At 69.2% G+C, this 113,149-nt stretch carries 113 protein-coding genes and 1 pseudogene (2 of these 114 running past the window's edge); 45 read left to right on the top strand and 69 right to left on the bottom strand.

Annotation, left to right across the window (positions count from 1 at the left end; genetic code table 11):
* On the top strand, positions 1-569 hold the 3' portion of the coding sequence (gene lexA, locus SK571_RS13220) for a transcriptional repressor LexA (protein WP_406601979.1). The gene continues 109 nt to the left of window position 1, outside the view; 569 of the gene's 678 nt are visible here — the last part of the coding sequence; its start codon lies off the left edge, out of view; it ends in the stop codon at positions 567-569.
* Here the strand turns inward: lexA and SK571_RS13215 are convergent.
* A complete protein-coding gene (locus SK571_RS13215) occupies positions 553-1,293 on the bottom strand; it encodes a GbsR/MarR family transcriptional regulator (protein ID WP_319984325.1) in 741 nt (246 codons plus the stop codon). The genes lexA and SK571_RS13215 overlap by 17 nt on opposite strands.
* A 110-nt stretch (positions 1,294-1,403) precedes the next feature.
* Between SK571_RS13215 and SK571_RS13210 the strand changes: the two genes are divergently transcribed.
* On the top strand, positions 1,404-2,522 hold the full coding sequence (locus SK571_RS13210) for a cytochrome P450 (RefSeq protein ID WP_319984324.1): 1,119 nt from the start codon (positions 1,404-1,406) through the stop codon (positions 2,520-2,522).
* Positions 2,523-2,526: 4 nt separating this feature from the next.
* Here SK571_RS13210 and SK571_RS13205 read toward each other — a convergent pair whose 3' ends face one another.
* Genes SK571_RS13205 through SK571_RS13195 form a run of 3 tightly spaced genes read right to left on the bottom strand, consistent with a single transcriptional unit; the run spans position 2,527 to position 5,460 of the window.
* Entirely contained in the window at positions 2,527-3,477 is a 951-nt protein-coding gene (locus tag SK571_RS13205) for an SdiA-regulated/phytase-like domain-containing protein (protein WP_319984323.1), read from the bottom strand.
* Entirely contained in the window at positions 3,474-4,934 is a 1,461-nt protein-coding gene (hflX, locus tag SK571_RS13200) for a GTPase HflX (RefSeq protein WP_319984322.1), read from the bottom strand. Before hflX ends, SK571_RS13205 begins: the two co-directional genes overlap by 4 nt.
* 25 nt (positions 4,935-4,959) lie before the next feature.
* A complete protein-coding gene (locus tag SK571_RS13195; protein WP_319984321.1) occupies positions 4,960-5,460 on the bottom strand; it encodes an ArsR/SmtB family transcription factor in 501 nt (166 codons plus the stop codon).
* 54 nt (positions 5,461-5,514) lie between these two features.
* Here SK571_RS13195 and SK571_RS13190 point away from each other — a divergent pair, with 54 nt between their 5' ends.
* On the top strand, positions 5,515-6,756 hold the full coding sequence (locus tag SK571_RS13190) for an MFS transporter (RefSeq protein WP_319984320.1): 1,242 nt from the start codon (positions 5,515-5,517) through the stop codon (positions 6,754-6,756).
* Positions 6,749-7,630, top strand: coding sequence for an SMP-30/gluconolactonase/LRE family protein (locus SK571_RS13185; RefSeq protein WP_319984319.1), 882 nt, complete (start codon positions 6,749-6,751; stop codon positions 7,628-7,630). The genes SK571_RS13190 and SK571_RS13185 overlap by 8 nt, the downstream gene beginning before the upstream one ends.
* A gap of 16 nt (positions 7,631-7,646) precedes the next feature.
* On the opposite strand, the gene dapF is transcribed toward SK571_RS13185, so the two are convergent.
* From dapF to SK571_RS13170, 3 genes are read right to left on the bottom strand one after another with little or no spacing between them, the layout of a single operon-like run.
* A complete protein-coding gene (gene dapF / locus SK571_RS13180) occupies positions 7,647-8,468 on the bottom strand; it encodes a diaminopimelate epimerase (protein WP_319984318.1) in 822 nt (273 codons plus the stop codon).
* A complete protein-coding gene (gene miaA, locus SK571_RS13175; protein ID WP_319984317.1) occupies positions 8,456-9,364 on the bottom strand; it encodes a tRNA (adenosine(37)-N6)-dimethylallyltransferase MiaA in 909 nt (302 codons plus the stop codon). The genes dapF and miaA overlap by 13 nt, the downstream gene beginning before the upstream one ends.
* Positions 9,361-10,041, bottom strand: a complete 681-nt coding sequence (locus tag SK571_RS13170; protein ID WP_319984316.1) for a class III extradiol ring-cleavage dioxygenase family protein — start codon at positions 10,039-10,041, stop codon at positions 9,361-9,363. Before SK571_RS13170 ends, miaA begins: the two co-directional genes overlap by 4 nt.
* 170 nt (positions 10,042-10,211) lie before the next feature.
* Between SK571_RS13170 and SK571_RS13165 the strand changes: the two genes are divergently transcribed.
* On the top strand, positions 10,212-11,558 hold the full coding sequence (locus SK571_RS13165) for a DUF349 domain-containing protein (protein ID WP_319984315.1): 1,347 nt from the start codon (positions 10,212-10,214) through the stop codon (positions 11,556-11,558).
* Positions 11,559-11,640: 82 nt separating this feature from the next.
* Here SK571_RS13165 and SK571_RS13160 read toward each other — a convergent pair whose 3' ends face one another.
* On the bottom strand, positions 11,641-12,123 hold the full coding sequence (locus SK571_RS13160) for an Rv2732c family membrane protein (protein WP_319984314.1): 483 nt from the start codon (positions 12,121-12,123) through the stop codon (positions 11,641-11,643).
* Positions 12,120-13,601, bottom strand: coding sequence for a tRNA (N6-isopentenyl adenosine(37)-C2)-methylthiotransferase MiaB (gene miaB, locus SK571_RS13155; RefSeq protein ID WP_319984313.1), 1,482 nt, complete (start codon positions 13,599-13,601; stop codon positions 12,120-12,122). Before miaB ends, SK571_RS13160 begins: the two co-directional genes overlap by 4 nt.
* 130 nt (positions 13,602-13,731) lie before the next feature.
* Here miaB and SK571_RS13150 point away from each other — a divergent pair, with 130 nt between their 5' ends.
* Entirely contained in the window at positions 13,732-14,646 is a 915-nt protein-coding gene (locus SK571_RS13150; protein ID WP_319984312.1) for a TAXI family TRAP transporter solute-binding subunit, read from the top strand.
* Here SK571_RS13150 and SK571_RS13145 read toward each other — a convergent pair.
* A complete protein-coding gene (locus tag SK571_RS13145; protein ID WP_319984311.1) occupies positions 14,643-16,028 on the bottom strand; it encodes a sensor histidine kinase in 1,386 nt (461 codons plus the stop codon). The genes SK571_RS13150 and SK571_RS13145 overlap by 4 nt on opposite strands.
* Before the next feature lie 54 nt (positions 16,029-16,082).
* A complete protein-coding gene (locus SK571_RS13140) occupies positions 16,083-16,757 on the bottom strand; it encodes a response regulator transcription factor (protein WP_266042156.1) in 675 nt (224 codons plus the stop codon).
* 159 nt (positions 16,758-16,916) lie between these two features.
* Between SK571_RS13140 and SK571_RS13135 the strand changes: the two genes are divergently transcribed.
* From SK571_RS13135 to SK571_RS13120, 4 genes are all read left to right on the top strand, one after another.
* Positions 16,917-17,645 carry an amino acid ABC transporter ATP-binding protein gene (locus tag SK571_RS13135; protein WP_176960056.1) on the top strand — a complete coding sequence of 243 codons (729 nt, stop codon included), beginning with the start codon at positions 16,917-16,919 and terminating at the stop codon, positions 17,643-17,645.
* Positions 17,646-17,684: 39 nt separating this feature from the next.
* Entirely contained in the window at positions 17,685-18,575 is an 891-nt protein-coding gene (locus tag SK571_RS13130; RefSeq protein ID WP_319984310.1) for a glutamate ABC transporter substrate-binding protein, read from the top strand.
* A gap of 79 nt (positions 18,576-18,654) precedes the next feature.
* Positions 18,655-19,302, top strand: coding sequence for an amino acid ABC transporter permease (locus SK571_RS13125; protein ID WP_319984309.1), 648 nt, complete (start codon positions 18,655-18,657; stop codon positions 19,300-19,302).
* Positions 19,299-20,195, top strand: a complete 897-nt coding sequence (locus SK571_RS13120; protein ID WP_319984308.1) for an amino acid ABC transporter permease — start codon at positions 19,299-19,301, stop codon at positions 20,193-20,195. Before SK571_RS13125 ends, SK571_RS13120 begins: the two co-directional genes overlap by 4 nt.
* Before the next feature lie 51 nt (positions 20,196-20,246).
* Here the strand turns inward: SK571_RS13120 and SK571_RS13115 are convergent, their stop codons facing one another.
* The 3 genes from SK571_RS13115 to SK571_RS13105 are packed head-to-tail and all read right to left on the bottom strand — an operon-like array spanning position 20,247 to position 21,358.
* The gene (locus tag SK571_RS13115) at positions 20,247-20,714 is read right to left on the bottom strand and encodes a hypothetical protein (protein WP_319984307.1); all 468 of its coding nucleotides are present in this window, start codon (positions 20,712-20,714) and stop codon (positions 20,247-20,249) included.
* On the bottom strand, positions 20,699-21,064 hold the full coding sequence (locus SK571_RS13110) for a hypothetical protein (RefSeq protein WP_319984306.1): 366 nt from the start codon (positions 21,062-21,064) through the stop codon (positions 20,699-20,701). The genes SK571_RS13115 and SK571_RS13110 overlap by 16 nt, the downstream gene beginning before the upstream one ends.
* Positions 21,065-21,082: 18 nt before the next feature.
* Entirely contained in the window at positions 21,083-21,358 is a 276-nt protein-coding gene (locus tag SK571_RS13105; protein WP_090073257.1) for a hypothetical protein, read from the bottom strand.
* A gap of 134 nt (positions 21,359-21,492) precedes the next feature.
* Here SK571_RS13105 and SK571_RS13100 point away from each other — a divergent pair, with 134 nt between their 5' ends.
* Entirely contained in the window at positions 21,493-22,140 is a 648-nt protein-coding gene (locus tag SK571_RS13100; RefSeq protein ID WP_319984305.1) for a response regulator transcription factor, read from the top strand.
* On the opposite strand, the gene SK571_RS13095 is transcribed toward SK571_RS13100, so the two are convergent.
* The 4 genes from SK571_RS13095 to SK571_RS13080 form a co-directional block, all read right to left on the bottom strand.
* Complete coding sequence (locus tag SK571_RS13095; RefSeq protein ID WP_266042161.1) at positions 22,127-22,876, bottom strand: succinate dehydrogenase/fumarate reductase iron-sulfur subunit; 750 nt, start codon at positions 22,874-22,876, stop codon at positions 22,127-22,129. The genes SK571_RS13100 and SK571_RS13095 overlap by 14 nt on opposite strands.
* Positions 22,873-24,741, bottom strand: a complete 1,869-nt coding sequence (locus SK571_RS13090; RefSeq protein ID WP_319984304.1) for a fumarate reductase/succinate dehydrogenase flavoprotein subunit — start codon at positions 24,739-24,741, stop codon at positions 22,873-22,875. The genes SK571_RS13095 and SK571_RS13090 overlap by 4 nt, the downstream gene beginning before the upstream one ends.
* A gap of 9 nt (positions 24,742-24,750) precedes the next feature.
* Entirely contained in the window at positions 24,751-25,515 is a 765-nt protein-coding gene (locus tag SK571_RS13085; protein ID WP_319984303.1) for a hypothetical protein, read from the bottom strand.
* Between the two features lie 86 nt (positions 25,516-25,601).
* Positions 25,602-25,892, bottom strand: coding sequence for a hypothetical protein (locus SK571_RS13080; RefSeq protein WP_030474675.1), 291 nt, complete (start codon positions 25,890-25,892; stop codon positions 25,602-25,604).
* Between the two features lie 227 nt (positions 25,893-26,119).
* Here SK571_RS13080 and edd point away from each other — a divergent pair, with 227 nt between their 5' ends.
* The 4 genes from edd (at position 26,120) to SK571_RS13060 (ending at position 32,425) form a co-directional block, all read left to right on the top strand.
* The gene (gene edd, locus SK571_RS13075) at positions 26,120-27,976 is read left to right on the top strand and encodes a phosphogluconate dehydratase (RefSeq protein ID WP_319984302.1); all 1,857 of its coding nucleotides are present in this window, start codon (positions 26,120-26,122) and stop codon (positions 27,974-27,976) included.
* 412 nt (positions 27,977-28,388) lie between these two features.
* Positions 28,389-29,012, top strand: coding sequence for a bifunctional 4-hydroxy-2-oxoglutarate aldolase/2-dehydro-3-deoxy-phosphogluconate aldolase (eda, locus tag SK571_RS13070; protein WP_319984471.1), 624 nt, complete (start codon positions 28,389-28,391; stop codon positions 29,010-29,012).
* 213 nt (positions 29,013-29,225) lie between these two features.
* Positions 29,226-31,190 (top strand): PEP/pyruvate-binding domain-containing protein, encoded by a 1,965-nt coding sequence (locus SK571_RS13065; protein WP_319984301.1) that lies wholly within the window; start codon positions 29,226-29,228, stop codon positions 31,188-31,190.
* Positions 31,190-32,425: an MFS transporter gene (locus SK571_RS13060; RefSeq protein WP_319984300.1), complete on the top strand. Its 1,236-nt coding sequence runs from the start codon at positions 31,190-31,192 to the stop codon at positions 32,423-32,425. The genes SK571_RS13065 and SK571_RS13060 overlap by 1 nt, the downstream gene beginning before the upstream one ends.
* Here the strand turns inward: SK571_RS13060 and SK571_RS13055 are convergent.
* The 3 genes from SK571_RS13055 to SK571_RS13045 form a co-directional block, all read right to left on the bottom strand.
* The gene (locus tag SK571_RS13055; protein ID WP_319984299.1) at positions 32,385-34,925 is read right to left on the bottom strand and encodes a helix-turn-helix transcriptional regulator; all 2,541 of its coding nucleotides are present in this window, start codon (positions 34,923-34,925) and stop codon (positions 32,385-32,387) included. The two genes, SK571_RS13060 and SK571_RS13055, sit on opposite strands and share 41 nt — an antisense overlap.
* A 235-nt stretch (positions 34,926-35,160) precedes the next feature.
* Positions 35,161-35,601, bottom strand: coding sequence for a zf-HC2 domain-containing protein (locus tag SK571_RS13050; RefSeq protein ID WP_319984298.1), 441 nt, complete (start codon positions 35,599-35,601; stop codon positions 35,161-35,163).
* 2 nt (positions 35,602-35,603) lie between these two features.
* Positions 35,604-36,131, bottom strand: coding sequence for a sigma-70 family RNA polymerase sigma factor (locus SK571_RS13045; RefSeq protein ID WP_319984297.1), 528 nt, complete (start codon positions 36,129-36,131; stop codon positions 35,604-35,606).
* A gap of 272 nt (positions 36,132-36,403) precedes the next feature.
* Between SK571_RS13045 and SK571_RS13040 the strand changes: the two genes are divergently transcribed.
* Entirely contained in the window at positions 36,404-37,621 is a 1,218-nt protein-coding gene (locus tag SK571_RS13040) for a DUF4142 domain-containing protein (RefSeq protein ID WP_319984296.1), read from the top strand.
* Positions 37,622-37,882: 261 nt separating this feature from the next.
* Here the strand turns inward: SK571_RS13040 and SK571_RS13035 are convergent, their stop codons facing one another.
* Genes SK571_RS13035 through SK571_RS13025 form a run of 3 tightly spaced genes read right to left on the bottom strand, consistent with a single transcriptional unit; the run spans position 37,883 to position 40,580 of the window.
* Positions 37,883-39,016 carry an AAA family ATPase gene (locus SK571_RS13035; RefSeq protein ID WP_319984295.1) on the bottom strand — a complete coding sequence of 378 codons (1,134 nt, stop codon included), beginning with the start codon at positions 39,014-39,016 and terminating at the stop codon, positions 37,883-37,885.
* Positions 39,009-39,776 carry an RNA ligase family protein gene (locus SK571_RS13030; RefSeq protein WP_319984294.1) on the bottom strand — a complete coding sequence of 256 codons (768 nt, stop codon included), beginning with the start codon at positions 39,774-39,776 and terminating at the stop codon, positions 39,009-39,011. Before SK571_RS13030 ends, SK571_RS13035 begins: the two co-directional genes overlap by 8 nt.
* A 42-nt stretch (positions 39,777-39,818) precedes the next feature.
* The gene (locus SK571_RS13025; protein WP_319984293.1) at positions 39,819-40,580 is read right to left on the bottom strand and encodes a DUF4190 domain-containing protein; all 762 of its coding nucleotides are present in this window, start codon (positions 40,578-40,580) and stop codon (positions 39,819-39,821) included.
* A 145-nt stretch (positions 40,581-40,725) separates the two neighbouring features.
* On the opposite strand from SK571_RS13025, the gene SK571_RS13020 reads away from it, so the two are divergent.
* On the top strand, positions 40,726-41,526 hold the full coding sequence (locus SK571_RS13020; RefSeq protein ID WP_319984292.1) for a S1 family peptidase: 801 nt from the start codon (positions 40,726-40,728) through the stop codon (positions 41,524-41,526).
* 63 nt (positions 41,527-41,589) lie between these two features.
* Here the strand turns inward: SK571_RS13020 and SK571_RS13015 are convergent, their stop codons facing one another.
* The 7 genes from SK571_RS13015 to SK571_RS12985 form a co-directional block, all read right to left on the bottom strand.
* A complete protein-coding gene (locus tag SK571_RS13015) occupies positions 41,590-42,390 on the bottom strand; it encodes an alpha/beta fold hydrolase (RefSeq protein ID WP_319984291.1) in 801 nt (266 codons plus the stop codon).
* A 110-nt stretch (positions 42,391-42,500) separates the two neighbouring features.
* Positions 42,501-42,956 (bottom strand): MarR family winged helix-turn-helix transcriptional regulator, encoded by a 456-nt coding sequence (locus SK571_RS13010; RefSeq protein ID WP_319984290.1) that lies wholly within the window; start codon positions 42,954-42,956, stop codon positions 42,501-42,503.
* Between the two features lie 77 nt (positions 42,957-43,033).
* Positions 43,034-43,543, bottom strand: a complete 510-nt coding sequence (locus SK571_RS13005) for a regulatory protein RecX (protein WP_319984289.1) — start codon at positions 43,541-43,543, stop codon at positions 43,034-43,036.
* 11 nt (positions 43,544-43,554) lie between these two features.
* Positions 43,555-44,601 (bottom strand): recombinase RecA, encoded by a 1,047-nt coding sequence (gene recA / locus SK571_RS13000; protein WP_090073224.1) that lies wholly within the window; start codon positions 44,599-44,601, stop codon positions 43,555-43,557.
* A 147-nt stretch (positions 44,602-44,748) separates the two neighbouring features.
* On the bottom strand, positions 44,749-44,943 hold the full coding sequence (locus tag SK571_RS12995; RefSeq protein ID WP_319984288.1) for a DUF3046 domain-containing protein: 195 nt from the start codon (positions 44,941-44,943) through the stop codon (positions 44,749-44,751).
* A gap of 9 nt (positions 44,944-44,952) precedes the next feature.
* Positions 44,953-46,215, bottom strand: coding sequence for an MFS transporter (locus tag SK571_RS12990; protein WP_319984287.1), 1,263 nt, complete (start codon positions 46,213-46,215; stop codon positions 44,953-44,955).
* A 52-nt stretch (positions 46,216-46,267) separates the two neighbouring features.
* Positions 46,268-48,127 carry an Hsp70 family protein gene (locus tag SK571_RS12985; protein ID WP_319984286.1) on the bottom strand — a complete coding sequence of 620 codons (1,860 nt, stop codon included), beginning with the start codon at positions 48,125-48,127 and terminating at the stop codon, positions 46,268-46,270.
* 109 nt (positions 48,128-48,236) lie between these two features.
* On the opposite strand from SK571_RS12985, the gene SK571_RS12980 reads away from it, so the two are divergent.
* On the top strand, positions 48,237-52,778 hold the full coding sequence (locus SK571_RS12980; RefSeq protein ID WP_319984285.1) for an ATP-dependent helicase: 4,542 nt from the start codon (positions 48,237-48,239) through the stop codon (positions 52,776-52,778).
* Here SK571_RS12980 and SK571_RS12975 read toward each other — a convergent pair whose 3' ends face one another.
* The 4 genes from SK571_RS12975 to SK571_RS12960 all read right to left on the bottom strand — a co-directional run bounded on the left by SK571_RS12975 (position 52,779) and on the right by SK571_RS12960 (position 55,752).
* On the bottom strand, positions 52,779-53,765 hold the full coding sequence (locus SK571_RS12975; RefSeq protein ID WP_319984284.1) for a 1-aminocyclopropane-1-carboxylate deaminase: 987 nt from the start codon (positions 53,763-53,765) through the stop codon (positions 52,779-52,781).
* Positions 53,762-54,367: a GntR family transcriptional regulator gene (locus SK571_RS12970; protein ID WP_319984283.1), complete on the bottom strand. Its 606-nt coding sequence runs from the start codon at positions 54,365-54,367 to the stop codon at positions 53,762-53,764. Before SK571_RS12970 ends, SK571_RS12975 begins: the two co-directional genes overlap by 4 nt.
* A gap of 339 nt (positions 54,368-54,706) precedes the next feature.
* Positions 54,707-55,267, bottom strand: a complete 561-nt coding sequence (locus SK571_RS12965) for a GNAT family N-acetyltransferase (protein WP_319984282.1) — start codon at positions 55,265-55,267, stop codon at positions 54,707-54,709.
* Positions 55,264-55,752, bottom strand: coding sequence for a YbaK/EbsC family protein (locus SK571_RS12960; protein ID WP_319984281.1), 489 nt, complete (start codon positions 55,750-55,752; stop codon positions 55,264-55,266). The genes SK571_RS12965 and SK571_RS12960 overlap by 4 nt, the downstream gene beginning before the upstream one ends.
* Before the next feature lie 203 nt (positions 55,753-55,955).
* Between SK571_RS12960 and SK571_RS12955 the strand changes: the two genes are divergently transcribed.
* Together SK571_RS12955 and SK571_RS12950 are read left to right on the top strand one after the other, a co-directional pair.
* Positions 55,956-56,375, top strand: a complete 420-nt coding sequence (locus SK571_RS12955; protein ID WP_319984280.1) for an SAV_6107 family HEPN domain-containing protein — start codon at positions 55,956-55,958, stop codon at positions 56,373-56,375.
* A complete protein-coding gene (locus tag SK571_RS12950) occupies positions 56,372-57,118 on the top strand; it encodes a maleylpyruvate isomerase N-terminal domain-containing protein (protein ID WP_319984279.1) in 747 nt (248 codons plus the stop codon). The genes SK571_RS12955 and SK571_RS12950 overlap by 4 nt, the downstream gene beginning before the upstream one ends.
* Here SK571_RS12950 and SK571_RS12945 read toward each other — a convergent pair.
* The gene (locus SK571_RS12945) at positions 57,095-58,660 is read right to left on the bottom strand and encodes an alkaline phosphatase D family protein (RefSeq protein ID WP_319984278.1); all 1,566 of its coding nucleotides are present in this window, start codon (positions 58,658-58,660) and stop codon (positions 57,095-57,097) included. The two genes, SK571_RS12950 and SK571_RS12945, sit on opposite strands and share 24 nt — an antisense overlap.
* Before the next feature lie 24 nt (positions 58,661-58,684).
* On the opposite strand from SK571_RS12945, the gene SK571_RS12940 reads away from it, so the two are divergent.
* A complete protein-coding gene (locus SK571_RS12940) occupies positions 58,685-59,179 on the top strand; it encodes a VOC family protein (RefSeq protein WP_319984277.1) in 495 nt (164 codons plus the stop codon).
* Positions 59,180-59,310: 131 nt separating this feature from the next.
* Here the strand turns inward: SK571_RS12940 and SK571_RS12935 are convergent, their stop codons facing one another.
* Complete coding sequence (locus SK571_RS12935; RefSeq protein ID WP_319984276.1) at positions 59,311-60,963, bottom strand: DUF885 domain-containing protein; 1,653 nt, start codon at positions 60,961-60,963, stop codon at positions 59,311-59,313.
* A gap of 107 nt (positions 60,964-61,070) precedes the next feature.
* Between SK571_RS12935 and SK571_RS12930 the strand changes: the two genes are divergently transcribed.
* Positions 61,071-61,724, top strand: a complete 654-nt coding sequence (locus tag SK571_RS12930) for a DUF3153 domain-containing protein (RefSeq protein WP_258950685.1) — start codon at positions 61,071-61,073, stop codon at positions 61,722-61,724.
* Here the strand turns inward: SK571_RS12930 and metF are convergent.
* Positions 61,721-62,602: a methylenetetrahydrofolate reductase [NAD(P)H] gene (gene metF, locus SK571_RS12925; RefSeq protein WP_319984275.1), complete on the bottom strand. Its 882-nt coding sequence runs from the start codon at positions 62,600-62,602 to the stop codon at positions 61,721-61,723. The genes SK571_RS12930 and metF overlap by 4 nt on opposite strands.
* 104 nt (positions 62,603-62,706) lie before the next feature.
* Between metF and SK571_RS12920 the strand changes: the two genes are divergently transcribed.
* The 3 genes from SK571_RS12920 to SK571_RS12910 all read left to right on the top strand — a co-directional run bounded on the left by SK571_RS12920 (position 62,707) and on the right by SK571_RS12910 (position 66,272).
* A complete protein-coding gene (locus SK571_RS12920) occupies positions 62,707-63,774 on the top strand; it encodes a polyprenyl synthetase family protein (RefSeq protein WP_406601972.1) in 1,068 nt (355 codons plus the stop codon).
* Between the two features lie 168 nt (positions 63,775-63,942).
* A complete protein-coding gene (gene mptB / locus SK571_RS12915) occupies positions 63,943-65,391 on the top strand; it encodes a polyprenol phosphomannose-dependent alpha 1,6 mannosyltransferase MptB (protein ID WP_319984274.1) in 1,449 nt (482 codons plus the stop codon).
* Positions 65,388-66,272, top strand: a complete 885-nt coding sequence (locus tag SK571_RS12910; protein WP_319984273.1) for a phytoene/squalene synthase family protein — start codon at positions 65,388-65,390, stop codon at positions 66,270-66,272. The genes mptB and SK571_RS12910 overlap by 4 nt, the downstream gene beginning before the upstream one ends.
* 8 nt (positions 66,273-66,280) lie before the next feature.
* Here SK571_RS12910 and SK571_RS12905 read toward each other — a convergent pair whose 3' ends face one another.
* Both SK571_RS12905 and SK571_RS12900 read right to left on the bottom strand, forming a co-directional pair.
* Positions 66,281-66,679 (bottom strand): hypothetical protein, encoded by a 399-nt coding sequence (locus tag SK571_RS12905; RefSeq protein WP_319984272.1) that lies wholly within the window; start codon positions 66,677-66,679, stop codon positions 66,281-66,283.
* Between the two features lie 69 nt (positions 66,680-66,748).
* Positions 66,749-67,114 carry an Rv2175c family DNA-binding protein gene (locus SK571_RS12900; protein ID WP_319984469.1) on the bottom strand — a complete coding sequence of 122 codons (366 nt, stop codon included), beginning with the start codon at positions 67,112-67,114 and terminating at the stop codon, positions 66,749-66,751.
* A gap of 77 nt (positions 67,115-67,191) precedes the next feature.
* Here SK571_RS12900 and pknB point away from each other — a divergent pair, with 77 nt between their 5' ends.
* Complete coding sequence (gene pknB, locus SK571_RS12895; RefSeq protein ID WP_319984271.1) at positions 67,192-69,228, top strand: Stk1 family PASTA domain-containing Ser/Thr kinase; 2,037 nt, start codon at positions 67,192-67,194, stop codon at positions 69,226-69,228.
* A gap of 73 nt (positions 69,229-69,301) precedes the next feature.
* Here the strand turns inward: pknB and SK571_RS12890 are convergent, their stop codons facing one another.
* Complete coding sequence (locus SK571_RS12890; RefSeq protein WP_319984270.1) at positions 69,302-70,690, bottom strand: class II 3-deoxy-7-phosphoheptulonate synthase; 1,389 nt, start codon at positions 70,688-70,690, stop codon at positions 69,302-69,304.
* 177 nt (positions 70,691-70,867) lie between these two features.
* Here SK571_RS12890 and SK571_RS12885 point away from each other — a divergent pair, with 177 nt between their 5' ends.
* A complete protein-coding gene (locus SK571_RS12885; protein ID WP_319984269.1) occupies positions 70,868-71,875 on the top strand; it encodes a DUF2891 domain-containing protein in 1,008 nt (335 codons plus the stop codon).
* Here the strand turns inward: SK571_RS12885 and SK571_RS12880 are convergent.
* The 6 genes and pseudogenes from SK571_RS12880 to SK571_RS12860 all read right to left on the bottom strand — a co-directional run bounded on the left by SK571_RS12880 (position 71,851) and on the right by SK571_RS12860 (position 76,561).
* Positions 71,851-73,341 (bottom strand): FAD-dependent monooxygenase, encoded by a 1,491-nt coding sequence (locus tag SK571_RS12880; RefSeq protein ID WP_319984268.1) that lies wholly within the window; start codon positions 73,339-73,341, stop codon positions 71,851-71,853. The genes SK571_RS12885 and SK571_RS12880 overlap by 25 nt on opposite strands.
* Positions 73,319-73,423, bottom strand: a pseudogene (locus tag SK571_RS46360) (FAD-dependent monooxygenase); the annotation flags it as partial. The pseudogene SK571_RS46360 and the gene SK571_RS12880, both read right to left, overlap by 23 nt.
* A 213-nt stretch (positions 73,424-73,636) precedes the next feature.
* Positions 73,637-73,993 carry a putative quinol monooxygenase gene (locus tag SK571_RS12875; protein WP_319984267.1) on the bottom strand — a complete coding sequence of 119 codons (357 nt, stop codon included), beginning with the start codon at positions 73,991-73,993 and terminating at the stop codon, positions 73,637-73,639.
* Positions 73,994-74,188: 195 nt separating this feature from the next.
* Positions 74,189-75,217: a 6-phosphofructokinase gene (locus tag SK571_RS12870; protein WP_319984468.1), complete on the bottom strand. Its 1,029-nt coding sequence runs from the start codon at positions 75,215-75,217 to the stop codon at positions 74,189-74,191.
* A 75-nt stretch (positions 75,218-75,292) separates the two neighbouring features.
* Positions 75,293-75,805: a polyadenylate-specific 3'-exoribonuclease AS gene (locus tag SK571_RS12865; RefSeq protein WP_319984266.1), complete on the bottom strand. Its 513-nt coding sequence runs from the start codon at positions 75,803-75,805 to the stop codon at positions 75,293-75,295.
* A gap of 21 nt (positions 75,806-75,826) precedes the next feature.
* The gene (locus SK571_RS12860) at positions 75,827-76,561 is read right to left on the bottom strand and encodes a lysophospholipid acyltransferase family protein (protein ID WP_319984265.1); all 735 of its coding nucleotides are present in this window, start codon (positions 76,559-76,561) and stop codon (positions 75,827-75,829) included.
* Positions 76,562-76,766: 205 nt separating this feature from the next.
* Here SK571_RS12860 and SK571_RS12855 point away from each other — a divergent pair, with 205 nt between their 5' ends.
* Both SK571_RS12855 and SK571_RS12850 read left to right on the top strand, forming a co-directional pair.
* On the top strand, positions 76,767-77,261 hold the full coding sequence (locus SK571_RS12855) for a hypothetical protein (protein ID WP_319984264.1): 495 nt from the start codon (positions 76,767-76,769) through the stop codon (positions 77,259-77,261).
* A 66-nt stretch (positions 77,262-77,327) separates the two neighbouring features.
* On the top strand, positions 77,328-77,453 hold the full coding sequence (locus SK571_RS12850; RefSeq protein WP_319984263.1) for a hypothetical protein: 126 nt from the start codon (positions 77,328-77,330) through the stop codon (positions 77,451-77,453).
* Between the two features lie 59 nt (positions 77,454-77,512).
* On the opposite strand, the gene SK571_RS12845 is transcribed toward SK571_RS12850, so the two are convergent.
* Positions 77,513-77,728, bottom strand: a complete 216-nt coding sequence (locus SK571_RS12845; RefSeq protein WP_319984262.1) for a hypervirulence associated TUDOR domain-containing protein — start codon at positions 77,726-77,728, stop codon at positions 77,513-77,515.
* 52 nt (positions 77,729-77,780) lie between these two features.
* Here SK571_RS12845 and SK571_RS12840 point away from each other — a divergent pair, with 52 nt between their 5' ends.
* Positions 77,781-78,110, top strand: a complete 330-nt coding sequence (locus SK571_RS12840; protein WP_319984261.1) for a DUF3140 domain-containing protein — start codon at positions 77,781-77,783, stop codon at positions 78,108-78,110.
* A gap of 81 nt (positions 78,111-78,191) precedes the next feature.
* Here SK571_RS12840 and SK571_RS12835 read toward each other — a convergent pair whose 3' ends face one another.
* The 6 genes from SK571_RS12835 to SK571_RS12810 are packed head-to-tail and all read right to left on the bottom strand — an operon-like array spanning position 78,192 to position 82,438.
* Positions 78,192-79,163: an ROK family glucokinase gene (locus tag SK571_RS12835; RefSeq protein ID WP_406601978.1), complete on the bottom strand. Its 972-nt coding sequence runs from the start codon at positions 79,161-79,163 to the stop codon at positions 78,192-78,194.
* 14 nt (positions 79,164-79,177) lie between these two features.
* Positions 79,178-79,528, bottom strand: coding sequence for a hypothetical protein (locus SK571_RS12830; protein ID WP_319984259.1), 351 nt, complete (start codon positions 79,526-79,528; stop codon positions 79,178-79,180).
* Positions 79,529-79,542: 14 nt separating this feature from the next.
* Positions 79,543-80,751 (bottom strand): ArsA family ATPase, encoded by a 1,209-nt coding sequence (locus SK571_RS12825; RefSeq protein ID WP_319984258.1) that lies wholly within the window; start codon positions 80,749-80,751, stop codon positions 79,543-79,545.
* A complete protein-coding gene (locus tag SK571_RS12820; protein WP_319984257.1) occupies positions 80,748-81,188 on the bottom strand; it encodes an SRPBCC family protein in 441 nt (146 codons plus the stop codon). The genes SK571_RS12825 and SK571_RS12820 overlap by 4 nt, the downstream gene beginning before the upstream one ends.
* 23 nt (positions 81,189-81,211) lie before the next feature.
* A complete protein-coding gene (locus tag SK571_RS12815) occupies positions 81,212-82,000 on the bottom strand; it encodes a metallophosphoesterase family protein (RefSeq protein WP_319984256.1) in 789 nt (262 codons plus the stop codon).
* Between the two features lie 57 nt (positions 82,001-82,057).
* Positions 82,058-82,438: a polyketide cyclase / dehydrase and lipid transport gene (locus tag SK571_RS12810; protein WP_319984255.1), complete on the bottom strand. Its 381-nt coding sequence runs from the start codon at positions 82,436-82,438 to the stop codon at positions 82,058-82,060.
* A gap of 98 nt (positions 82,439-82,536) precedes the next feature.
* On the opposite strand from SK571_RS12810, the gene SK571_RS12805 reads away from it, so the two are divergent.
* Both SK571_RS12805 and SK571_RS12800 read left to right on the top strand, forming a co-directional pair.
* Entirely contained in the window at positions 82,537-84,333 is a 1,797-nt protein-coding gene (locus SK571_RS12805) for an AMP-dependent synthetase/ligase (protein WP_319984254.1), read from the top strand.
* Positions 84,334-84,584: 251 nt separating this feature from the next.
* Complete coding sequence (locus SK571_RS12800; protein ID WP_319984253.1) at positions 84,585-87,452, top strand: AfsR/SARP family transcriptional regulator; 2,868 nt, start codon at positions 84,585-84,587, stop codon at positions 87,450-87,452.
* A 255-nt stretch (positions 87,453-87,707) separates the two neighbouring features.
* Here SK571_RS12800 and SK571_RS12795 read toward each other — a convergent pair whose 3' ends face one another.
* The 4 genes from SK571_RS12795 to SK571_RS12780 form a co-directional block, all read right to left on the bottom strand.
* Positions 87,708-88,811: a glycosyltransferase family 4 protein gene (locus SK571_RS12795; protein WP_319984252.1), complete on the bottom strand. Its 1,104-nt coding sequence runs from the start codon at positions 88,809-88,811 to the stop codon at positions 87,708-87,710.
* Between the two features lie 10 nt (positions 88,812-88,821).
* Positions 88,822-89,382, bottom strand: a complete 561-nt coding sequence (locus tag SK571_RS12790; RefSeq protein ID WP_319984251.1) for a basic secretory protein-like protein — start codon at positions 89,380-89,382, stop codon at positions 88,822-88,824.
* A gap of 217 nt (positions 89,383-89,599) precedes the next feature.
* Positions 89,600-90,604, bottom strand: coding sequence for a C40 family peptidase (locus SK571_RS12785; RefSeq protein WP_319984250.1), 1,005 nt, complete (start codon positions 90,602-90,604; stop codon positions 89,600-89,602).
* Positions 90,605-90,669: 65 nt separating this feature from the next.
* A complete protein-coding gene (locus SK571_RS12780; RefSeq protein WP_319984467.1) occupies positions 90,670-92,028 on the bottom strand; it encodes an NYN domain-containing protein in 1,359 nt (452 codons plus the stop codon).
* Between the two features lie 183 nt (positions 92,029-92,211).
* Between SK571_RS12780 and SK571_RS12775 the strand changes: the two genes are divergently transcribed.
* Both SK571_RS12775 and SK571_RS12770 read left to right on the top strand, forming a co-directional pair.
* Positions 92,212-93,912, top strand: coding sequence for a DEDD exonuclease domain-containing protein (locus SK571_RS12775; protein ID WP_319984249.1), 1,701 nt, complete (start codon positions 92,212-92,214; stop codon positions 93,910-93,912).
* 258 nt (positions 93,913-94,170) lie between these two features.
* Positions 94,171-94,455, top strand: a complete 285-nt coding sequence (locus tag SK571_RS12770) for an Lrp/AsnC family transcriptional regulator (RefSeq protein WP_030474620.1) — start codon at positions 94,171-94,173, stop codon at positions 94,453-94,455.
* Between the two features lie 91 nt (positions 94,456-94,546).
* Here the strand turns inward: SK571_RS12770 and qcrB are convergent, their stop codons facing one another.
* From qcrB to ctaE, 4 genes are read right to left on the bottom strand one after another with little or no spacing between them, the layout of a single operon-like run.
* A complete protein-coding gene (gene qcrB, locus SK571_RS12765; RefSeq protein ID WP_319984248.1) occupies positions 94,547-96,211 on the bottom strand; it encodes a cytochrome bc1 complex cytochrome b subunit in 1,665 nt (554 codons plus the stop codon).
* Positions 96,208-97,335, bottom strand: coding sequence for a cytochrome bc1 complex Rieske iron-sulfur subunit (gene qcrA, locus SK571_RS12760; protein WP_319984247.1), 1,128 nt, complete (start codon positions 97,333-97,335; stop codon positions 96,208-96,210). The genes qcrB and qcrA overlap by 4 nt, the downstream gene beginning before the upstream one ends.
* Positions 97,332-98,144 carry a cytochrome bc1 complex diheme cytochrome c subunit gene (gene qcrC / locus SK571_RS12755; RefSeq protein ID WP_319984246.1) on the bottom strand — a complete coding sequence of 271 codons (813 nt, stop codon included), beginning with the start codon at positions 98,142-98,144 and terminating at the stop codon, positions 97,332-97,334. The genes qcrA and qcrC overlap by 4 nt, the downstream gene beginning before the upstream one ends.
* 52 nt (positions 98,145-98,196) lie before the next feature.
* A complete protein-coding gene (ctaE, locus tag SK571_RS12750) occupies positions 98,197-98,805 on the bottom strand; it encodes an aa3-type cytochrome oxidase subunit III (protein WP_253320751.1) in 609 nt (202 codons plus the stop codon).
* A gap of 93 nt (positions 98,806-98,898) precedes the next feature.
* On the opposite strand from ctaE, the gene SK571_RS12745 reads away from it, so the two are divergent.
* The 4 genes from SK571_RS12745 to SK571_RS12730 all read left to right on the top strand — a co-directional run bounded on the left by SK571_RS12745 (position 98,899) and on the right by SK571_RS12730 (position 101,711).
* Positions 98,899-99,300, top strand: coding sequence for a hypothetical protein (locus SK571_RS12745; RefSeq protein WP_319984245.1), 402 nt, complete (start codon positions 98,899-98,901; stop codon positions 99,298-99,300).
* A 64-nt stretch (positions 99,301-99,364) separates the two neighbouring features.
* Positions 99,365-99,775 carry a hypothetical protein gene (locus SK571_RS12740; RefSeq protein WP_319984244.1) on the top strand — a complete coding sequence of 137 codons (411 nt, stop codon included), beginning with the start codon at positions 99,365-99,367 and terminating at the stop codon, positions 99,773-99,775.
* 5 nt (positions 99,776-99,780) lie between these two features.
* Entirely contained in the window at positions 99,781-100,821 is a 1,041-nt protein-coding gene (gene trpD / locus SK571_RS12735) for an anthranilate phosphoribosyltransferase (protein WP_319984243.1), read from the top strand.
* Positions 100,822-101,030: 209 nt separating this feature from the next.
* Entirely contained in the window at positions 101,031-101,711 is a 681-nt protein-coding gene (locus SK571_RS12730; RefSeq protein ID WP_319984242.1) for a lysophospholipid acyltransferase family protein, read from the top strand.
* 151 nt (positions 101,712-101,862) lie between these two features.
* Here SK571_RS12730 and SK571_RS12725 read toward each other — a convergent pair whose 3' ends face one another.
* Together SK571_RS12725 and ctaC are read right to left on the bottom strand one after the other, a co-directional pair.
* A complete protein-coding gene (locus SK571_RS12725) occupies positions 101,863-102,279 on the bottom strand; it encodes a cytochrome c oxidase subunit 4 (RefSeq protein WP_319984241.1) in 417 nt (138 codons plus the stop codon).
* Between the two features lie 14 nt (positions 102,280-102,293).
* Complete coding sequence (gene ctaC, locus SK571_RS12720) at positions 102,294-103,226, bottom strand: aa3-type cytochrome oxidase subunit II (RefSeq protein WP_406601971.1); 933 nt, start codon at positions 103,224-103,226, stop codon at positions 102,294-102,296.
* 181 nt (positions 103,227-103,407) lie between these two features.
* Here ctaC and asnB point away from each other — a divergent pair, with 181 nt between their 5' ends.
* On the top strand, positions 103,408-105,336 hold the full coding sequence (asnB, locus tag SK571_RS12715) for an asparagine synthase (glutamine-hydrolyzing) (protein ID WP_319984239.1): 1,929 nt from the start codon (positions 103,408-103,410) through the stop codon (positions 105,334-105,336).
* Positions 105,337-105,379: 43 nt separating this feature from the next.
* On the opposite strand, the gene SK571_RS12710 is transcribed toward asnB, so the two are convergent.
* Both SK571_RS12710 and SK571_RS12705 read right to left on the bottom strand, forming a co-directional pair.
* Positions 105,380-106,144, bottom strand: coding sequence for a class I SAM-dependent methyltransferase (locus tag SK571_RS12710; protein ID WP_319984238.1), 765 nt, complete (start codon positions 106,142-106,144; stop codon positions 105,380-105,382).
* A 7-nt stretch (positions 106,145-106,151) separates the two neighbouring features.
* The gene (locus SK571_RS12705) at positions 106,152-107,084 is read right to left on the bottom strand and encodes a carbohydrate kinase family protein (protein ID WP_319984466.1); all 933 of its coding nucleotides are present in this window, start codon (positions 107,082-107,084) and stop codon (positions 106,152-106,154) included.
* 157 nt (positions 107,085-107,241) lie between these two features.
* On the opposite strand from SK571_RS12705, the gene SK571_RS12700 reads away from it, so the two are divergent.
* The gene (locus tag SK571_RS12700; protein ID WP_319984237.1) at positions 107,242-107,415 is read left to right on the top strand and encodes a hypothetical protein; all 174 of its coding nucleotides are present in this window, start codon (positions 107,242-107,244) and stop codon (positions 107,413-107,415) included.
* A gap of 115 nt (positions 107,416-107,530) precedes the next feature.
* Here the strand turns inward: SK571_RS12700 and SK571_RS12695 are convergent, their stop codons facing one another.
* Positions 107,531-107,902 (bottom strand): HesB/IscA family protein, encoded by a 372-nt coding sequence (locus SK571_RS12695; protein WP_089922497.1) that lies wholly within the window; start codon positions 107,900-107,902, stop codon positions 107,531-107,533.
* A gap of 182 nt (positions 107,903-108,084) precedes the next feature.
* Positions 108,085-109,119: a glycerate kinase family protein gene (locus SK571_RS12690; protein ID WP_319984236.1), complete on the bottom strand. Its 1,035-nt coding sequence runs from the start codon at positions 109,117-109,119 to the stop codon at positions 108,085-108,087.
* Between the two features lie 42 nt (positions 109,120-109,161).
* Between SK571_RS12690 and SK571_RS12685 the strand changes: the two genes are divergently transcribed.
* From SK571_RS12685 to SK571_RS12675, 3 genes are read left to right on the top strand one after another with little or no spacing between them, the layout of a single operon-like run.
* Positions 109,162-109,788: a DUF3043 domain-containing protein gene (locus SK571_RS12685; RefSeq protein WP_319984235.1), complete on the top strand. Its 627-nt coding sequence runs from the start codon at positions 109,162-109,164 to the stop codon at positions 109,786-109,788.
* Between the two features lie 3 nt (positions 109,789-109,791).
* The gene (locus SK571_RS12680) at positions 109,792-110,424 is read left to right on the top strand and encodes a class I SAM-dependent methyltransferase (protein ID WP_319984234.1); all 633 of its coding nucleotides are present in this window, start codon (positions 109,792-109,794) and stop codon (positions 110,422-110,424) included.
* 33 nt (positions 110,425-110,457) lie between these two features.
* Complete coding sequence (locus tag SK571_RS12675) at positions 110,458-111,444, top strand: aldo/keto reductase family protein (protein WP_319984233.1); 987 nt, start codon at positions 110,458-110,460, stop codon at positions 111,442-111,444.
* A gap of 3 nt (positions 111,445-111,447) precedes the next feature.
* Here the strand turns inward: SK571_RS12675 and SK571_RS12670 are convergent, their stop codons facing one another.
* On the bottom strand, positions 111,448-111,645 hold the full coding sequence (locus SK571_RS12670) for a hypothetical protein (RefSeq protein ID WP_319984232.1): 198 nt from the start codon (positions 111,643-111,645) through the stop codon (positions 111,448-111,450).
* Between the two features lie 18 nt (positions 111,646-111,663).
* Here SK571_RS12670 and cobU point away from each other — a divergent pair, with 18 nt between their 5' ends.
* Both cobU and cobT read left to right on the top strand, forming a co-directional pair.
* Complete coding sequence (gene cobU / locus SK571_RS12665) at positions 111,664-112,203, top strand: bifunctional adenosylcobinamide kinase/adenosylcobinamide-phosphate guanylyltransferase (RefSeq protein ID WP_319984231.1); 540 nt, start codon at positions 111,664-111,666, stop codon at positions 112,201-112,203.
* A 10-nt stretch (positions 112,204-112,213) separates the two neighbouring features.
* Positions 112,214-113,149 carry the 5' portion of a nicotinate-nucleotide--dimethylbenzimidazole phosphoribosyltransferase gene (cobT, locus tag SK571_RS12660; RefSeq protein ID WP_319984230.1) on the top strand. It continues 150 nt past the right edge of the window, so only the first 936 of its 1,086 coding nucleotides appear in the window; it begins with the start codon at positions 112,214-112,216; its stop codon lies off the right edge, out of view.

Raw genomic sequence — 113,149 nt, 5'->3', positions numbered from 1 at the left:
ACCGATTCGGTTACCCGCCGAGCGTGCGTGAAATCGGTGAGGCCGTGGGCCTGACGTCGACCTCGTCGGTCGCGTACCAGCTGCGCGCGCTGGAGCGGAAGGGCTTCCTGCGCCGCGACCCGAACCGCCCGCGCGCGGTCGGGATGCTGCCCAACGAGATCGACGCGGGCCTCGACCCGATGTCCAAGCCGACGCCCGCGTACGTGCCGATGCTCGGCCGGATCGCGGCCGGTGGCCCGATCCTGGCCGAGGAGTCGATCGAGGACGTGTTCCCGCTGCCGCGCGAGATCGTCGGCGAGGGCGAGCTGTTCCTGCTGCGCGTCGTCGGTGACTCGATGATCGACGCCGCGATCACCGACGGCGACTGGGTCGTGATCCGCAAGCAGCCGACCGCCGACCAGGGCGAGATCGTCGCCGCCATGATCGACGGCGAGGCGACCGTGAAGACGTTCAAGCGCAAGGACGGCCACGTGTGGCTGATGCCGCACAACCCGGCCTACCAGCCGATCAACGGCGACGAGGCCACCATCCTCGGCAAGGTCGTGACGGTGCTCAGGCGTCTTCCGTAACTTCCCCGCGGGCCCGCTTCTTCTTCTCGAAGAAGTCGAGCCACTTGTCCCTGGTGGCCTCCATGTCCACCACGACGAACGCGAAGAACTGGCCCATGTCCTTGAGGCGGGCTCCGACCGGGGTGCCGAGACCGAAGATCTCGGCACCGTCCAGTCCTGTCTGCGCCCAGACCGAGTTGCGCTGGGCGCTCGACAGCCATGCCCGGTACCAGAGGTCGTCGCCCAGGAAGTAGCGCATGCGCTTGCCGTCGCGCTCCGCGTGCAACAGGTCCAGCTCCTGCAGGTAGGCGGTCGACCGCGAGACCGTTCCCGGGCTCACCGACAGCCGCAGCACGAGTTCCGTCGCGGACAGGCTGCCCCGGTCGGTCATGAAGATCTCCGCGAGGATCCGCGCCGCCGTGCGCGTCAGCCCGGTCTGCCGGAAGACCGCGACCAGCCTCAGGTGGAACTCCTGCACCTGCGCCGGACTCCGGTCGAACGAGTACGCCTCCTCGTCGACGTCGAGGTCGTCGACAGCGGGCATCCGGCGCATGGCCCGTTCGCTCGCCGCACGGTGCGCGGCGCCCGGCCGGTAGTTGTTGTGGCCGCCGTTGCGGACCACTTCACGCTGGATCGTCGAGGCCGGCCTTTGCAACCGCCTTCCGATTTCGGAGTACCCCAGCCCGTCCCAGAGGAACTGGGCGATGAGCTGCCGTTCTTCTTCGTTCAGCCGTTTACCAGGCACGACACCATGGTGCCTTGCGCTTCAGGCCATTGCAATGAGTCTTTTGACTTCGTCCGCAAACGTTTTTAGCTTGCAGGGAGGGGAAAGAGACTCGTTGCAAGGGGGAGGCAATGCCACTGAGTCCGATGACGTACCCGGACGGGCACGTCGGCTGGCGGGCGCACGATCACGCGACTGTGCGCGCGGTGCTCGCGGACGGCCGGTTCAGCATCCGGCCGGATCTGATGCACAACCCGTTCGGGCCGGGGAGCCCTGGGGACGCGCCGCCGTCGCCGCCCGGTGCGTTCACCGATCACGACCCGCCCGACCACACCCGCTACCGGAGCAGGCTGACCGGTCAGTTCACGGTGCGGCGGATGCGGCTGCTCGGCGAGCGGCTCGAGGTGATCACGGCTGAGCACCTCGACGTGCTGGCCGCTCAGGGGTCGCCCGCTGACCTGGTCGAGCACTTCGCGGTGCCCGTGCCGGGACTGATGATCTGCGAGCTGCTCGGGGTTCCGTACGAGCGGCGGACGGAGTTCCAGCAGGACGCGATGCTGCTGACCGGGGCCGGCGGCGCGGAGGCCGGCGAGGCCGAGGCGATGTTCGCGGCGTTCGGGAGGCTGCAGGAGTTCATGCTGGAGATGGTCGCGGCCAAGCGGGCCGAGCCGACGGACGACGTGCTGAGCGACCTCGTCAACTCGGAGGCGGGCGAGTCACCGCTCACCGACGACGAGATGGCGGCGATGGGCATGGCGTTGCTCGGGGGCGGGCTCGACACGACGACGAACATGTTGTCGCTCGGCACGCTGGAACTGCTGCGCGAGCCGGCGCGGGTGGACGCGATGCTCGCCGATCCCGGTGCGGCCGTCGAGGAGTTGCTCCGATACATCAGTTGGACGCCCGCTACTGCGCGTACCGCGTTGGAGGACGTCGAGATCGACGGCGTCATCGTGCGCGCGGGCGACACCGTGTTCGTCGAGCTGGGGTCGGCCAACCGGGATCCGGCGCGCTATGCCGATCCGGACGTTCTCGACCTGGCTCGCGGAGCGATCGGGCATCTCGCGTTCGGGCACGGCATCCACCAGTGCATCGGGCAGCACCTCGCGCGGATCGAGCTGAAGATCGCCTTTCCGCGGCTCTTCACCCGGTTCCCGAAGCTGCGGCTGGCCGTTCCCGAGGACGAGTTGCCGCATCGGCCGAGTGTGGTGATCGGCGGCCTGGAACGGATGCCCGTCGCCTGGGACTGACCCGTCAGGCGCGGCGGCGCAGACGCAGGCCGATGACCAGGGCGGCGATCAGCACGAGGCCGCCCAGGGTCAGCGCCAGCGGCCAGTTCTGCCAGGACGACGACGCCGGCGGGGACGTCTCGGCCTGGTCGGCGGCGGGCGGCGGTGTCGTGGTCGTCGGCGGGGGTGGCTGGGCCAGGGCCGCGGCGCCCGCGACGGCGCGGATCGGGGTGCCGGCGCCCTCGGAGGCGGAGAGCAGGGTGCCGTCCGCGTCGAAGGCGATGGCCTCGCCCTGGGGTTCGTTCGGCAACGGGACGCGGACCGGGTCACCCGACAGTGCCTTCACGACGTCGCCGTCGGGGACCGGGAACAGGTAGGCGTCGGTGTAGGTGCGCAGGGCGATGACGGAGCCGTCGGCCGTCGAGGCGGCTCCGGTCACCAGGCGCGAGTCGAGGGTGCCCTCCAGCGGGCCTCCGGGAGTGTCCGTCGACGTCAGTGACACGCGTGTGACCTGCTCCAATGGCACCGATGTATCAGTTCGGAGCGGTGCCGTCGGGCGATATACCAGTGCGGAACCGAGGGGTTCCTTCGTGATGATGTACGGCGTACCGGACTTGTCGATGAACAACGCCTCGGCGTCGTGCTTGCCGTCCGGATAGGTGACGCGGAACCGCTCCACGGCGCCCGAAGGCGAGACCTTGTGCAGGGCGACCGTGGAGCGGGACTTGTTGTTGTCGCCGGTGTCGGACGCCCAGAGGGTGCCGTCCGGCGTCATCGCCAGGTCTTCGACGTCGTACGGGTCGACGGGCGCCGTGATCGTGCGCGTCACCACGCAGTCACGGCCCATGACCTGGATGCGCAGCGTGCCGTTGTCGCTGTCGCTGACGGCGAAGAACTGTTTTCCGTCGGACGTGAGCCCGGAGAGCTCCTGCATTGCTACCGGGCACACGTCCACCGGTGGAGGCGGGAGGATCAAGCAGGCGTCCCGTTCGTCGCGAACTCCTCGAGCACGTCGGCCAGGTCCGGGCGCACGCGGGCGTTGAGCAGCGTGCCCGACTCCGTGTGCTTCTCGGACAGCACCTCGCCGTCGCGGTGCACGCGGGCGACGACCTCGCCACGCGCGTACGGCACGAGAGCCTCGACCACGACCTCGGGGTGTGGCATCAGCTCGGCGATGCGGACCCGCAGCTCCTCGATGCCTAGGCCCGAGTGCGCCGACACGAACGACGCGTCCGGGAACAGGTGCCGCAACCGGGCCATGCCCAGGTCGCCCACGGCGTCGATCTTGTTCACGACGAGCAGCTCACGCGGCATCGGCGTGTCGGTCTTGTCGTTGATCTCGGAGAGAACCTCGCGCACGGCCTTGACCTGCTTCTCCGGCATGCCGTCGGAGCCGTCGACGACGTGCACGAGCAGATCGGACTGGCCGACCTCCTCCAACGTCGAGCGGAACGCCTCGACTAGCTGGTGCGGCAGGTGCCGGACGAAGCCGACCGTGTCCGTCAGCGTGTACGGCAGGCCTTCGGGCGTCAGCGCGCGGCGCGTCGTCGGGTCGAGGGTGGCGAACAGCGCGTCCTCCACCAGGACACCGGCGCCCGTCAGCGCGTTGAGCAGCGACGACTTGCCCGCGTTCGTGTAGCCCGCGATCGCGACGCTCGGGATCTCGTTCGCCGTGCGGCGACCCCGCTTGGTCTCGCGGATGACGCCGATCGCGGCGATCTCGCGGCGCAGCTTCGAGATGCGCGCGCGGATCCGGCGACGGTCGGTCTCGATCTTGGTCTCACCGGGACCACGCAGACCCACACCGCCGTTGCCGCCACCGGCACGACCACCGGCCTGCCTCGACAACGTCTCACCCCAGCCGCGCAGGCGCGGCATCAGGTACTGCAGCTGGGCCAGCTCGACCTGCGCCTTGCCCTCCTTGGACCGCGCGTGCTGCGCGAAGATGTCCAGGATGAGCGCGGTGCGGTCGATGACCTTGACCTTGAGCTTCTCCTCCAGCTGACGCAGCTGGCCGGGAGAGAGCTCACCGTCGCAGATCACCGTGTCCGCGCCGGTCGCCTGCACCACGTCACGCAGCTCGGACACCTTGCCGGAGCCGATGTACGTCGCCGCGTCGGGCTTGTCGCGCCGCTGCACGACGCCTTCGAGAACCTCGGAACCCGCGGTTTCAGCGAGGCGGGCGAGTTCGGCCATCGACGCGTCGGAGTCCGCGGCGGTGCCCTCGGTCCACACCCCGACGAGCACGACCCGCTCCAGCCGGAGCTGCCGGTACTCGACCTCGGTGATGTCCTCGAGCTCGGTGGACAGGCCCGCGACACGGCGCAGCGCGGCGCGCTCGACGCGTTCGTAGTCACCCGTCGAGAAGTCTTCCTCTTCCCAGGTGGCGTCGAACTCCGGGTCGAACTCTGTGCTCTGGATGTTTTCCGTCATTTGCCCTTCATCGTCCCACGGACAGTTAGTCCCCCGGATACACCGCGAGGTAGATCGCCACACGGGGAACATCCGGCTTGACCGGTTGCGCGGCCAGCTCATCCATCAACGACGCGAGCCGCTGCTTTAGTTCCTCGGGGTCGACGGTGACGACCAGACGGCTCTGATCCACGTCACTGAGCCCGATGTCGGCAACCTCGCCGAGGAAAGCGTGCAGCATCGCCTCGCCGACGGCGACCACATTTTCGCTGTTGTCGAGCTGCCACGACAGCCCTGTCGACCGATAGGGGATCTCCTTCGCTCCCCGATTGCCCGCGCGGGCCGGCATCGCCTCCAGGAATCCCGCGGCGACGAGCTTGCGCACGTGGTGCAGCGTCGTGGCGGGGTCCTTGCCCAGCCGCTGCGCCAGCTCCTTGTTGGTGAGCGGGCGGTCGAACGTCATGCGGATCATCCGCAGCCGCAGGTCAGAGCTCAGCGCGGCGGCTTCCTCGCTCGTCGCGGGACGTCGTTTCCGGGAGAGTGGCACGAGCCCAGTCTAAGTGATTGACAGTTTCCAATCACTCAGCGCAGACTCCTCGGCATGGCGCTTTGGGGGCATCACGACTTCCGCCGGTTGTGGATCGGCGACACCATCAGCCAGTTCGGCGCGAGCGTCGGCATCACGGTCATACCGCTGCTCGCGGCCGGTGTGCTGAACGCGACACCGTTCGAGATGGGCCTGCTCGCCGCGGCGAGCACGGTGGCGTTCCTGCTGATCGGGCTGCCCGCGGGCGTCTGGGTCGACCGGATGCGCCGCAAGCCGCTGATGATCGCGATGGACGTCGTCCGCGCCGCGCTGATGCTGAGCGTGCCCCTCGCGTGGTGGCTGGGAGTCCTCGACCTGCCGCAGCTGATCGTCGTGAGCCTCGCGATCGGCGTGTGCACGGTCTTCTTCGACGTCGCCTACCAGTCGTACCTGCCGTCACTGGTGGGACGCGACCAACTCGTCGAAGGCAACTCGAAACTGCAGGCCAGCATGTCCGTGGCCGAGGTGTCGGGACCGGCGATCGGCGGCTACGTGGCGCAGTTCCTCGGTGCGGCCAACGGCGTGCTCGCGACCGGCCTCGGCTACCTGAGCTCGGCGTTCTTCCTGTTCCGGATCAGGATCGTGGAGTCCGTGCCGGAACGCCACCCCGACCCGCACCTGCGCCGCGAGGTCATGGAGGGGCTGCGGTTCGTCTTCGGCAACGCCACCCTGCGCAAGATCGTGGCCTGCACCGGCACGTCGAACTTCTTCCACGGCATCCAGAACGCCGTCAGCGTGCTGTTCCTGCTGCGGGTCGCCGGGCTGAACGAGGGCACGGCGGGCCTGGTCTTCAGCGCGAGCGGGGTCGGCGGCGTGCTCGGCGCGATGGTCGCGCACCGGCTCGGCCTGCTGATCGGCCAGGCCAGGCTGATCTGGCTCGTACCGATGCTGACCTGGCCGTTCGTGTTGCTGATGCCGTTCACCGAGCCGGGCTGGGGCATCGTGTTCGCCATGGCGGGGCTCGCGATCAGCGCGTTCGGCGTCGTCGTCTACAACGTCGGCCAGGTGAGCTACCGGCAGGCGATCTGCCCCGACCACCTGCTGGGCCGGATGAACGCCTCGATCCGCTGGGTGGTCTGGGGCGCGACGCCGCTCGGCGCGCTGCTGGGCGGCGGGCTCGGTTCGTGGATCGGGATCGTGCCGACGCTGTGGGTCTCGCTCATCGGCTCGGTGGCCGGCATGGGGTGGGTGCTGTTCTCGCCGTTGCGGTCTATGCGGGACCTGCCGACCCCGTCTAGCGTCGAGGCCCATGGCTGACACCACGGTGCTGCGGGACGGTCTCCACTTCGGCGAGGGACCGCGACGCGGCCCCGACGGACGCCTCTTCTACTCCGACTTCTACGCGGGAGAAGTGCACGCCCTCGACCTGACGACCGGCGAGGACGAGGTCGTCGTCGCCTTCGACGGCCAGCCTTCAGGCCTCGGCTGGCTGCCCGACGGACGCCTGCTCGTCGTGTCGATGCTCGACCGGACGGTCCGTCGCCTCGAAGGCGACGACCTCGTCCTGCACGCCGACCTGTCGGACATCGCCACCTTCCACGCGAACGACATGCTCGTCGACGCGGAGGGCCGCGCGTACGTCGGCAACTTCGGCTTCGACCTGCACGGCCTGATCGACGACGTCGGCATCCCGCGACTGCTCGAACCGGACTTCGACCCGCAGGGCGCCGCGCTCGCGCTCGTCCAGCCCGACGGCTCCGTCAGCGTCGTCGCCGAGGACCTCAAGTTCCCGAACGGCATGGCGCTGCTGCCCGACCCGACGGGCCAGTCCGAGAGCGGCAACATCCTCGTCGTCGCCGAGACCGTTGCATTCAAACTCACTTCGTTTTCGGTCGACCGCAACGGATCGTTGCAAAACCGCAGGTTGTGGGCCGATGTGAAGGAGTTCGGGATCGCGCCGGACGGGATCGCGGGCGACGGGGACGGCGTGTGGGTGGCGCCGGCGTTGCAGCCGGCGGCGTTCCGGGTGACCGAGGGCGGCAAGATCACGCATCGGGTCGAGACGACGCAGACGGTGTTCGCCGTCGCGGTCGTCGACGACCACCTCGTGTGCCTGACGGCACCGGACTCGAACCCGAGCGTGGTCAGGCCGGAGAGGCTCGGGAAGATCGAGATCTACAAGTTGAACTGATATATCGGATATCAGTTCACGCGAGGGCGTCCCACCAGGACTTGTCGAGTTCGCCGCGGGCGACGAGCACGGCAGGTCCGGTGAGCGTCGACGTCGTCGGCTCGATGGTCACGAAGACCTGGCCGCCGAGGACGTCGACGGTCGCCGAGCCGGTGGTCCTGCCCTGGCCCGCGAGCCAGGAGGCGACGCACGCGACGGTGCCGGTGCCGCACGAGCGGGTCTCGCCGACGCCGCGCTCGTAGACGCGCATCCGCAGCGCGCCACCGCGAGCCGACTCGGGATCGAGCACGTTGATGAGCTCGACGTTCACGCCGTGCGGGAACATCACCGGGTCGAAGCCGGGCGGCACGGTCAGGTCGAAGCTGTCGACCGGGACGTCGGTGACGCACGCCAGGTGCGGGTTGCCGACGTCGACCGCGAAGCCGCCGATGCCGGCACCGCCGACCGCGGCGATGGACGTGCCGGTGACCCGTGCGGGGCCCATGTCGTTCGTGACGGAGCCGTCCGGGTGCGTGGTGACCGTCTTGTTCCCCGCGCGGGTGGCGACGACGAACGAGCCCTGCGGCTGGTGGCCCGCGTCGACCAGGTAGCGGGCGAAGACGCGCAGGCCGTTGCCGCACATCTCGGCGATGGAGCCGTCGGCGTTGCGGTAGTCCATGAACCACTCGGCCCCGGACTCGGCGCCTGCGCGCACGACGCGCAGCACGCCGTCCGCGCCCAGGCCGCGCTGCCTGTCGCACAGCGCCTGCACGCGGGCGACGGTCAGCTCCAGCTGGTCATCGAGGTCGGGCAGGACGACGAAGTCGTTCTCCGTGCCGTGCCCCTTCACGAACTCCACGGGACAAGGTTACCGGCGGCGTCCACGAGATCCGGGCGAGCACCGTCGAGCCAGGTGATGCGCTGGTCACGCCGGAACCAGGACCGCTGCCGCCGCACGAACCGCCGGGTGGCGCGTTTGGTCTCCTCCGCGGCGAAGTCGATCGTGCAGGCTCCGTCCATTGCGGACAGCACCTGCTGGTAGCCCAGGGCGCGCGAGGCGGTCTTGCCGTCGCGCAGGCCGATCCGGACGAGGGAGCGCACCTCGGCTTCCAGGCCATCGGCGAACATCTGGTCCACCCGCAGGTCGACCCGCGCGTCCAGTTCGGACACCTCGCGGTCGACGCCGATCTGGACGGTGCCGTAGCGCGCGGGGCCGGGCTTGGGGAGGTTCGCCGAGAACGGTTGCCCCGTCAGCTCGATGACCTCCAGCGCGCGCACGATGCGGCGGCCGTTGGACGGCAGGATCGCGATCGCGGCGGCCGGGTCGAGCTCCTGCAGGCGCCGGTGCAACGCCTCGGACCCATGGGAGGCCAGTTCGGCCTCGAAACGCAGGCGCACGGCGTCGTCGGTGCCGGGGAACTTCAGGTCGTCGAGCACCGCCTGCACGTAAAGCCCCGAACCACCGACGAGGATCGGTGGGCGCCCCGACGCGAGCAGGTCCTCGATGACGGCCCGCGTCTCCCGCTGGTAGGCGGCCACGGACGCCGTCTCGGTGACGGACAGGACGTCGAACAGGTGGTGCGGCACGCCCCGGCGCTCGGAGACGGGCATCTTCGCCGTGCCGATGTCCATGCCGCGGTAGAGCTGCATGGCGTCCGCGTTGACGACCTCTCCCCCGAACCGCTCCGCGAGCGCGACGGCCAGGTCGGACTTGCCGGTCGCGGTGGGGCCGACGACGGCGATGGGCGTGATCAAGGGCGCTCCCAGACAGCGACGTGGTAGCCCACGCCGAACGGTGCGAAGAACTCGGCTCCGGAGCAGCGCCACGGTCCGGGCACGCCGGCGAGGACCTGCCACGCCGCGCGGCCCTGCGCGCCCAGCTCGCGGGCTAGTTCGAGGTCGAGGCCGAGCAGGCCGTCCACGTCGGCGGTGGCCAGCAAAGTGTGGACCAAAGAGTCGAAAGGTCCCGAACGCTCGTCGTCGGATCCGGGCGAGCGGGGACCGTGGCGGGTGGAGCCGTCACCGAGGACCAGCAAGCCGCAGTCCTCCTCCGCGAGTTGTTGTCCAAACGAGACACAGTCGGAAGCGGGCAGGTCACGGGGAACGAGTTCAACGCGTGACACCTCGACTGCGCAGCGTTCGCGCAGCCACGCGGTGACCAGCACGGGCAACGGAACGTCGGCATCCGGCGGCAGGTCACCGCCGAGTGACACGGGCAGATCGACCCCATAACCGAGGAATGTTCCCGACAACGGGGGCACGTACGTAGCACGATCACCATCACCCACCGCCACCGCGACCCACGGACCGGGCAGTTTTCCTGCTGCGGCAAGGGTTGCGGCGCGCACGGGCTCGGTTTCGAGGGCGGCTCCCACGACCAGTTCTGGCACCAGGAGGGGTGGGTGCGGCACCACCACAGCGCGGGTGATCACAACGAACGAGGCTACCTATCGTGGACTCCCAGTACCGAGTCGAGCTCTGACCTGTTTGAATGCGCGCGGGGAACTGGGGACGGGAGACCCTCCAGCGCCCGTATTGCATCGGCCCCGCCAACGGCGGGGCGCCCGTGGCAGGCACGGGCGTCAGATGGGAGGAACCGGCGATGTCGGAGCAGGACAGCACACCGGAGGCCGTGGCCCAGGCCACCCCCGTGGAGGTCGTAGCCGAGGGTGTGGTCGAGGAAACGCCGAAGGAGACCGCGCAGGCGACGCCTCCGGCCGTCCCCGTGGCGTCGGACCACCCTGACCGCTGGGGGCGCGTGGACGCCGACGGCACCGTGTACGTGAAGACCGAGGACGGCGAACGTGCTGTCGGGTCGTGGCAGGCCGGTGAGCCGGTCGAGGGCCTCGCGCACTTCGCGCGGCGCTTCGACGACCTGCGCACCGAGGTCGAGCTGCTCGTGTCGCGGCTCAAGTCCGGCGCCGGTGACCCCAAGCACGCCCTGACCAGCGCGAAGCACGTCAAGGAGCAGCTCGCCGAGGCCGCCGTCGTCGGTGACCTCAAGGCGCTGGCCGCCCGCGTCGAGTACGTGCTCCTCCAGGCCGAGGCCGGCATGGAGAAGGCGAAGGAGGCCAAGGAGGCCGCCCGAGCCCAGTCCGTGGCGCGCAAGCAGGCGCTGGTCGACGAGGCCGAGTCGATCGCGAACGAGTCGACCCAGTGGAAGGTCGCGGGCGACCGGCTGCGCCAGATCCTCGACGAGTGGAAGACCATCCGCGGCGTCGACCGCAAGACCGACGAGCAGCTGTGGCGCCGGTTCTCGAAGGCGCGCGACGCGTTCAACCGCCGTCGCGGCTCGCACTTCGCGGACCTCGACCGCCAGCGTTCGGTGGCGAAGACCTCCAAGCAGTCGCTGGTCGAAGAGGCGGAGAAGCTCGTCGACTCCGACGACTGGGGCACCACGGCCGCTCGCTACAAGGAGCTGATGGTCGAGTGGAAGGCCGCCGGGCGTGCGCCCAAGGAGGCCGACGACGCGCTGTGGCAGCGTTTCCGGGCCGCGCAGGACGCGTTCTTCCAGAAGCGCTCCGAGGCGTTCAGCGAGCGGGACGCCGAGTTCTCGGCCAACGCGAAGCTGAAGGAGGAGCTGCTCGCCGAGGCCGAGGGCATCGACCCGACGGGTGACCTCGAGGCGGCGCGCAACCAGCTCTACAAGATCCAGGAGCGCTGGGACGCGATCGGCAAGGTGCCGCGCGAGCGCATCCGTGAGCTCGAGGGCAAGCTTCGCGCCATCGAGGAACGGGTCCGCGGCGCGGTCGACGCCCAGTGGCGCCGGTCCGACCCCGAGGCCGAGGCCAGGGTCGCGCAGTTCCGCGAGCGCGTGGAGCAGTTCGAGGCGCAGGCCGCGAAGGCCCGTGCCGCGGGCGACAAGCGCCGCACCGAGCAGGCCGAGGCGCAGGCCGCCCAGTGGCGCGAGTGGCTCGCCGCCGCTGAGCAGGCCCTGGCGACCCGCTAGTTTCAGATGCACTGAGGGCCCCTCTCCCGTGCGGAGAGGGGCCCTCAGGTGTTTCTGGCGGGCAATGCGCGGCTTCTGGCCGTCAGTGCTCCGCGTCGGGAAGCTGGGGCGGGCGGGAAGCCGCGATCTTCACCCACTTGACCAGCAGGACGATCACGGCGATCACCGCGATGATCAGCCCGATGCCGGGGCCGGGACCGATCGTCTTGTTGCTCGTCGTGGTCTGCTGCGTCCAGATCGACAGCACGCCGATGATCGAGCCCGCGAACAGGCCCAGCGAGCACACCCACGCGAGTCCCCAGCGCCGCACCGCGAGCGTGATGCCGGACCCGAGCACACCGACGCCCAGCGCGAGGTACGAGAACAACCGCGGCAGGAACAGGTCCGACTCACCGAGCACGACCGCCAGCCCCGTGTGCTCCCCGACCCACGGCAGGATCAGCGACACCAGCAGGGCCAGCACGGCGATCGAGATGGTCAGCGCGCCCGTACCGGGGTCGATGCGCTTGGCCGCCTGGTGCTCGACGGCGTCGATCTCCTTGCGCAAGAAGTCCTCATCACTCACTGGGCCGCGCACCCCGAGACGGCGGGAAGGGGCTCGGGTGCCCCGAACGACGGCAGACCGAGGCCGATGCCCGCGGTCTTGGGCTTGATGCCGGCCTCGGAACGGTCACCGGCCTTGGTGCGGCGCCACGACAGCGGTTCGCCGTCCGCGACGAGGTAGTGCGGGGCCCCGTACGTCACGACCGTCTCGACGACGTCGCCGGGACGCGGAACCGTCGTTCCCGGCGCGAAGTGCACGAGACGGCCGTCGCGCGCACGTCCGCTCATGCGGTGCGTCTCGGCGTCGCGCTTGCCCTCGCCGGTGGCGACGAGAACCTCGACCGTGCGGCCGACCTGCTCGACGTTCAGCGAGTGCGTCATCTCGTTCTGCAGCGACACGAGCCGCTCGAAGCGCTCCTGCACGACGGCCTTCGGCAGCTGGTCCGGCAGATCGGCGGCCGGGGTGCCGGGGCGCTTCGAGTACTGGAACGTGAACGCCGACGAGAAACGGGCCTGGCGCACCACGTCGAGCGTGCCCTGGAAGTCCTCTTCGGTCTCGCCGGGAAAACCGACGATGATGTCCGTGGTGATCGCGGCGTCCGGCATGGCGGCACGGACCTTCTCGATGATCCCCAGGTACTTCTCCGTGCGGTACGAGCGGCGCATCGCCTTGAGCAGGCGGTCGGAACCGGACTGCAGCGGCATGTGCAGGCTGTGGCACACCGCCGGCGTCTCGGCCATGGCGGCGATGACGTCGTCGGTGAAGTCCTTGGGGTGCGGCGAGGTGAAGCGCACGCGCTCCAACCCGTCGATCTCACCGCAGGCGCGCAGCAGCTTGCCGAACGCGAGCCGGTCGCCGAACTCGACGCCGTAGGAGTTGACGTTCTGCCCCAGCAACGTCACCTCCAGCACGCCCTCGTCCACGAGCGTCTGCACCTCGGCCAGCACGTCTCCGGGACGGCGGTCCTTCTCCTTGCCGCGCAACGACGGCACGATGCAGAACGTGCAGGTGTTGTTGCAGCCCACCGAGATCGACACCCAGCCCGAGTAGGCGGAGTCACGCGCGGCGGGAAGCGACGACGGGAACGTCTCCAGCGCGTCGAGGATCTCGACCTGCGCCTCGGAGTTGTGGCGGGCGCGTTCGAGCAGCACCGGCAGCGACCCGATGTTGTGCGTGCCGAACACGACGTCCACCCACGGGGCGCGGCGGACGATCTCGCTGCGGTCCTTCTGCGCGAGGCAGCCGCCGACCGCGATCTGCATGCCGGGCTTCGCCGCCTTCTGCGGGGCGAGGTGGCCGAGCGTGCCGTACAGCTTGTTGTCGGCGTTCTCGCGGACCGCGCAGGTGTTGAAGACGACGACGTCGGCCTGCTCGGCCTCGGTGGCCCGCTCGTAGCCCGCGTCTTCGAGCAGACCGGCGAGCCGCTCGGAGTCGTGCACGTTCATCTGACACCCGAACGTGCGGATCTGGAAGCTCTTGCGAACCTGCGCGGTACTCACACGAACACGATAACTCCTGGTCAGTGGCCCGAGTTCCGCGGACCGCACAAAGGCGGGCCCATCCGCACCGTGACCAGGCAGGACCTTTGTCGGGTGCAATCGCGCACCACCCCCGTGGCACGATGCGTTGGTGCTGGGACGAGTGCATGCCGCCGTGAGCCTGCTGACCGCTGCAACGGTCCTGACGGGCTGTAGCAGCACGGTGTCGGACATCAAGATAACGATGGCCACCGGCAGCGAGAGCGGCGTTTACTACTCGCTGGGCAACGGCCTGGCGGACATCTGGAGCGGGCGGCTCGGCATCGTGCGGCCCCAGGTCGTCCGCACGGACGGGTCCAAGGACAACGTCACCCGGCTCGTCAACCGCCAGGCCCAGGTCGGCTTCTCGCAGGCGGACGCGGTCGAGGGCGTCGAGGGTGCCTCCCGGTTGCGCGCGCTGGCCCGCATGCACGACGACTACCTGCAGGTCATCGTCCGCGGTGACCTCCCGGTGACGAAGCTGCGCGAGCTGTCGGGACTGCGCGTGTCGATCGGCGCGACCGGGTCGGGCGTCGAGATCATCGCGAGCCGGCTGCTGCAGGCCGAGAACGTGACACCTCAGGCGGTGAACCTGAGCCTCAACGACTCGGCCGAGGCGATGCAGGAGGGCAGGATCGACGCGTTCTTCTGGTCGGGCGGCCTGCCCACGAGCAGGATCACCGACCTCACCAAGGGGCTCGGCGTGCGGATGCTCGACCTGAAGGACGAACTGCCGAAGTTCCGCCAGCAGTACCCGGTGTACGGGTCGGCGACGTTGCCCGCCTCCATCTACAACCTGCAGTCCGGCCCGGTCATCACCCTCGTCGTGCGCAACTTCCTGCTCGTCGACGAGTCGATGCCCGACGACGTGGCCGAGGCGCTCGTGCGGCAGCTGTTCGAGGGCCAGCCCGAGCTCGTGAAGGCCCATTCGGCGGCGCGCACGATAGAACAGCGGTCGGCGATCGAGACGTCACCGGTACCGCTGCACAACGGCGCGATGCGCTACTACCGCGACTCCAAGGTCTAGACGGCCGGCAGCGTCACCACGACCTTCAGACCGCCGTCCTCCGGGGATTCCAGGGCCACGGTGCCGTCGACGCGCTCGACCACCAGCCGCACGATCGAGAGCCCCAGGCCGGAGCCCGGCACGTTCTGGTGAGCCGGGCTGCGCCAGAACCGGTCGGTGGCCCGCTCGAGCTCGTCGGGCTGCAGGCCGGGTCCGTGGTCGGCGACGGAGAGCCGGATGACGCCGCCGGACTTGCGGGCGTCGACCACGATCAGCGTGCCCTCCGCGGTGAACTTCAGGGCGTTGTCGAGCAGTGCGTCCAGGATCGTCTCCACTCCGCGCGGCGGGACGAGGGCCATGCCGACCCGTTCGCCGTCGAGCACGAGGTGCACCTCCTTCGCCGCCGCGGCCGACGACCACGCGGACAACCGCGCCGCCACGGACTTGTCGACGTCGACCGGCACCGGGTCCACGGAACTGGACTCGGCGCGCGCCATGGAGAGCAGTTCGTCGAGGATGCGGTTGAGCCGGTCGGTCTCGCTGAGCGCCTCGACCTGGTGCACCTCCGCCTCGGCGTCGACGTGACCCTCCAGGTTGGACAGCCGGAGTTTCAGCGCCGTCAACGGGTTGCGAAGTTGATGTGACGCGTCGGCGACGAAGGCCCGTTGCGCGGCAAGCACATCGCTCACGTTCGCGGCCATCTGGTCGAACGACCGCGACAACTGCCGCAGTTCCGGCGGCCCGGACTCCGCGCCCACCGGTGGCACCGGCCGGCCCGACACCACCGCGGCGAGGAGCTTGCCCGTCGCCTCGTCCAGCGCCTGCACCGGCCGCAACGTCCAGCGCACCACCGGCAGCGCCAGCAGCACCGCGAGCGCCAGCACCAGCAGGCTTCCCGCGAGCAGCAAGGCCCACCACGCGAGCACCTCGAAGCGGGTCTTGGCCGTCGGCGAGAACGTGATCACCGCGCCGCGCACCTCGCCGTCGACCAGCACCGGTTCGGCGAGCACGACCTTGGCGTCGCTCCACGGCGCGAACAGCTCCGGTGCGACCGGCAGGCGCCCGGCCAGCGCCTTGCTGATCAGGTCCTGCACGGCCGGGTCACCGAGCGCGAGGTCGTTGCGCGAGGCCACCAGCGGCACGGTCGGTGCGTCGCGGGCCACCACGGCCACGCCGATGTCGTACAGCTCGTCGTAGCGCTCCAGCTCGGCGCGCAGCAGGTGCGGGCTGTCGTCGATCAGCGGCCGTTGCGCCAGCGACGCGAACCGGCTGGTGTCGGTGAGCCGGTCGAGGAACATCTCCTGCTGTTCCGCGGCCGCCACGTTGCGGCCCAGCGGCACGCCGAGGCCCACGAGCACCAGCACGATCAGGGCGAGCACCACGCCCAGCAGTCGGGACCTCACAGGCCGTCACCCCACCCGATCGCGACACGCCCACGGAAAATCACCCAATCGAGATCACACCTGCCCCAGCCGGTATCCGACGCCGCGCACCGTCTCCAGCAACGAGGGCCTGCCCAGCTTCGTCCTCAGCGTGGCGACGTGCACGTCCAGCGTCCGGTTCGCACCGGACCACGTGCGGCCCCACACCTCGGCGAGGATCCGCTCGCGCGTGCACACCGCGCCACCCGCGGCCATCACCAGGGCGAGCACCTGGAACTCCTTGCGGGACAGGGCGACCGACTCCCCCGCGACCGTGACCTCGTGACGTCCCAGGTCGACGCGCACGTCACCGGTCTCGAACACCTCTGTGGACACCGCGCCCACACCGACCGGATCCGCACCGCGGCGACGCCGGACGGCGTGCACGCGCGCGACGAGTTCTCCCACGTCGTAAGGCTTGACGAGGTAGTCGTCGGCCCCGGCGTGCAGGCCGAGGATCCGGTCGTCGATCTCTCCTCTCGCGGACACCACGATGATCGCGACGTCCGAAGCGGCCCTGATGGCACGGCACAGGGTGACGCCGTCCATGTCGGGCAGGCCGAGGTCGAGCAGCACCACGTCGACGCCGGCGAGGCGGTCGAGCGTGCCGCGGCCCGTCGCCTGCCGGTCCACGTGGAAACCCCGTCTGGTCAGGGCTGGGACCAAGGCCTCGGCGACCCTGTCGTCGTCCTCGACGAGCAGCACGCGCACTTTCGCTACCTCCCGGGCAACCGATGTCTGCCTGTGACAGAGTTGAGACCCTAAGTCTTGCTCAATGTCCTGGACTGGTGTGGTGGCGGACACCTAGGTTTCCGCCAACGCCGACGACCCCAAATGGAGGACTGGATGACTGCCGCCTCTGCACCGCCGATGATTCGTGTGGCGGGTGTGGACAAGTTCTTCGGCCCGTTGCACGTGCTCAAGAACGTGCAGCTGGAAGTGCCGAAGGGGCAGGTCGTGGTCGTGCTGGGGCCGTCGGGTTCCGGTAAGTCGACCCTGTGCCGGACCATCAACCGCCTCGAGCCGATCGATTCGGGCGTCATCGAGGTCGACGGGCAGCCGCTTCCCGCCGAAGGAAAAGAACTGGCCCGCCTTCGTGCCGATGTCGGCATGGTGTTCCAGTCCTTCAACCTTTTCGCGCACAAAACCATCGTCGAGAACGTCATGCTCGCTCCGGTGAAGGTGCGCAAGACGCCCGCCGCCGACGCGCGCAAGACCGCGATGGAGCTGCTGGAGCGGGTCGGGATCGCGAACCAGGCCGACAAGTTCCCCGCACAGCTCTCCGGTGGCCAGCAGCAGCGTGCGGCGATCGCCCGCGCGCTCGCGATGAAGCCCAAGGTGATGCTGTTCGACGAGCCGACCTCGGCGCTCGACCCGGAAATGGTCCAGGAGGTCCTGGACGTCATGACGGGCCTGGCCAAGGACGGGATGACCATGCTGGTCGTCACGCACGAGATGGGCTTCGCCCGCAAGGCCGCGGACCGGGTGATCTTCATGTCCGACGGCGAGGTGGTCGAGGACTCGACACCCGAAGAGTTCTTCTCGGCCCCGAAGTCCAACCGCGCGAAGGACTTCCTTGGCAAGATCCTGACTCACTAGTAGTCAGCCCACTTTCGAACGAATGGCAGGAGAAGGACGATGAGGGTTCGCACCCTTGCGGCGGTGCTGCTGACGGGCGCACTGGCCCTGACCGCGTGTGGCAAGGAGGGCAGCCCGACCGACACGGCGGCGCCCGCCGGCCTGTTCGAGGTCGCCAAGGACGTCAAGGTCGACGGCTCGCCCACGTTCGAGAAGATCAAGACCCGCGGCTCGCTGATCGTCGGCGTCAAGGAAGACCAGCCGGGTCTCGGCTACAAGGACCCGACGACCAACAAGTACAGCGGCTTCGACATCGACATCGCGCGGCTGGTCTCGGCGAAGCTCGGCTTCGACCCCGAGAAGATCCAGTTCAAGACGATCCAGTCGGCCGCTCGCGAGCAGGCGCTGATCAACGGTGACGTCGACTACTACGTCGGCACCTACACGATCAACGCGGGCCGCAAGGAGAAGGTCGCGTTCGCGGGCCCGTACTTCGTCGCCGGCCAGGACCTGCTGGTGAAGAAGGACAACACCGACATCACCGGCAAGGAGACCCTCAAGGGCAAGAAGGTGTGCTCGGTGACCGGCTCCACGCCGGCCAAGCGCATCAAGGACGAGAAGCTGACCGAGGAAGGCAACGTCCTCGAGTTCCAGGGCTACTCGCAGTGCGTCACCAAGCTCCTCAACGGTGAGGTCGACGCGGTCACCACCGACGACGCGATCCTCAAGGGCTACGCCGCCGCCGAGGAGGGCAAGCTGAAGGTCGTCGGCAAGACGTTCTCCAGCGAGCCGTACGGCATCGGCCTGCCGAAGGACGACAAGGCCCTGCGCGACAAGGTGAACGACATCCTGCAGACGTCGCTGGACGACGGCTCGTGGCAGAAGATCTACGACGGCACGCTGGGCAAGTCCGGCTCGTCCGCCGAGAAGCCGAAGATCGACCGGTACTGACGGTTCCTCACGTGGCCGGTGGATCCCACGTGGGTCCACCGGCCGTTCCTTTGAAGGCGGACGGACGGCAAGGAAACCGATGAGCGTCCTCACCAACAACCTAGATCTGTTCCTGCGCGCTTTTGGTCAGACACTCCAGCTCTTCGCCGTCTCCGCGGTGCTGTCGCTGGTGCTGGGCACGTTCCTCGCGGCGCTGAGGGTCAGCCCGGTGCCGGTGTTCCGCGGTGTCGGCACGGCGTACGTGACGGTCCTGCGCAACACGCCGCTGACGCTGGTCTTCGTCTTCTTCGTGTTCGCGTACCCGCTGCTGGAGATCCTGAAGATCGACGAGTACACCGCCGCGGTGGTGGCGCTGTCGCTCTACACGGCGGCGTTCGTCTGCGAGGTCGTCCGGTCGGGCATCAACACGGTGCCGGTCGGCCAGGCGGAGGCGTCCCGCGCCCTCGGCCTGACGTTCACGCAGATGCTCGGCAGCGTGGTGCTGCCCCAGGCGTTGCGGTCGGTGGTGCCGCCGATGACGAGCACCATGATCGCGTTGCTGAAGAACACGACGGTCGCGTCGGGCTTCGCCGTCTTCCAGGCGGGCAACATCCGCGAGCAGCTGTCGGACCAGGGTGACAACGTCCTCGTCGGACTCGTGTGGGTCGCAATCGGGTTCGTCATCCTCGTGATGCCGCTGACGTACGTCCAGCAGGTCTTCGAGAAGCGGTGGAGCGTGGCCCGATGAGCATGGTGCTGTTCGACGTCCCGGGTCCCAAGGCCCGCATCCGTCACAAGATCATGGCCGTCATCGGCATCGCGGCGGTGGCCGCGGCGCTGGTGTACGTGGTGATGAGGTTCGTCGTCACCGACCAGTTCACCTCCCGCAGGCTCGACTGGATCAACTACAAGCAGATCCAGCTCTCGCTCGTCGAGGCGATCGCCAACACGCTCAGCGCGTTCGCCGTCGGCGCGGTGCTGGCCCTCGTGTTCGGCGCGATCTTCGCCGCGGCACGGCTGTCCGACCACGCCTGGGTGCGCGCTCCCGCGGCGGTGATCGTCGAGGTCTTCCGCGCGATCCCCCTCGTGATCATGATGTTCTTCTTCTACTACGGCCTTCCCGTGGCCGGGGTGAAGCTGAGCGCGTTCACGGCGGTCGTGATCAGCCTGATGCTGTACAACGGCTCGGTGCTCGCGGAGATCTTCCGCGCCGGCATCAACTCGCTGCCGAAGGGCCAGAGCGAGGCCGCGTACGCGCTGGGCATGCGCAAGACCCAGGTGATGACGTTCGTGCTGCTGCCGCAGGCGTTGCGGGCGATGCTGCCGACCATCATCAGCCAGCTCGTCGTGCTGCTGAAGGACACCGCGCTCGGCTTCCTCATCACCTTCGAGGAGCTGCTGCGGTGGGGTACGCGCATCGGTGGTGACGCGGTCAACTTCGGCCGTCCGATGATCTCGGTGATGATCGTGGTCGCCCTGGTCTACATCGGACTGTGCCTGTTGCTGACGTGGCTCGCCACCTACCTCGAGAAGCGCAACCGCCGCAACAAGAAGGTCATCAAGCTCGACAACGACGACGCCGGGCAGGTCCAGCTCGGCAACGCGTCCACGTCGGTCGTCGGCGGTGGGATCACCGTCTGATCCGCCGGTTCGTGCGAGCGGGGCGTGTCCACATCGGACACGCCCCGTTCGCTATTTCCAGCGCACGGACTCGCAGTTGTTCGTCACGTAGCCCGCGGCCAGCGAGCCGTCGCCCGCTCTGGCCTTCGCGGCCGTCTCACGGGCGTAGCGCTGCCCGTCGGGGTCCTCGGGTGAGAACGTCGGCAGCACCTCGTCCATCACCTTCAGCGCGGCGCTCTCGGCCTGCCGGTCGCCGCGGTCGCGCGCGTCCTGCCAGCCGAGGTACCAGGCGCACGAGTTGGTGATCTCCAGGACGATCCGCTCGCTGCCGGCCGGTGCCTTGTCCGGGCCCGGTCCCGACTTCTCCGCGAGCACCACCAGGTCGGGTTCGCGGCCGTCCGGCCAGGTGAACTTCGCGGAACCGTCCCGCATGTCCCGCGTGTACTGCACCTGGTCGACCAGCCGGGGTTCCGCCGGAGGTGCCGCGGTGCACCCGGCCAGCAGTGCGACGGCGAGCAGTCCGCTCAGTTGCCGCTCCACCACAGCGTTCCTCCGACGGTGCCCGAGGTGTACGGGCTGTTCGAGGCGAGGCAGAACTTGGTGCCCGCCTTGAAGTTCGTGCCGACGTGCTTGCGGGTCTCCTCCATCCGCACGAACGCGCCGCGGGTGTTGCGGTCGCCGCACTTGTACCAGGCGAGCTGCATGACACCGCCCAGCGCGACCCTGGCGTCGATGTCCGACCCGGCGACGGTGATCGTGCGGGCGGTGGTGAACCAGGTGATCTGGTTCTCCTTGAACGGCACCGTGATCGTCGTCGACGCCGCCTGGGCGGGCGTCGCGGACAGCATCGCGAAGCCCACGGCGAGCAGACCGGCGAGAGCGCGTTTCATCGAGAATCCCTTCGGAGGTCAGACGTTCCAGTCGACGACACCGCACCAGTCCTGCCTCGCCTCCCCTACGACGTCGAGGCAGAACGTGGTGCCGGCGCGGAAGTTCGTGCCGAGCAGCCGGCGCGAGCGGTCGCCCGCGGGGAACAGCACGGGGCTTCCCGCCACCCGGTGGTCGCCGTCGCGGGACCACCGGATCTCCAGGTCGACCGGGCTGGCCGTGACCCGGAGGTAGACGTCCGAGCCGTCCACGGTGATCGTGCGGACGGCGTGCAGGTCGGCGGATGCGGTGCGCATGGCGCGGAACGTATCGGCGGAAGCGGAACCGGGTCGTCTCACGAAGAGTGGATCTCCCGTCAACTTTCGCGGTACGCTCGTGGTGGGGGATCTACCGCGGTGACGTCACATGAGTTAGGGGCATTGTGGCGCGCGTGCTTGTAGTGGACGACCAGCCGTTGTTCAGGGCCGGCCTGGTCGCGTTGCTGAACGCTGCACCTGATCTGACCGTCGTCGGCGAGGCCGGGGACGGCGTGACCGCGTCCGCGCTGGCCGAGTCGTCGAGACCGGACGTGATCCTGCTCGACATCCGCCTGCCGGGGCTGGCCGCGCTCAAAAGCGTCACGGCGTCCGCGCGGGTGCTGGTGCTGACCACCTTCGACCTGGACGAGTACGTCCACGAGGCGTTGCGGCTGGGCGCGGCCGGGTTCGTGCTGAAGGAGTCCGAACCCGCTCGCCTGATCGCCGCCATCACCGCCGTCGCCTCGGGCGAGATGCAGTTCAGCCCCACGGTGATGCGCAGGCTCGTGGCGGCGTACCTGAGGGGCGATTCGGCTGTCTCGCCCTGGAGTTCGGTCGGCCTGGACGAGCTGACGGACCGCGAGCGCGAGGTGCTGCGGCTGGTCGGCACCGGGCTGACGAACACGGCGATCGCGACCAGGCTGACGGTCACGGAGGGCACGGTGAAGACACACCTCAACCGCGTGATGACAAAGCTGCGGCTGACCAGCCGGGCTCAGGCCGTGGTGATGGCGTACGAGTCCGGGCTGGTCATACCGCAGGCCGTCGCTAAGACCGCTTGAACAGCTTGTTGCCGAGCCAGACGATCGGGTCGTACTTGCGGTCGGCGACGCGCTCCTTCATCGGGATGAGCGCGTTGTCGGTGATGTGGATGTGCTCGGGGCACACCTCGGTGCAGCACTTGGTGATGTTGCAGAGACCGAGCCCGTGCTCGTCCTGCGCCTGGTCGACGCGGTCCGCGGTGTCGAGCGGGTGCATCTCCAGTTCGGCGACCCGCATGAGGAACCGCGGCCCCGAGAACGCCTCCTTGTTCTCCTCGTGGTCACGCACCACGTGGCAGGTGTTCTGGCACAGGAAGCACTCGATGCACTTGCGGAACTCCTGCGAGCGCTCGACGTCGACCTGCTGCATCCGGTACTCGCCCGGTGCCAGGTCCTTCGGCGGCGCGAACGACGGGACCTCGCGTGCCTTGGTGTAGTTGAAGGACACGTCGGTCACGAGGTCGCGGATGATCGGGAACGTCCGCATCGGCGTGACCGTGATCGTCTCCGACTCCTGGAAGATCGACATCCGGGTCATGCAGAGCAGCCGCGGCCGTCCGTTGATCTCCGCCGAGCACGAGCCGCACTTGCCGGCCTTGCAGTTCCACCGCACCGCGAGGTCCGGGGCCTGTGTGGCCTGCAGCCGGTGGATGATGTCGAGGACGACCTCGCCCTCGTTGACCTCGACGGTGAAGTCCTCCAGCCCGCCGCCGGAGTCGTCACCGCGCCACACCCGGAACTTCCCCTGGTAGCTCATGCCAACTCCTCGGCGGTGAGGTACTTCTCCAGCTCGCTGCGGTCGAACAGGTCCAGCAGGTCGTGCCGGATCGGGATCTGCGCCTTCTCCGTCACCTCGGCCCCGTCACCGTCGGCCTTGCACACCAACAGCTTCCGGCGCCACTCCGCGTCCATCGAGGGATGGTCGTCGCGGGTGTGGCCGCCGCGGGACTCGGTGCGCAGCAACGCCGCCTTCGCCACGCACTCCGACACCAGCAGCATGTTGCGCAGGTCGAGGGCGAGGTGCCAGCCGGGGTTGAACTGCTGGTGGCCCTCGACGGTCAGCGCCTGCGCGCGTTCCTTGAGCTTCTCCAGCCGCTGCAACGCCTCTTCCATCTCACCGGCTTTCCGGATGATGCCGACGAGGTCGTTCATGGACTGCTGCAGCTCCATGTGCAGGGTGTACGGGTTCTCACCGCCCTCCTGCTGAAACGGCCTGAGCGCCGTGGCCCGCGCCTCGGTGACGATGTCCTCCGACACGACAGGGCGTTCGCCCATCGCCCGCACGTACTCAGCGGCACCCGCACCGGCCCTGCGCCCGAAGACGAGCAGGTCCGACAACGAGTTGCCGCCCAGCCGGTTCGAGCCGTGCATGCCGCCGGAGACCTCACCGGCCGCGTAGAGCCCTGGTACCGAGGAGGATCCGGTGTCGGGGTCCACCTCGACGCCGCCCATCACGTAGTGACAGGTCGGGCCGACCTCCATCGGCTGCGCGGTGATGTCCACATCGGCCAGTTCCTTGAACTGGTGGTGCATGGACGGCAGCCGGCGGCGGATCTCCTCGGCGGGCAGGCGTGTCGACACGTCGAGGAAGACGCCACCGTGCGGTGATCCGCGCCCGGCCTTGACCTCGGAGTTGATCGCGCGGGCGACCTCGTCACGCGGCAGCAGTTCCGGTGGGCGCCGGTTGCCGGCCTGGTCGGTGTACCAGCGGTCGGCCTCTTCCTCGTTGTCGGCGTACTTGTCCTTGAACACCTCGGGGATGTAGTCGAACATGAACCGCTTGCCGTCGGAGTTCCTCAGCACGCCACCGTCACCGCGGACGGACTCGGTGACGAGGATGCCCTTGACGGACGGCGGCCAGACCATCCCGGTGGGGTGGAACTGGATGAACTCCATGTTGATCAGCGAGGCACCGGCGCGCATCGCGAGCGCGTGGCCGTCGCCGGTGTACTCCCAGGAGTTCGAGGTGACCTTGAACGACTTGCCGATGCCGCCGGTCGCGAGGATCACCGCGGGTGCCTCGAACAGCACGAACCGGCCGGACTCACGCCAGTAGCCGAACGCGCCGGCGATCTTGTCGCCGTCCTTGACGAGCTCGGTGACGGTGAACTCCTGGAACACCCGCAGGCGAGCGTCGTAGTCGCCGAACTCCTTGAAGTCGTCCTGCTGCAAGGACACGATCTTCTGCTGCAGCGTGCGGATCAGTTCGAGGCCGGTGCGGTCGCCGACGTGCGCGAGCCGCGGGTACTCGTGGCCACCGAAGTTGCGCTGCGAGATCCGGCCGTCCTTGGTGCGGTCGAACAGCGCGCCGTAGGTCTCCAGTTCCCAGACCCGTTGCGGCGCCTCCTGTGCGTGCAGCTCGGCCATGCGCCAGTTGTTGAGGAACTTGCCTCCGCGCATGGTGTCGCGGAAGTGGACCTGCCAGTTGTCGCTCTCGTTCGCGTTGCCCATGGCGGCGGCGATACCGCCCTCGGCCATGACGGTGTGGGCCTTGCCGAACAACGACTTGCAGAGGACGGCGGTGCGCAGGCCGTGCTCACGGGCCTCGATCGCGGCCCGCAGACCGGCACCACCCGCGCCGATGACGAGAACGTCGAACGAATGCCTTTCCAGCTCGGGCAAAACCACTCCTTAGTTGATGAAGCGGAGGTCGGAGATCGTTCCCGAGGCGACCAGCGCGACGTACAGGTCCGTGAGGCAGACGAAGATCAGCGAGGCCCACGCGAGTTGCATGTGCCGGTTGTTCAGCTTGGAGATCTGCGTCCACGCCCAGTACCGGACCGGGTGTTTGGAGAAGTGCTTGAGCCGCCCGCCCGCGATGTGCCGGCACGAGTGGCACGACAGCGTGTACGCGGCGAGCAGGCCGACGTTGACCAGCAGGATGATGTTGCCCAGGCCGACGCCGGTGCCGAACGCGAGGACCGCGTCGTAGATGTTGATCAGCAGCAGGAGTGAGGCCGCGTAGAAGAAGTAGCGGTGCAGGTTCTGGGCGATCAGCGGGAACCTGGTCTCACCGGTGTACTTGCTGTGCGGCTCGGCCACCGCGCACGCGGGCGGCGACGCCCAGGCCGCGCGGTAGTAGGCCTTGCGGTAGTAGTAGCAGGTGATCCGGAAGCCCAGCAGGAACGGGATGATCAGCAGCGGCGGGGTCAGGAAGCCCGGCAGCGCCGGGAACCACTGACCGAAGTGCGAGGCCGCCGGGATGCACTCCTCCGTGAGGCACGGCGAGTACATCGGTGTGAGGTAGTGGTACTGGTCGACCCAGTAGTAGTCCCCCTGGAACGTGCGGAACGCCGCGTAGATCGAGATGAGCAGCAGGCCGACGAATGTCGTCAGCGGCGGCAACCACCATCGGTCCGTGCGCAGAGTCCTGGCGGCGATCTCTGCCCTCGCCATTGCTCACCTTTCTGGGGGTCCACGTCGTTGTGGAGGAAACGCGTAACGGCCCCCGCGGTCTGCGAGGGCCGTAAGTAGGGGCTGGGTCAGGTCCGGTTCCGGTACCCACCGAGTCCTTCGTCGTCCGCGTCCTTCCAGAGCGACTCGTCGTAAGGCGTGTCTGGCACGACCACGACCTCGCGTTCCACTTGAGGCGCTTCGCGCTGCCTCGGGGTGCTCAGGTCGACGAGTTCGGTGGCGTCGATGTCCATGCGTTCCACGTCGTTGGCCAGGCGTTGCACGGCTGCCACATCGCCGTACCTGGTGCGCAGGTTGCTGACGGCATGCCGCATCTGGCCGATGACCCGGCGCAGCTCGACGATCTCCGTGGAGTTCATGGGACACCTCCGTTCCAAGGTCGTGCCCCGCACTCTGCCCAATCTCAAGCCATGTGACAAGCACCACACGCCAAGATTCAAAACTGGTCGCCTCCCATCTACTGAATCGTTTTTGTGTCCGCGACCAGCCATGACTTACTGTGTGTGGCGTCACGCCCGTCTGTGGGACGCCACCGTTGTCGTCTCGTAAGGGCCCCACCACGGCCCGTGATGACCCGGAGACCCCCATGACCGAACTGCATCCTGTTCTGACAGAGGTGACACGCCGGATCGCCGCCCGAAGCGCCGATTCACGCCGTGCCTACCTCGAGCGCGTGGCCGCCGCCGCGCAGGACGGAACGTCCCGGTCCGGCTTCGCCTGCAGCAACCTCGCGCACGGCTTCGCCGGAATCACCGGCGGCGACAAGGCCGCGCTGCGCGCGCTGCGCAAGTCCAACGTCGCGATCGTGTCGTCCTACAACGACATGCTGTCGGCCCACCAGCCGTTCCAGGAGTACCCGGCCTGGATCAAGGACTCGGTCCGCACGGCGGGCGGTGTGTCCCAGTTCGCGGGCGGCGTGCCCGCGATGTGCGACGGCATCACGCAGGGCCGCGAGGGCATGGAGCTGTCGCTGTTCAGCCGCGACGTCATCGCGATGTCGACCGGTGTGGCCCTGTCGCACGAGATGTTCGACGCCGCGGTGCTGCTCGGCGTGTGCGACAAGATTGTGCCGGGCCTGCTGATCGGCGCGCTGTCGTTCGGGCACCTGCCGTCGATCCTGGTGCCCGCGGGCCCGATGTCGTCCGGCCTGTCGAACAAGGAGAAGGCCCGCGTCCGGCAGCTGTACGCGGAGGGCAAAGCGTCCCGCGAGGACCTGCTGGAGGCCGAGGCCGCCTCGTACCACTCGCCCGGCACCTGCACGTTCTACGGCACCGCGAACTCGAACCAGATGGTCGTCGAGGTCATGGGCCTGCACCTGCCGGGCGCCTCGTTCGTCCCGCCCGGCACAACGCTCCGCCGCGCCCTGACCGAGCACGCGGGCCGCCGCGCCGTCGAGATGGCCAAGGGCGAGGGCTACACCCCGATCGCGCACGTCGTCGACGAGAAGGCCGTGGTCAACGGCGTCGTCGCGCTGCTCGCGACCGGCGGTTCGACGAACCACACGATGCACCTGGTCGCCATCGCCGCCGCCGCGGGCATCGAACTGAGCTGGGACGACTTCTCCGACCTGTCCTCGGTCGTGCCGCTGATCGCGCGGGTCTACCCGAACGGCGGCGCCGACATCAACCACTTCCAGGCGGCGGGCGGCGTCCAGTTCGTCGTCGGCACCCTCCTGGACTCCGGCCTGCTGCACGCCGACGTCAACACCGTCGCCGGCCACGGCCTCGACCGCTACCGCCAGGAACCGATGCTGGCCGACGGCGAACTGATCTGGGTCGACGGCCCCGGCCACTCCCTGGACCTCGAAGTCCTGCGCCCGGCCTCCGACCCGTTCGCCGCGGACGGCGGCCTGCGCATGCTCGCCGGCAACCTGGGCCGCGCCGTCATCAAGGTCTCGGCCGTGGCAACGGAGAACCACGTCGTCGAGGCCCCGGCCCGCGTGTTCACCACGCAGGAGGCGTTCCAGGAGGCCTTCAAGGCGGGCGAGCTGGACCGCGACGTCGTCGTGGTGGTCCGCCAGCAGGGCCCCCAGGCCAACGGCATGCCCGAACTCCACAAGCTCACCCCGCCGCTCGGCGTCCTGATGGACCGCGGCTACAAGGTCGCCCTCGTGACCGACGGCCGCATGTCCGGCGCCTCGGGCAAGATCCCGGCCGCCATCCAGCTGACCCCGGAGGCCGCGGTCGGCGGCCCGCTCGGCCGCGTCCGCGACGGCGACGTCGTGCGGCTGGACGCCACCGCCGGAACCCTGGGGGTCCAGGTGCCCGCGGAGGAGCTGGCGACACGCCCGCTGGTGGACTTCCCGCCGACCAGCCGCGAGTGGATGGGCACGGGCCGCGAGCTCTTCGCCGCCCTGCGCCGTAGCGTCGGACCGGCCGACCGCGGCGCGACGGTGTTCGGCCCGATCACCGCCGACCACTTCGCACCGGTCACCCACCACTAGCCGTCCCGTCCCGCCCCACCAATATATTGGTCCTAACACCACAGCTGACCTGCACCTTAGCAATGGTTCTTTGGACTTCGTCGTCAAAAGACCCATTGCAAAGGCGCGGTGAAGCCCGACCAGTCCAGCCCGCGAACCCACCCGCAGACCGCGCCGACCTCACCTCCAAGCCGCCTCGCGACGACCTGTGCCGCCAGCCCGGATGCCATTGCAATGAGTCTTTTGACTTCGTCCGCAAACGTTTTTTGCATCCCGGCGAGGACGGCAGGCGCGAGATCGGCAGGGCCGAGGCGGCCGGCACGCGGCGACAGGCAGGCTGATATGCGATATATCGGTTTCAGTTCAGATCCGACCTCAGCGTCGGCCCAGTTCGGCAAGGAGAGCAGCAGTGACCAACGGTGACAATCTTCGGGTGACCACCGGCGCGGACCTCCTCGGCCTGTCGCCCGTCATCCCCGTCGTCGTGGTCGACGACGCCGACCACGCGGTGCCGCTCGCCCAGGCACTGCTGCGCGGTGGCGTGCGCGTCATCGAGCTCACGCTGCGCACCCCTGCCGCACTGGCCGCGATCGAGAACGTCGCGCGCGAGGTCCCGGAGATCGTGATCGGCGCGGGCACCGTCACGGCACCCGAGCACGCGGAGCAGGCGGCGAAGGCCGGGGCGGCGTTCCTCGTCACTCCCGGCACGACCGACCGGGTGCTCGACGCCGCCGACGCGACCGGGCTGCCGTACCTGCCGGGCGCGGCGACGGTGTCCGAGGTGCTGCGGCTGGCCGAGCGCGGGCTGACCGCGCTGAAGTTCTTCCCCGCCGAGGCCGCGGGCGGGGTCGACTACCTGAAGTCGATCGGCGGTCCGGTCCCGCACGTGCGGTTCTGCCCGACCGGCGGCATCACCCCGCAGACCGCGCCGAACTACCTCGCTCTGCCGAACGTCGGCTGCGTCGGCGGCTCGTGGCTGGCCCCCAAGGACGCCCTCGCGCAGGGCGACTGGGACCGCGTCGAGACCCTTGCCCGCGAGGCCTCGCAGCTCGGGTAACCCAGCTCACGAACCGGAAGTTCGGCTCACATCACGAGACCGGCGTCCCACCACGTTGGAAGCTTCACCCAACAGGAGGTGACGCCGGTCTCCAATTGACAGGGTTTTGAGAAAAGGCGCGCAGAACTGCCGCCAATTGAGATTCCGACCGGAACAACCCCAACCTCCTAGGTGTCACACTGCTCGTTGCAATGGCGCACGAGAGGAGCAGATGTGGCTGTCCAGGAAGCCGATGTGGCGGGGTTGGTCGGGGAACAGCTGACCATGTCAGCATTCAACCAGCTGTCCGGCAGTCTGGGTGGTTATTCATTCGTCAAGGTGGTGGTCGACCGGCACGAAGAGACCATTCACTTCCTCAACAACGCACGGCACGAGTTCCACGCGCTCTACATCGGCACTGAGATCCTGGGCATCGCCGAAAGCGAGATGCGAGCGCGGATCGACGAGTTCAACCAGAGCTTCTACCACGCCTCTGACCGGCGGTTCTTCCTCGGCATCCTGTCGCTGCACAAGCGCGAGGACAGGCGGATGTTCTCGCTGGAGACGGTCGAGGTCGACACCATGTCGGCGGACATGATCGAGTTGTTCTACGCCGAGGTGCGCAAGAACATCGATGCCGCGACACCGTTGTTCTTCAAGCCCGCGAACCACCTCCAGGAACAGGCAGTGGCGGAGCTTCCCGCGGAAAGGCTGCCGCGGATTCTGGCGCACGAACTGTTCTCCACCGCCGAGTTCGTGGCGTTGAACCCCGGCGTCACGAAAGGCCGGTTGCGCGCATTCCGCAGCGAGCAGGAATACCGGGAGAACACGCTCGAGTGGTTCGACATCGTGGTGATGCACCGCGTTCCGGACGACATTCCGCGGCTCGCCGGCATCATCAACGCCGATCACACCACTCCGCTGTCGCACACGAACGTCCTCGCGACCGGCTGGTCCATCCCGAACGCCATCCAGATCGGCGCGTTCGACCTGATCGACCGGGAGGACCTCGACGGTCAGTGGGTCGAGTACGAGGTGTCGCCGAAGCGGGCCGAGGTCGGGCTGCGGCTGATCGACGAACCGCAGGACGCCGGCCAGCGGCCCGCCTGGTACGCGCAGCGCGTCACGCTGGACGAGCCCGAGCACACCTACAACCCGATCCTGCCCCTGGGCCGGATCCGCTACAACGACAGCCATCGCTACGGCACGAAGGCCGCGAACCTCGGCGAGCTGCACCACGTGCTCGCCACCGAGTCGCCGCGCCGCCTTCTCGGGTTCTTCTCGGTACCGCGTCCGCCGCGCGACAACCTCATGCCCTACCTGGCGAAACTACTCGGCAGCGACACCGACGACCTGCTCGGTGCCGCCCAGCAACTGCTCGCAGAACGGGTGCGGGTGCCGCGCGGGGTCGCCCTGCCGTTCTCGATGCACCAGGGCTTCCTGGAGTCGTCGCCGAAGATCCAGCAGGCCATCGGCAAGCTGAAGATGGCGCTGGAGCTCAACGCCCGCGAGATCGAGCCGTTGTGCATCGAGCTGCAGCAGCTGATCCGCAAGACGCGCGTGCCGGACTACCTGCTGTCCGAACTGGACACCGCGCTGGTCGAGAACCTCGCGGGTGTGCGGACCTTCGTGGTGCGCAGCTCGTCGAACGCCGAAGATCTCGCCGGGTTCTCCGCCGCGGGCATCTACGAGTCGTACAACCACGTCACTAGCGCCGAGAAGATCGTGGAGTCGGTCAAGAAGGTGTGGGCGTCCCTCGTGTCCGCCCGCAGCGTGCGGCTCCGGCAGCAGGCCGGTATCTCGCTGGACGACTGCTTCATGGGCGTCGTGGTCCAGGAACAGGTCAGGGCCGACTTCGGCGGGGTCATGGTCACCACGAACCCGATGAACCGCAACGACTTCCGCAACGTCTACGTCAACGTCTCGCCGAACGTCACCGACGTCGTCGAGGGCTCGAAGCAGCCGATGCAGTACCTCTACTCCACTGTGGAGGGTGGCGGCCGCACGGTCTCCCTCGGTGACGCGAAGGAAGACCTGGGCGTCAAGGCCCACGCGCAGCTGCAACGGCTCGCGATCGTCGGCAGGTTGCTGCAGTCGCACTTCTCGCCGGACTACACGTTCGACTCGCCTGTCGACATCGAGTGGCTCGCCACCGACGACCTGCTGTACGTCCTGCAGCTGCGGCCGTACTCGATCTGATGCCGGGTCTTCGCGTACCGGCGACTCCGGAAGTGGCGCGTGCCGTCCGCCTGACGTACGGCTTCCAGTTCTTCTTCGGGCTGCTGCTGTGGATCCCGGTCTTCTACGAGTACCAGAAGCAGCTCGGGCTGAGCGACACCGAGATCTTCGGCATCCAGTCGATCTACTACATCGCGTTCTGCCTGTTGGAGATCCCGACCGGCATGGTCGCGGACCGCTTCGACTACCGCACGTCGCTGTGGCTCGGCGCGAGCGTGCTGGTCGTGGCGAACCTGGTGCCGGTACTCGCCGGCAACTACACCGGGTTCCTCGTGCACTTCCTGCTGATCGCACTGGCCAGGTCGTTGATCTCCGGCGCGCAAAGCGCGTACCTGTACGAGTACCTCCACGCGCACGACGCCGGGCACCTCTACCTCAAGGTCGAGGGCGTCGGACGGTCGTACAGCCTGGTCGGCAAGATCGTGTACTGGCCGGTGATCGGTCTGCTGATGCAGTGGAACATGCCGTCGCCGTACTGGCTCACCGCGATCAACGCGGCGATCGCCGTCGGCCTGGCACTCAGGCTCCCGCCGATCCCGGGCTGGAAACGGCCGGAGGGCAGGACGTCGAAGCTGCTCGCGGGTGTCGGTGGCGCGTTCCAGGCCCTCGGCAGGTCCCGCTGGCTGCTGCTGTTGATGATCCAGGGCATCGCGATGTTCACGCTGGTGCGGATCCTGCAGGTGAACCTGTTCCAGCCGGTGCTGGAGTCGAAGGACGTACCGGTCAGCTGGTACGGCTCGGTGCTCGCCGCGATGACGATCTTCGAGGCGATCGCGGCAGCACGTCCGCACTGGCTCTCGCGCAGGATCGGACCGGCGAAGTCGGTGTTCCTGCTGACGGTCGTGATGGCGTTGGCGATCGGGTTCGTCGTGCCGTCCGGCGGTGTGATGACGATCGTGTTGCTGTGCCTGTTCTCCGTGACAGCCGGCATGAGCTTCCCCATCCAGAAGAAGCTGCTCAACGACGCCATCCCGGACTCGCGTTACCGCGCAACGCTCCTGTCGATGGAGTCCATCATGGACCGTGCCGTGTGCGCGGTCGTGGCGATCGCGCTCGGCGCCTACCTCACCGGTGGACGGCTCGACGAGTTCCTGGTGCTGTCGTCGGTCGTCACGGTGATCGTGATGGCGTTGCTGGCGGGCCTGCTGGTCGCCGTCAGGACCACAAGGCGGCGACGAGCTCAGCTCGTCCCGTGATGCCGAGCTTGCGGTAGGCGCTCGACAGGTGCAGTTCCACCGTGCGCCGGGTGAGGTGCAGGGCTTCGGCGATCTGCCGGTTCGTGAGGCCCTGCGCCGCCATCCGCGCGACCCGGTTCTCCTGCTTGGTCAGGCCCTGCACCTGGTCGTCCTCGTCGCGGACCTCGTTGCCCGCGAGTTTGGCCAGCGGGTGCGCGCTCAGACGGCGGGCCAGTTCGAACGACCGCCGCAGGTGTGCCGCGGCCTCCTCGGCCCGGCCCTTGCGGCGCAGGTGGTGGCCGAGCCAGTACAACGACTGGGCGTGCAGCAGGCGGTGCGGTGACGAGGCGAGAAGTTGTTCGGCCTCGGTGAGGACGTCGATGTCGTCGGTGCTCATGCCGACGCTCATCAACGCCGTGCCGATCACCCTCGTCGACCCCCACCGCTTGGCCAGGTCGAGTTCCTCGTGCGCGAGCCGGGCGGCGTCGTCCCGGTTGCCCAACGCCAGGTACGCGCGGACGGCGTGGTGCCGCCACGCGATGAGCGCGGGGTTGGGCATCTCGCGTTCGGCGAGCCGACGGCCCGCTTCCAGCAGGTCCTCCAGCGCACCCTCCGCGTGGCACGACGCGAGCTTGAGCCGGCCACGGGCGTAGACGATGTTGATGTGCTGCAACAGGGTGCCGTCCTCGACGACGAGCGGGGCGGCCTCGTCGAACTGGCCCATCTCGATGCAGACCTCGGCGAGCTTCGCGGTCGCGAGCACGACGGCCGGGCACTCCCTGTTGCCCGTCGAGACCGGTGGTGTCAGGAACGTGTACGCGCGCGCCAGGTCGCCGCTGTTGTGGAAGGCTGCGGCGCGGGCGATCATGCTGAGCATCCCGCGGCGCAGATGCGGGTCGTACGAGACCGGCGCGGTGCTGTGCGAGAGCCACAACTTGTTGATGTGCTCGGGATTGTCGCCGAGCACCGGCACCAGGAACGTGAAGACGTAGGACGCGCCGAAGACGTCGACCCACTCGCCGTCGAGTGCCTCCAGCGCGTACTCGACGGCTTCGGGGTACGAGTCGCCGCTGCGGGCGTTGCCGACCGCGAGCAACGCCGACCGGGCACGCTTGAGGTTCGGGTCCTGCGGGATGTCGCCGACGAGGTCCTCGAAGTACTTGCCCGCGCAGTTGGCCATGTGGGTGTCGCGGTTGGCCGCCAGCAGATACGTGGTGCAGACGAGGTTCCAGACCAGGTCGCGGTCTTCCGGCAGCAGGCGGGCGATGACCATGATCGCGAGCGAGACGGCGAAGTGCGCGTCCGAGCCCGTGCACATGCGCTTGATCAACGCCAGCGCGACGGTCGCGGCGAGGTGCGGGTCCTCGCACCGCATCAGCGCGTCGCGGACCCGGTCGCGGCCTAGTGCGTTGTCCTGCAGGTGTTCCGTGTGTCCGAGCTCGACCTCGACCGCGAGCCGGTCCTCGTCGGACAGGTGCTCGTCGAGCGCCCGTTCGAGGTGCTCGATGCCTCCGACCTCACGCAGCAGGTCGACGGACCACGGCAAGCGCACGGACCTGGCTTTGAGCACATGTTCGGCGACTCGCTCGTCCGGGGCGTCCGACTCGAACAGCAGCCAGGCCGCGCGGGCGTGCGCGGCGGAACGGACCGCGACCGGCATGTCGGCGAGGATGCTGTTGCGCACGAAGGGATGCCGGAACGTCAGCGGGTCGGTGTCGGCGAGCACACCGAGGCGGACGAGCATGTCGACGGCGGGCAGCGCGTCGAAGCCGGTGAGCGCGGAGAGCAGTTCGAGGCCGGCGTCGCCGTCCAGGACGGCCGCCGACCGGGCGACCTCGGCGGCGCCGGTGTACTCGCGCAGCCGCATGCCGATCATCTCGCCGACCGCGGCCGAACCCTCGCCTTCCTCGCGCAGCAAGGCTTGCAGCAGGTAGGGGTTGCCGCCGGTGAGTTCGTGGCAGCGTTTCGCGTCTCGGTCCGGGAAGTTCTCGGTGAGGCTTTCGACGGCGGTGACGTCGAGACCGTCGAGGTCGAGGCGGTTCGGGTGGGCGCCGGCGATCTCGGGCAGCGTGACCTCGTCCGTGGAGAGGTAGCCCTGGGACGCGCCGAGCGCGATGACGACCGGCATCTCCTGCAGCCGTGGGCGCAGGTACGCGAGCGCACGCTTGGAGAAGGTGTCGGCGACGTGGACGTCGTCGATGACCATCAGGATCGGCCCCTTGCGCGCGGAGTTCGCAGCGCGCGCGTACAGCTCTTCCAGGTCGTGCTCGTTCGCGAGGCATGGCGCGAGCTGCCGCACCACCGCGCCGGGGAGGTGGCTCTCCAGGCGGGCGCTCTTGGCCAGGCGAACGGTGAACCCGCGTTCGCGGGCGTCGGCGGCGAGCGCGTCGAGCACCGCCGTCTTGCCGATGCCGAACTCACCGGTGACGACGACGCACGAGCCGCTTCCCCGAACCGCGTCGTCCAGCAGACGTCCGAGAGTCGCGAGTTCGCAGTCCCGGCCGAGTAGTGGAGATGTCACCTCTGTCTGCCCCTGCCTTCGGTACCGAGAGGACCGCAGGTCGAAGGTTTCGGTGTTCCTTCGGTGCCGACCGTAGAGACCTGCGCTTCGTCGTCGGGCAAACTTACCCACAGGTAACGGCTAACGGAACTGTGAGCTGTTCGCAGTGGTGAGCGGGTGTAACGCGATGATCTTCGCCGGGCTCGTGCGCGGGTGGCTGCGCCTCGCCTGCCTGCTCATCGGCCCCCGCCGGGGTTCACATCTGCCACACCAGCGGAAACCTCTCGACGTGGACAGTTTCCGCACGTGTGAGAGTGCCGACGTCGACGGGGTTGTCGGCGTGGGAGGCCAGCGAGTCCACGACCGACAGCACCGCGGCGATGGCGACGACGACGCCCGCCGCCACCAGCAGGATGCTGCGGGCGACAGAGCACGGCTCACGCTTGCCGGGTGGGCTCTCGGTCAGCGCCGGCCGCAACACCGGCGCGAACATGCCGAAGTCGGCCGCGTCACTCCGGCAGTCCTCGCACCCGGCTAGGTGCCGGGAGAAGCTGACGTGCTCTGCCGGGTCGAGCACGCCCAGCACATACGCCGCCACATCACCGCACGGCCCTTCCGGGCTCGTGCGGTTTTCGTCGTCCTGATCTTGGTCCGGTCCTGCTTCCGCGTGCTCGTGATGTGGTTGACGGGTCACCATCACTAGCTCCTGTCCTGCAGCGCCCGGCGGATCGTGTGCATGGCCTTGTACAACCGGGACTTGACGGTTCCTTCCGGGACTCCGAGAACGATCGCGGCCTCCTTCACCGTTCGACCCATGACATACGTTTCGTAGATCGCTGAACGGTGTTCATCACTCAATTGGCGTACTACATCGGTGATGACCATTACCGAAAGTGTCTGTTCTGTGTCGTCCGGAGATTCGGCGATGTCCGGACGCAACAATTCAACTTCCTGCGGGCGCGCCTGCCGGCTCCGCCATCCGTCGATCACAATGCGACGAGCCACAGTACAAAGCCAGCCGCGCAACATACCCGGCTCACGAACGAGATGCGCGGAGTTCTGCCAAGCCCTGATCAACGTCTCCTGGACGACGTCTTCCGTCCACTGGCGGTCGTAGTTGGTCAGGCACAGGACCTGCGAGAACAACATCCGCTGGAACTGCCCGTAGAGCAACGTGAGCAATTCTTCATCCTGATGGGCTTGTGCGACCTTGCCCTGATCAACCATGAAGCTGACGACCTCCCCAGATATCGGCGACAGGTTCGCTTCGGGCGGCAGTCCTAGCGACTCGGTGGCCGAGCACGGAATCGCCCAGATACTACATCGCGAACGCGAAAAGCTCTCGGGTACGTAAATCAGGACCTAATGGTTCGCCAATTTCTCTGTGATGCACGTCACATGCATCCTTGCCTATGCCCCGTGAACCCTGACCCTACCAGCGCGTATCACCTTTGAAGGCAGCTCGATCGCGGGAGGGAACGGGCACTATGCGTCACCGTTTGGACACGCTGGGACAGCATGCAGCGCTGTTCACCATCCTGTCCGTCGTATTTCTGGGGGCTTTCATCGGAGCCGTCCCGGCCAATGCGCAATCGACAGAAGTACAACCATCAGACCGCTCATTCATGGTTTCCCTGAGGCAGGCGAATTCTTGGCTGGTGCCGGTGAGCAAAGATGCGCCAGCGCGTTCCACGAACGCCGGTATAAGCAACGCCGGACGGGACGTCTTCGAAGGGCATTCACGGCTCGACATCGATCTCCTGAAATCCGCCGAAGGATTGGGAGTGGTCCTGCCGAACGACATCAGCAGTGAACACCAGTCACTCGTCGATGAGATGGCAGGACGCACCGGGGACAACCACGACCGCGCCTACGCGACGATCGTCCGGCAGGCGCAGGGCGGACTTCTCGTAATGGCCGCGCAAACGCGAGCGACAACTCAGAACACCACAATTCGAACGCTCGCTCACCAGGCCGCGCAAATGCTGATTCGCACAATGACGGTTCTGGAGAACACCGGCAAGGCCGACCCGTCCGCGTTCGATCTGGTGACCGCCAAGGCACAGGTGAACGCGGTCCGCGTAATCGGCCAGAACATCGAACCGTCGGACCGGGAATTGCTCGTACTGCTCACCCAGCATTCGTTGTGGCAGAAACCGGCCAGCCGCGAAAGCTCCAACCGGGCCCGCGACGCGAAGGTCCGCAAGGTCGCGGGCCAGCTCGCCGCCGAGCACGCCCAGCTGGCCCAGGCGGTCACGGAGGCCGCCCGCCAGATCGGCGTGGACCTCCCCACCGAGCCGACGACGGAACAGAAGTCGTGGGCGAACGCCATCTCGTCCAGCTCGGGTGAGGACCTCGACAGCATGTACGCGAACCTGTCACGCGCCGCCGACGGCTCGCTCATCAGCCAGGTGGCCCACGCGCGCGCGACGACCAAGAACGTCCCCGCGCGCATCGCCGCCCAGACGGCCCTGACCATCCTGCTCAAGCACATGCTCCTGCTGGAGGGCACCGGCCTGGTGAAGGCGAACTCGCTGCAGATGGCCGACATCCCGGCTCTCACCCAGCCGAAGCCCAACAGCAGCCCGCCACCACAACCCGACGACTCGTCCACGAGCGTCGGCTTCCTGACCGGCATCGCCGTCCTGGTGGTCGCCGGCGCGGGCACCCTCTGGCTGGTCCGCGCGGTCGGCCACCGCGGAGGACACCGCCGCTGACGCGTGCCCACTGATATATCGGCTGCCGCCCTCGCCAACCGATGCAGCAGCGCCGGACGGGCCCTCCGCCAGCCCGCCCCCACTGCCCTAGCAATGACTCTTTTGACGACGTCGTCAAAAGAGTCATTGCTAAGTAGCAGGTCAGCACGATGTTGGGTTGACATAACGAAGGTGAACGCGCGAACGCGCCGAGAACCTAGCTGTTGGCTGCTCCACCGGACCGGCTGCCCGATCCCTGCCAGAAGAGAGGGATCGGCGGGCTCAAGACCGGGACCAGGGCAGCGCCGTGTCCACACGTTCGACGACATGCGCCTCGGTCAGGTCGACCGCCTCCCACTTGCCGACGAGCCGGTCGATGACGACGGCCGGCACCGGCTCCGGACGGGCGCGGTTGCGAGCGTGGATCACGTTCTTCGGCGCTTCGAGTCCGATCAGGGTGATGCGGGCGCGGTAGTCGGCGGCGAGTCCGATGCAGCGCTCGCGCAGTTGCTGGGAGATGTTGGTCGCGTTCCAGACGAACCGCTCCCCCGCCCGCAACAGCGCTCGGGCTTCCTCGAACGCGGCGGCGGCGACCGCGCGCTGGTCGCCGTCGGGCGCGATGCCGAGTCGCGAGCGCACCGCGTCGAGGCTCACCACCGGCCAGCCCGGCCGGTGAGCGGTGATCCAGTGGTCCTTGCCGACGCCCGGCAGGCCGGACAGCACCGTCACCTCGACGCGCGTGTCGTCGTAGGCGGCGTAACCGGGGTCCCGGCCGGGTGTGCGGAAGTACTGGAACCGGGCGTGGTCGGACGGGAAGGCACGCGGCCGGTCCAGGCAGTCGCGCTCGCGGCAGTACTCCTCGAACAGCGCGATGTTCTCCAGCACCGAGTCCGCGTCGGCGCAGATCCGGCCGAGGATGTCGGCGCGGGCGAGCGTCGCCAGGTCGTCGTTGCGCGCGAGCAGGCTCACCCGGAACGCGATGCGGTCGAGGTCCGGTCGTTCCAGCGCCCAGAACGGCACCTGGTGGTGCCGCACCAGCGCGGCGACGTGCTCGCGCCAGGCGATGGGGCGTCCCATCTCCCACAACAGCTTGCGCGCCAGCAGGTCGCCGGCGCGGGAGTGGCCGTGCGCGGTGACGCGGCCGTCGGCGATCTGTGTGCGGAACGGCTTCGCGGCGTCGTGCAGCAGCACTGTCGCGAACAGGCGCACTCGATCCGCCTCGGGACGCGACCGCCATTCGGGCAACGACACCAAGGCCTCGCACGCCATCCGGGTGTGCGTGGCGACGTCGCCCTCGGCGTGGTGCACAGGGTCCTGCGGCACGCCTTCGAGTGCGCGCACCCACGGGAACGCCGAGCGCACGGCGTCCCAGTCGAGAGTCCATCGCGGACCGGCCGGGCACAACTGCTCAAACACGGGCCACCACCTGGTTCGGCAGGATCGGGCGGTCCTGCCAGTGGCTGCCCGAGTCCAGCACGGCGGTGAGGAACGTCGGCCGCACCCATTTGTAGCGCTCGACCGTGCGCCCGTCCTCCTCCACCTTGATGTAGAGGCCTTCCATGTCGTCGTCCGAATCCGTTTCCGCGACAACGACTTCCGGGTCCTGCCCCGCCGCCCGCGCCGCGTCGACCAGCGCGTCGCGCCACCGAAGAGTGCGGCAAGTGGACGGGCCCAGCAACGCGGTCAGGTCCTTCAGGCGACGCAACGGTCCCTCGTGCAGCACCGGCACCGACACCACCGGCGTACCCGAGAGCACGTGACGGCGTTCCGGCGTGGACAGGAACTCGCCGGTCGTGCGGTCGAGCACGTCGAACTCGCAGAAGTGGTGCGGCAGCGCGTCGTAGAACACGGTGTGCTTGGCGTACAACCATTCCCCGTAGAGCACGTACCGCGTGCCGAGCCTCTCCCACAGCACGCCCTGGTGCGTCGCGGCCCACGCCTTCAACGGCGCGAACTGCCGTTCCCTCGGCCCGCCCGTCAGGAAATGGCCGCGCGACTGGAGTTTCAGCACTCCGCCGGAGTCGAAGCTGATGCCCGCGTTGGCACCGTCGAGCTTCTCCTCGACGACGAGGTGCCGCCCCGCGATCGCGCGGAACGGCACCTGGTCGAGGTCCTCGTCGCCTGGTTGCAGGCGCGAGCCCTCGAGGTGGGGCGTTCGCGGGTACTTGCGCAACATGCCCCGATTTGTATCCCGTCCGTGCGCCCGCGAGCGAACGGTTTACGCCTGACCGACGAACGCCGCCTTGTCGGAGTTGAAGGTCGGCTCGAACACGAGCTGCATCTCACCGGGCTGCGCGCCGACCGAGTACGCGACGTGGAAGGTGTAGGTCTTGCCCGGCAGGACGGTCGCCGAGTCGAACGTGCTGTCACAGCCGCCGCTGGAGTCGAACACCATCTCGGCCTTCTGGCCGTTGAACTGCGCGTCGGTGCCGACCGACATCAACGCGGTCTCGAACGCGGCGCTCGTCCCGTTGGTGATGGTGATCTCGAACCTCACCGCGCGGGCGATGTTCGACGGCGCCGAGTACTGGCCGGGCGTGCACGCGGTGGGCGCGGCGACGTCGACCGAAAGGCCGTTCGCCCACGTGAACCGCTTGCCCCAGGTGGGGTTCTCGGTCAGCGCGTCCTGCTTCGCGGTCTCGCCGGGAGCCTCGACCTGACCCTGGCTGACGTCTCCGAGGATCTTGTCGAGTTCCTTCACCGCGGCCTGTTGCGCCACCACGGTCAGCACGATCGCGATGACGCAGAGGACGACGCCGATCGCCGCGAGAACCTTGCGAGTGCCGAACAACGCGATGACGCCGAGCACGATGCCGACGAACGCGGCGATAGCCGTGAGGTTGTTGAGGAAGATGACCCACGAGCCGACCACGCCGACGATCCCGAGGATCACCGCGGCCCAGGCGAGCGCACCGAACCGTGTCGGCTTCTGCGGTGCGACCGGAGGCTGGGCGTAGACGGGCGGCGTCGGAAAGGTCATCACGTCTCCTGGCGGTTGCGATGTGTGACCACGACGTCGATCGGTCCGGTTCACCCGTTAGCCCCAACCATCAGCGTCACCCGATCGAGTTATGACCGGCCAGTCAGCCGACTGCCGAAGGTAGCGAACCGACTACGATCCGTACATGGCTCGACGACTCGCCGGAACCCTGCTGGCAGTGATCGCCGCACTCGGCGTGACCACGACACCCGCACATGCCTCCGTCGACTTCACCGGCACGGTGAAACTCGACAACTGCTCCGGCTCGGTCGTCCGCCTTCCCAGTTCAGCGCCGGCGGACAAGGCGCTCGTGCTCACCAACGGGCACTGCGTCGAGCTCATGAAGCCGGGCCAGGTGCTCGTCGGCAAGCCGGTGGACCGCACCTTCACGCTGCTCGGCGGATCCGGCGCGGAGATGGCGAAGCTGCACAGCGCCAAGCTCGTCTACGCGACGATGACCGGCACCGACGCCGCGCTCTACCAGCTCGACAAGACGTACCAGCAGATCCAGCAGCAACACGGCGGCCGCGCGCTGGAACTGTCGGCGTCGCGACCCGTCGCCAAGTCGGAGATCCGGATCGTCTCCGGCTACTGGACGAAGATCTACTCGTGTCAGCTCGACGGTTTCGTCCACGAGGTCAAGGAAGCGAGCTGGACCTGGCGCGACTCGCTGCGCTACACGCCGTCGTGCAACACCATCGGCGGCACGTCGGGCTCGCCGATCATCGACAACGCGAGCGGCAAGGTCGTCGGCGTCAACAACACCGGCAACGAGAGCGGCGGCCGCTGCACGATGAACAACCCGTGCGAGGTCGACGCCGCCGGCAAGATCACCGTCCGCCGGGGCACCAACTACGGCCAGCAGACCTTCGGCTTCGTCTCCTGCTTCGGTCCCCGCACGACGCTGGACCTGACGCTCCCCGGCTGCCAGATCGCGAAGCCCTAGCCGGCCACGAACACGAGAAAGCCGGGACGCCCCTGCCCGCGTCCCGGCTTTCTCGGCCTTTCACTACCGTGCGGCGCGCACGATCAGGTCGGCCACGGTGTCCGGGTGCGACACGGCCACCGAGTGCGAGGCGCCCTTGACCTCGACGACCGCACGGCCGTGAGCGCGCTCGGCCATCCACTTCTGCGCGGCGATCGGGATGTTCTTGTCCTTGCCCGCCACCACGAAGTACGACGGAACGGTGTGCCACGCGGGCTCGCCGGCCTTCTCGGTCAGCGCGGTGTCGTTGATCGGTCGCTGTGTCGCCGCCGCCAGTGTCGCGTCCTTGCGGGACACGTCGGCCGCGAACTGCTGCCAGTACTTGTCCTGCTGGATCGTCAGATCCTTGCTGCCGTCACCGATGTCGATGGTGGACAGCGTGTCTCCGAGGGTGCTGCCGGGGAACTTGTTCGACAGTTCGAGAGCGCTCTCGCCCTTCTCCGGCGCGAACGCCGCGACGTAGACGAGCGCCTTCACGTTCGGGTTGCCGAGCGCCGCGGCCGACTGGACCATGCCGCCGTAGGAGTGTCCGGCGAGGACGATCGGCCCCTCGATCGAGGCCAGCACCTGACGCAGGTAGTTCGCGTCACCGGTGATGGACCTGAGCGGGTTCGCCACCGCCACGACCGGGAACCCCTTGCGCTGCAGGCGTTCCACGACACCGTTCCAGCTGGACGCGTCCGCGAACGCGCCGTGCACCAGCACGATGGTCGGCTTCTTGGCGCCCTGCTTCTCCGCGTCCTCCGCCGCACCGGCACCGGACGGAACAACGGCGGCCAGCGCCAGGAGCGTCCCCAGAACCGCGAACACCTTGCGAACTCGCATTGGTCTCTCACTCTCTCGTCGGCCACCGTGACGGTGGTGCATCGTGCTCGATTAGATCGTGCACGATGTAAGTTACCCGACGAGTTACCTCGTACGCGATGTGTTTCAGCTCACTGGCGCTCCGCGCCGTGCTTCACCCTGTTCAACGCCTTGCGGAGGATGGTGATCTCCTCGAGGGTCATGCCGAGCGCCTTGCCGAGCTGGTTGAACATCTCGGCACCGATCCACCGCAGGTCACGACCCTTGTCCGTGAGCTGGACGAGCACGGAACGCTCGTCGTCGGGGTGCGTGACACGCACCAGCAGACCGCTCTTCTCGAGCCGCTTGATCAACGGCGAGAGCGTGCTGTACTCCAGGTCGAGCTCCTGCACGAGCTCCCGGATCGGCCTCGAGTCCTTCTCCCACAACAGCAGCATCACCAGGAACTGCGGATAGGTGATGCCCGCCTTGTCGAGGATCGGGCGGTAGAAGCCGGTGACCGCTCGCGACGTCGTGTAGAGGTCGAAGCAGAGCAGGTCGGAGACCGTGGGAGTCACGGCGGACGGCGCGTCGGGAGTAGTGCTCACGCTTTTCAGGCTACTCGGAGCCAACCGCTCCAGCGGCGTGATCGGTTACGGCACCTCGAACGAGGACCGGCCCCGGCCTACGACCAGGGCTCGTCCAGTGCCGAGGCCTCGGCCCCCGCGTCGCGCAGCTCGTCGCGCACCACGCGATAGGCGAGGCCTTCCGCATAACCCTTGCGCGCCAACGCACCCACGAGCCGGCGGATCTTCGCCGTCTCGTCCACGCCGGACATGGTGCGCAGGCGTTTGCGGACCAGTTCGCGGGCACGCTCTTCCTCGGCCTCGCTGTCGACCGCGGCGACGGCCTCGGCCACCACCTCGTCCGCCACGCCCTTGCGGCGCAGTTCCATGACCAGGGCGCGGCGGCCCAGGCCGTTGTACGTGTGCCGGGAACGCACCCACATCTCGGCGAACTGCGCGTCGTCGATCAGGCCGGCACGGTCGAACTTGCCGAGGACGACCTCGGCGGCGCCGGCGCTGATCCCCTTGCGCAGCAGGGCGTCGTGCAGCTCCTGCCGGGAGCGGGCCCGAGCGGTGAGCAGCGCGTAGCAGATGTCCCGCGCTTTGCGCTGCTCTTCAGCCTCGTCCAACCCTCACGACCTCAGAACTCGACCGGAGCGACGGGAACCGTCTCGTCGGCGTCGAGGGTGGCGCCGATGCCGAGCTTGTCCTTGATGCGCTTCTCGACCTCGTTCGCGATGTCCGGGTTGTCCAGCAGGAACTTGCGGGCGTTCTCCTTGCCCTGGCCCAGCTGGTCGCCCTCGTAGGTGTACCAGGCGCCGGACTTGCGCAGGATGCCCTGGTCGACGCCCATGTCGATGAGCGAGCCCTCGCGGCTGATGCCCTTGCCGTAGAGGATGTCGAACTCGGCCTGCTTGAACGGCGGCGCGACCTTGTTCTTCACGACCTTGACCCTGGTGCGGTTGCCGACGGGCTCGCCGCCGTCCTTCAGGGTCTCGATGCGGCGCACGTCCAGGCGCACGGAGGCGTAGAACTTCAGCGCCTTACCACCGGTCGTGGTCTCCGGGGAGCCGAACATCACGCCGATCTTCTCGCGCAGCTGGTTGATGAAGATCGCGGTCGTGTTGGAGTTGCTGAGCGCACCCGTGATCTTGCGCAGCGCCTGGCTCATCAGGCGGGCCTGCAGACCGACGTGGTTGTCGCCCATCTCGCCCTCGATCTCGGCGCGCGGCACGAGGGCGGCGACCGAGTCGATGACCAGGATGTCGAGCGCGCCGGAACGGACCAGCATGTCCGCGATCTCGAGCGCCTGCTCACCGGTGTCGGGCTGCGACACCAGCAGTGCGTCGGTGTCGACGCCCAGCTTCTTCGCGTACTCCGGGTCGAGCGCGTGCTCCGCGTCGATGAACGCCGCGATGCCGCCGGCCTTCTGCGCGTTCGCCACGGCGTGCAGCGCCACCGTCGTCTTACCCGACGACTCCGGACCGTAGATCTCGACGACCCGGCCACGCGGCAGCCCACCGATGCCGAGCGCCACGTCCAGGGCGATCGCGCCGGTCGGGATCACGGCGATCGGGGCGCGGCCCTCTTCACCGAGGCGCATCACGGAGCCCTTGCCGAACTGCTTGTCGATCTGCGCCAGGGCCAGCTCGAGCGCCTTGTCCCGGTCGGGTGCTGCGGGTGCCATCTTGGGTCCACCTTTTGTCGTCTGCCGTTGCTTCGTCATGTTGGACCTGACGCTACTGGCGGGGTCTGACAATTCTGCGAAGCCGGGGGTCGCAGCCACTGTAGCCGAACACGTGTTCGAGCACACGCGACACTCCCGGCGCCCTGCTCAGCGGCGATTTTCCGGAACGTCGAACGCTTCGCAGACCGCGACCCAGACTTCTTTGGCCTCGGTTCCGGCCTCCAGCGCCTCGTCGGCGGTACGGCCCCCGAGCGACGACAGCACGTGGTCATGGGCGATCATCTCGGCCCTGACCTGGCCGAACTCCCCTGCCATGAGTTTGCGGAACATGGTGATGCGCACCGGAAGACCCTAACGAACGGGCCTGCGCAGCGATGCGAGGAGGCACACGACCAGCAGCGGCAGCGCGGTGAACCCGACGATCAGCCCGAGCGCCGCGTACGACCACGCCGTCACGACGATCCCGGCCACCGCTCCACCGATGGCACCGCCGACGTTCATCATCAGATCGGACAGCCCCTGCGCGGCGGGCCGGTCCTCGACCCGCACGGACTCCGTCAGCAACGCGGATCCCGCCACCAGCCCGGCCGACCAGCCGAAGCCGAGCAGCGCCAGTCCCGCGGCGAGTTGCGGAGCGTCGTGCGAGAGCGCCGTTCCCGCGACCCCGGACGCCGCCACCACCAGCGACGCGCCGATCGCGAGCACCGGCACGCGGCCCAGCCGGTCCGCCATCCACCCGAACAGCGGGCTCGCGGCGTACATAGCGGCGACGTGCAGGCTGATCACGACGCCGACCACGCGCAAGGACGACCCTGCGTGGTTCATGTGCACCGGTGTCATCGACATCAGCCCGACCATCGCCGTGTGGCACAACATCACACCAATGAGTGCAAGTCGGGCCATCGGCCCGAGCGTCGCCCAGATCTTCAGACCGCGGGGACTCTCGCCGCTGGCGCCTCCGGCGCAGCAGTCCGCGGATTCAACCGGTCGTGTGCTCTTCACGACGACCAGCGGGTCCGGCCGCAACCCGAACTGGATCACCAGCACCGCGGCTGCGAGCACCACGGCCGCCAGCAGGAACGGCCCGACGCCCGCCGGGAGACCCAGTGCGCCGGCCGCTCGCCCCGCGGGATCGGCCAGGTTCGGGCCGATGATCGCGCCGATCATGGCCGCCCACACCACGCGGGAGAGTTCGCGCGCACGGCGATGCGGATGGGCCAGATCCGTTGCGGCGTAACGAGCCGCGTAGTTCGCGCTGGACGCCCCTCCGAACAGGAGGAGACCTACCAGCAGCACCTGCCACAACCCGAGGCCCACGGCGACAGCGGCGATCAGCGCGCCGAGCCCGCCCATGCCGTAGCCGAGGATGAGAGCGGGCCGACGCCCGCTGCGTTGCGCGAGCCGGGCTCCCGGCAGGGCGAGCAGCGCGGCACCCGCGACGGCCGCGGTCTGCGCGAGCCCGCCGACGGCCTCGGACCCGGAGAGCGATGCGGCGATCAACGTGCTGAACGCGAGGCCGATCGTCACCGCCGCCGACCCCAGGATCTGGGTGCCGGTCAGCACGCGGACGACCTTGCGCTGCACGCGTTCGACCTGCGGCGCGACGGTCACCATGATCACGATCGTGACACGGCCGGACCTCTCGCCGACAGGTCCATCAGGGGCGTTACTCCCCCGGTTGCACGGACTTCTCGAAGAAGTCGGCCATTTCGTCCGCCTTGAGCTCGTCCGCGTTCTCCTCGGCGGTCTTGGTGAGGATGCCGAACATGGGACGGCCCTTGGCGGTGAACACCAGCACGCCGGTGCCGCTCGACGTGGCCGCGCTGTAGTCGCCCTCCAGGCCGTTGCCGGTCCAGTCGGCCTCGACGCGGTCGGTCTGGAACGACTTCGCGATGGAGGCCGCGTTGTTCTCCGCGCCGGTGACGCTGTCGGTGAGGATGTACTGGACCTCGTAGCCGTCGCGGATCGTGCAGCTCACGACCGTGCCCTTGATCTCCTCCATGCCGGTGATCTGCGCGGAGTCGGCCTTCTCGCAGCCGCCACCGTCCGGCACGGTGCCCGCGAGTTGGCGCAGGCACTTCGTGAAGCCCTGGCCGTCCTGCGAGGTGTCGTCCTTGCACTCGTCGGCGCTGGGCAGGCTCGGGCCGGACAGCGCGAAGACGGCGCCGATCACGCCCGCCACCACGAGGACGCCGGCACCGACACCGATGAGGACCTTCTTGTTGTCCTTCTTCGGCGCCTGCTGCGGGAAGTTCGCCGGGTAGCTGCCGCTGGTGTTCGGGTTCACCTGATAGGTGCCGCTCGCCGAGTACGCGCCGCTCGGGTACGAACCGCTCGGGTAGGAACCACTGGGGTACGAACCGCTCGGGTACGAGCCGCTGACCACGGGGTTCGGGCCGCTGACGTTCGGGTTCACCGGGTGCGGGCCGGTCACGGCGGGGCTGACCGGCGCGGTGACGACCGTGGGCGGCTCGACGAACTTGGGCTTGTCGTCCTCGGCCTTGAGCGTGATCATCGCCCGGTCCACGACCTGCGCGCCGGACGCGACGATCGTCTCCGGGTGGTCGGGGTTGGTCGGGACGATGCCGACCTTCTCCGCGATGATCTGCGCGACCAGCGGCATCCGGCAGGAGCCGCCGACGAGGTAGACGTGTTCGGGCGTGACGCCGGCGGTGCGGACCGTGGAGATCAGGACCTCGGTGCTGCGGATCAGGCTCGGCCTGATCAGCGCCTCCAGCTCGGCGCGCGTGATGACGACCTTCTCGAACGGCTCCGGCATCAGCACCTCGACCTGGGGCAGCTCGGAGAGGTCCTCCTTCGCGAGCCGCAGTTCCTCACGCAGGCCGAGGCAGGCGCGGTGGTCTTCGACGGTGACCGGGCGCATCAGCCGCTGCCAGCCGGCCGGGTCCTTGTGCGAGACGGTGCGGCCGATGTGCTCCATCAGCGCCTGGTCGACGTCGAGACCGCCGACGTCGCTGAGGCTGCCGTCCGCGAGGATGCGGTGCTGGGAGTCGAGCACGGAGACGTCGAACGTGTCGGCGCCGAAGTCGTAGACGGCGAGCGGGCGGCCACCGCCGAGCGAGGCCACGGCGATGGCCTCGGGAACGGGCACGAGCTCGCCGGTCATGCCCGCGAGCCTGGCCGAGGACAGCAGCCTGTTGCGCCTGGTGGGGCCCCACTCGGCCGGGTGCGTCAGGCGGATCTCGTCGAGGTGCTCGCCCTTCAGCAGCGCCGTCACGGCCTCCATGACACGCGCGTAGATGGCCGCGAGCGCGTCGTTGGTCGGCAGGTTCTGCTCACCGAGCTTGATCGTCGCCTTGTCGATGTGGCGCTTGGGGTTCGGCTCGTAGCGCGACGGGTCCTGGCGCGAACGCCGGTCCGCTTCCCGCCCGACGCGCAGGGAACCGTCCTCGTCGAGGTAGACGGACGAGGGCATCGTGGGCCCACCGTCCACATCCACCACACCGTGGTCGGACAGCACCGCAACCGTGTTGGCGGTGCCCAGGTCGACGGACAGGACGCGCACCGTGCTCCCCTCGCAGGACGTACGTGGTGATCGTGCCACAGCGGGCTTTGCCGAGTGCTCGGACCTGCGTAATCAGAAATTGTCGGACCCCGGCGTCATGATGGTCGCCATGGACGTGATGGAGGCATTCTCACCGGCGACCAGGCAGTGGTTCGCAGGGGCCTTCGCCGCGCCAACCCAGGCGCAGACGGGTGCGTGGGCGGCCGCGGCGGCGGGCGAGCACGCGCTGGTCATCGCCCCGACGGGCTCGGGCAAGACGCTGGCCGCGTTCCTGTGGGCGCTGGACAGGCTGGCTTCTTCCTCCACGCCGTCGGAGCCGAAACGGCGCTGCCGGGTGCTTTACGTCTCACCGTTGAAAGCGCTGGCGGTGGACGTCGAACGAAATCTGCGCGCTCCTCTGGCCGGCATCAGGCAGGCGGCGCACCGGCTGGACCTGACCGAGCCGTCGATCACCGTGGGCATGCGCACGGGTGACACGTCCCCGGAGGAACGCAGGGCGTTCGGGCGCACTCCCCCGGACGTGCTGGTGACGACGCCGGAGTCGTTGTTCCTGCTGCTGACGTCGTCGGCACGCGAGTCGTTGCGCGGCGTGGAGACGGTGATCGTCGACGAGGTGCACGCGGTGGCGGGCACCAAGCGCGGCGCGCACCTCGCGTTGTCACTCGAACGGCTGGACGCGCTGCTCGACCGGCCGGCGCAGCGGATCGGGTTGTCGGCGACGGTGCGGCCGGTCGAGGAGATCAGCACGTTCCTGTCCGGCGGGCGGCCGGTGTCGGTGGTGCAGCCGAAGACGCCCAAGGTCATCCAGGTCGAGGTGGAAGTACCGGTCGAGGACATGTCGCTGCTCGGCCAGCCGACGGGTGAGGTGTCGGGTTCGGCCGCCGGAGCCGAGCAGCGCACCTCCATCTGGCCGTCGGTCGAGGCGCGGATCCTGGAGCTGGTGCGGGCGCACCGGTCGACGATCGTCTTCGCGAACTCACGGCGGCTCGCGGAACGGCTGACCGCGCGGTTGAACGAGCTCGCCGAAGAGGCGGCGGAGCTGGAGTCGTTCCCGGCCGAGGCGATCGGCCAGTCCGGGATGACGGTGCAGAAGACCGCGTCCGTCGCTCGCGCGCACCACGGTTCGATGTCGCGGGAACAGCGCACCGCCGTGGAAGAGGACCTGAAGTCGGGCCGGCTGCCCTGCGTCGTGGCGACGTCGTCGCTGGAGCTCGGCATCGACATGGGCTCGGTCGACCTGGTGGTGCAGGTGGAGGCACCGCCGTCGGTCGCGTCCGGGCTGCAGCGCGTCGGCCGGGCCGGGCACCAGGTGGGCGCGGTGTCGCGGGGCGTGATGTTCCCGAAGTTCCGCGGCGACCTGGTGTCGTGCGCGGTGGTGGCGGAACGGATGCGGGACGGCGCGATCGAGGCCGTGAGGTTCCCGCGCAACCCGCTCGACGTGCTGGCGCAGCACATCGTCGCGATGGTCGCGATGGAGACGTGGACGGTCGAGGAGCTGACGGCGCTGGTGCGGCGCGCGGCGCCGTTCGCCGGGCTGCCCGAGTCGGCGCTGAACGCGGTGCTGGACATGCTGTCCGGCCGGTACCCGTCCGAGGAGTTCGGCGAGCTTCGGCCGCGGATCACCTGGGACCGGGTGAACTCCGAGCTGCGCGGCCGGCCCGGTTCGCAACGGCTGGCGGTCACGTCCGGAGGCACGATCCCCGACCGGGGGTTGTTCGCGGTCATGACGCCGGCCTCGGAGAACGGTCCCGGTTCCCGCGTCGGCGAGCTCGACGAGGAGATGGTCTACGAGTCGCGGGTCGGCGACACGTTCCTGCTGGGCACGTCGTCGTGGCGGGTCGAGGACATCACCCACGACCGGGTGATCGTGGTGCCCGCGCCGGGCCAGCCCGCGCGGATGCCGTTCTGGAAGGGCGACGCTCCGGGGCGTCCGCTCGAACTCGGCCGGGCGATGGGCAAGTTCCTGCGCGAAGTGTCCACGATGGAGGATTCCGCAGCGCGCGAACGCGCCACGTCCGCCGGTCTGGACGAGTGGGCGACGGACAACCTGCTGGCGTACCTGGGCGAGCAGCGGGAGTCGACGCGGCACGTGCCGAACGACAGGACCGTTCTGGTGGAACGGTTCCGCGACGAGCTGGGTGACTGGCGGCTCGTCGTGCACTCCCCGTTCGGCGCTCAGGTCAACGCGCCGTGGGCGCTCGCGATCGCGGCTCGCCTGCGGGAGAAGCGCGGTGTCGAGGTGCAGGCGGCGCACTCCGACGACGGCATCGTGCTGCGGTTGCCCGACGCCCTGGACTACGAGGGCGTCGAGGTGACGGCGGGCGCGGAGGACGTGCTGCTCGACCCCGACGAGGTCGAGCAGATCGTGGTCGCGGAGGTGGGCGGCTCGGCGTTGTTCGCGGCCCGGTTCCGCGAGTGCGCGGCCCGGTCGCTGCTGCTGCCCCGCCGCGATCCACGCCGGCGCACCCCGTTGTGGCAGCAGCGGCAACGGTCGGCGCAGCTGCTGTCGGTCGCCTCGAAGTACGAGAGCTTCCCGGTGGTCCTGGAGGCGATGCGCGAGTGCCTGCAGGACGTGTACGACGTGCCGGGCCTGAAGGAGCTGATGTCGGACGTCCGCGCGCGCAAGGTGCGCGTGGTCGAGGTGGAGACCCCGTCGCCGTCGCCGTTCGCCCGCAGCCTGCTGTTCGGGTACGTGGGCATGTTCCTCTACGAGCTGGACGCTCCGCTGGCGGAACGGCGGGCGGCGGCGTTGTCGCTCGACTCGACGCTGCTCGCCGAGCTGCTCGGCTCGGAGGCGATCCGCGAGCTGCTCGACCCGGAGATCGTGGCCGAGGTCGAGCGCAGCCTGCAACGCCTCTCCGAGGACCGCCGCCCGCGGCACGCCGAGGACACCGCGGACCTGTTGCGGTTCCTGGGAGACCTCTCGGACGCGGAGGCGCTCGAACGCGGCGTGCCGCGCGAGTGGCTGGACGAGCTGGTTGCCGAGCGCCGGGTGATCCGCGTCCGGATCGCCGGCGAGGAACGCAGCATCTCGATCGAGGACGCGGGCAAGGTCCGCGACGCGCTCGGTGTCGCGCTTCCGGTCGGCGTGCCGGAGGCGTTCACCGAACCGGTGGCGGATCCGCTGGGCGACCTGCTGAACCGCTACGCCCGCACTCACGGGCCGTTCCCCGCCTCCGAACCCGCTGCCCGCTTCGGTCTGGGCGTGGCCGTGGTGACGGGTGTGCTGGAACGGATGGCGGCCACCGGCCGGTTGGTGCGCGGTGAGCTCCGTCCCGGCGGCACGCACACCGAGTACTGCGACGCGGACGTGCTGCGCCGCCTGCGCCGGGCGTCGCTTGCACGGCTGCGGTCCGAGGTGGAGCCGGTCGAACCGGCCGCACTGGGCCGGTTCCTTCCGCAGTGGCACGGCCTGGGCCGGCGGCTGCGTTCGGCACCGACGGTCGACGACGTGTTCTCGGTGGTGGAACAGCTCGCGGGTGCACCGCTTCCCGCGAGCGCCTTCGAATCTCTGCTGCTCCCGTCCCGGTTGCCCGGTTACTACCCGGCGTTGCTGGACGAGCTGACGGCGTCCGGCGAGGTGACGTGGACGGGCTGCGGCGCGCTGGCCGGGGGCGACGGGTGGATCGCGCTCGCCCCCGTCGACGTGGCCGACCTGCTGCTGCCCGACCTGGTGCCGGAGTCGATCCCGGAGTCACCGCTGCACACCGCGGTCCTGGAGGCGTTGTCGGGCGGGGCGTTGTTCTTCCGCCAGGTGGTCGACCGCGCCTCGCTGTCCGTGACGTGCACGGACGCCGAAGTCGTCGGCACGCTGTGGGATCTGGTGTGGGCGGGGCTGATCACGAACGACACGTTGTCGCCGTTGCGCGCGCTGGTGTCCGGTGGCGGCGCGGCGCACAAACCTCGCCGCAGTGCTCCGCGCGGCCGCTACGCCCGGCTGCGTTCCCGTCCCGACATGCCTTCTCGCACGGGTCCGCCGACCGCCGCCGGTCGCTGGTCTCTCGCGGTGACCCCGGCCGACAACCCGACCCGCCGGGCGCACGCGCGTGCCGAGGCCTTCCTGGAACGCCACGGCGTGCTGACGAGGGGCGCTCTCGACACCGAACGCGTGACGGGTGGGTTCAGCGGTGTCTACAAGGTGCTGCGGGCCATGGAGGAGTCGAACCAGGTCATCCGCGGTTACGTCGTCGAGGGGCTGGGCGCCGCCCAGTTCGCGGCACGAGGCGCCGTGGACCGCCTGCGGGCGTTGTCGCGCCCGCCCGGTCAGCCCTCACAAGCCGATGAGGTCGCGGTGGTGCTCGCCGCGGCCGACCCGGCCCAGCCCTACGGAGCCGCTCTGGCGTGGCCGGATCCGCTGGGCGAGGGCAAGCACAGGCCTGCTCGCAAAGCCGGCGCGCTGGCGGTGCTGGTCGACGGCACCCCGGTGCTCTACGTGGAACGAGGAGGCAAGTCGCTGCTGTCGTTCACCGACGACGATCCGACCCTGCGCACCGCCGCGAACGCACTGAGCCGGGCTGTCCGCGACGGCTGGCTGGGCCAGCTGGCGGTCCAGCGAGCCGATGGCGAGATCGCGCTCACCTCGCACCTGGCGACGGTCCTGCAGGAGGCCGGTTTCCGCGCCACTCCGAAGGGCTTGCGCCTGCGAGCGTGATCAGGCGGGAAACAGCGAGCTGTAGGCGTTGAGCGCGGGCTGTCCGCCGAGGTGGGCGTAGAGGACCGTGGAGTCGCGGTCGATCTCGCCCGACGACACGAGGTGGATGAGCCCCGCCAGGGACTTCCCCTCGTAGACCGGGTCGGTGATCATCGCTTCCAGCCCGGCACCGAGGCGCATGGCCTCCAGTGTGGACTCGTCGGCGATGCCGTAGGTGCCGGCGTGGAAGCGGTCGTCGAGGAGGATGTCCTCTTCGGACACCGTGACCTCGCGGAGCTTGGCGGTGTTGTGCGCGATGCGGGTGATCTGGTCGAGGGTCTCGGCGGGTTTGGCGGACGCGTCGATGCCCAGCACGCGGCGGTTGGTGTCGTTCGCGAAACCGGCGACCATGCCCGCCTGGGTGCTGCCGGTGACGGAGCAGACGATGATGGTGTCGAAGAAAATGCCGAGCTGGGCTTCCTGCTGGCGGACCTCGTCGGCCCAGTTCGCGAACCCCATGCCGCCCAGCGGGTGGTCGGAGGCGCCTGCGGGGATCGGGTAGGGCTTGCCGCCGTTCGCGCGGACCTCGTCGATCGCCTGTTCCCAGGCGGGCTTGACGCCGATGCCGAACTCGGCGTTCACCAGCCGGACGTCGGCTCCCATCATGCGGCTGAGCAGGATGTTGCCCACGCGGTCACTGCCGACGTCGGACCACTCGACCCAGCTCTCCTGCACCAGCACGGCTTTCAGGCCGGCGCGGGCCGCGGCGGCCGCGACCTGGCGGGTGTGGTTGGACTGGATGCCGCCGATCGACACGAGGGTGTCGCAGCCGGTGGCCAGGGCGTCGGCGACGAGGTACTCGAGCTTGCGGGTCTTGTTGCCGCCGTAGGCGAGGCCGGAGTTGCAGTCCTCGCGCTTCGCCCAGACGGAGGCGCCGCCGAGGTGAGCCGTGAGGCGGTCCAGGCGGTGGACCGGAGACGGACCGAAGAGAAGCGGGAATCTGTTCACAGTTCCTCCTTCAGGGTGTTCCAGTTCTGGTCGACCAGGGTCGTGGCCAGCAGGTCGTCGCCCTGCTCGCACGCCTCGATGATCTGCTGGTGCTGCGTCACGGAATGCCGTGCGTTCGGCGAGGAGAACCGGCTGTGCTCGATCCTGCGCACCAGCGGGGTGAAGCGGTCGATGGTCGCGGCGATCGCGAAGTTGTCGCAGCAGCGGACGGCCACGGCGTGGAACTCGTCGTCGGCGGCCAGCGCGGCAGCAGCGTCGTCGGCGTCGAGCGCCTTCTTGAAGGCCTTGTTCGCGGCGCGCATCGCGGCGATGTCCTCGGCCGTCATCTTCGGCACCGCCAGGCCGATCGCGAGGGCGTGCATCGTCTGCACGACGACGAGCGCGTCGCGCACGGGCTCCGCTTCGAGTGCGGTGACACGGGTGTACGCATGCGGCTTGGTCTCGACGAGACCTTCATCGGACAGCGTGGCGAGCGCCTCCCGTACCGGGGTGCGGGACAGACCCAGCCGTTCCGCCAGCTCGACGTCCTTGATGGGCGTGCCGGGCTCCAGATCGCCCCGCACGATCGCCGACCGGATCTCGGCCGCCGCGCGTTCCTTCAACGACCCATATCCAATATATTGCATATTGGTGAGACTAGGGCCGGGGTCAAGTGATCGCAACCAAAGCAGTCTGAACTGGCGATATACAGCTTCGCGGCCCACACCGCGCCACGCACCAGGGGCCATTGCAATGAGTCGTTTGCGGACGTCCGCAAACGTTTTTGCATGAAGGCGGCTCGATCGGCGTGATCGAGCCGGAAGAGCGGGCGGCCTCGCGGCGCCGCGATTCGGGTCGGACCGCGTGCGCGTTCGGCTACGACATGCCCGAGAGGAGCGGCTGCCGGCTTGGATACGTGATCGACTGGACGGGGAGTCGGACCGGCTCTGAGCGCCTGCCGGTCAGATCGGCAGCTTGCGGCCGAGCACCGCGAACGGGCGCGGGTCGCCGGTGAACTGGTAGTGCCGCAGCACGTCCTCGAAGCCGACGCGGCGGTAGAGCTTCCACGCCTTGCTCGGGCCCTCGGGCGTGGAAAGCAGCACGCAGGAGGACCGCACGCCCTCCAGCAGGCGGCGCAGCAGCTCCTCGCCGAGGCCACGGCCCTGTGCGCGCGGCAGCACGTGCAGTTCGGTGAGTTCGAAGTAGTCGGTGAGCCAGCTGTCGACGACGACGGGCGGCGAGACCTGCATCAGTCCGCGCCGCACCTGCTCGTGCCACCACTGGCCGGTCGCACCGCGGTAGCCGTAGCCGATGCCGACGAGTTCGTCCTGCTCCCCCAGCGCGACGACGCAGCGCCAGTCCTCGCGCATCATGTGGGCGAGCCACATCGGGGCGCGCTGCTCGACGGTGGCGGGCGGGTAGTTCATCGCCGTCACGTACAGCGCGAGCGCTTCGCCCAGCCGCACGTTCAGTTCCGAGGCGGTGATCTCGACGATGCGCTCCAGGCGCGGCGAGGCCGTCATGCCTTCACCGCCGCGACGCGTCCGCCCGTCAGCGCGACCAGGTCCGCGAAGGTCGTGGGGTAGACGGCGTGCGGATGGCCCGCGGCGGCCCAGATCTCCTCGTAGCCGGACAGCGACTCGTCCACCACGGTCTCGATCGGCGCCGGGTGCCCGACCGGCGACACGCCGCCGATCACCTGACCCGTGTGCTCACGGACGAACTCGGGGTCGGCGCGCTTGACGGCGTCCGCGCCCACGAGTGCGGCGACCAGTGACGTGTCCGCGCGGTGCGCGCCCGACGTCAGCACCAGCAGCGGGGCCGCCTCGCCGTCGCGCACCGCGGCGAACACCAGGCTGTTCGCGATCGCGCCTACCTGCACACCTACCGCCTGCGCCGCGGCCGCCGCGGTCCGCACGGCGTCCGGCAGCACGACGATGCGTGCGGCGGTGGCGGGCGGCAGGGCTTCCGCGACCTTGCGGATTCCGGGGTGTTCGAGCGCACTCACGTCTCCATGAGACCACGACTCGCGCCCACGCGGTGGGCCGGGTTGAGGAATCCATCGGCTGACAGCTACGCTGAGGGAGACTCGAACATGTGTTCGAGTCTCACCATGCCTCGGAGGTGGGGTGGGGGAAGCACCCCACCTCCGAGAGCCGCCGGCTTCCCCTCGGCGGTGACGTCGTTCACCGACGCCACGAGGAGGCCGAGATGACAGCCGATCTTTCGAATCCGGCAGCCTTCCCCATCCCGTTGCCACCCGCGTCCGCGCTCGTCCTGCTGCGGCAGGCCCACGACTCGCTCGCCGAGTCGGAGCGCACGCCCGAACCCCCGGAGCGGTTCGCGACCGCTTACCTCGCCGCGTTGCGCGCTGCTGCCGCAGTGCTCGCCTTGCGTGGACGGCCCCACCGCGGACGGTCGAGGCCGACCAGCGCGTGGGTGCTGCTCGCCGCGATGGCACCGGAAATGAGTGAGTGGGCCGCTTTCTTCGCGTCGTGGTCGTCCACACGGGCCGCCGTGCTCGCGGGAATCACCAGACATGTCAACGCGCGCACTGCAGACGACCTGGTGCGCCAGACCCATCTGTTCGTGGCGCTCGTCGACCGCGTGATGAGCGAGGCACAGCCGTGAACCATCTGGAAGTTCTGCGTCGTGAGGCGGAGCTGCTCGTCATGTCCGCGATCGGCCAGCCACCGCACAAGGGCGTGCCTGCCTGTCCTGGGCTGAACCTCGGGGAGACAGTGCGGCACATCGGCGGCGGCTATCGCGGCGCGCTGGCGTGGATCAGGCTCGGCCGTGAGCCTGAGGTCGGGGAATGGCAGGACTTTCCGGAGCCCGGCGAGGACGCGCTGGAGTTCATGCGCTCGGGCGCGGAGGCCGTGATCGCGGAACTCGAAACGCACGACGAGGACGAGCCGTGCGCGACGTGGTGGCCTGATCAGCAGAACTACGGGTTCTGGCGGCGACGGCTCGCGCACGAGACGACGGTGCACCGCATGGACGTCCAAGGTGCCGCGGGCATGGAGGTCGGTGCCGTCGACGACGAGGTCGCGGTCGACGGCGTCGACGAGGTGCTCACGTTGTGGCTGGGGCACAAGCTGGACGTGCTCGGGGTGCGGGGGTCGCGGGACAGCCTCGTCACCATCCAGGTCGAGGACCACCTGTGGCTCACGCGCTGCGGACCACACGGCGCGTCGGCGTGGCGCGTGGTCGACCCGGAGGACACCCACGGCGCCGACGCGCAGGTGTCGGCGGGCCCGATGACGATGTACCGCTGGCTGTGGGGACGGTTGCCCGACCGGATGGTCGAGGTGGTCGGCGACCACGACGCGATCGCGCAGTTGTGGGCGCTACTGCGGCTCGCGACCAAGTAGCACGCTCGCGGTCTCCTCGCCCGTTGCCGACAGCAGCCGGTAGCGGGCGCGGCGGCCGTCGAAGTCCAGCAGTGCCACGGAGTTCCCGAAGTGCGGGCCGCTGGTCTTTCGCCAGTGCACCAGGTCCTCCGGCACACCGGCCAGCGTCGCGAGCCGGCGGAACACCCACGAGGCCGCGCGGGACCACGACAGCCGGAACGCAGGACGCAGGAACTTCGGCGCCTCGTTGTGGATGGGCGAGCACACGAGTTGCGCGACCAAGGCCTTGGTGGGCCTGGGGAACTCGGCCTCGGCGACGTAGCTGTGGTGGACGTCGCCGGAGAGCACGCACACCGTGGCGGAGCCGTTGTTCGCCGCTTTCTCGATCATGCGGGAGAGCCGGTCGAACGATTCGCGGAACGCCGGCCAGTGCTCCAGGTCGACCGCCTGCCTGATCCCCTCCGCCGCCTTGCCCTGCCAGCCCGGCTTGCGCGCGCCGATCTCGTTGAGGGACTGGAAGTGGCTGAGCGCGTGCGGCATCAGCCACGGCAGCGACGAGCCGATCAGCAGGTGGTCGAAGTCGCCTTCGGTGTTCCGCTCGATCCACTCGAACTCCTCGTCGCTGACCATCTGCCGCTTGCCCTCGTCGAGGATGCGGCCGGAACGCGTGTCGACCATCAGCAGCCTGGCGCGGCCGAACTCGCGGCGGAAGCTCCACCACGTCGACTTGCGGCCCTCCACCTCCTTGTCCGCTTCCTCGGCGAACTCCTCCAGCAACGGCAGCACGTCCGTGTCCTGGGCCTTCACCTTGGCGTACAAGGCGTTTCGCGCGAGCTCGTCCGGCCCCAGGTTGCCGAGGTGCTGGTAGACCCAGTAGGAGGAGATGGCGCCGCGGATCCTGTCACGCCACCACGGCTTGTCCGCCATCTCCTTGCGCCACACCGCGGACGTGTTCCAGTCGTCGCGCACGTCGTGGTCGTCGAAGATCATCGACGTCGGCACGACCGACAGCAGCCAGCGGATCTCCGGGTCGCCCCAGGTCTCGTGGTAGAGACGGGCGTACTCGCCGAAGTGCACGACCTCGCCGTCGGGTTCCTTCGTGCCGTTCCTGCTGTCCCGCAGCCACTGCTTGGTGGCCTCGGTGGGTTCGTCGGCGTAGACCTGGTCCCCCAGCAGGATCAGCGCCTGGGGCCATTCCGGTTCCGGTGTAGCCATCAGCCGTTGCGCGAACGCGTCGAGGGCGTCGGGGCCGACCGGCTGGTTCGGGGCGGCGCGGCACGACCCGAAGGCGATCCGGCGGACCTCGCCGGTGCGGATGACCGGTTTCGGGAAGCCGCTGCCGGGTTCGGGCCAGACGCTCTCGCCGTCCAGTCTCACGTCGTACTCGGTTCGTGGCCCCAGGTCCTCCAGCCGGACGAGCGCGAAGTGCTGCCTGCCCGCCTGGAACGTGCGAGCGGTGTGACCGGCGATAGTGACCTCGCACGAGGCGTCCGTCTCGACCCACACCGTCGCAGACGATGCGTCGACATATCTCAGGAGCGGTCCGAGCACCAGCTTCGCCACGCGCGAGACAGTACCCTCGCACGAGTGGAAATCACGTTCGAGGCGGCGGATCCCCCCGCGCTGGCCGCGTTCTGGTCCGAGTTCGCCGGCGACGAGATCGAGCTGACGTTCGTGTGGAGCGACATTCCGAAGATCGAGAAGAACCGGGTGCACCTCGACCTGGCCTCGACGTCGCCCGAGCACCAGGCGGACGTCGTGGCGCGGGCGTTGAAGCTCGGCGCCGAGCACGCCGACGTCGGTCAGATCGACGTGCCGTGGGTGGTGCTGCGCGATCCGCAGGGCAACGAGTTCTGCGTCCTCGAACCCCGGCCCGAGTACCCCGGCGTGATCGCGGCCGTCGTCGTCGACTCACGTGATCCGCTGGCGTCGGCCGGGGCGACCGGGCACCCGGTGGTGCGCAGCGGCGACGGCTTCGCCTCGGTGCGGCCCGAGCCGGGTCCGTGGCTCGAGTTCGTGCGGACCGACGATCCGGAGCCGATCACGAACCGCGTGCGCGTCCGGTGGGCCGACCCGGCGTAACGGGCCACTGATATCCGATATACCAGACCGCGATATATCAGCTTATGCAAAAGACGTTTGCGGACGTCCGCAAACGTCTTTTGCATAAGGGTCAGTAAACGCTGGTCAGAGCGTTGCGCCTGGCCGTCGCGTCAGAGGGCGGCCAACCGTTCACGAAGGGTGTCGAGGCCCATCGCGCCCATCTCCAGGGCTTCCTTGTGGAAGAGCTTGAGGTCGAAGTCGGCGCCCTTGCGGGTCCGCGCGTCCTCGCGGGCGGCGAGCCACAGGCGCTCGCCGATCTTGTACGCCGGTGCCTGGCCCGGCCAGCCGAGGTAGCGGTCGATCTCGTCGCGGATGTGCGCGGGCTCCGAGAGGGTGCGGGTCATCATGAACTCGAGGCCGAGTTCGGGGGTCCAGCGCTCACCGGGGTGGAAGCCGGTGCCGGCCGGGATCTCCAGCTCCAGGTGCATGCCGATGTCGATGATCACGCGCGCCGCGCGGAACAGGTGGGCGTCGAGCATGCCGAGCAGGTCGCCGTCGTCGTCGAGGTAGCCGAGTTCGCGCATGAGGCGTTCCGCGTAGAGCGCCCAGCCCTCGCCGTGGCCCGACACCCAGCACATCAGGCGCTGGAAGTCGTTCAACGTCTCGGACTGGTACACCGCCGTCGCGCACTGGAGGTGATGGCCCGGCACACCCTCGTGGTAGACCGTCGAGGTCTCGCGCCACGTCGGGAACACCGACTTGCCCTCGGCGATCGACCACCACATGCGGCCGGGGCGGGAGAAGTCCGCGGTCGGCTGCGTGTAGTAGGCGCCGACGGCACCGCCGGGCGGGGCGATCCTGCACTCGAGGTTCATCAGCGCGTCCGGCAGGTCGAAGTGCACGTCGCGCAGGTCGAGCAGGGCCTTGTCGGACAGTTCCTGCATCCACGCCTGCAGGCCGTCCTGGCCGTGCACCTGGTAGCGCGGGTGCTCGTCGAGGAACGCGGCGGCCTCCGCCAGGGTGGCACCCGGCTTGAGCCGTGAAGCCACCTCCTTCATCTCGGCCTCGATGCCGAGGAACTCTTCCCAGCCCCACGCGTAGGCCTCGGCCAGGTCGAGCCGCGAGCCGGTGAAGTAGCGAGAACCGAGGCGGTAGCGCTCCTCGCCGACCGCGTCCTTCGTCGGCGCCTGAGGAGCCAGCGTCGTGCGGAGGAACGAGGCGAAGTCCGCGTAGGCGGCCGCAGCGGCGGTGGCGCCGGCGTCGAGAGAGGAGCGCACGGAGCCGTCGACGTCGGCGGAGGCGGCGAACGGGCCGAAGAACGTCGAGGCGAAGGTGTCGCACTGCTTGGCGACCTGGGTGACCTGACGCAATGCGGAGACGTGGCCGCGGGAGGCGGCGTGCGAGAGAGAGGCGCGCAGGCCGTCGAGTGCGGCGGGCACGGCGGAGAGGCGGCGGCCGATGGTGGCCCACTGCTCCGGGGTGTCGGTCGGCATCTGGTCGAAGATGTCGCGCACGGACTGGATCGGGCTCGCGATGACGTTCAGCGAGGACTCGGTCTCACCGGCCTCGTACAGCTCGTGTTCCAGGCCCGTGCGTTCCAGGAAGACGGCGCGTGCCGCTTCCTCGGAGGCATCCGCGGGCTGTGCGGCGGTGACGGCGGCGAGAGCGCGGACGGCGAGTTCGTCGCGCGCCGCGTGCCCTTCCGGGGAGAGGTCCGTCAGCTGGTCGTCGGAACCCGCGAAGCCCAGGCTCGTGGCCGTGATGGGGTCGAGCGCCACGTAGTCGCTGACGAATTTGTTGCTGATCTCGTGCACGGATGCCATGCGCCGAGACGCTACCTCGCGCTTCTCGACACCAAAAGGTAGTTAGTCAAGCTCACGACCGTCGAAGGGGACCTGCGTCGTTTGGGCCGTGCTGGCAGGATGTCCGGGTGCGTCGTTCCCGGGCACTGCTGCTGCCGGTCTTCTTGCTGCTCACCCTGTTTTCGCTGAGTGGTTGCGTTCGCGTGTACGCCGCCATGGCCGTGTCCGACGACGACCGCATCTCCGGTGAGATCGTCGCGGCCACGCCACCGACGCAGGACAACGACCCCGGTCCGCAGCTCAAGGTGCCACCGGAGCTCGCGAGCCGCGTCACCACCAAGCCGTACCGGGTGGAGTCGTACGCGGGCACGCAGCTGTTCTTCAACGGCCTGTCGTTCGACGAGATGCGGACGCTGTCGACGTCCACCAGCTCGTCCAACAGCCGCTACAGCCTCAACTTCCGCCGGTCGGGTGATCTTGTCACGCTCTCGGGGTCGGTCGACCTCACCCAGGTGCCCGTGGAACGCGCGGACATCCAGATCAAGGTCAGCTTCCCCGGCAAGATCGTGAACACCAACGGCCGCGAGGAGGAGAACAACACGATCGCGTGGTCTCCGAAACCCGGTCAGGCGTCGATGCTGCAGGCCACCGTGCAGTACGCGGGCGAGAACTCCAGCTCGTTCTTCGGCTGGGCGCTGCTGGTCGCCGGGCTCACCGGCGGTGCCGCGCTGATAGTCGTCGTGCTCGCGCTCATCGCGCACAAACGCAACGTCACGCTCTAGGCGCGCGTCACCAGGCCCAGGCGCCCCAGCACTTCCTTCGTCGCCTTGGACCTGTTCATCGTGTAGAAGTGCAGCGCGGGAACGCCCTCGTCGAGCAGCCGCTGGCACATCTCGGTCGCGATGTCGATGCCGGTCGCCCGGAACCCCGCCACGTCGTCCGCGTACGGCTCCAGCCGGCGTGAGACCTCCAGCGGCAGATCGGCGCCGGACAGCTCCACGATCTTGGCCAGGCCGCGCGGCGAGAGCATCGGCATGATCCCGGGCAGGATCGCCGCGGAACAGCCCGCCGCCGCCACCCTGTCGCGCATCCGCAGGAACGGCTCCGGCGCGTGGAACAGCTGGGCCACCGCGTAGTCCGCGCCCGCGTTGAGCTTGCGCAGCAGGAACTTGAGGTCGGTGTCGAGGTCGCCCGAGCGCGGGTGCCCGTACGGGAACGCCGCCACGCCCACGCAGAAGTCGCCGAGCTCGCGGACCAGCCGCACCAGCTCGTCGGCGTAGCTGAGGCCTTCCGGGTGCGCGACCCACTCGCCCATCGGGTCGCCGGGAGGGTCGCCGCGCAGCGCCAGGATGTTGCGCACGCCGATCGCCGCGTACCAGCCGATGACGTTGCGCAGCTCCGCCACCGAGTGCTCGACGGCGGTGAGGTGCGCGACGGGGAGCAGCGTCGTCTCCTGCGCGATGCGGCCGGTGGCGCGGATCGTGCGGTCCCGGCGCGACCCGCCGGCTCCGTAGGTGATCGACACGAACGCCGGGTCGAGGCCTTCCAGCTCGCGGACGGCCTTCCAGAGGACCTTCTCGTCCTCCGCGTCCCGGGGAGGCAGGAACTCCACCGAGAACTTGGGTGACTCACCCCGGAGTCGCTCCACCACCGACGTCATGGGACCAACACTAGTGGGTCTTCCGCCAGGTGAGACTCCTGCTCACCATGTGGTACGCAGGCCCCGACATGCGGGTGGCCCCGGACACAGCGGAACATGGACGTGTGTCCCACCACCCCATCGACGTTGCGTTGCCCCAGCACGTCGAAGCAGCGTTGACCACGTATCTGGCCTCCCGCCGCGCGTCCGGCGAGGCGATGGACCCGAGCTTTGCGAGCGCCGTCGACGCGCTCTCCGATTTCGTGCTGGGCGGTGGCAAGCGCATCCGCCCGACGTACGCGTGGTGGGGCTGGCGCGCGGCCGGGGGCGATCCCGACGGCGATCTCGCGGAAGAGGTGCTCACGGCGGTCAGCTCGCTGGAGCTGATCCAGGCGTGCGCGCTGATCCACGACGACCTGATGGACGCCTCGTCGGTGCGGCGGGGCAAGCCGACCGTGCACATCGCGTTCGGCTCACGGCACCGCGAGCAGGGCTGGCTCGGCTCGTCGGAGCGGTTCGGCATGTCGGCGGCCGTGCTGATCGGCGACGTCGCGCTGGCGTGGGCGGACGACATGCTCTTCGCCGCCGGGCTGCCGTCCGAGGTGCTGCGCCGGATGAGCGAACCGTGGCGGGACATGCGCACCGAGATGCTCGCCGGCCAGTACCTCGACGTGCTGACGCAGGCCAGGGGCGACTCGTCGCCCGACGCCGCGTTGCGCATCGACCGGCTCAAGACCGCCGCGTACACCGTCGAACGGCCGCTGCACATGGGCGCGGCGATGGCGGGTGGCTCGCCCGAGCTGATCGACGGGCTGCGCGCGTTCGGTGCCGACATCGGCGTCGCGTTCCAGCTGCGCGACGACCTGCTCGGCGTGTTCGGCGACCCCGAGGTGACCGGCAAGCCCGCCGGCGACGACCTCTCCGAGGGCAAGCGCACGCTGCTCGTCGCGCTCGGCATGCAGTTCGGCGCCGATGTGCTGGACACCGCTCTCGGCAAGCCCGACCTCGACCTCGCCACCGTCGAGCAGGTCCGGCGCGCGCTCGTGGACGTCGGCGCCGTCGACGCCGTCGAGGAGCGCATCGAGGAGCTGACCAAGAGCGCGCTGGCCGCCCTCGACGACGCTCCCGTGGCCGAACCGGCCGCCACCAAGCTCGCGGACCTCGCGATCAGTTCGACGAAGCGGACCTTCTGAGTCGATCATGTGCGTCTCTTGCCGGGGGTTGATTAAGTCCTCGTGACCGTGTGGGCCGTTGCTTGCTGACGCTTACGCGCGTTGTGCAACGATGTTCGGGCGATGGCAGCAACTCCGTCCCTACCCCGCACGAGCTCCGAGGCGTCGATACAGGAGCTTCAACCAGTCGTGCGCACGAACACCTACGCCATCCCCATCCGCACGACCATGCTCGGCCTGCTGGGCGTGGCGCTGATCGCGCTCGGGGGCATGGGTGCCGGCGCGATCCTGGAGCGCGACCCGCTGCTCACCCAGGTCGGGCTGAGCTGGCTGCGCTACGGCCACGGCCGCGACCTCGCGAGCATGGTCCTGTACCTCGGGCTGGGCCTCGTCATCTGGGCGTGGATCCGGCTCGGCCGCCTCGTGCGGTGGGGTGAGATCGGCGACTTCGCGGTGCTGGTCGCGGTCACGGTCTGGACGTTGCCGCTGCTGTTCGCGCCGCCGCTGTTCAGCAAGGACATCTACAGCTACCTGGCCCAGGGTCAGCTCGCGCTGAGCGGCTACGACCCGTACACGGTCGGGCCCGCCGTCCTGCAGAGCACGCTCAGCGAGAACGTCAGCTGGGTGTGGCAGCACACGCCGGCGCCGTACGGGCCGTTGTTCATCCTGATCGCCAAGGCGATCGTCTGGGTCACGGACGCGAGCGTCATCCTCGGCGTCGTCACCATGCGCCTGTCCCTGGCGGGCGGACTGGTGCTGCTGTGCTGGGCGCTGCCGGGCCTGAGCAGGCACCTGGGCGGCAAGTCGGCGATCGCGCTGTGGCTGGTCGCGGCGAACCCGCTGGTGCTGATCCACCTGATCGGCGGCGCGCACAACGACCTGCTGATGATCGGGCTGATGGCCGCCGGTGTGCTGCTGGTGCTCGACCGCAGGCACGTGCTCGGCTTCGTGCTGCTCGCCCTCGCGTTCTCGGTGAAGGCGACAGCGGTCGTGATCGTGCCGTTCCTCGTCTGGATCTGGGCCGCGCGCCTGGACGGCGACAAACGCACCCAGTTCCGCAAGGCGCTGCTGCCGGGCCTCGCCGCGTTCCTCGGGACGTTCGCGGTGTGCACGGTCGTCGCCGGGGTGAACCTCGGCTGGATCCCGGCGCTGCGCAGCTCGTCGATGATCATCAACTGGCTGTCGCTGCCGAGCGCGGTCGGCGACTTCGTGCGCATGGTCGTGAACTGGTTCGTCTACGTCGACGGCGGCATCTTCATCGGCGTGGCGCGGGCGCTGGGCTCGGTGGTGCTGATCTGGATCGCGTACACGCAGTGGTGGGCGGCCCGCGACGGTGAGGTGCGCGACGCCATCCGGCGCGGCGCGCTGACGATGCTGGCCGTGGCGCTGCTGTCGCCGGCGACGCTGCCCTGGTACTTCAGCTGGCCGCTGGCGCTGGCCGCCGGGTTCGCGTGGAGCACGGGCGCGCTGGTCACGGTGACGGTCGCGTCGCTGTTCCTGCTGCTCGTGACGTTCCCGAACGGCGACACGGCGCTCTACTCGTGGGGCTACCTGTTCTTCGCGCTGGCGGTGTCGGGTCTCGCGGCGCGGTCGCTGGTGAAGCCGGACCCGTTCGGCCTGTCCACGCGCTACGAATGAGCCCCGGGACCCTGAGCTCTGCCTATGCCGCCTGCCGCCGGGTCAACGCGCGGTACGGGAAGACGTTCTTCCTGGCGACGACGCTGCTGCGGCCCGAGCAGCGGCCCGCTGTGCACGCGCTGTACGCGTTCGCGCGCTGGGCCGACGAGATCGTGGACGCCGCCGGCGTGGCCGACCGCGCGAGCCGACTCGACGAGGTGGAGCGGCTCCTGGACGAGGAGCCGTCGAACCCGGTGCTGCTCGCGCTGGCCGACACGATGCGCCGCTACGACATCGACAGGTCGCTGTTCACCGACTTCCTCGCGTCGATGCGGATGGACCTCGACGTGACGGAGTACGCGGACCTCGACGCGCTCGGTGTCTACGTGCACGGCTCCGCGGAGGTCATCGGGCTGCAGATGCTGCCGGTGCTCGGCACCGTGGTGCCCCGCGAGGAGGCCGCACCGTACGCGGCACGGCTCGGGACGGCGTTCCAGCTCACGAACTTCCTGCGCGACGTCGGCGAGGACCTCGACCGCGGCCGGGTGTACCTGCCGCAGGACGTGCTCGCCGCGCACGGCGTCGACCGAGATCTGTTGCAATGGGTTCGTCGTCATCGGCGCGCAAACGACCGGGTGCAAGGGGTGCTGGACGACCTCGTCGCGCACTCATATGCGCTGTATCGGTCGGCGGAGCCGGGGATCGCGATGCTGTCCGCGGTGTCCAGGCCCTGTGTACGCACTGCATACACGCTGTATCGCGACATCCTCGGCCTCGTCGGCTGCGAGGTGCTGTGGCGGCGTGTGGCCGTGCCGAACGCACGACGGTTCGCGGTGGCAGTGCCCGGCGCCGGCAGGGCACTGCTCGCTCGGGCCTCGCTCGCACGCGCGGCGACGCCATGAACCCCGCTTTAGATCACGACGACGCCGACGATGTTCGACGTCGCGGAGGCGTAGACGCTCGTGCCGGGGAAGAAGAGGCGCAGGTCGGCGGACGCGTCGATGCTGAGCTTCGCGGTGAAGGTCGAGTTCGGCTGGCAGCTGCGGGTGTAGATGTTCGTCCACACCGAGGCACTCACCCTGATCTGGGCGAACACGTCCAGGCCCAGCGTGAGCTGACGCTCGCCCTTGGCGCCGAGCTTGCCCTTGATCTGGAGCTGGTCGCCCTTCTTGAGCTTGACCTTGGCGCCACCCGCGTCGAGTTCGAGCGTGGTGGGCTTGGCCTGCACCACCGGCGCGGCGGTCGCGGCGACCGGCGCGAGGAGCAGTCCGAGGGCGGTGAGACCCGCGATGAAAGTCTTGGTGATCATGTGCACCAGCTCAGAGGTTCCGGGCGTCTCGCGCTCGATGAGACGCCCGGAACCGCTGCAACGGGTGAACTAGAAGCCCATGGCCTGCGCGCGGCGCTTTACCTCACGCCCACGGTCTCCGCGCAATGCTTCGATCGGAGTGCCAGGGAGGCTTTCGTCCTCCGTGAAGAGCCAGCGCAGGATCTCGTCCGTGGAGAAGTTCTGGTCGCGCAGCACCGTGATGGTGCCGGGCAGACCCTTCACCACCCCACCGGCAGCGAGGAACGCCTCGGGGACGACGAGAACGCCGGCCCGCCGCTCGGCGAGCAGTTGCCCGTCGCGCAGCATTTGGTGGACCCGGGTGACCGGAAGTCCCATTCGGTCGGCCACCTCGGGGAGAGGAAGAACCTCCAGGTCGGCAGCCAATACATCCGCAGCGGCAGGAATCGCACTCACGGGGGTCACGATGCCATAACCGAACTGGGAACGCCCTTCCGCCAACCGGGTCATCCTGAGCTTTACCATCTCGCACTGTGGAGAGGTCGGTTTCGAACGTGATGGGTGGACTGCTCGAGCAGCGCTACCGGGTGGACTCCGTGCTGGCGCGCGGCGGCATGTCCACCGTCTATCGAGGTCGTGACACCCGCCTCGATCGCGATGTGGCCATCAAGGTGATGGATCCGCACCTGACCGCGGACCCCGCGTTCGTGGCGCGCTTCGAACGTGAGGCGCGTGCGGCGGCCCAGTTGCACCACCCGGCAGTGGTGTCCGTGCACGACCAGGGCGTCGACGGTGACCAGGTGTACCTGGTGATGGAGCTGATCGACGGCGGCAACCTCCGTGACCTGCTCAACCAGCGCGGCAAGCTCGTTCCCGCCGTGGCGTTGAGCATCCTCGGGCCGGTGCTGTCGGCGTTGGGCGCCGCTCACCGCGCGGGGCTCGTGCACCGGGACGTGAAACCGGAGAACGTGCTGATCGGGCCTGGTGGCCAGGTGAAGGTGGCGGACTTCGGGCTGGCCCGTGCGATCGCCGAGAACGGCGTCACGAGCGACAGTGAGATCCTGGGCACCGTCGCCTATCTTTCACCTGAACAGGTGGAATCGGGCGCCGCGAACGCGCGCAGTGACGTCTACTCGGCCGGGATCGTGCTCTACGAGATGCTGGCGGGCCAGGCGCCCTATCGCGGCGAGACGGCCATCTCGGTGGCCTACCAGCACGTGAACTCGGACGTCCCGTCGGTTCCGGAGATCCCGCTGGCGCTCGACACGCTGGTGCGCAAGGCGACGCGGCGCGACCCGGTGCTGCGGCCCGCGAACGCCGACGCGTTCCTGGCCGAGCTGGAGCGCGTGGGCTCGGAGCTGGGCCTCACGCCGCAGCCGGTGCCCGTGCCCGGTTCGGCGCCCGAGAACGACAGGACGGTCGTCATGCGGCCGGTCCCCGTCGCGGTCGGCGCCACTCCTCCCTCGGCGGCCGAGCTGACCAGGCCGGTGGTGCCGAAGCCGCCGCTGAACTCGGCGGCGATGACGACGGTCAGCACCGGGCCTCCGCTGACGCCGCCTCCCGGCATCCCCGTCGGCAACTCGGCGACGCGCACGATGCAGCGGCCGGAGCCGCCGCGCCGCCGTCCCCCGCAGAAGCGCAAGCCGAAGGTCGACCCGGTCGAGGCGGAGCGCAAGCGGCGCAAGAAGCTCTTCACGATCTGGGGTTCCGTGGCCGCCGTCGTGGTGGTCCTCGTCGGGCTGTTCACCTGGTACGTCGGCGCGAACCGGTACACGGAGATGCCGTCGGTGGCCGGGCAGTCCGAGCAGAACGCGATGCTGCTGCTCTCGAAGGCCGACCTGACCGGGCTGGTCGAGAAGGTGCCGTCCAACGACGTCCCCAACGGCACGGTCATCAGCTCCGACCCCGGACCTGGTGCCGAGCTGCGCAAGAACGAGCAGGTGAAGCTCGTCGTGTCGCGCGGCAGGCCCGTGGTGCCGTTCGTCACCGCCGGGGCCGAGCAGGACGCCGTGACCAAGGAGATCCAGGCCGCGGGCCTCAAGGCGGTCAAGGACCCCGCGAAGGACGCGTTCCACGACACCGTGCCGATCGGCAAGGTCGTCGGCGTCGATCCGCGTCCTGGCACGGCGCTCGACCTCAACGCCCCGGTGACCCTCATCCTGAGCAAGGGCCCGCCTCCGCGTCTGCCCGTGCCGAACGTGACGGGCAAGACGAAGGAGGAGGCGACCGCTGAGCTGCAGCGCGCCGGTCTGGAGGCGGTCGACGCGGGTGGCGAGGACGCGCCGGAGAACAACGGGTCACGCGTGGTGCGGACGGACCCGCCCGCGGGCACGGTGCTGGACCCGACGCAGAACAAGCGCGTCACGCTCTTCTACCAGAACAACCAGGAGGTCGAGGTTCCCGACGTCACCCGGCAGAAGGTGCGGGAGGCCAAGGAGGAGCTCGAACGGGCCGGCCTGAAGGTGAAGGTCGAGTTCAACAAGAGCAACAACGCGACCGTGGTGAACCAGTCGATCCCGCCGCGCACGCGGGTGAAGCGAGGAACCGAGATCACGATCGTCGGCCTCTGACAAGGGCAAAGCGAAGGGCCCCGCGTTCTCGACGCGGGGCCCTTCGTTCTTCAGCTCGTCTTCAGGAAACTCTTCAGGACCGCAGCATCTCGGCGACGAGGAACGCGAGCTCGAGCGACTGCTGCGTGTTCAGGCGCGGGTCGCACGCCGTCTCGTAGCGGCCGGCGAGGTCGTCGTCGGAGATCTCCTGGGCGCCGCCGAGGCACTCGGTGACGTCCTCACCCGTGAGCTCGATGTGGATGCCGCCGGGGTGCGTGTTGAGACGGCGGTGCACCTCGAAGAAGCCCTGGACCTCGTCGACGATGCGGTCGAAGTGCCGGGTCTTGTAGCCGGTCGACGACTCGTGCGTGTTGCCGTGCATCGGGTCGCACTGCCAGATGACCTTGTGGCCGCTGGCCTCGACCTTCTCGACGATGGCGGGCAGCACGTCGCGCACCTTCTGGTTGCCCATGCGCGAGATGAGCGTCAGGCGGCCCGGCTTGTTGTACGGGTCGAGGCGCTCGACGTACTCGACGGCCATCTCCGGCGTCGTCGTCGGGCCGATCTTGAGACCGATCGGGTTCGCCAGCATCTCGGCGAACGCGATGTGCGCACCGTCGAGCTGACGGGTGCGCTCACCGATCCACACGAAGTGCGACGACAGATCGTACAGCTTCGGCTCGTCGCCCGTCGTGTCGAGGCGGAGCAGCGCGCGCTCGTAGTCGAGGAGCAGCGCCTCGTGCGAGGCGAAGATCTCCGTGCCGTGCAGCGACTGGTCGTTCACGCCGCAGGCCGACATGAACTTCAGGCCGCGGTCGATCTCGCCGGCCAGGGCCTCGTAGCGCTCGCCCGCGGGCGAGGTGCGCACGAAGTCGCGGTTCCAGTCGTGCACGCGGTGCAGGTCGGCGAGACCCGCGCCGGTGAGCGCCCGCAGCAGGTTCATGGCCGCACCGGCGTTCGCGTACGCGCGGATCATGCGACCGGGGTCGGCGACACGCGCTTCGGGCGTCGGGACCAGGGAGTTGATGATGTCGCCGCGGTAGGACGGCAGGCCGAGCGCGTCGATGCCCGACGAACGCGGCTTGGCGTACTGGCCGGCGATGCGGCCGACCTTCACCACCGGAAGGCTCGCGCCGTAGGTCAGCACGACAGCCATCTGCAGCAGGGTCCGGATGTTCGCGCGGATGTGCGGCTCGGTGTTGTCAGCGAACGTCTCCGCGCAGTCACCGCCCTGCAGGAGAAATGCCTCACCGTTCGCGACCTGCGCCAGTTGCGTGTGCAGCCGGTCGATCTCGGCGGGCACGGTGATCGGCGGCACGCTCTCGAGCACGGTCCGCACGCGACGCACCTGTTCGGCGTCGGGCCATTCGGGCTGCTGGGCGGCCGGGCGCGACAGTGCGTCGTCCAGGCGCTTGCGCATCTCGGGAGGCAGCGGCGGAAGCTCGGGAAGCGTGTCGATGGGCACGTCCACGGTCCAGTTCACGCTGCTCATCCTAGTTGTCCCACACTGAGAGACCGGGCCGGGCCTGTCAGCACCCGGAGGGGTCTTGGCCTGGGCATCATCCGGGGTAGCGGGTGTTACCTCCGGCGGAGTGAAGTCTGTTACTTGTCAACTATCGGGCTCTGCCCAGTTGAGACATCGCATTGCATGATGTGGGCCATGAACGCCACCCGTTTGGATGACAGCACCGCGACCCGGCTGCTGGGCATCGCGGTCAACAACATCCAGCGCGACCACCCGGTGCACTGGACGCACGTCATCGACGGTGACGACCGGCTCGTGCCGCAGCGGGTGCTGCATCCCGTGTTCGCCGGGTCGTTCGACTGGCACTCGTGCGTGCACCAGACGTGGCTCGCCGTGCGTCTGCTGCGGCTGCGTCCCTCTCTCTCGGGAGCGGACACGGCCCGCAACGCCCTCGACAAGCTGATCACGCCCGACAACTGCGCCACCGAGGCCGCGTTCTTCGCCTCCCCGGCCGGACGGCACTGGGAGCGGCCGTACGGCTGGGCGTGGCTGCTGCTGCTCGACGCCGAACTGCGCACCTCCGATCTGCCGTGGTCGGTGGCGCCGATCGCGGAGGTGCTGCGCGACCGGTGGCTGGAGTGGATCTCGGCGGCGCGCCTGCCGATCCGCACCGGCACCCACAGCAACACCGCGTTCGCGACCGGCCTCGTGTTCGACGCCGCCCAGGCGACCGGTGACGCCGAACTGGCCTCCGCGTGCGCCGCCGCGGCGCTGCGGTGGCACCGGGACGAGGCCGGGTACGGCGGTTTCGAACCGGACGCCGCCGACTTCCTGTCCCCCGCGCTCACGACGGCCGACCTCATGCGGCGGGCCCTGGACACCGCGGAGTTCTCCGACTGGCTCGACGCGTACCTGCCGGACCTCGAGTCGGAACGGTGGCGCGTGCTGCGCGAGCCCTTCCCGGTCGACGACCCCAGCGACCCCTACGGCTCGCACCTCGCCGGGCTCGCGTTGTCGCGCGCCTGGAACTGGGAGGCGATCGCGGAGGCGCTGCCGACCGGGCACCGGTACGCGTCGCTGGCTCGCACGGCCTCGTCGGCGCATCGCGAGGCCGGGTGGACGTACGTGTTCGGCGGGCACGGCTACATGGCCGACCACTGGCTCGGCACGTTCGGCGCCTACCTCGACGTCAAAGTCTTCTGACCTGCACTTATCAACCTTATGCAAAGAACGTTTGCGGACGTCCGCAAACGTTCTTTGCAGTGACCGTCCGGGCGGATCACGTACAGGGCCTGGGAATCCGGTTCGGTGAGGCCGTAGTGCTCGAACACCTGCGCCGAGTCGGCCCGGTGCACGCGGTCGTCTCTTCTCGCTTCGACGCGCGCGACGAGGTGGCTCGCGGCATCGAGTTCGGCGAGCGCCGCCGTGTGCGAGGCGATCTCGTCGCCGGTGAGGTGCTTGCGGGACAACGCGAGGACGTGCAGCCGGTAGTCCTGCAGCAGGTCGAACACCTGCTCGCGGTCGTTGATCCTGGCGTCCGGGACGCGCTGGCCCGCCAGCGGCCCTCGGAGCGAGTAGAGCAGCTCGTTGACGTTGATGTCGCTGGGACGGTAGCCGAGGCTGATCTGAGAGAGGCGCTGGAACGACCTGCGGTGCGGGATCGGGGCCGCCGACATCCGTCCGACGAGGAACGGCCCCGCGGTGTCGCGCAGCCACGCCTGCCAGCCGCGCAGGGCCGCCGCGACCCGGTAGAGGCGGTCGGTGAACTTCAGCAGCCTGACGCCCGCCGGATGCCGTTCGGCGGAGTAGGTGTCGAGCAGGTCCACGTCGTCGTTGATCGCCGCCGCGAGCTTCCACGCGAGGTTGGCGGCGTCGTGCAGGCCGGTGTTCATGCCCTGGCCGCCCGCCGGGGAGTGGATGTGGGCGGCGTCGCCGACGAGGAAAGCCCTGCCAAGCCGGTAGTCGTCGACGCCGCGCAGGTGGACCTGGTAGCGGCTGGTCCAGATCGGGGCGCTGAGGGTGACGGGCAGGTTCATCGCCTTGCGCAGCTCTGCCTGGAGGTTCTCCAGGTCGAAGTCCGCTGCCGGATCACCGAAGTCGGTGACCATCACGCGTGAGGTCTCGGCGCCTTGGAGAGGCAGGAACAGGCCGATGCGGTCGCGGTTCATGAAGACCCGGAAGTGCGCGTGGTCGAGCGGCCACTCGACCTTGCAGTCGGCCAGGAGGTAGCGCTGACCGTACTTGTCGCCGTCGAAGCCGATCCCGAGCTGCTGCCGGACGGTGCTGTGCGCCCCGTCCGCTCCCACGACGTACTGGGCGGTGACCGTGCACTCTCCGACCAACGCGGTGACGGCGTCCTCGGTCTGGTGGAGCTGGGTGAGCCTCGTGCCGCGGCGCACCGTGACGCCGTGCCGCGCGAGGTCTCTGAGCAGCACCTCCTCCACTTCGGACTGCGGTGCCATCAGGATGAACTGGTACGGCGTGGTCGCCGCCTTCGCACGGTCGAAGTCGAGGCCACCGACGTGCTTGCCCCTGATGTGGAACCGGATCCGGTGGTGACGACACCGCGTTCCAGCAGTTCGTCCGCGAGCCCGATGCTCCGAAACAGTTCGATGGTGCGGGCCTGGACGGCGAACGCCTCGATTCCGTGGCGGGGCCGGTGTTGGCATCGACCACGCACACCTTCACGCCCTGGCGGACCAGCAGCGCCGCCGTCATCAGGCCACTCGGGCCGGCGCCGACGACGAGCACGTCGCAGTCGTAGCGGGCCAGCCGCGGCCCGGCGTTCTTCGGTGGGGCGACCGTCGGTTCCGGCCGGGTCCTCGACTTGCCCAGACCGGCCAGGAGACCGCTGCCGGGACGAGCGGTGACCTGAGGCAACAGGGTGCCGGTGAGCCTGCCTCACGTCCTGCGGGTGAGCAGGAACAGCAGTGCGACGACGGCGAAGATCAGCAGGCCCACGGTTCACCTCACCGCCGGCAGGTCGCTGGACATGCGCAGGAACTGCTGGACCAGCGGGCCCTGCACGACCGGCCCGATCGCGCGGACGAACTCCTGCACGTACGGCTCGGCGAGGTGCTTCTCCAGGTCCTGCTTCGACCGGAACATCTCGTAGATCACGAACTGCGACCGGTCCGCGCGGTCGCGGTGGACGTGGAACTCGATCGAGCCCTCTTCGGCGCGCAACGGCTCCACGAGGCCGAGGAGCAGCGCCTCGACCTGGTCCTCACAACCGGCTTTGGCGGTCGCGAACCCGAGGTGTGTGTAAGGCCCGGTCTCGTCCGCGTCCGGCTCTGGCAGGACGACTCGCGCGTCGCTCATCAGGTCTCCCTCAACTGCTCAACGGATGGTGAATTCACCATCGCAGCCAGCGAGGGCCGGGTCACAGCGCGAGTCCCAGCGAGCGGGACCGGCACCCTTATGCAAAAGACGTTTGCGGTCGTCCGCAAACGTCTTTTGCATAAGCGATATATCGGATATTGGATATTGCCGGATCAGGCCAGGTCAGGCCCGGAATCAGGCGCCGAAGAAGACCTCGGCCTCTTCGTAACGCTCGGTCGGAACCGTCTTGAGCTCGGCCGTCGCCTCCGACAGCTTCACGCGGACGATGTCCGTGCCGCGCAGCGCGACCATGGTGCCGAAGTCACCGGCGGCGACGGCGTCGACGGCGTGCAGGCCGAAGCGGGTCGCGAGGACGCGGTCGTAGGCGGTCGGCGTGCCACCGCGCTGGATGTGGCCGAGGACGGCCGCGCGGGACTCCTTGCCGGTGCGGTCCGCGATCTCCTCCGCGAGCCACTGGCCGACGCCACCGAGGCGGACGTGACCGAAGGCGTCGCGCTCACCGGAGTGCAGCACCTCGGCGCCACCCTCGGGGATCGCGCCCTCGGCGACGACGATGATCGGGGCGAACTCGCTCTCGAAGCGGCGCTCGACGTGCTCGACGACCTTGTCGACGCTGAACGGGCGCTCCGGGACGAGGATGACGTTCGCGCCACCGGCGAGACCGGAGTGCAGCGCGATCCAGCCGGCGTGACGGCCCATGACCTCGACGACGAGCGCACGGTGGTGCGACTCGGCCGTGGTGCGCAGGCGGTCGATGGCCTCGGTCGCGATGTGGACGGCCGTGTCGAAGCCGAACGTGTAGTCCGTGGCGCCGAGGTCGTTGTCGATCGTCTTCGGCACACCGACGACGCCGATGCCGTCGTCCGTGAGGCGCTTGGCGACACCGAGGGTGTCCTCGCCGCCGATCGCGATGATGGCGTCGATCTGGTTCTCCGCGATGGTCTCGCGGATGCGGTCGACACCGCCCTCGACCTTGTAGGGGTTCGTGCGCGACGAGCCCAGGATCGTGCCACCGCGGGTGAGGATCTCCTCGACGTCCGCGAGGTCGATCGACTTGGTGAGGTTCTCGATCGGGCCCTGCCACCCGTTGCGGAACCCGACGATCTCCCAGCCGTGTGCCTTGATGCCCTTGCGGACCACGGCCCGGATCACGGCGTTCAGACCGGGGCAGTCACCACCGCCAGTGAGCACACCGATGCGCATCTGCTTCCCCATCTCTCGTGTTCTGTGTCACGCAGACTGTCACGAGCTGTATCGGTGCAGCAACGCGGGTCTCACTTACCGGACGGGAAAACCGATTTTCCGGCGCTGCTCCTCGATCACCTTCCACCGCGCGAGGTTGTGCCGCGCGTCGGCGAGGGCGTCGTGCGCGTCCGCCGGAGGAGCCGGCAGCCTGGGGCGGCCGACGTCGTCCCAGCGTTGCCGCAGGTCACGGGTGAACCGGGGCAGCGAGCGCGGCAACGCCGGCATCGCACCCCACAGCTGCGCGAGCGCCACGTGGTCGTAGGCGGCGAACCAGGCCCACAGCTCGATCTCGTCGCGCGCGGCGTTGCGGGCGTCGAGGAAGTCGAGCAGGTCCTCGCGGATGCGCTCGCGGCTGCGCCACGCCTTGTCCGCGGGCGAGGGCAGCTGGTTGAGGACGTTCTGCCGCACCCACGGTCCCGCGCGATCGGGGTCGAACTCGGTGGACACGGCGTAGAACTCGCGGCCTTCCTCGTCGACCACACCGATCGACACGAGGTCGATCGTCAGCCCGTCCTCGATGAACTCACAGTCGTAGAAAAACCGCACCGCGACACCCTAGGGGTGCGGTCAGCTCGCCTTCTTCTCGGGCACCCGGTCGCCCTTCTTGCCCTGTTCCGGCGCGCCGGCGGGCTGTTCCTTGGCCTTCGCCGCGTAGACGTCGACGTACTCCTGGCCGGAGAGCTCCATCAGCGCGTACATGATCTCGTCGGTGATCGAGCGCAGCACGAACCTGTCGCCGGACAGGCCCTCGTAGCGGGAGAAGTCGAGCGGCTTCCCGATCTTGATGCGGATCGGGTACGGCTTCCACATCTTGGAGCCGATGGGGTTCGCCTTGTCCGTGCCGAACATCGCCACGGGGATGACCGGCGCACCGGACTCCAGCGCGATCCACGCGACGCCGACCTTGCCCTTGTAGAGACGGGCGTCGGGCGAACGCGTGCCCTCGGGGTAGATGCCGAGGAGCTTGCCCTCGCGCACGATCCGCACACCGGTGTCGAGCGCTCCCTGCGCGGCGGACGCGCTGGACCGGTCGATCGGCACCTGGCCGACACCGGAGAAGAACCACTTCTGCAGCCTGCCCTTGATCCCCGTGCCGGTGAAGTACTCGATCTTCGCCGGGAACGTGACGCGCCGCGACAGCATCAGCGGCAGGAAGAACGAGTCGGAGACGGCGAGGTGGTTGCTCGCCAGGATGGCTCCGCCCTCCTTCGGGATGTTCTCGGCGCCCTCGATGATCTTCGGCTGGAAGAACAGCCGCAGAATCGGTCCCAGGAGGACGTGCTTCATCAACCAGTACAGCACCTTGGGAAGCGCCTCCCTTAAGACCCCGAACCTTGATCCCGACAATCAGCCTACGGAGCCGACCGCACCTCACACAACGAGTCCCGAGTTAGTGCGTCACGGCCCGTGCCGGATACGCGGGACCGGGAACGTGACTGGGCCGACTGCCGTAACCCGCAACACATCCCGACCGTGCAACGATGAGGGGTCAGAGGGTTGCGGCTTTGTGGAGAGGCTCTGGATGAACGCCCGGCGCGACTCGACCGACGGACCGGAGAACGTCGACGAGCTCTTTGCCGAGATCGTCGCGGGTCTCGAACGGGACGGGGTCGGCAAGGACTGGCTCGACCTCGACGAGGCGGACCCGGAGACGAACACGGTGACCGGGCACGGCGAGCCCGAGCCACGCACCGTCGTGGCGGAAGATCCCCTGCCGGACCCCGCCGACGAGCCCGAACGCCGGGATCCGGCCGACGAGGACCACTACGTCCCGCCGGAGCCGCCGCCGTTCCCGGTGCTGCGCGCCTCGACTCTCGCGGCACTCGGCCTGTTCGTGCTGGGCATCCTGCTGCTGGTCGCGCCTGGCATCTTCGGCCTGCAGTCGCGGATCGGCACACCGCTGTCGCTGGTGGCGCTCTGCGCGGGCGTCGGCTGGCTGATCCTGCGGATGCGCAACACCCCGCCGCCGGACTCGGGATGGGACGACGGCGCGCAGGTGTGACGGGTCACGGCCTGCCGGGTAACGACGTGATAACGGCCACTCAAACCTTCAGATAACGATTCGGTCGTGCTTACCGTGTCGCACATGGACCAGATGCAGCACCTGATGATGGCCCGTGCCATGGCGACCCTGAGCAAGAAGGACGGGGCCAAGCGCCGCCGCCCGCGCATCCTGCGCCTGCTCGGCCGCTAGCCACCCCGGACCGAGTGTTCGCGGCGAGCGAACAACCCCGACGAGCTCGCCGCGGACGCTCACTTCTTCTTCCTCAGCGCTTCCGGCTTGTGGACCGCGTCCCGGCCGCTCTTCGCGCTCTCCACGCGGTACTGGGGCTCCTCCTTCGAGGCCTTGACCTTGCGGCCCGCCGCCTCCTTCTCCGTGGTGATCTCCTCCTTGACCTCGCCGTGGGTCTTCGAGCCGTGGCTCGACCACTCGACCTCGTCGCCTTGCTTGTAAGGATGCTTCGTCATGCCCGCGGGATACCCCCGACCGGACGAGTCGATCCGTCCAGGAAGAGGACCAGTGAGCGACGACCGGGACCAGATCCGGAAGGACTTCGCCGATGCGGTCAACATGACCGCATCGGAGCTGGAGAAGTGGCTCGGCACCGACGAGTCCGAAGAAGTGGGCGACAAGTCGTCCGGTGAGTCGACCGGGCACGCGTCAGGCCGCCGCATCGTCACGTTGCTGAAGACGAAGCGCGACGACCTGACCGACAGCGACTACCAGCACATGCGCAAGGTCGTCGGCTACGTGCACCGCCACCTCGCCCAGCGGCCCTCCGGGGACGTCGAGGACAGCCGCTGGCGTCACTCGCTGATGAACTGGGGCAACGACCCGCTCAAGAACTAGGCCCTGTCCTGCAGGTCTCGTCCGCGATGGTCGCGGGTCACTCGACCGTGACTCTCATCGAACGGACCTGCAGGACAGGGCCTAAGCCCTGCGCGAGTGGTTCTCGGCCACTCGCGAGGTCATCTGGGTCGCCATCTCGCGGGCCAGGGTCGCCGCGCCCACGATGCCCGCGTCGTCGCCGAGCTGGGCGGTGCGGATCCGGGCCAGCGGCCGGTGGCCCGCTCCCGTCACCACGGCGGAGTAGCGCTCGCGGGCGTCGTCGAGGAACAGCGGTGCCGAGGTCGACACGCCTCCCCCGATGACGATCACCTCGGGGTCGTAGACGTCGGCGACCAGCGCCAGGCCCTCGCCGAGCCAGCGGGCCAGGTCGGCCATCGCGCGCTTGGCCAGCGGGTCGCCGTCGCGGGCCGCTCCGGCCACGCGGCGGCCGGTCACCGCGCGCGAGTCGCCCGCCGCCTCGCGGGCCAGGACGGTCGAGACGCCGGGGTGCTTGGCGAGCAGTTCCACGGCCGTCGCGCTCAGCGCCGTGCCGCTGCAGTAGCGCTCCCAGCAGCCGTTCTTGCCGCACGGGCAGGGGCGGCCGTCCGGAACGACGCGCAGGTGGCCCAGTTCGGGGGCCACGCCGTACGCGCCGCGGAAGACCTCGCCGTCGAGCAGCAGCGCGGCGCCGATGCCCGTGCCGATGGCGACGAGGACGGCGGTCTTGGCGCCCCGGGCCGCGCCGAAGCGGTGTTCGGCCAGGGCGGCGGCGTTCGCGTCGTGTTCCAGGACGACCGGCATGCCCAGGCGGTCGCTCATGCGGTCGGCCACGTCCGCCTGCCGCCACGCCAGGTGGGGCGCGAAACGGACCGTGCGGCGGTCTGAGGCGATGAAGCCCGCCACGGCGAGACCGACGGCGCTCACCGCGTGGCGGGTCGCCACCTCCTCCACGGCGGCGACGATCGCGTCTTCGAGCGCGCGTTCGCCGGCGGGCGTGGGGGCGCGCGAGGTGTCCAGGACCGAGCCGCGCGGGTCCACGACACCGGCGCGCACGCTGGTGCCGCCGATGTCCACTCCGACGGTGAGCACTAGTCGGACTTCCTGACGACCTTGATGTGCTGCACGCGCTGCCCGGCGTCAGGATCCGGTTCGTCGCCGGCAGGCGGTGAGGGCTGCGGGGTGCCGGGCTCGCGCAGGGCCGCCCGCAGCACCGCGACGAGGCCCGCCGCGTGTTCGGCGGCCTTCGCGGCCAGTTCGGAGCGGTCGCCGCGCAGCAACGCCACGCCGTTGCACAACGGGCACCAGCCGCACGTCTCGGGCGTGTGCGAGCCGTCGCCCGCCTCGGAGACGCGCTGCAGCCACGGCTGCATGCGCTCGGCGGCGGTGTCGATGAGCAGCCGCAGCTCCTCGGCGAGCTTGCCGGTGTTGTCCTGGGTCATCTACGAGCTCCTGATCAGCGCCACAGGGACGGGTCCGGCCGGAATCCCACCGTCACGCCGCCCGAGTCCATCTCCGCACCGGTGACGATGCAGCGCCGCAACAACGACGGCAGCGCCACGAGCCGGCGCCGGCCGTCCACGGTCAGCGCCAGGTCGTCGCTCACGCGCGCGAGGTCCAGCTCCGTGTCGTCGGACAGCGGCAACGCGATCCGCAGCGAGTATCGGGCGTCGAGTCCCCGCCCGCTGCCCGACACCTCCAGCAACGACTCCGACACCGCCGCACCCGGCAACGGGTCCGAGTCGCCGTAGAGCTGCTCGGCGACCTCCAGCAACGCCGGCACGCCCACGGGCTCCGACGCGCGGTGGTCGACCGTGCGGATCTCACCGATCCCGGTCAGCTCGGCCAGCACGGCGTCCTGCTCGTGCCGGCGGGTCCGCAGCCAGGAGGCGGCGGCACCGCGTGCGGCACCCGGCGAGGGCACCAGCCGGTTCGCGATCACGCTGTCGACCCGGATTCCCTGCAGCGCCAACGCGGTCAGCGTGCGGCGGGTCTCGGCGGCGACGACGCGTTCGGGCGTCAGCACGAGCCGCACGGAGCACGACGAGGAGTCCGCGAGCATCGAGCGCAACGCGTCCAGCCGTTCGGCGAGCCGGCTCAGCGCGTCGGCCGTCGCGTCCCACTTCTCGACGGTCCCGGTGCCCGCGACGCCCGCGAGGAGCCCGCGCACCACGCGCCGGTGGGTGGGGAAGAGCCGTTCGAGATAGCCGGCGAACGCCTCGGGCAGCGACAGCAGCCGCAACGTCTCCGCGGTCGGCCCGCAGTCGACGACCACGACCTCCCACGGCCCGGACGCCGCGAGCCGCCGCACCTCCGCCAGCGCGAGGAGTTCCTCGACGCCCGGCAGCACGGTCAGCTCCTCGGCGTCGAGCTCGTCGACACCGGCGCCCGCCAGCACGGTCCGCAGGTGCCCGCGCAGCTCGCCCCACGCCTCGTCGACGAGGCCGCGCGGGTCGATCTGGCAGGCGAACAAACCGGCCGAGCCGTCCACTTCGGACGGTTCGGCGCCGAGACGCACGTCGAGCGCGTCGCCCAGCGAGTGCGCGGGATCGGTGGAGACCACGAGCGCCTTGCGGCCGTGCGCGGCCAGTGAGGCCGCGGTCGCCGCCGACAGCGTCGTCTTGCCGACCCCGCCCTTGCCGGTGAAGAGCAGGACCCGGCTCAAGCCGCCTTCTCCGCGCGCTTCTTGAGTTCCTTGAGCGCGGTGTCGAGGATCATCTTCTCGGCCTTGCGGCGGAACAGCCCGATCATCGGGATCACCAGCTGCACCGACAGCGTGTAGGTGACCTTGGTGCCGGTGCCCGACGGCGCGAGCACGTAGCTGCCCTGCTGCGCCTTCTGCATGGTGCCCTTGACGAGCTCCCACTTCACCGACAGACCGTCGGGGGCCCAGTCGTACTTCAGGGTGTACTCGTCCTTCACGGGCCCCTGGTCGATCGCGAACCGCACCTGCTCGGCACGGCCGTCCTCCCGCGCGGCGAGGACCTCGACTTCCTTCATCCCGTTCGCCCAGTCCGGGTACGACGGGAAGTCCGCGATGATCGCCATGATCTTCTCAGGCGGAGCGTCGATGACGATGGACTGAGTGGACTCGTCGGCCATAGACGTGGAGGTTACTCGCGTGGCTACCAATTCAGGACGTGAGGCTTGCCGCTGCGCTGGAAGTGCCCGACGTTGACGCACTCGGTGTAGCCCACGCGGACGCGCCTGGCCAGCGGCTGGTGCACGTGGCCGAACACCGACCAGCGCGGACGTTCGCGCTGGATCTTCTCCAGCGCGGCCCGCGACCCCCACTCGGGACGGCGCGCGACGACGTCGTAGGTCAGGTCCGGGACGAGCGGCGGGATGTGCGTGCACAGCACGTCGACCTGCCCCATCCGGTCCAGCGCCGACGCCATGTCCTCCTCCGTGCGCAGGTACGGGAACCACGGCGCGTTGGGGTTGCGGACCAGTCCGGGCACCATCAGCCCGCCGCCGGCGAAGCCGAACCTCAGCCCGCCGATCTCCGCGGCCTCACCGTCGAGGACGTGCACGCCGGCGCCGGCGAACTGCGGCCACAGGTGCGGACTGTCCACATTGCCCGGTGTCGCGTACGTCGGCGCGGACATGGCGCTGAACAACGCGTGGTACTGCTCCAGCACCGCTTCCTCGACCACGGAACGGGCGTCGGCGAGACCGTCCCACAGCGACCGGATGTAGCTCGCCGTGTCCGCGCGCCTGGTGCCGCGCCTCAGCTCGGCGAAGATCCCGACCTTCTCGGCGCCGAAGACCTGGCCGAGGATTCCCTTGGAGTGGTCGTGGTAGTCGACGAAGTCGATCAGGTCGCCGAGCACGACGAGGGCGTCCGCGCCATCGCCGGCACGCGCCAGCGCCTCCGCGTTGCCGTGCACATCCGAGACCACGTGAACCCGCACGGTTCCAACTTAGTTGACGCGCCGGGGGCTGGTTTGTGAGGCGCACGTCGAGCAAGATCAGCCGTGCGGCGGGCAGCCCGCCGGACGACCGTCCTCCAGAGTCAGCTTGAGCCCCAGCGAGACGGACTTCGCGTCGAGCTGACGCCGTTGCACCTCGCGGCGGGCGTTGCGCGGCGTGAGCGACCCGGAGGGCGAATCAGCACGGAGGAAGTAATGCAGCACGGTGCCGTCGAGCACGGGCTCGAGCCAGACCTCCATCGTGCCGACGAGCGCGCCGCCGACCGTCCAGCGCAGTCCCTCTTCGCCCCTGTCGGCGTAGACGTCCAGCTCCAGATCCGGCCAGAACTCGCGCCACGACGAGGGCGCGGCGAAGGCTGCGGCGACCACGCTGGGTGGTACCGCGAGGAAAGTCTCGTCTACGACGTCCACGCTGGCCATGACGACAAAAGGTAACGGAAGGGCGTACCAGCCTTTGTATCGCCGGAATCACACGCTAGGTTTCCCCACCAGTAACATTTCACCGTACGGAGGTTGACGTGCGCGAGTTCAGCGTCCCCGCCACGGCCGCAGTGGCTCCGGAGGAAAACCTCACCGACATGGTGTGGGCCAACGCGGAGCGCTTCGGCAACGCCGTCAGCTTCCGCAGGCAGATCGACGGCACCTGGGTCGACATCACCGCGCGTGACTTCGCCGCGCAGGTGATGGCTGTCGCAAAAGGCCTGGTAGCAGCCGGTCTGGAGCTGGGCGACCGGGTCGGCCTGGTGTCCAAGACCCGCTACGAGTGGTCGTTGCTCGACTTCGCCATCTGGGCGGCGGGCGGCGTCGTGGTGCCCATCTACGAGACGTCGTCGGCGGACCAGATCGAGTGGATCCTGTCCGACTCGGGCGCGACGGCGGTGTTCGTCGAAGCGTCCTCGCACCGCGCGATGGTCGACGACGTCGTCGGCAAGCTCCCCGAGCTGCGCCACGTGTGGCAGATCGACGGCGCGGCCGCCGCGGTCGACGAGCTGACCGCGCTCGGTGCCGAGATCACCGACGAGCAGGTGCACGAGCGCCGCAAGCAGGTGCAGGCGGAGCACACGGCGACGCTGGTCTACACGTCCGGCACCACCGGCCGCCCCAAGGGCTGCACGCTGACGCACCGCAACCTGCTGTCCGAGGTGCGGTCGGCGCTGTCGCGGTTCCCGGAGATCCTCACGGCCGGCAACTCGCTGCTGCTGTTCCTGCCGCTGGCGCACATCCTGGCGCGTGCCCTGTACCTCGCGTGCGTGTACTCGCGGGCGACGCTGGGCCACACCGCGGACGTGAAGAACCTCGTCGAGGACCTCGGCCAGTTCCGCCCGACGTTCGTCGTCGCGGTGCCGCGGGTGTTCGAGAAGGTCTACAACGGCGCGAAGCAGAAGGCGCACGCCGGCGGCAAGGGCAAGATCTTCGACGCCGCCGAGGCCACGTCGGTCGCGTACAGCACGGCGCTCGACAACGGCGGTCCGGGCCTCGGCCTGCGGATCAAGCACGCGGTGTTCGACAAGCTGGTGTTCACGAAGCTGCGCGCCGCCCTGGGTGGTCGCGCGACCGCGGCGGTCTCCGGTGGCGCGCCGCTGGGCGCCCGGCTGTCGCACTTCTTCCGCGGCGCGGGCATCCCGGTCTACGAGGGCTACGGCCTGACCGAGACGTCGGCGGCGGCGTGCGTGACGTTCCGCGGCCAGGAGAAGGTCGGCACGGTCGGCCTGCCGGTGCCCGGCACGTCGGTGAAGATCGCCGAGGACGGCGAGATCCTCATCAAGGGCGACATCGTGTTCACCGGCTACTGGAACAACGAGGCCGCCACCAAGGAGGCCTTGGAGGACGGCTGGTTCCACACCGGTGACATCGGCGAGCTCGACGGCGACGGGTTCCTGAAGATCACGGGCCGCAAGAAGGAGATCATCGTCACCGCCGGTGGCAAGAACGTCTCCCCCGCGCAGCTCGAGGACCGGATCCGGGCGCACCCGCTGATCTCGCAGTGCATGGTCGTCGGCGACAAGCAGCCGTTCATCGGCGCGCTGATCACCATCGACCCGGAGTTCTTCCCGTCGTGGAAGGAGTCGCACGGCAAGCCGGCGTCGGCCGAGGTCCCCGACCTGATCGAGGACGCGGACCTGCTGGCCGAGATCCAGGCCGTGGTGGACGACGCGAACAAGACGGTGTCCAAGGCCGAGGCGATCCGCAAGTTCCGGGTGCTGCCGGTCGACTTCACCGAGGCGGGCGGCGAGATGACGCCGTCGCTGAAGCTGAAGCGCTCGGTCGTGGCGACGACGTTCGCGTCCGACATCGACGCGATCTACGCCAAGTAACAGCAGGTGGACAGCGCGAAAGGCCCAGGAGCTGAGAGAGAGCTCCTGGGCCTTTCGACCCCCAGCGATCGTGATCCGCGGAGACTTCCGCAGAACCCGAGAAGTGTGTTGCCCCGGCCCCCCGACCGGGACATGAAGAAGATTGCCGTACGGCGCTGACGTATCGCTGACGCGCCGATGTCACCCGGCGACAGTGCGCTAATAGGCTGTGAGGCAGACGGGGAAGATCTGGCTCGCACGAGGGGTTGGCAATGGCTTCGGGTCCGCAGTTCCGGCTGCTCGGCCCGTTGGAAGTACGCCTGGAGGACTCCGCCGTCGTGTTGCGGGCGGGCAAGCACCGGGCGTTGCTGGCGGCGTTGCTGCTGCGGCCGAACCGCGTCGTTCCCGTGACGGAACTCGTCGAGCACGTGTGGGGGGACACACCGCCCGCGCGCACGCGTGGGACGTTGCAGACGTACGTGATGCGGCTGCGGGCGGCTCTGGGTGATCCCTCGCTGATCCAGACGGCTGCGGACGGCTATCGGATGCGGGTGGACCCGCTGGCCGTGGACGCTCACCGGTTCGCTGACGCGGCGGCTCGCGGACGTGCGGCCGCCTCGTCATCCGACCTGGTCACGGCGCGGAAGGCGTTCGGCGAGGCGTTGGAGCTGTGGCGCGGGCCGGTGCTGTCGGACGTGCCTTCGGAGACGTTGTACTCGGAGCACGCGCCGCGGCTGACCGAGTTGCTGATGAGGGTGCACGAGCAGCGGATCGACGTGGAGCTCGCGCTGGGCAACCACGCGGACCTGGTGCCGGAGCTGTTCGCGCTGACGCGGGACCACCCGTTGCGGGAGCGGTTCTGGGCGCAGCTGATGCTCGCGCTGTACCGCAGCAGCAGGCAGGCGGAGGCGCTGGAGGCGTTCCGGCAGCTCGACCGGACGCTGGACGAGCAGCTGGGCATCGACCCGTCGGAGGAGCTGCGGTCGCTGCACCAGGCGATCTTGATGGGGGCACCGGAGCTGGCGGCGCCGGTGGTGGCGCGGGAGCCGGAACGCGCGCCGTCGTCGCCGATGCGGCTGCCGGACGACATCACGGACTTCACCGGGCGGTCCTGGCACGTGGAGCGGGTCTCCGGGCTGATCGCCGGCGGGTCGGTGCCGATCGTGACGCTCGCGGGGCAGCCGGGGGTCGGCAAGACGACGCTCGCGGTGCACGTGGCGCACCTGCTGCGGGACCGGTTCCCGGACGGGCAGCTCTACGTCGACCTGCGCGGCTACGCGCTGGGGGCGCCCGCGGACGGGGTGGACGTGCTGTCGCGGTTCCTGCGTGCGCTGGGCGTGCCGCCGGACGAGATCCCGCCGGACGCGGACGAGCAGAGCACGATGCTGCGGTCGTTGCTGTCGGGGCGGCGGATGCTGCTGGTACTGGACAACGCCTCCGCGCCGGACCAGGTGCGGCCGTTGCTGCCGGGGACGGCGTCGTGCCGGGTGATCGTGACGTCGCGGGACGACCTGCGCGGCCTGATCGCGATGAACGGCGCGCGGACCGTGCCGGTGGACGTGTTCGCGGTGGCGGAGTCGGAGTCGTTGCTGGAGAAGCTGCTCGGGCCGGGTGACCACGCGGAGCTGGCGGCGCGGTGCGGGCACCTGCCGCTGGCGTTGCGGGTGGCGGCGGCGTACCTGGCCGGGCGCGACGGCGTGACGATCTCCGGTTCGCCGATCGAGCTCGCCTATGCCGCGCTGCCTCCCGCGCCGCAGCGGTTGTTCCGGCTGTTGTCGCTGGTGCCGGGGCCGGACTTCACGCCGGAGGCCGCGTCCGCGCTGGCCGACGTGGACGCCGACGGCCTGCTGACGGTGCTGGCGATCGCGCGGCTGGTGGTGTCCCCGGTTCCCGGCCGCTACCGGTTCCACGACGAACTGGTCCGCTACGCCGCCACGTTGCGCGAGGAGGCGGACAGCCCGTCCGAGCAGGAGGCGTCGTGGACGTCGCTGCTCGACCACTACCTGCGCGGTGTCGAGCGCTGCGCCGAGCTGCTCTACCCCGGAATCGTGCGGCTGCCGTCGTCGCCCACGGGCCCGGCACCGCGGATCTCGACGTCGGCCGAGGCCCTCGCCTGGCTCGACGCGGAACGCCCGAACCTGATCGCCGCCATCCGGCACGCGGCCGAGCACGGCCCCGTGGTCATGGCCTGGCAGCTGGCGGACGCGCTGCGCGGCTACCTCTGGATCGGCCAGCACGTCGGTGAATGGCTCGCGACGGCGCAGCACGGCCTGCGGGCCGCCCAGAAGTCCGCGCACCGCCCGGCCGAGGCCGCGATGCACGCGAACCTCGGCACCCTCTACCTGCGGCTGGGCGAGTACGCGCGGGCCGTCGAGCACCACGACCACGCCATCGAGCTGTACCGGGAGCTGGGCGACAAGGACGCCGAGGCGGGCGCGCTGAACAACCTCAGCCTCGTGCACCGCCGCTCGGGGGACCTGGTCGCCGCGAAGGACACCCTGGTCCGCTGCCTGGAGATGCTGCGGTCGGCACCGGCGGACAGCGTCAGCACCGGCCTGTACAACCTCGGCCAGCTCGCCGTGGAACTCGGCGAGATCGACGGCGCGGTCGAGCACTTCTCGCAGGCGCTGACTCTGGCGCCGAACGCCGACAGCCACACCTACCTCGGCATGGCCCTGCGCCTGCAGGGCCGTCTCGACGAGGCCCGCGCCCACCTCGAACGCGCCCTGGAGATCGGCAACGTCCCCGCCGGCGAGTCCGAGACCCTGGAGAACCTCGCCGCCCTGGAACTCGCCTCCGGCAACACCGACGCGGCCCTGTCGCTGGCCTCGCGCGCGCTGTCCCTCGTGGCCGACGGAGGCGACCAGCAGGTGGCGACGTCGGTCCGGATCACGCTCGGCGAGACCCGCCGTGCCCTGTCCGACTTCGACACCGCCGCCGAACTGTTCGAGCAGGCCCTGATGACGGCCCGGCGGATCGGCTTCGCCTCGGGCGAGGTCCGTGCGCTGATCGACCTGGCCGTGGTGCTGCGGGACCTCGACCGTCCCGCCGATTCCCGGTCCGCCGCCGACCAGGCCGCGCGACGCAGTGCCGAACTGGGATTGCGCGTCCTGGAGAACCGGGCCCGCGAACTCGCCTGACCCTCCCGGACATCCGATGAATTGCCCGCGACATGCCACATGTTGCTTGCTGGATGACAACGTTGTCTTCTGCGCGGCAATTCGCGCATACACCTCGTATACGGGCTGTCGACGACCCGCATGACGTGCGTCGACAGCGGCCATGCCGACTGTCCGCAGTCGGCATACCGAACGAACACATCTGATCGCCGGAACCGCGCCCGATACCGGGTATCAGGTCAGCCTCGAACGCAACACGTCGATGCTGAACGTTGGTCAGCCGATGAGGTTCTCGAGGCGGTGTGCGAGCTGGTCCCAGCGCCAGTGGTCGCTGACCCACTCCCGGCCGGCGCCCCCCATCTTGGCCGCCGTCTCGGGGTCGGCGAGCAGCGAGGCGATCCGTGCGGCGACGTTCTCGACGTCGAGCCCGTCGACGACGTTGCCGGTGATGCCGTCCCGGACGGTCTCCGGAGCGCCGCCGGACCGTCCGGCCACGACGGGCAGCCCGGTCGCGGAGGCTTCGAGGTAGACGATGCCGAGCCCTTCGACGTCGAGGCCGCGGCCGCGCGTGCGGCAGGGCATCGCGAAGACGTCGCCGGCGTTGTAGTGCGCGGGCAGTTCCTCCCACGGCACCGAGCCGGTCAGCACGATGTCGCGTGAACCGGCGGCCATCTTCTCGAGCGTCTTCCGGTACGGCCCGCCACCGACGATCAGCAGAGCGGCGTCCGGCACCGAGCGCTGGATGAGCGGCAGCGCGCGGATCAGGACGTCCTGCCCCTTGCGCGGCACCAGTCGCGACACGCACACGATCACCGGCCGGTCGCCCAGCCCGTGCCGGCGGCGGATCTCGGCACGCGCGGCGGGGTCCGGGCGGTACTGCTCGGTGTCCACACCGGACGGAAGGTGCTCCAGCACCGCCATCGGCCCGAACGCGGCCGAGAACCGCGAACGGGTGTAGCGGCTGACGTAGGTCACCACGTCCACTCCGGACCCGATCGCCCGCAACGCCTGCCGCGCCACCGGCAGCATCGACCAGCCGACCTCGTGCCCGTGCGTGCACGCCACCGAGCGGCTCAGACCGAGTGCCGGCGCCAGCAACGCCAGCGGTGCCGCCGCCCCGAACCACGCGGCCTCGCACGACTCGGCACGGGCGATGTCACGCGCGCGGGCGAGGACGTCCGGCGTCGGCAGCATCAGCGACGTGGGGTGCCGCACCACCGGGAACGGCTGCTCGGCGTCGAACTCCTCCGCGCCCTTCCACTTCGGCGCGTAGACGACGAGCGAGTCCGCGGGCAGCCGTGTCGCCAAAGCGTGCAAGTAGGACTGGATGCCACCGGGGCGGGGCGGGAAGTCGTTGGTCACCAGCAAGGTTCGGCGCACGAACTCAACGCTATCCGATGCTCGTTTTCAGGAACTCGCGCCAGCCCGCCACGTCGACGGCACCGGCGTCCACTGCGGACGAGGACGCGTGCCGCAGGAAGAAGTCCACGACGCCCCGCTCCCCCAGCCTGGACTCCAGGTAGACCATGATCGAGTACGCCTGCTGGTACGCGAGATCACGCCCCGAGCCGCCGAAGTCGACCGGCAACGCCGAGACGTCCGGCTTCAGCAGCGGCGCGGCCTGGCGAAGCGGCAACCCCGTGCCGTGGAACGCGACCCAGTCCGCGAAACCCTCCACCAGCCACAGCGGCGCCGAGTCCGATGTCAGGTCACGCGTCGCGACATGGGTGATCTCGTGCCGCAGCAGCACGCCCAGTTCCACGTCCGACAACGCCGCGGCGCGCACCCGGTTGAGGACGACGCGCTGCCCGGAACCGTCCCTGATGGCGACGCCGGCCATGTCCGCGAACGCGGGCCCGACGAGCGACACGAGTTCGCTGTCCGTCGCCGGGACAACAACAGCGACCCGCTGAGGCCAGGTGATATCCAATATATCGGTGACCTCACGCACCGAGGCATCCAACAATCCCAACACCCGCGACGCCAACGCACCATCGCAAGAACTGCTGCTCACAGTGCCTGCGGCAGCCGTCAGCACCGCCTCATTGCAATGGGTTGTTGCGGTCGGCTGCAACTCAACGGGCCGTAGTGCAACGCTGACGCCCAGCAGGAACGTCATGGCGACGGTGACCGCCAGCAACGTCCGGAGGTGCTTCACCGGCGCAACGCTAGCCCTCGATGCGCCGAATCACCGCGATGGGCCCGATGGCGTCGATCGGCGCGATCTTCACCGGCTGGCCCTCGGTGGAGGCGTGCACCGCCCGCGCGTTGTCGACGGCCATGGCCACGTGCGACCGGCTCGAGTAGTAGACGATCAGGTCGCCCGCACGGACCTCACCGCGTGACACGGCACGGCCGACCCCGGCCTGGCCGCCGGACGTGCGCGGAATCGTGACTCCGGCAGCCGCGTACGCCTTCATCGTCAGCCCGGCGCAGTCCCACTGGTCGAAGCCCGTGGCGCCGTACTTGTACTCGTCGCCGCGCTGCGCCAGCGCGAAGTTCAGTGCTGTCCCCGCGGTCCCGGAAGGCACGCTGACCTGCGAGCGGTCGCCGGGGTCGCGCAACTGGTTCACGACAGGGGCGGGCAGCCGCGTCAGCGCCGTCCGCACCTCGGTGATCTGCGCCTGCAACGCCTGGTTGCGCGCGTCCAGGTCGCTCTTCAGCTTCTCGGCCGCCGCAGTGGTCTCCGCGGCACGCGCCCGCGCGCTCTCCGCCACCTGGTGCGCCTGACGGGCCTTCTCCACGGCGGCGGACAGCCGCGCGAGCGACTCCGCCTTGTCGGAGGCCAGCACCCGCATCATCTCGAGGCGGTTCAGGAAGTCCTGCTGCGAGTCCGCGACGAGCAGCGCCGACAGCTGGTTGAACCGCGCCCCCTCGAACGACGCCTGGGCGATGAGGTCGACCTGCCCCTGGTAGTCGTCCTCGTCGCGCTTGGCCTGCCGCTCGATCTGCTGCGCCGCCGCCACTGTCGCGGTCGCGCGGTCGAGTTCGGCCTTGCGCTGGACCAGGTCCTCCTGCGCGCGCAGGACTTCCTCGTTGAGCTTGGTCGCCTGCGCTGTCAGATCCGCGTACGCGCGCGCGGGATCGGCCGGCTGCGCGGCCGAGGACACGGCCGGAGCGACAGGAAGGAGCAGCAGGAGAACAAGGAAACCACGGGTGAAGTTGCGCGACATGAGGTCGCCGATCCCCCTCGCCAGAACAAGACCGCCAAGATCGACGGCGTCAGGCTACCGGGTGATCAAACGCGCCCGAGACGGGCCAGCAACACCGCGGACGGCACCGGGTGCGCACCACGGCGGCGCACCGAGTCCGCGACCGCTCGGTCCGACGTCACCACCACCACGGGCCGGCCCTCGGGCTCCGCCGTGACCAGCGCACGAATCACGTCATCGGCCAGAACACCGGGGTCGCTGAAGAGCACGCGCACGCCACGAGGAGCCGCCGCGGGCACGGCCACCACCCCAGCGCCGTCGAACACCAGCGTCACCTCGGCGCCCGTGCGCGCGGCCAGCACCGCCAGCTGATGGACGAGCCGATCGCGCTGGTCCGACAGCGACAGCTCCGGATAGCCGGTCTTCGTGACGTTGTAGCCGTCCACCACCAGGTGCACCGCGGGCAGCGCCAGCAACCGGTCCAGTGCCGCGGGGTCCTCCACGCGTCCCACGGTCCCCTGCGACGCGCTGGCACCCCGCACGAGGTCGGCGGGGCGCGGACCGGTACCGCCGCCCAAAGCCAGCTCACGGCGCAGTCCCGTCACGGCGCCGTCGAGGGTGTCCACGAGCAGTGCGAGCCGCACCTCGTCGGCCTGCCGGGCCTCCCGTGCGGACTGCCGGGCCACATCGGCGTCGGCGATCGCCCGCTGCGCCTTGCCGCGTTCGGTCTCGGCGCGTTCCCGCTCGCGGTCGCGCTCGGCGGTCAGGCGCTTGACCTCGTCCGCGGTGCGCTCCTGGATCTTGTGCACCTCGGCGGCGGCGGCCTCGGCGGCGTCCTTGGCCTCGCGTAGCTTCACGCCCTGCTCGCGCAACCGCTTGCGCAGGCGTTCCAGCTCGATCTCGGCATCCGCGCGGACGCGTTCGGTGGCGCCGTCGAGCTGGGTGCGCTCGGACCGCAGCCGTTCCAGCTCGCTCTCCAGCCGTTCGGCGCGTGCGACGGCGGCGTCCCGTTCGGCTCGCAGCGTCGCGTCGCCCACCCGTCGCGACACCAGCTCCACGTAGTGCAGCGCTACCTCGTCACCGGTCAGCACCGCCGCCGCGGCCGCCGTCACCGGGTCCGGCGAGGTCACCTCGAGCGTCGACGGCCTGTTCTTGCGCAGCCACTCGACCACGGCGGTGCGGAAGTTCGCCGAGTCCCGCAGGCCGGCCACGACCTGCGAGCCGCCGAGCCGGGCGCGTTTGGTCGGGGCGAACTTCGCCACCGGCCGCAGGTGCTGCGGCACGTCGACCTTCGCCATCTCGCCCAGCGCATCCGCCCCGAGCTCCGCGAGCCTGACCCGCAACGGCTCCGGCAGGGCCGACCAGTCCACAGAAGACTCGACAGCGGAGTCGTCCGTGGACTCACCTGCCTCATCGGCAGGCTGGTCGAACTCGGGCACGGGCATCGGGTCGGGCACCCCACCAGGCTAGAGCCCCGGCACTCGATCAACGCACGGACGTGTCCGCCCCGGGTAACAACGATCTGGAAAAGATCACCCGCACACCACTCCAATGGAGCAACCGCAGGTCAGAGCTCCACTGGAGATCAGCTCGAAAAATTGTCAGACCCCGTCGCTAACGTCAGCCACGTGACCGGACAACTGTCCTTCGACGAGCTCGGGACGCCCCTGCGCGACACGACGTTCGTCGTCTTCGACCTGGAGACCACGGGCGGCAGCGCCGAGGAGGACGCCGTCACCGAGATCGGCGCGGTGAAGGTGCGCGGCGGCCAGGTCCTCGGCGAGTTCGCCACGCTCGTCGACCCGGAGCGCGGCATCCCGCCGATGGTGGCTCAGCTGACCGGGATCACGCAGTTGATGGTCACGGGTGCGCCGACCATGAAGACGGTGCTGCCCGCGTTCCTGGAGTTCGCGGCCGGAGCGGTCCTGGTGGCGCACAACTCGGGCTTCGACATCGGCTTCATGAAGGCCGCCTGCGAACGGCACGGCTACCGCTGGCCGAAGCCGTCGGTCGTGTGCACGGTCAAGCTCGCCCGCAGAGTGCTCAGCCGCGACGAGGCGCCGTCGTGCCGGCTGTCGGCGCTCTCGGACCTGTTCCACACGGAGACCAAGCCGACGCACCGGGCGCTGGCCGACGCCCGCACCACCGTCGAGGTGCTGCACGCGCTGCTGGAGCGCGTCGGCAACGTGGGCGTGCACTCGCTCGAAGAACTGCTGGCGTACCTGCCCGAGGTGACGCCGGAACAGCGCCGCAAACGCTCCCTGGCCGCCCACCTGCCGTCCACACCGGGCGTGTACCTCTTCCGCGGCCCGAAGGAGGAGGTCCTCTACGTCGGCACGGCGTCGGACCTGCGGCGCCGAGTCCGCCAGTACTTCACGGCGAGCGAGGGCAGGCGCAGGCTGCGCGAGATGGTCGCCCTCGCCGTGCGGGTCGACGCCGTGGAGTGCGCCCACCCGCTCGAAGCCGAGGTGCGTGAACTCCGGCTCCTGCGCGCCCACCGCCCCGCCTACAACCGGCGCTCGAAGAACCCCCACCACGCCTGGTGGCTGACCCTGACCGACGAGCCGTTCCCCCGGATCTCGCTGGTCAAGGTCCCCCGGGACGGCGCGCTGGGCCCGTTCCGCACCCGCAAGGCAGCCGAGTCGGTAGCGGACGCACTGCTGGACGCCGTGCCGCTGCGCTCGTGCACCATCAAGATCCCCGCCATGAACCAACGCGCCTCCCCGTGCGCCCTGGCCGAACTCGACCGCTGCAAAGCCCCCTGCGCGGGCCGGCAGACAGTCGAGGAGTACTCCCCCGCCGTGGTCGCCGTGCGCGACCTGGTCGTGGGCCGCAGCGCGGACCCGTTACGCACGCTCATCACCCAGCTCGGCGGCCTGGCCTCGGCGGAACGCTTCGAGGAGGCCGCTCGCCGCCGCGACCGCCTGGCAGGCCTGGTCCGGTCGCTGGACCGCGCCCAGCGCCTGGCGGCCCTCGCGGCACTTCCCCAGCTCGTGGCCGCCCGGCCCGACCGCGAAGGCGGCTGGGAGTTCTCGGTCGTGCGCTACGGCCGCCTCGCCTCCGCCGGAGTCGCCCGCCGAGGCACCCGCCCGATGCCGGTGGTCGACGCGCTCGTCGCCTCAGCGGAAACGGTCGTTCCGACCCCCGGCCCGCTGCGAGGCGCACCGCCGGAAGAGGCCGCGGTCGTCCTGCGCTGGCTCGACCAGCCGGGCACCCGCCTGGTCTACGCGGACGAGCCGTGGTCCTCCCCCGCCGGCGCCGCCGCGGCATGGGTGCCGTGGGCCGAACAAGCCGCGGGCGCCCGTCCCCTTCACGACCGCTGGAACTGACCCGGAGCACCTCGTTGCACAGCCCTTATGCAAAAAACGTTTGCGGACGTCCGCAAACGTTTTTTGCATAAGGAGGGTAAGAGCAGGTCAGACGGGGTGGCGGCAACCGATATATCAGTTGGAATGTCAACAAAGAGACATGCGGAGGGTGTGGGCGGCTCGGGCTTCGTGAGCGGCGACGTCCTCACGCAGGTGATCAGGCGGTAGGGCAGACTACGGGTGCTTGAGACACCGGAGCCCAGACCCGAGGAGGACGCCGTGGTCACCGCCATCGTGCTGATCCAGGCCGCCGCCGAACGCATTCCCGAGGCCGCGCAGGAGATCGCCGACATCGACGGAGTCACCGAGGTGTACTCCTGTGCCGGTGACGTGGACCTGATCGCGCTGGTGCGGGTCAGCAAGCACGAGGACCTCGCCGCGCTGGTGCCCGGCAAGATCAGCAAGGTCGCGGGTGTGCTGAACACCGACACGCACATCGCGTTCCGCAGCTACTCGAAGCGCGACGACGAGGCCGCGTTCTCCATCGGCCTGGACGACGCCTGACAGTCCGGCCCGATCTTCCGGCCCAGCAGCCGCAGACAGCACGAAGGCCCCCGTGAAGATCACGGGGGCCTTCGTCGCGTTCAGCGGTGGATCAGGCCTTCGGGTCGGACGGCTTGCCCGCGAGCTCGCCGACCTCGTCCTGGGCGCTGGTCCCCTCGGAGACGTGCTTCGCCTTGCGCGCGTTCTCCAGGGCCACGGTCTCCTCGACCGGGTCCGGCGACCACGTGCTGCCGGCGACCGGGTGACCGGCCGAGCCGAGCTTGTTCATCTTCTTCGGCACCGACGCGCCCTGGTAGGCGAGCGGGATCGGGTGGCCGTGGTCGTCCACCGGGCCGAGCGGCTGGTGGACCTCGATGAACTCGCCGTGCGGCAGGCGCTTGATGATGCCGGTCTCGACACCGTGCTCGAGCACCTCGCGGTCGCCGCGCTGCAGGCCGATGCAGATCCGGTACGCGATGAAGTACGCGAGCGGAGGCAGCACCAGCATGCCGATCCGGCCCATCCACGTCGTCAGGTTCAACGAGATGTCGAACTGGTAGGCGAAGATGTCGTTGCCGCCCATGAGCAGCAGGACCATGAAGTACGTGATCGCCATCCAGCCGAGCGCGGTGCGGACGGGGACGTCGCGCGGGCGCTGCAGCAGGTTGTGGTGCGCGTAGTCCTTGGTCATCTTGCGCTCGATCCACGGGTACATCGCCGCGATGCCGGTCAGCAGCGGCAGACCGAGGATGAACGGCAGGAACGGCGCCGGGATCGTGTAGTTGCCCAGGTAGAACTCCCACGCGGGCCAGATGCGGACCAGGCCGTCGGTCCAGCCCATGTACCAGTCCGGCTGCGAGCCGGCGGAGATCTGCGCGGGGTTGTACGGGCCGAAGTTCCAGATCGGGTTGATCTGGAAGACGCCACCCATGATCGCGATGACACCGACGACGATGGCGAAGAAGCCACCGCCCTTGGCCGCGAACACCGGCATGATGCGGACGCCGACGACGTTGGTCTCCTTGCGGCCCACGCCCGGGAACTGCGTGTGCTTCTGGTACCAGACCAGCGCGAGGTGCGCCGCGATCAGACCCAGGATGATCGCCGGGATGATCAGGATGTGCGCGGTGTAGAGCATCGGGATGATGTCCGTGCCGGGGAACTCCCCGCCGAACATCAGCCAGTTCAGCCACGTGCCGATGACCGGGAACGAGATCAGCAGCGCCGCCATGACGCGGAGGCCGGTGCCCGAGAGCAGGTCGTCCGGCAGCGAGTAGCCGAGGAAGCCCTCGATCGCGCCGAGCATGAACAGCACGATGCCGATGACCCAGTTGATCTCACGCGGCTTGCGGAACGCGCCGGTGAAGAAGATCCGGAACATGTGCACGACGATCGCGGCCATGAACAGCAGCGCCGCCCAGTGGTGCACCTGGCGGACGAACAGGCCACCGCGCGTCTCGAACGAGATGTCGAGCGTGGACGCGAACGCCCGCGACATCTCGATGCCGCGCAGGTTCTCGAACGCGCCGTTGTAGGTGACCTCGGTCATCGACGGGTCGAAGAACAACGCCAGGTACGTACCCGACAGCAGCAGCACGATGAAGCTGTACAGCGCGATCTCACCGAGCAGGAAGGACCAGTGCGTCGGGAAGACCTTGTTGATCTGCTTGCGCAGGCCGGAGGCCGGGTGGAACCGCTCGTCGGCAGCGTTGGCCGCCGCCCCTGCGACGCGCGCGGCGGCGTTGGCCGGCTTCGTCGGCGTGGTGATGGCACTCATGACTTCCGCTCCCAGAACGCCGGACCCACAGCCTCGATGAAGTCGCTGCGGGCTACCAAGTATCCGTCTTCGTCCACAGTGATCGGAAGCTGCGGCAGAGGACGGGTGGCCGGACCGAACCGCGGCTTGGCGTATTCGAAGACGTCGAACTGCGACTGGTGGCACGGGCAGAGCAGCAGACCGGTCTGCTGCTCGAACAACGATGTCGGGCAACCCAGGTGCGTGCAGATCTTCGAGTACGCGTACAGGTCACCGTAATTGAAGTCTTCCTGACCTGCACGCTTGGTGACGGCCTGGTTCGGGCGCAGGCGGATGAGCATGACCGGCGCGTCGGCCCGCTTGAGGGCCGCGACCAGGGCGTGCTCGTCGTCGCGCTCGGACTCCCGGAACGGGAACACCGTCTCGAAGCCGCCCGGCTCGACGTCCTCGGGACGCACCAGGGAGACGTCGTGGAAGTTGCCGGTGTGGCGGCGGAGGTAGACCTTCTCGCCCTTTTCGGCCTTCCAGCCGGTGTGCCACAGCGAGTTCTTGGTCTCGCTGTCCGAGTGCGGGTTCTTGATGAGCGCACCCAGCGGAACTGCGGCGACACCGAGACCCAGCACACCTGCGCCGAGGCCGGCGGTGCGCTTGATCAGGCTGCGGCGGGCGATGCCGCTGCGCTCACCCGCGTCGGCGAGCTCGGCGACCAGCGTGGCGCGGTCGACCTGAGCCGACGGGCCGTCGTGGCGCTGCTGCACCGCGAGCTCGTCCGGGATGAACTTCTTGGTGTAGAGCAGCGCGCCCACGCCCAGACCCGTCACCGACAGGCCCAGGAACAGGCCGATCAGCGGGTTGTACAGCATGTGCAGCAGGTGGCCCTCGGGGTTCGAGGGGGACTCGTACTGCCACGGCCAGAACAGGAACACGCCGAGGAAGGCGAGACCCGCCACCGCCGAGATCATGAACCACAGCGCGACCGTGCGCTGGGCACGGCGCTCGGCACGGGTGCCGGGGACCGGGAACTTCTCCTCGTAGTGGACGAGCTCGACGCCGTCCATCTTCGTGCCGAGCTTGACGAGGTCGTCCCGGCTCATCTCCGCGAGCTCCGCCTCGCTGGGCAGCTCGATCGGCTTGTCGCCGCTCATGCCTTGGCTCCGATCCAGAGGGTCACGCCGATGAGCGCGGCGATGCCCACGATGAACGCGATCAAGCCCTCGGAAACGGGTCCGAACCCGCCCAGGGGGTTACCTCCGGAGTTGTTGTTCCCGTCGGTGACCGACTTGACGTACGCGATGATGTCTTTCTTCTCTTCCGGCGTGAGCTGGCGCTCGCCGAACTTCGGCATGTTCTGCGGCCCGCTCAGCATCGCCGTGTAGATCTGCTCTTCGGACACGCCGTCGAGCGCGGGCGCGAACTTGCCGGACGACAGCGCGCCACCACGGCCCGTGAAGTTGTGGCAGCTGGAGCAGTTCAGGCGGAACAGCTCGCCACCGCGGGCGGGGTTGTCGCCGCGCAGGCCCTCACCGGACTCGGCAGGCTTCTTCGGGCCCTCGCCGCCGCTCGCGTCGATGTAGGCCATCAGCGCGTTGATCTCTTCAGGGGAGAGCTTCGCGGGCTTGCGGATGGCCTGCGCCTCCTGCCGCGCCATGGGCATGCGGCCGGAGGAAGTCTGGAAGTAGACCGCGGCGTCGCCGACGCCGATCAGGCTCGGCCCGCGGTCCTGCACGCCTTCGAGAGACCTGCCGTGGCAGCTGGAGCAGGTGTTCAGGTAGAGCTGCTCACCCTGGCGGACCAGGGCGTCCTGCTGCTGTGCCTGGGCGGTCTGCGCCTGGGGCGCGAAGGCGGCGAACAGCATGCCGGCGCTCAGCAGGCCGAAGCCCAGTGCGAGCAGTCCGGCGACCCGGCGACGCAGCTTCGTGCGGGCGCCGCGGGGGCGTTTCGTCGTGGTGGTCATGGTGTGCGGCAACCCTTGCTGTCAGTTCGGGAGCTCGTGGCTGGGGAGCAGGTCAGGGCACGATGTAGATGATGGCGAACAGCCCGATCCACACGACGTCGACGAAGTGCCAGTAGTACGACACGACGATCGCGGAGGTGGCCTGTGCCGGCGTGAACTTGCTGAGCTTCGTCCGGATCAACAGGTAGACGAACGCGATCAGACCGCCGATGACGTGCAAGCCGTGGAAGCCGGTCGTCAGGTAGAAGACCGTGCCGTAAGCCGAGGACGGGATCGTGGTGCCGTGCTCGACCAGCTCGATGTACTCGCCTGCCTGCCCGCCGACGAAGATCGCGCCCATGATCAGGGTCACGATGTACCAGCGACGCAGACCGAAGACGTCTCCCCGCTCCGCCGCGAACACGCCCCACTGACAGGTGAAGGACGACGCGACCAGGATGATCGTGAAGACCGACGCGTAGGGGATGTTCAGGTGCGTGGGGGGCGGGGGCCAAGGTCCCTCGTTCTGGGCCTTCACCGTGAAGAACATGGCGAAGAGGCCAGCGAAGAACATGAGCTCGCTGGACAGCCAGACGATCGTGCCGACGCTGACCATGTTCGGGCGGTTCAGCGAGTGCACGCGCTGGCCGATTGAAGGCGCTGCCGTGGTCACGAGCAGCATTATTGCCTGCGCTATTTCCGTCCGCCCATCGGGTCCTGGGCAGATCATGGGTCGGCTGGGTCACACGCAGGGTGATCGCGAGGAGATCAACGAATGAGCTTGCTGGGCCGATTGCGGGACAAGCTGCGCCGACAGCACGAGCCGGCGCTGTCGGTGGACGACCCCGCGCTCGTCGTGGTGGTCGAGGCGTTCGACATCGCGGAGGCCGATTCGGCCGCTCTGGCGCGTTCCCCGCGGTGGCGCGCCGACGAGCCCGCGGTGCTGCGGCACCACCTGCGCATCCCCGCTGAACAGGTAGAACGTGCGCGCGAACTGCTCACGCCGGACGGCTGGGTGCTCGTGACCGGTGACATATCGCATATCAGTCGCGTGCAGAAGCTGGACGCGTTGCACTGCGCCCAGGAGCGGTCGCGGATGGCCTCGCTGGCGCAACGGCTCGGCGGTGAGGCCCTGGGGTGGGACGCCCTGCAGAAGGCGGACGGACCGGCCCGATAGCATCACGGCGACCTTGGTCACTTTCTTCAGGACCGCAGTCGCAGTCGCAGCGGAGGATCCAGAGATGAGCACGCAGACCACGAAGATCCTGGTGTTCAGCCACCGGCCCGAGGTGCGTGAGACGATCATCACTGCGGTCGGCCGCCGTCCCGCGCCCGACCTCGCGCGCCTCGACTACGTCGAGGCCGCGACGATCGCGGACGTCCTCTACGAGGCGGACGCCGGCACCGTCGACCTGCTGATCCTCGACGGCGAGGCGCAGCCGACCGGTGGCATGGGCCTGTCCCGCCAGCTCAAGGACGAGATCACGAACTGCCCGCCGATCGTCGTCGCGGTGCGCCGCAAGGACGACAGGTGGCTCGCGACCTGGTCGCAGGCGGACGCGGTGCTGGTGCACCCGCTGGACCCGCTGGCCGCCGCCGAGACCGTGGCCGAGGTGCTGCGGGGCTCGGCTGTTCCCGTCGTCAAGGGCTGAGGGTCATGAGCCAGCGCACCTGGCCCTCGCTGCTCAACCGGCTGCTCGACGGCGTCGACCTGACCGCTGACGACACCGCCTGGGGCATGGACCAGGTCATGTCGGGCGAGGCGACCTCGGCGCAGATCGCGGCGTTCATCGTCGCGTTGCGCGCCAAGGGCGAGACGCCGGAGGAGGTCGACGGTCTCGCGACGATGATGCTCAACCACGCGAACCGGTTCACGGTGGACGTGCGGGCGACCGACATCGTGGGCACCGGTGGCGACCATTCCGGTTCGGTGAACATCTCGACGATGGCCGCGATCATCACGGCCGCCGCGGGCGTGCCCGTGGTCAAGCACGGCAACCGGGCGGCGTCGTCGCAGTGCGGCACGGCGGACGTGCTGGAGGCGCTGGGCGTCGCGATCGACCTGCCCGCGGACGGCGTGCGGGAGACCGTGCGCGAGCTCGGCATCGGCTTCTGCTTCGCGCCGGTGTTCCACCCCGGCTTCCGGCACGCGGGCCCGGTGCGCCGCGAGATCGGCATCCCCACGTCGTTCAACCTGCTCGGCCCGCTGACGAACCCCGCCCAGCCCACCGTCGGCCTGATCGGCTGCGCACGGGCGTCCGCGGCACCGTTGATCGCCGGTGTGTTCGCGCGCCGCAACAACACCGCGCTGGTCGTGCGGGGCGACGACGGTCTGGACGAGATCACCACCACCACGACGACGTCCGCGTGGCTAGCGCAGGACGGTGTGGTGCGCACGGAGACCATCGACCCGTCCGTGCTCGGTGTGAAGCCCGCGCGCGAGGAGGACCTGAAGGGCGGCGACTCGTCGGTCAACGCCCAGGTGGTCCGCGACCTCGTGGCCGGCAAGACCGGCTCGGTGCGGGACGCGGTGCTCGTGAACGCCGCGGGCGCCATCGCGGCGCACGGAGGGTTCTCCGACGACCTGCACGCGGACCTGTCGGCATCGCTGAGCCGCGCGGCCGACGCGATCGACTCGGGCAGGGCGGCGACGCTGCTGAACCGCTGGGTGGAGCTCTCGCAGGCTCTCAAGGGCTAGCGGTGTGGTTGGGGAGGCTGCTGAGCGTGAATGCGCTCGCCAACCTCCCCAACCACGCCACTGACGAGGCGCGTTCCGGTCACGCGTCGTCGTCGGCGCGTGACCCTGCTCGCACGGCTGCCGCATCGGCGTAGTCCGAGCGAGTGATGGGCCCGAGATGCGCACCACGTGGTAACGCCGTGGCAATCGCCACCTGGAATGCTGGAGACATGGCCTTCCTCTACCCGGTGATGAAGCACGTCGTCGCGCGCACTGCCCGTCTCGTCTACCGCCCAGTGGTGGACGGACTGGAGAACATCCCCACCGACGGCCCCGTCATCCTGGCGGCCAACCACCTCAGCTTCATCGACAGCGTGGTCATCCCGATGGTCGTGCCGCGCCGCGTGTCGTTCCTCGCGAAGGCGGAGTACTTCACGGGCACCGGCCTGAAGGGCTCGCTGTCGCGCCGGTTCTTCTCCTCGCTCGGCCACGTGCCGGTGCACCGCGGCAGCGGCCGTGACGCCCGCGCCGCGCTCGACACGGCCGCCGAGATCCTGGCGCGCGGGGACGCCTTCGCCATCTACCCCGAGGGCACCCGCTCGCTCGACGGCAGGCTGCACCGCGGCCGCACGGGCGTGGCCCGCATGGCGCTCGAGTCCGGCGCCCCGGTCGTCCCGGTCGGCATCATCGGCACCGACAAGGTCCAGCCCGTCGGCAGCAGGTTCCCGAAGATCGTCCCGGTGACGGTCCGCTTCGGTGAGCCGCTCGACTTCAGCCGCTACGACGGCATGCAGGACTCGCTGCCGGTGCTGCGCAGCGTCACCGACGAGATCATCTACCGCATTCTCGACCTGAGCGGCCAGGAGTACGTCGACGCGTACCAGAAGACCCCGGTCGCCGCGGCGGCGTAACACCGCGCAAGACCTGCGAAGGCCCCTTTCCGCCGCGATGGCGGGAAGGGGCCTTTCTCGTGGCACATCCGGTGCAGGGGTTCGCCGGAGACGACGAAGGCCCCCTCCGCGTCGGAGAGGGCCTCGGTCGAGCGATACCCGATGCCGGGTGTCAGTCGTGGTTGGGACCGGTGTGGTACTCGAACACCAGGCCACCGACCGCGACCAGCACCAGGACGACCGCGATCACGAGCAGCCACACGTGCCAGAACGCCACTGCGACACCCGTGGTCGCCGCCGCGGCGGCGAGACCGACCGGCCAGTACGAGCCCGGGCTGAAGAAGCCCAGCTCACCGGCGCCGTCGGACACCTCGGCGTCGGGGTTGTCCTCCGGCCGCACCTCGATGCGGCGGGCGACGAACCGGAAGTAGGTGCCGGTGATGAGGGCCAGGCCACCGGTCAGCGCGAGCGCCACCGTGCCGGTGGGCTCGACGTGGCCGGTCGCCAGGTGCGTCCAGTAGCCGTAGACGACGGCCATCAGGAACGAGAAGGCCATCACCAGGTCGAAAACGCGAGCTTCGATCTTCATCGCGGGGCGTGTCCCTACTTCTGGCCCGCGCCGGAGGCCTCGCGGGCCGTCCGGTCGGTGTTGAACGGGGTCGTCGTCGTGGCCAGCGGTGAGCACCACTCGTCACAGTTCACCTGGGAGAGGGCCTCGGCCGTGGTGTACGGCTTGCCCGTCTTCTCGTTGACCTGCTTGCGCAGCTCGATGTACTTCTCGAAGTCGGCTTCCTTGAGGGCGCGGACCTCGAAGTTCATCACCGCGTGGTACGAGCCGCAGAGCTCGGCACAACGGCCGACGAACGCACCCGGACGGTCGATCTGGTCGATCTGGAAGACGTTGTCCTGGTTGTTCTTCTTCGGCTCCGGGAAGACGTCCCTCTTGAAGTGGAACTCCGGCACGAAGAACGAGTGGATGACGTCCGTCGAGCGCAGCGTGAACTGGATGCGCTTGCCGGCCGGCAGCACCATGATCGGGACCTCGCCCGAGGTGCCGACCGTGCTGACGACGTTGCCCTCTTCGGTCTTGTGGTCCGGGTACTGGAACTCCCAGTTCCACTGGAACGCGATCACGTCGATGTTCACGTCGGGCTTGCCCGACTTGTCCGTGACGTAGTTCTGCGTCACGGCGGTGAAGTAGAACAACACCGCCACGATCACCGTCGGCACGACGATGAGCACGATCTCCAGCGGGAGGTTGTACGCCGTCTGACGCGGCAGTTCCTCGGACTTCTTGCGGTGGAACACCACCGACCACAGGATCAGACCCCACACGATGACGCCGACGACGAGCGCGGCGATCACGGACCAGGTCCAGAGCTCGCGCATCTTCTCGGCCTGCGGCGTGACGGCCTGCGGCCATCCGAAGCGCAGCACCTCGTCCGTGGAGCAACCGGTGGCCCCGATGCCGACCAGGCTCACAAGCCCAGCGGTCTTCACCAGCCGGGATGCCCTGGTGCCCTCCTTCAGGCCCACTGCTCGCCCGCCTCCTCGTTCCATGCCAACGGATCAAGCGGGAGCGTAGCCCAGCGCAACCGCGCTCACCCCTCGGGGGCACCGCCGCTGCGGTGCAGTTTCGGTCACACAGAGCCCCTTCGGCATACTGGGGACTTCCCCGTGGTCTTCCCCTTCATGTCTTTTGAGAGGTGCGAGAGCCTTGTGCGGCCTGGCAGGACTTGTTTGCCCCAGCGAGAACGAGGCTGAGAACGCGCGCCCGGCCGTGGAGGCGGCGCTGCGCTGCATGCGGCACCGCGGGCCGGACGAGAGCGGCACCCGGCGGGTCGACGAGGTCGTGTTCGGCTTCAACCGGCTCGCGATCATCGACATCGAGCACTCCCACCAGCCGTTGACCTGGGGTCCGGCGGAGTCGCCGAGCCGCTACACGATCAACTTCAACGGCGAGATCTACAACTACCTGGAGCTGCGGGCCGAGCTCACCGAGAAGCACGGCGCGGTCTTCCACACCGACGGCGACACCGAGACCATCGTCGCCGCGTACCACTACTACGGGCCCGCGGCGATCACGAAGCTGCGCGGCATGTTCGCGTTCATGATCTGGGACTCCGAGCGCGACATGGTGTTCGGCGGCCGCGACCCGTTCGGCATCAAGCCGCTGTACTGGGCGCAGGGCCAGAGCGGCGTCGCGTTCTCCAGCGAGAAGAAGACCCTCCTGGAGCTGGCCTCCGCGATCGGCATCGCGCCCAAGATGAACGTCAAGGGGCTGCAGCACTACCTGACGCTGCAGTACGTGCCGGAGCCTGCCTCGCTGCACGACCACATCTACCGCGTCGAGTCGGGGCACTCGTTCACGCTGGTCCCGGGCGAGTCGCCGAAGTTCGAGCGGTACTTCCCGGCCAACTTCAAGATCCGCACGGTCCGCAGCGAGGGCGAGGCCGAGGCGCTCTACGCCGAGATCGCCGCCGCGCTGCGCGACTCGGTCGCCAAGCACATGCGCGCGGACGTGACGGTCGGCTCGTTCCTGTCCGGCGGCATCGACTCGACGGTCGTCGCGGCGCTGGCCAAGGAGCACAACCCCGACCTGATCACGTTCACCACCGGCTTCGAGCGCCAGGGGTTCTCCGAGGTCGACGTGGCCGCGGAGTCGGCGGCGCTGATCGGCGTGAAGCACGTGGTCCGGACGGTGAGCGCGCAGGAGATGATGGACTCCCTGCCGCTGATCACCTGGTACCTCGACGACCCGGTGGCCGACCCGGCGCTGGTGCCGCTGTGGTTCATCGCACGTGAGGCGCGTCAGCACGTGAAGGTCGTGCTGTCCGGCGAGGGCGCGGACGAGCTGTTCGGCGGGTACACGATCTACCGCGAGCCGTTGTCGCTGGCGGGGTTCGAGAAGGTGCCGGGCGCGCTGCGCAAGGCCATGGGCAAGGTCTCGACGAAGATCCCGCACGGCGTGCGCGGCAAGGACCTGCTGCGTCGTGGCGCTTTGACGCTGGAGGAGCGCTACTACGGCAACGCGCGCATCTTCCTCGACGACCACCTGCGTCAGGTGTTGCGCACGTACGACCCGGCGGTGTCGCACATGGACGCGACGGCCCAGCCGTACCGCGAGTCGCGCAGCTGGGACCCGGTGACGCGCATGCAGCACGTCGACCTGTTCACGTGGCTGCGCGGCGACATCCTGGTCAAGGCCGACAAGATGACCATGGCGAACTCGCTGGAGCTGCGGGTCCCGTTCCTCGACCCCGAGGTCTTCAAGATCGCGTCGCAGATCCCGAGTGAGTTGAAGATCACGAAGGACACCACGAAGTTCGCGCTGCGCAAGGCGATCCGCGACATCGTGCCGGCGCACGTGCTCAACCGCCGCAAGCTCGGCTTCCCTGTGCCGATCCGGCACTGGCTCAAGGACGAGATGCACGACTGGGCCGTCGACATCGTGCGCGCGTCGCAGACCGACCAGTACATCGACAAGACCGCGGTGCTGCGGCTGATCGAGGAGCACCGTTCCGGCGTGCTCGACCACAGCCGCCGCATCTGGGCGCTGCTGGTGTTCATGATCTGGCACGGCATCTTCGTCGAGGGCCGCATCCAGCCGTCGGTGCCGGAACCGCACTACCCGGTCAAGCTCTAGGTCCGAAGCGTCAGGGCCCCTCCGCGGAGGGGCCCTGACGCTGTCAGCGACGACCTTGCGCGCTGCAGATCGCGTACGAGCTGACGACGGTCTCCGGGGACGCCATCAGCTCCAGGTAGCGGTCGAACTCCTCGTCGGTGAGCGGGAGCTTCTTGCGCACCAGGCGAGCGGTCGCGGCGAGCAGGCGGCACCCGGCGGAGCCGCCCTCCCACTCCTGCACGTCACGGGACCCGCTGACGTCGTGCAGCCCGGCGTCGCGCAGTGCCCGTTCGACGCGGGCGCCCCACGCCAGTTCGGCGCCGGCCTGGTCGAGCAACGTCAGCAGGGCGTTCTTGACCCGCATGATCAGCTTCGCGTCGTCCGGAGCTGCGGAGAGGACTTCGAGCGGGAGGCAGTCGAACTCTTCGAGGACGAGCCAGCCGCCGGGCCGCAACGCGTCGCGCAGCTTGCGCAGGACGAGGTCGCGGGCGGGGAGGTAGAAGAGCACCAGGCGGGCGTGGACGAGGTCGAACGCGTTGCCGGGCAGGATGTTGGACGCCACGTCGTGCTCCAGGACCGTGACGTTGTCACGTTCTTCGAGTCTGGTGACGTCGATGTCGGTGACCGTGACGTGCCCGGCCGGGGCGACGACGTCCGCCAGCCAGTTCGCCACCGATCCCCCGCCACCTCCCACTTCGAGGCAGCGCCAGCCGTCCGAGACACCCAGCTGCTCGACGCGGGCGAAGGTGCCCGCGTCGAGCAGTGAGCTCAGCGCGTCGAACTTCGGGTCGAGCGACTCACCGGAGTCACCGAACAGGTACGTCCCCATTGTCCGATCATGGCAGGACTGGAGCGATCTCTTCAGCGGCTTGGGCACCAAACGCGCCACGAATGCGAGCGAGCGCCGACTCGCGCTCGATCACCCATTCCTGCGTGCCCACGGTCTCGAGCACCTCGACCGCGATGAACGAGCCGAGCTGAGCAGCGCGTTCGATGCTCAGGCCGGCGATGATGCCGGCGAGGAAGCCCGCGCGGAAGCCGTCGCCGACGCCGGTCGGGTCGGTCTTCGCGACCTCGGGGACGGCGGGGACGTGCAGCGCGAAGCCGTCGCGGTCGACGATCTCGACGCCCTTGGCGCCGAGCGTGGTGACGCGCTTGCCGACGCGGGCGAGGACGTCGGCCTCGGTCCAGCCGGTCTTCTGCAGCAGCAGTTCCCACTCGTAGTCGTTGCTGAAGAGGTACTCGGCGCCCTCGACGAACGCGCGCGCCTGCTCGCCGTCCATGCGGGCGAGCTGCTGCGACGGGTCGACGGCGAACCTGTAGCCGCGCTGACGGCACTCGTCGGCGTGCCGGAGCATGGCCGCGGGGTCGTCCGGGCTGATGACGACGAGCTCGAGGTTCTCGACGCGGCTCGCGATGGGCGAGAGCTCGATGTTGCGGGACTCGGCCATCGCACCGGCGTAGAAGGAGGCGATCTGGCACATGTCGTCGTCCGTCGTGCAGACGAACCGCGCGGTGTGCGCGACCTCGGACACGTACACGCCCGACGTGTCGACGCCGTGCCGCTCGAGCCACGAGCGGTAGTCGTCGAAGTCCTTGCCGACGGCACCGACGAGCACCGGCCGCACCCCGAGCACACCGAGGCCGAACGCGATGTTCGCGCCGATGCCGCCACGGCGGACCACGAGGTCGTCGACCAGGAAGCTCAGCGACACGCGGTCGAGACGCTCCGCGACCAGCTGGTCCGCGAAACGACCCGGGAAGTGCATCAGATGGTCGGTCGCGATGCTGCCGCACACGGCTAGGGGCACGTCGGCTCCTCTTTTCTTGTTGCGCTACGTGACAACTCACCCGGACGAGTACCGCTGTGAAGACTACTGTTTGGTAGGGCTACCGCAGGTCAGACCGTCGTCATACGGTCAGGAAGTGACGATCCCAGAGGCGACCACGATGAGTGAACTGATCGAGGACTGCGCGCAGCTCCCCTTCGCTCTGACCCACCCCGAGCACCCCCTTCCCGCCCCGCGCACGGCCGCGCCGTGGCAGGTCGACGAGCGGTGCGCCCACCAGGTCGAAGGCCTCGCCGAATACGGCGTCTAGCTTCAGGGTCCGGCTCACCGGTCCGTCCGGGCAGTACCTGGCAGGGTTTTCGGTCCACACGCGGAGAGGCCGCGTTCCCGTCGATGCGGGAACGCGGCCTCTCCGCGTGTTCGCCTTAGTGGAACGAGTCGCCGCAGGCGCACGACCCGCCGGCGTTCGGGTTGTCGATCGTGAAGCCCTGCTTCTCGATCGTGTCCACGAAGTCGATGACAGCACCTTCGACGTACGGGGCGCTCATGCGGTCGACGGCGACCTTCATGCCGTTGAAGTCGACCATCGCGTCACCGTCGAGTGCGCGCTCGTCGAAGAACAGCTGGTAGCGAAGGCCGGCACAACCACCGGGCTGGACGGCGATGCGCAGGTGCATGTCGTCGCGGCCCTCCTGGTCGAGCAGCGCCTTGGCCTTGACGGCGGCCGCATCGGTCAGCGTCACGCCGTGGCTGGGCGCCTCGGAAGCGGTCGAAGCGGCATCCTGAGCGGTCGTCATGGCTCTCCTAAGAGGTCCTTTGCGGGCGGTTCACCCATCAACAACACGGGCGTTCCCCGCCTTGTTCCGCTTCCCATGGTCCCACAACGGCGCCCCTTGTCGCCCTAGGTGTCGACTGTCACGTAGACCACGCTCAAACCAACCGATATATCAGCTAGACCTTCTAACCAGGTTCTCGCTGTTCAGCGCGACCACTGCCGGGCCACGTACTGGGCCGTTGCAATGACACTTTTGCGGGCGTCCGCAATCGACTTGTGCACAGAGCCGACGTGGTCGGACACCGAGTAGGCGGCCTGGACGCCGGCGGCGCCCATCTCGCGGCGGCCGACGCTGACCTGGCCCGCGATGGCGATGCACGGGATGCCGCGTTCGGCCGCGCCTGCCGCGACGGCGGTGATGAGCTTGCCGCGCAGTGACTGCCAGTCGAAGCTGCCCTCGCCGGTGATGACGACGTCGGCCTCGTCGAGGGCGGCGTCGAGGCCGGTCAGGTCGCGGACCAGGCCCGCGCCCGACGTCATCGTCGCGCCCAGCGAGAGCAGCGCGGCGCCGAGGCCGCCCGCCGCTCCGGCACCCGACATGTCGGACACGGGTGTGAGGACGTCCATGGCGGCCAGCTTGGCTTCGAGGCGTTCGACGGCTTCCGGGGACGCGCCCTTCTGCGGGCCGAACGTGCGCGCGGCGCCGTGCGGGCCGAGGAGCGGGTTCTCCACGTCGGAGGCGGCGACGAGCGATGTGGCGGTCAGGTCCACGTCGGCGTCCGACAGGGCGGCGAGCATGCCGGCGCCGCCGTCGGTCGTGCCGGAGCCGCCCAGTCCGACCGTGATGACATCGTTGTCCGCCGTCGCTGCCGCGATGAGCTCGCCGACGCCGCGCGTGGTCGCCGTCTCGCAGGTCTGCGGGCGGAGTTCCGCCGGGATCAGGTGGAGGCCGCACGCTTCCGCGGACTCGATGTATGCAGCGCGTCGACCGCCTGCATGCAGGCTGAGCCAGCGCGCTTGGACCGGTTCTCCCAGCGGGCCGGTCACAGTGATGTGCCGGATGTCGCCGCCTGTGGCGGCGTGCAGCACGTCGACGAAGCCGGGGCCTCCGTCGGCCAGCGGGCGTTGGGCGACGACGTCGTCGGGCTTGGCGTCGCGCCAGCCGGTGGCGATGGCGTCGGCGGCCTCGCGGGCGGTCAGGGTGCCGCCGAAGCAGTCCGGGGCGATGAGTACGCGCACCTCGCGAAAGGTACAGAAGAACCACTGTCCTACCCTGTTGTCGTGAGGTTCCTGCGCCGCAACGCCGCCGATACCGATGCCCCGGCCACCGAGTCGACCGACCAGGTCGCCGACTCCACCCGTTCCACGGGCAAGGGCAGGCCCACGCCCAAGCGGCGTGAGGCGCAGGGCCGGCGTTCCGGGCCGGTGCCGCCTCCTCCCCGCACGCAGCGCGAGGCGTTCAAGCGGATGCGCGGCAACAAGGTGAGCAAGGAAGAGCGCCGTGCCGCGGCCACCGAGCGTCGTCAGCGCATGATGGCGGGCGAGGACAAGTACCTGCTGCCGCGCGACCGCGGTCCGGTGAAGGCGTACATCCGCGACCTCGTCGACTCGCGGCGCAACCTCATGGGCCTGTTCATGCCGCTCGCGATCCTGGTGTTCGTCGCGCTGCTGACGCCGTCGCTGGCCGTGCAGCGGTACGCGACGCTCGCGACGACGTTCATGCTGATCGCGATGGTCATCGAGGGCGTCGTGCTCGGCCGCCTCGTCACGCGGAAGGTGCGGGCGAAGTTCCCGACCGAGCCGATCAAGGGCCTGTCGATCGGCTGGTACTCGTTCATCCGCGCGAGCCAGATCCGCAAGCTGCGCGTGCCCAAGCCGCGCGTGAAGCCGGGCGACGCGATCAAGTAGCCGGTGCGCGAGAAGCAGCGCAAGCTCCAACTGCCGGAGAAGCTGCGGTGGAACCACAACGAGTGGTACCGCCGCTGGCTGCTCCGGCAGTTGCCGTCGCGGGCCGGATCGGCGCTGGACGTCGGCTGCGGCCTGGGTGACCTGGCGCGGCAGATCAGGGCCGGCGAGGTCACCGCGATCGACGCCAGTGCGCGCATGATCGAACGGGCGAGCGCCACCACGAGCGAGGTCCGATGGATTCACGGCGACGTGCTCACCCACGACCTCGGGCGGTACGACGTCGTCACCGCCGAGGCGAGCCTGCACCACCTGCCGTTGCGCGAAGGTCTCACCAGGCTCGCCGGGCTGACCGCTCCGGGCGGGACGCTGATCGTCGTCGGCCTGTACATGACGGCGAGCCGGGCCGACCGGGCCGTGGAGCTGGTGACGTTGCCCGCCAACGCCCTCGTCGGGCTCGCCAAGGCCCTCAACGGCACCGGGGGCACGCCGCACGACGCGGAGATGCCGGTGGTGATGAGCGCGCCGACGTTGACCGAGATCCGAGCGGCGGCAGCGGAGATCCTGCCCGGCGCACGCGTTCGGCGGCACCTGTTCTGGCGGTATTCCATGGTGTGGCACGCGCCCGAAGTTCATTAGCAGCACGAACGATTTCGGTTTAAGCTCCGATGTATGAAGTTCCGTCGACTCGGCCGCAGCGGCCTGTCCATCAGCGAGATCTCGTACGGCAACTGGCTCACGCACGGGTCCCAGGTCGAAGAGGACCAGGCCCACGCCTGTGTGAAGGCGGCGCTGGAGTCGGGGATCACGACCTTCGACACCGCCGACGTCTACGCCAACACGGCCGCGGAGTCGGTGCTCGGCCGGGCGCTGCGGGGTGAGCGGCGCGAGTCGCTCGAGATCCTCACCAAGGTCTACTGGCCGACCGGTCCCGGCGGCCCCAACGACCGCGGGCTCGGCCGCAAGCACGTCATGGAGTCGGCCAACGCGTCGCTGAAGCGGCTGCAGACCGACTACGTCGACCTCTACCAGGCGCACCGGTTCGACTACAGCGTCCCGCTGGAAGAGACGATGCTGGCGTTCGCCGACCTCGTCCGCCAGGGCAAGGTCCTCTACGTCGGCGTCTCCGAGTGGACCGCCGAGCAGATCACCCGCGGTGCCGCGCTGGCCCGTGAGCTGAACGTGCCGTTCGTGTCGCACCAGCCGCAGTACTCGATGCTGTGGCGCGTGATCGAGCCGCAGGTCATCCCCACGTGCGAGCGCGAGGGGCTGAGCCAGATCGTCTTCTCCCCCGTCGCGCAGGGCATCCTGACCGGCAAGTACCTGCCGGGCGCCGAGGTGCCGGAGGGCTCACGCCTGGCCGACGCGCGTGGTTCGCAGATGATCGCGCGCTGGATGCGCGACGACGTGCTCAACGCCGTTCAGCAGCTCAAGCCGATCGCCGAGGAGGCGGGCATCACGCTGGCGCAGCTCGCCGTGGCGTGGGTGCTGAAGAACCCGAACGTCGCGTCCGCGATCATCGGCGCGTCGCGTCCGGAGCAGGTCTTCGAGAACGTCAAGGCGATCGACATCGAGCTCGGCGACGACGTGCTCACGCAGATCGACAAGGTCCTCGAAGGCGTCATCACCGACGATCCGAGGCTCACCGCCCAGGGCTGATCGTCAGGCCGGGTGCAGGCTCATCGGGCCGTACACCTCGGTTTCCGACCGCAGCAGCGTGACCTGTTCGACCCCGGCGTCGAGCAGGTCACGCCACTCGGCGTTGAACCACTCCTCGGCGTCGGCCTGGTCCGCGAACATCACATCCGGGCCCGCGACGTCGCGTCCCTGTGCATCCTGGTAGCGCCAGCGGTATTCCACGGACGAAGGCTAACTCTCTTGTCACCTCGCACGCTCGTGCTCGGCGGAGCACGTTCGGGCAAGTCAGCGCATGCGGAAGGTCTGCTCACCGAAGCGACCGTGACCTACGTCGCCACCGCGCGCCGGTACCCGGACGACCCTGACTGGGACGCGCGCATCGCGCTGCACGTCGCGCGGCGTCCGTCCACCTGGCACACGGTCGAGGCGTCCTCGCCGGCCGACCTGCCCGCGTTGCTCACCGCGACGCAGTACGAGGACCCGCCGATCCTGGTGGACGACCTGTCCACGTGGCTGGTCGGCGTGCTCGACGACGCCCAGGCGTGGGAGGGCAACGGCACCGAGACGGTCGCGGGCAGCGTCGACCAGCTCGTGCGTTCGGTCGCCACGTGCCGGGCTCGGCTGGTGCTCGTGACGGCGGAGGTCGGCCTCGGCGTCATTCCGTCCACGCGCTCTGGCAGGCTCTTCCGCGATCACCTCGGTGCGCTCAACGCGCGCGTCGCCGAGGTGTGCGACGAGGTCACGCTCCTCGTCGCCGGCATCCCCCTGAAACTGCGATAGGAGCGACCAGGTGAGCACCGAGTTCCCGCCGGTTGAACCGCCGGACGAGACCGTTCTGCGCGAGGCCGAGGCCCGGCACGCGGTGCTGACCAAGCCGGTCGGCTCCCTCGGACGGCTCGAAGAGCTGGGCAACTGGATCGCCGCGTGCCAGGGCACCGTGCCGCCGAAGCCGTTCGTGCGGCCGCGCGTGGTCGTGTTCGCGGGCGACCACGGCATCACCGCGCAGGGCGTGTCGGCGTTCCCGAGCGAGGTGACCGGCCAGATGGTCGCGAACTTCCTGACCGGTGGTGCCGCGGTGAACGTGCTCGCGCAGGTCGCGGGCGCCACCGTGCGCGTGGTCGACATGGCCGTCGACGCGGACACCCCGGCCGCGGTCAGCCAGCACAAGGTGCGGCGCTCGTCCGGGTCGATCGACCGCGAGGACGCGCTCACCCGTGAGCAGTGCGAACTCGCGATCGCGGCCGGCCGCGCGCTCGCCGACGAGGAGGTCGACGCGGGCGCCGACGTGCTCGTCGCCGGCGACATGGGCATCGGCAACACGACGCCCGCCGCCGTGCTGATCGCGTCGCTGACCGGGTCGGAGCCCGTCGCGGTCGTCGGGCGCGGCACCGGCATCGACGACCAGGCGTGGATGCGCAAGACGGCGGCGATCCGGGACGCGCTGCGCCGGGCCCGCCTGGTGATCAGCGACCCGATCGCGTTGCTCGCCACGGCTGGTGGCGCCGACATCGCCGCGATGGCCGGGTTCCTCGCGCAGGCCGCCGTGCGCAAGACCCCTGTCGTACTCGACGGCGTCGTCGTCGGTGCGGCCGCTGTCGTCGCCGAGGAGATGGCGCCGGGTGCGCGCGAGTGGTGGGTGGCCGGGCACCAGTCGGCCGAGCCCGCGCACGCGATCGCGCTCGGGCACCTGAACCTGAAGCCGCTGCTGGAGTTCGAGATGCGGCTC

The sequence above is a fragment of the Lentzea kristufekii genome, from assembly GCF_033949925.1.
Classification (GTDB): Bacteria; Actinomycetota; Actinomycetes; order Mycobacteriales; family Pseudonocardiaceae; genus Lentzea; species Lentzea kristufekii.
The sequence above is the reverse complement of the archived record's forward strand: the minus strand, read 5'-3'. Positions and strand labels throughout refer to the sequence as shown.

Coding starts and splice junctions, on each gene's coding strand:
- SK571_RS13210 (WP_319984324.1), top strand. CDS start 1,404: ATGCCACTGAGTCCGATGACGTACCCGGACGGGCACGTCGGCTGGCGG.
- hflX (WP_319984322.1), bottom strand. CDS start 4,934: ATGACGGAAAACATCCAGAGCACAGAGTTCGACCCGGAGTTCGACGCC.
- SK571_RS13190 (WP_319984320.1), top strand. CDS start 5,515: ATGGCGCTTTGGGGGCATCACGACTTCCGCCGGTTGTGGATCGGCGAC.
- SK571_RS13185 (WP_319984319.1), top strand. CDS start 6,749: ATGGCTGACACCACGGTGCTGCGGGACGGTCTCCACTTCGGCGAGGGA.
- SK571_RS13165 (WP_319984315.1), top strand. CDS start 10,212: ATGTCGGAGCAGGACAGCACACCGGAGGCCGTGGCCCAGGCCACCCCC.
- SK571_RS13135 (WP_176960056.1), top strand. CDS start 16,917: ATGATTCGTGTGGCGGGTGTGGACAAGTTCTTCGGCCCGTTGCACGTG.
- SK571_RS13130 (WP_319984310.1), top strand. CDS start 17,685: ATGAGGGTTCGCACCCTTGCGGCGGTGCTGCTGACGGGCGCACTGGCC.
- SK571_RS13125 (WP_319984309.1), top strand. CDS start 18,655: ATGAGCGTCCTCACCAACAACCTAGATCTGTTCCTGCGCGCTTTTGGT.
- SK571_RS13120 (WP_319984308.1), top strand. CDS start 19,299: ATGAGCATGGTGCTGTTCGACGTCCCGGGTCCCAAGGCCCGCATCCGT.
- SK571_RS13110 (WP_319984306.1), bottom strand. CDS start 21,064: ATGAAACGCGCTCTCGCCGGTCTGCTCGCCGTGGGCTTCGCGATGCTG.
- SK571_RS13105 (WP_090073257.1), bottom strand. CDS start 21,358: ATGCGCACCGCATCCGCCGACCTGCACGCCGTCCGCACGATCACCGTG.
- SK571_RS13095 (WP_266042161.1), bottom strand. CDS start 22,876: ATGAGCTACCAGGGGAAGTTCCGGGTGTGGCGCGGTGACGACTCCGGC.
- SK571_RS13085 (WP_319984303.1), bottom strand. CDS start 25,515: ATGGCGAGGGCAGAGATCGCCGCCAGGACTCTGCGCACGGACCGATGG.
- SK571_RS13080 (WP_030474675.1), bottom strand. CDS start 25,892: ATGAACTCCACGGAGATCGTCGAGCTGCGCCGGGTCATCGGCCAGATG.
- edd (WP_319984302.1), top strand. CDS start 26,120: ATGACCGAACTGCATCCTGTTCTGACAGAGGTGACACGCCGGATCGCC.
- SK571_RS13060 (WP_319984300.1), top strand. CDS start 31,190: ATGCCGGGTCTTCGCGTACCGGCGACTCCGGAAGTGGCGCGTGCCGTC.
- SK571_RS13050 (WP_319984298.1), bottom strand. CDS start 35,601: ATGGTGACCCGTCAACCACATCACGAGCACGCGGAAGCAGGACCGGAC.
- SK571_RS13045 (WP_319984297.1), bottom strand. CDS start 36,131: ATGGTTGATCAGGGCAAGGTCGCACAAGCCCATCAGGATGAAGAATTG.
- SK571_RS13030 (WP_319984294.1), bottom strand. CDS start 39,776: ATGTTGCGCAAGTACCCGCGAACGCCCCACCTCGAGGGCTCGCGCCTG.
- SK571_RS13025 (WP_319984293.1), bottom strand. CDS start 40,580: ATGACCTTTCCGACGCCGCCCGTCTACGCCCAGCCTCCGGTCGCACCG.
- SK571_RS13020 (WP_319984292.1), top strand. CDS start 40,726: ATGGCTCGACGACTCGCCGGAACCCTGCTGGCAGTGATCGCCGCACTC.
- SK571_RS13015 (WP_319984291.1), bottom strand. CDS start 42,390: ATGCGAGTTCGCAAGGTGTTCGCGGTTCTGGGGACGCTCCTGGCGCTG.
- recA (WP_090073224.1), bottom strand. CDS start 44,601: ATGGCACCCGCAGCACCCGACCGGGACAAGGCGCTCGAGCTGGCCCTG.
- SK571_RS12990 (WP_319984287.1), bottom strand. CDS start 46,215: ATGGTGACCGTCGCGCCGCAGGTCGAACGCGTGCAGCGCAAGGTCGTC.
- SK571_RS12980 (WP_319984285.1), top strand. CDS start 48,237: ATGGACGTGATGGAGGCATTCTCACCGGCGACCAGGCAGTGGTTCGCA.
- SK571_RS12965 (WP_319984282.1), bottom strand. CDS start 55,267: ATGACGGCCTCGCCGCGCCTGGAGCGCATCGTCGAGATCACCGCCTCG.
- SK571_RS12955 (WP_319984280.1), top strand. CDS start 55,956: ATGACAGCCGATCTTTCGAATCCGGCAGCCTTCCCCATCCCGTTGCCA.
- SK571_RS12935 (WP_319984276.1), bottom strand. CDS start 60,963: ATGGCATCCGTGCACGAGATCAGCAACAAATTCGTCAGCGACTACGTG.
- metF (WP_319984275.1), bottom strand. CDS start 62,602: ATGACGTCGGTGGTGGAGCGACTCCGGGGTGAGTCACCCAAGTTCTCG.
- SK571_RS12910 (WP_319984273.1), top strand. CDS start 65,388: ATGAGCCCCGGGACCCTGAGCTCTGCCTATGCCGCCTGCCGCCGGGTC.
- SK571_RS12905 (WP_319984272.1), bottom strand. CDS start 66,679: ATGATCACCAAGACTTTCATCGCGGGTCTCACCGCCCTCGGACTGCTC.
- SK571_RS12885 (WP_319984269.1), top strand. CDS start 70,868: ATGAACGCCACCCGTTTGGATGACAGCACCGCGACCCGGCTGCTGGGC.
- SK571_RS12880 (WP_319984268.1), bottom strand. CDS start 73,341: ATGCCAACACCGGCCCCGCCACGGAATCGAGGCGTTCGCCGTCCAGGC.
- SK571_RS12875 (WP_319984267.1), bottom strand. CDS start 73,993: ATGAGCGACGCGCGAGTCGTCCTGCCAGAGCCGGACGCGGACGAGACC.
- SK571_RS12870 (WP_319984468.1), bottom strand. CDS start 75,217: ATGCGCATCGGTGTGCTCACTGGCGGTGGTGACTGCCCCGGTCTGAAC.
- SK571_RS12845 (WP_319984262.1), bottom strand. CDS start 77,728: ATGACGAAGCATCCTTACAAGCAAGGCGACGAGGTCGAGTGGTCGAGC.
- SK571_RS12830 (WP_319984259.1), bottom strand. CDS start 79,528: ATGACCCAGGACAACACCGGCAAGCTCGCCGAGGAGCTGCGGCTGCTC.
- SK571_RS12820 (WP_319984257.1), bottom strand. CDS start 81,188: ATGGCCGACGAGTCCACTCAGTCCATCGTCATCGACGCTCCGCCTGAG.
- SK571_RS12810 (WP_319984255.1), bottom strand. CDS start 82,438: ATGGCCAGCGTGGACGTCGTAGACGAGACTTTCCTCGCGGTACCACCC.
- SK571_RS12800 (WP_319984253.1), top strand. CDS start 84,585: ATGGCTTCGGGTCCGCAGTTCCGGCTGCTCGGCCCGTTGGAAGTACGC.
- SK571_RS12785 (WP_319984250.1), bottom strand. CDS start 90,604: ATGTCGCGCAACTTCACCCGTGGTTTCCTTGTTCTCCTGCTGCTCCTT.
- SK571_RS12780 (WP_319984467.1), bottom strand. CDS start 92,028: ATGCCCGTGCCCGAGTTCGACCAGCCTGCCGATGAGGCAGGTGAGTCC.
- qcrB (WP_319984248.1), bottom strand. CDS start 96,211: ATGAGTGCCATCACCACGCCGACGAAGCCGGCCAACGCCGCCGCGCGC.
- qcrA (WP_319984247.1), bottom strand. CDS start 97,335: ATGAGCGGCGACAAGCCGATCGAGCTGCCCAGCGAGGCGGAGCTCGCG.
- qcrC (WP_319984246.1), bottom strand. CDS start 98,144: ATGACCACCACGACGAAACGCCCCCGCGGCGCCCGCACGAAGCTGCGT.
- ctaE (WP_253320751.1), bottom strand. CDS start 98,805: ATGCTGCTCGTGACCACGGCAGCGCCTTCAATCGGCCAGCGCGTGCAC.
- SK571_RS12745 (WP_319984245.1), top strand. CDS start 98,899: ATGAGCTTGCTGGGCCGATTGCGGGACAAGCTGCGCCGACAGCACGAG.
- SK571_RS12740 (WP_319984244.1), top strand. CDS start 99,365: ATGAGCACGCAGACCACGAAGATCCTGGTGTTCAGCCACCGGCCCGAG.
- trpD (WP_319984243.1), top strand. CDS start 99,781: ATGAGCCAGCGCACCTGGCCCTCGCTGCTCAACCGGCTGCTCGACGGC.
- SK571_RS12730 (WP_319984242.1), top strand. CDS start 101,031: ATGGCCTTCCTCTACCCGGTGATGAAGCACGTCGTCGCGCGCACTGCC.
- SK571_RS12725 (WP_319984241.1), bottom strand. CDS start 102,279: ATGAAGATCGAAGCTCGCGTTTTCGACCTGGTGATGGCCTTCTCGTTC.
- SK571_RS12710 (WP_319984238.1), bottom strand. CDS start 106,144: ATGGGGACGTACCTGTTCGGTGACTCCGGTGAGTCGCTCGACCCGAAG.
- SK571_RS12705 (WP_319984466.1), bottom strand. CDS start 107,084: ATGCACTTCCCGGGTCGTTTCGCGGACCAGCTGGTCGCGGAGCGTCTC.
- SK571_RS12695 (WP_089922497.1), bottom strand. CDS start 107,902: ATGACGACCGCTCAGGATGCCGCTTCGACCGCTTCCGAGGCGCCCAGC.
- SK571_RS12675 (WP_319984233.1), top strand. CDS start 110,458: ATGAAGTTCCGTCGACTCGGCCGCAGCGGCCTGTCCATCAGCGAGATC.